Genomic DNA, 115343 nt, shown 5'->3' with positions numbered 1-115343 from the left:
TGCGTCCTCACTCAGTCGGTTGGCCATAACACACCCCGCAGAGCCGCCACCGATGATTACATAGTCAAAACCCGCAGCACTCATGTCACTTGATCCAGTGGTCGCGCTTGCCGATCTCGATGAAAACCGATTTGACCTGCATGTATTCCTCGACCCCGTACATCCCGGCCTCGCGTCCCCAACCCGATAGCTTGAAGCCGCCAATGGGCATTTCGGGACCGCCCGCGAGGGTCGTGTTCACCCAAAAGCGCCCGGCACTAACCTGGCGCGAGACCGTAAGGGCCTTGTCGATGTTCTTGGACCAAACGCTCGCCGCGAGGCCGTATTCCGTGTCGTTGGCCATGGCGATCGCTTCGTCCAGCGTGTCAAACGGCAGGATGGTCAGCACAGGCCCAAAGATTTCTTCGCGCGCGATGGCCATGTCGGGCGTCACGTCGGTGAACACGGTGGGTTCGATGTATTGCCCCTGCCCCAGATCCGGCGCGGTGCCACCCGACAGCAGCGTCGCCCCCTCTTCGGTGCCCTTGGCGATATAGCCCATAATGGTATCGTTTTGCGCGTCGGTGGTGATGGCCCCGATCTGTGTGGCCTCGTCCAGCGGATCACCGATCCGGGCCTTGGCCAGTTTGCCCGCGACCATACGCCCGAATTTATCCGCCACAGACCGTTCCACAATGAGGCGCGAGCCCGACACACAGCACTGTCCGGTGTTGAACGCAATGCCAAAGGCGACACCGTCAGCGGCATCCTCAAGGTCTGCGTCGGCGAAGACGATCTGTGGGTTCTTGCCACCCAGTTCGAGGCCCAGTTTCTTGAAATTGGTCCGCCCCGAGGCCTCGACCACCGCACGTCCCACGGCGGTCGATCCGGTAAAGGACAACATGTCCACATCCATATGTTCAAGCAGTCGTTGGCCAACCGAACGTCCGGAACCCGTGACCACGTTGAACACACCCGCAGGCAGGCCCGCTTCGGTCAGGATTTCGGCCAACATCAGCGTGGTGGCAGATGTCATTTCCGAGGGTTTGGCGACAATCGTGTTACCACCCGCAAGGATGTATGGGACGCGTTCGCACAGGATCAGGAACGGAAAATTCCACGGCGTGATCAGCCCCACAACGCCCACAGGTTCACGTGTCACAAGCCCCAGTGCGCCGTCGCCGGTGTTGTTAAAGCTGTCGCCATGCACTGTGCGTGCAAGCCCTGCGGCCAGTTCAAACATCCCAACACACCCGCCAACCTCGGCGCGAGCCTGGGCGATGGGTTTGCCGTTCTCAAGCGTTTCCCAATAGGCAATCTCCTCCGCGCGCGCCCGCAGGATGTCAGCCGTCCGCAACAGGATCGCGGCGCGGTCCGTGGCGGCGGCGGCAGACCAGCGGCGATCATCGAACGCACGGCGCGCGCAGGCAACCGCCGCATCCAGATCCGCATCCGTACACTTGGGTAGACGTGTCACCGGCACACCATGTCCGGGTGACGCGCGCTCAAACACATCGCGTGTCCCCGCGGGGACAAATGCGCCATCCACAAAGAACCCAAACTCACGCGGTTCCGAAGGCGGGGTCAAAATCGTGCTCGATTGATCCATAGGTGATTCCTTTGTCCGCTTGCCTCAAATGCCATTAAGTAACCATATAGTTACTATTGGCGCAAGCGAATCCGTGGCCGGAATCGCGCCTCAAAAGCGTCAGGCCATCACGATCTGGGTCTTGAGGTCATCAGAACGATCCGCATAGCTCTCAAAGGCCATCTGGATGTCCTCGAGATCGAAATCTGCGGTGGTGAACGGGTCCGTCTTGATCCGTCCGTGCGTCAACAGCGTAAGCGCGTCGTGCATGTCTTCGCCCACACCGGCCACCGACCCTTTGACGCTGGTTTCCTGCAGGATCGTCGTCAGAATATCGAGCGGCAGCGCCGTGTCCGGCCCCGTCAGGCCAAAGGCCGCAAGATGCCCGCCCTTGCGCATCAGGCCAAGCGCCTGCTGGTACAGCGCCGCGTTGCCGACGCTTTCAATCACGATGTCCGTGCCGCGCCCATCCGTGGAGTCGCGGACGGCCTGTTCCAGTTGCAAGGGATCACTGACACCAATATCTGCGCCGCAGTCCACCGCCATCTGCACCCGGTCGGCGCTCAGGTCCGTTACGATAATCGGGGCCGCGCCAATGGTGCGCAACAATTGCACATGCAGGTTGCCGATGGGCCCTGCACCAATCACCAGCGCCGACTGGCCAAAGCTGACCTGCGACTTGCGCGCGGCGCGCACAACGCAGGACAACGGCTCGGTCAAGGCCAGCACATTCGCGGGCACATGCTCCGGCGCCGGGATCACAAGGCGGGCCGGAACAGAGATGTAATCGGCAAAGGCCCCGTCCATCGTGATGCCCATCTGGCGCATCTCAGGACAGTTCAACACTTCGTTCCGGCGGCAATAGTAACAGCGGGTGCAGCCGATGTTCATATCGACCACCACGGACTGACCTTCTTTCAACCCCTGCACCTCGGACCCGAGGGCCGCAATGTGACCGGTGAATTCGTGACCCGGGATCATGGGCAAGGCATCGGCGGCATAGTTGCCGTGGAAAATGTGCAGATCGGTGCCGCAAATACCCGTGCGCGTGATGCGCACCAGCGCCTCTGTCGGGCCGGGTTCGGGGCGTGGCACATCGCGCAGCTCGAAGGTTCCGGGTTTCACCAAAACGGCGGCGCGCATCTGTGTCACTTTACAATCCCTCGCAATTTTGACCGATCAATCGTCAGCGCAATGGCAGCGATCAGAACGATGCCAAACACCATCTGCTGCTGTGTCGCGTCCACCTCAAGGTAGACCATGGCCGCGCGGATCACCATCACGATGAGCGTGCCGATGGCCGTGTTGACCACGCCACCGACCCCACCGGTGAGCGGTGTCCCCCCCACCAGCACAGCGACAATCGCCAGCAACAGGAAGCCGTTGGCAAGGTTGGCGTCCCCCCCCGACAGTTTGACCGAGAACATCAGCCCCGCAATGGCGGCAAACGCACCCGAGATGGCGAAGGCGATGATCTTGACCTTGTCGACATTCAGCCCCGAGGCCACGGCGGCCAGCTCTCCTGCCCCGACGGCCTTGAGCGACCGGCCAAAGGTGGTGCGCGTTTGCAGGAACCACGCCAGCGCCAGCAGGATCAGCGCAATGATCAATTCGTTGGGAAACCCGGCGGTGGTGTCGAACATCCATCCAAAGCTGTCGTTGCGCAGGGTCGCGTCCATGGACAGCGCACGTTGATCCGACAGCCATTTCGCCATGGACAGCGCCACAAACCCCATCGCCAGTGTCGACACAAATGACGGCACAAAAAGCCGCGTGGTGACGTAGCCAGAAATGGCCCCAAAGAGGAAACCGATCAGGATGGCAATCACCGCAACCCCGATCCCGAAGTTGGCCAGATAGACGGTCGCAACCACAGTGACCACATTGGCCAGTTGCTGGACCGACAGGTCGATACCGCCAATGTAAATCGCAAAGGTCATCCCCATCGCCATGATGAACAGCGGCACGATGTCAGCCATCAGCAGCATCAGCGCCCCCGGATCAAAGAACGACGGGTTTAGAGCGCCAACCAGCACCACCAGCACAAGCAGGGTGATCCAGGGAAAATGCGGTTTGAGTGTTTCGAGGGTCATTGTCCCGCCTCAGATCATGTGATGCACAAGGTCAAAGAGCGTGGGCTTGTCGCCCGGCATCCCTTCGAACCGTTGCTGGAATTGACCGTCCTTGAGGACGATGATGGAGTGCGAGAGACCAATCGCCTCTTCGAGTGTGTCGGCCACGAGGATGATGCCCACACCGTCAGCACACATGCCGCGCACCATTTCATAGACGTCTTCCTTGGCCCCGATATCGAGGCCCCGCGTGGGGTGGTCCAGCAGGATGATGTCTGACCCGCCAGAGCGCCATTTGGCCAGCACCACCTTTTGCTGATTGCCGCCCGACAGGCCTGCGCAGTCCTTGTGTTCGTTGGGTGTCTTGATCCCCAACTTTTCGATCCAAGCGCGGGCGAGCGCCCGTTCTTCTCCGATCTTGAGGATGCCGCCCGTGGCATAGTTGCCCATCTGGCTGATGGTCATGTTCTCATAGACGCTCATCCCGCTGACAATCCCCTCGACCTTGCGTTCGCGGGGGACATAGCCAATGCCGCGCGCCACGCCGGACTGGGCGTTGAAATGCGTGATGGTCTCACCCTTGATCTGGACAGTGCCAGAGGTGGGCGTATCGAGGCCAAAGACCGTGCGCAAGATCGCCTCGCGCCCTGACCCTTCGGTGCCGACGAGGCACAGCACCTCGCCCGCGTGCAGGTCAAACGAGATGTCCTGAAAGCTGCCCGCGTGGCTGACATTGCGGAACGACACCAGCGGGTTTGTGCGCTCGTAGTCCTGTTGCTTTTGTTCGCGGTAGTATTCCTTGTCGATGTCGCGGCCCACCATCTTGTGCTGGATCGTTTCGACCTGCGCGTCGGCCTGGGCAACCACGTCGACCACCTCACCGTCCTTCATCACATAGATGCGGTCGCTCAGTTCCAGCACTTCGTCCATGCGGTGACTGACAAAGATAAAGGACGCGCGCGACGTGAGATCCCGGACCAGCTGGAACAGCAGTTCCACCTCTTCGCGCGCCAGCACCGAGGTCGGTTCATCCAGCAGGATCACGAGATCCCCGTCCACGCGCTCTTCGAGCGTCAGCACCTTGGCCAGCTCAACCAACTGACGCTGGGCAAAGGAAAGCTGCGCAGTGACGATGCTTGGATCAATGTCCAGCTTGACCTTGGCCAGTTGCGCACGCGCGGCTGCGGTCAGCGCCTTCCAGTCGATGACGCCCCACCGGACAAATTGCTGTTCAAAGCCCAGGAAAATGTTCTCGGCCACCGTCAGGTTGGTGATCAGCGATTGTTCCTGAAACACCATACCGATGCCGTGATCCATGGCCTGACGCGGGTTCTGGAACCGCACGGTTGTGCCGTCGATGGACACGGTGCCGCCATCCGGCTGGTAAGCGCCGTAAATCACCTTCATCAGCGTGGATTTACCCGCACCGTTTTCACCGACAAGGCCCACAATTTCGCCGCGTCCGATCTTGAAATCGATGGACTTAAGCGCGTGCACGCCGGGAAAATGTTTGTCGATCTGTTGCAGTTCATACATGGCCCCGCCCCCTATTTCACAAAGCTGACAGAGCGGCGGTCGGTCGATAGCACCACCGCGGCAATGACCAACAGGCCCAGCGTGCCGTCCTGCACCCAATTGGGCAGGCCGATCACCACCATGCCGTTGTTGATCACGTTCACGATCAGCACACCGATCAGCGTGTTCCAGACCCCGCCAATGCCGCCCCACAGGGCTGTGCCACCCACCACAACAGCGGTGATCGAAACGAACATGAACCCGTTGCCCGTGGCCGTTTCGGCAATGCCGATGCGCCCAACCGCCAGCAGCGCCCCCATGGCAAAGAACACACCCGCGAGCGTGAACCCCATGATCCGCACCCGATTGACGTTGAGACCACTGGCCTTGGCCAGCTCCTCGCCCCCGCCCACGGCGTAAAAGTTGCGGCCCAGCGTGGTGCGCGACTGGATGAACCATGCAACCAGCAGACCCAGCAACGCGACGTAGCACATGACGGGAAAGTTGAACCACCGCACCGTCAGCAGCGACCGAAACGCCTCGTCCTCGACCCGGATGCGGTCACCGCCCGTCAGCAGCAAGGCAAAACCGGTGCCCACGAACCCCATGGCCAGTGACGCCATGAACGACGGGATCTTGAGCTTTACGTGCACCAGCCCGTTGATGAACCCCATCACCGCGCCGACAACCAGTGCGCCGGGAATGGCAAGGAACGCCCAACTGGCAAGCGTGCCGCCCATGCCGATGAACATGAGGGCAAACATGACCGCACAGACCGACACCGTGCCTTCCATCGACAGATCAATGGACCCCATAAGAATGATAAAGGTGACCCCGATGGCGACCATCAAGGCCGGAGAGGCCGAGATCGCAATGCGGGCGAAATTGCGGATCGACAGGAAACGGCTGTCGAGCAGATAAATGTGGTCTTTGCCGTCACGAAAGTCTTCGAGCCATTCAAACAGCGGAAAGAGCAACACAAGAACCACCAGAACAAGAAGAGGCGCCCATTTGACCAGCGTCTCGCGGCTGATGCGGCGCGGTCCGTCTGGCAGTGCGGCGGTAGAAGATGACATGGGGCCAATGCTCCGATGGTGTTCTCCAAACATGGCGCCCCTGATGTCCGCAGAATTTGCACGGACCAGAGACACCACGCCTGGGAGAAATCGGTAAATCCTGAGCGGGGCGATCTCAGGAACGCCCCGCCACGATTGGGTTACTTGTAGACGATGGGTCCGTTTGATGGGCCCCAGAAGTCCTTCCAGTCATAGGTCGGCACATTGTCGAGGTAGTTCGCCTTGAACTCTGCCGCATCTGCTGGCGTGACAAAGATCGATGGGCCATTGAACTCGCGGTGCTCGTTTGGCTCTTCGGACGGTTTGAAGTGACCGGTGGCCGCGTAATAGGCCAGCGCCGCGGTGATGCCGCCACCCCAATGCGGGTTGGTGAACACAGTGGCCAGGATTTTGCCCTCCGCAACAAGGCCCACGGCCTGCGGGTTGCCGTCATAGGACACGATCGGGATATCCATGCCTTCGGCGCGCAAAGCCTCAAGAACCCCATAGGCGATTGTGTCATTGGCGCAGTGCACGCCCGAGATTTCGTCGCCATAGCGGGTGATGAAACCGGACATGACCTGGTTGGCCTTTTGCGTGTCCCAATCGGCGGGCTGCGCGTCCAGCAATTCGACGTCCGGGTAATCCTTGAGCGCGTTCTTCAGACCGTTCAGACGCTCAATGGCGGGGTTATTCGACGCGATGCCACCAAGGTGCACAACACCGCCCTTGCCGCCAATGGCGTCCAGCAGGATGCGGGCGGTCTGCTCTGCGGGGCCTTCATCGGACCAGCTCATGTGGCTGACATAGTTGTCGCCAAAATCCCACGGGTGCAGGTCATCCGTCTTGTTCCAAAGCGTCGAGACATAGGCCCCCGCTTCGACACAGCTTTCGACAACCGGACGTGCGTTGGGCGCGTCGTTGGTGTCGATGGCCAAAGCCAGTTCGCCATTGGTCTTGGCCAGCAGCGCCTTGACGTCGGCCAGCGACTTTTCAGACGATCCCTCATTGATCAGGTGGGTCAGGAACGACTTGTCCTTGCCCAGGCTTTCGACAAAGGCCTCGCCGCCCGACACGATCTCGTTCCAATACGGGTTCGTGCGGTTGCGATAGGACCACGCAACAGTTGGATCGCTGTAGGATGCGGCCATGGCAGGCGACGGACCGAACATGCGCATCGCGGCGGCACCGGACACGCCATAGGCGGATGCGAGCAAGAAGTTTCGACGCGAAATCGTCTCTTGTTCGATGAATTTCTTGATGAATGACATATGGGGCTCCTCCCTATTTTGCCCTGTGTTCAAGCCGGTCCTCCCCGGCTCTTTTTCACTTTGCCAACCGACGTTTTGCGGCTGGCACCCGGATCAAATTACGATTCGGTTAAGTAACGCACCAGTTAGTTACTTAAGATTTCCCTTTTCTGTCAAGTACGGTATAAGAGCGCAATGGCGACGCGGGATTGCCATGCTGGTTGTTGAGGAATGCATGACGGCACAGAGCACGACGCCCGAGCGCAAGGTGCGCAAACGGGACGCGGATGCGACGCGCGGGCGCATCTTGGCCGCTGCCAAGACCGAGTTTGCAAAACTGGGATTGGCGGGCGCGCGGGTGGACGAAATCGCCGAGCGCGCGGGCTCCAACAAGCGCATGATTTACCACTATTTCGGGGGGAAAGAGGCGCTGTTTTGTGCCGTCCTCGAAGAGGTGTATCTGGACATTCGGAACGCCGAACGGGCGCTCGAACTGGACGCATTGCCGCCCCGCGACGCGATGGAACGGCTGGTGCGGTTCACGTGGGATTACTACCTCGCGAACCCCGAATTCATCACGCTGGTCAACAGCGCCAACCTGCACAAAGGCAAACACCTTGAGGGTGCGGATCGCCTGAAACTGCGCCAACGCGAATTTGTGGATATGGTTCAGCGCATCCTGGATCGCGGCGTGGAAAGCGGTGTGTTTCGCGCAGGGATCGACCCCATTCAGCTCAACATCACCATCGCGGCCATCGGGTATTATTATCTGACGAACCGGCATACGGGCGGCATCCTGTTTCAACGCGATTACATGGGTGACGCAGCACTTGAGGCCCGGCTGGCCTTCAACATCGACACCATTCTGCGGCTCATCTCGTCAGAGGATTGACTCTGCTCCAACCGGGTCGTCGGGCGGTTTTTCCCGGATATTGGCATAGTCCAATATATGGGAACGTCGGGTGATACGCCTCCTGTCCCAAAGCCATGGCCGGGCGCATGTTGTGTCCAACGCTGGCCATTTCTGGGAGGAGACGATGACCACATTTACAATCACGGGCGCACAGATCTGGGACGGCACGGCTGACGCGGCCTTTGCCGGAACGGTGGTCGTGAAAGGCAACACAATTGCCTCTGTTACCGAGGGTGATACCGCCGTGCAGGGTCAGGAGATTGACGGCACCGGCATGACGCTGATGCCCGGCATGGTCGAGGGGCACTGCCACCCCAGCTTTACCGGTATCCATGAACCCGCCGAACTGGGCGTTGTCAGCCCCGAACGCCACATGCTTGAAACCGCGCAAAACCTGCGTCTGCTGCTCAGCCACGGGTTCACCTCGATCTTCGAAGCGGCGTCCGCCAAACCGATGCTAGGTGTCACCGCCCGCGACGCCATCAACGAGGGCATGCTGGACGGCCCGCGCATGCTGGCCGGCAGCCCCGAGGTGACCACAACCGCCGGGTTGGGGGATGAGCGCATGCGGCACATCCATCAGGAAAGCTTTGGCCTCATCGCCGACGGCCCGGACGAGATGCGCCGCGTGGCTCGCGAATGCGTGCGCGACGGCGTAGACATCCTGAAGATTAACATTTCCGGCGACGAGTTCGTCAGCCACGCCCGCGCCGAAATCACCCCCACCGAACCCGAAGAACTGGCCGCCTTTGTCAAAGTCGCCCACACCTTTGGCAAGAAAGTGGCCGCCCACGCCCGGTCCAGCACATCCGTCAAAATGGCGGTGCGCGGCGGTGTCGACTGCATCTACCACTGCGACTTTGCCGACGAAGAGGCACTGGACATGCTCGAAGAAGCCAAGGACCGCATCTGGGTCGGCCCCGCCTTTGGCCTCGTGCACAACTCCACCCGCGAAGGCGACGTGGCGGGCATCACCCAAGAGGTGGCGCAGGAACTGAACCTGTTCCGCAAATTCGAGGCCACCTGCGCCACCTACCACGAGATCCGCAAACGCGGCATCCGCGTCGTTGTGGGGGGCGACTACGGGTTTGCCGTAACGCCCATGGGCCAGAATGCCCGCGACATCGAACATTTTGTCCGCTTCTTTGGCTATGCCCCGACCGAGGCCCTGCGCTGTGCCACAATGGTTGGCCAGTCCCTGATGGGCCGATCCGATGATTTGGGTCAGGTCAAAGAAGGGTTTTTGGCCGATCTTCTGCTGGTGCGCGGGGATGTGACCCAGGATGTCAGCCTGCTGCAACATCAGGACAATCTCGCCATGATCATGAAGGACGGTCAGATGTTCAAAGACCCCCGCAGCGGTGTGCAGGCCCCCGGCCTCATCCGCGCCGCCGAATAAGCGACACGCGATGGCCCCGCCTGCCCCCTCCAACATTGAACGCATCGCGGCCATTCTGGCCGGGTTCGATCACCAGAACCGTCCGCGCCCCACGCAGGTGGTTCTGGCCGAGGCGGGCCTGTCGCGTTCAACCGGCTTTGGCCTGATCCGCGCCCTGACGCAGACAGGCTGGTTGGAACGAGCCGATCACGGCTTGCTCCGGTTGGGGCCACGGGCGGCAGAGTTGAGCTTTGCGCCGATGGAAGCCCCAACAACCCGCGCGCCCGTCGCTGTTTCGGCCCGCGCGAGCCGGACGCCAGAGACAACCATACCCATGGACGACCCCATCTTTGACGCGGCCCTGGTGCGCAGCGTGGACACCACGGCCTTTCGTGCGCCGCCGCCCTATGTGTTCGGGTTCTCCAACGCCTCCACCAGCAACCCATGGCGGCGGGCTCTGGTGCAAAGCCTCACCTACGGGCAAGGCGTCGCACGCGGTCAAATCAGCCGGATCGAAGTGCGCGACGCAGGCGACGACCCCGCGCAGCAACTGGCCGACATCGACGCGCTGATCGAGATGGGCATTGATCTGCTCCTGATCTCCATCGCCTCTGTCACCGACCGTGCTGTCAGCAACCGGCTGGCGGAACTGGCCGACAGCGGCCTGCCCATTGTCGCTGTGGATCGCCGCCCACAAGACCGCGCATCACTGGTCAGCTTTGTCACCGCCTCGGACCAGCGGATCGGGCGGATGAGTGCGCTGTGGCTGGCCGAACATCTCAAGGGTCAGGGCCGCGTCTGGATGCTCTCCGGTCTTGAAGGGGCCAGCCCCACCATTCGCCGCCAACAGGCGGCCCTGGCCGTCTTTGATGCGTTCCCCGGCATCCACGTCGAAAACGTCAGCTACACCGACTGGACCGCAGAAGGTGGCACCAAAGCGGTCAGGCAACTGCTCGAGGCCGAGGCCCCTGCCCCCGATGGCGTCTGGTGCGACAGCGGCTTGCAGGGCGTCGGATCACTGCGACATTTTGCGGGCCGCAACATGCCCATACCCGCCCACACCGGTGGCGACGTCAACGAGATGTACAAGCTCTGCCTGACCCACAAGGTCCCGATGGCAGGCCTCGATTACCCCGCCGCCATGGGTGCGCGCGCAATCACCGTGGCGCTCGACATCCTGAAAGGCACATTGGTGCCGCAACGTGTCGAGGTTCCGGTTCAGGTTGTCCTGCCGCGTGGCTGCGAAACCGCATCCGTCCGTGCCGACATCTGGGCCGAACTGCACGTCGCGTGGGATTTGACCGGCGACACCATCCTGTCCCAAGGCCCGACTGCAGGCACAGGCCGCACCAAGCGGGAGCGCACGGGATGAGCCGCGGCCCATACACACGCGCCATCGCAGCCTTTGAGGGGTTGCTAACGCCGCCGCAAGACACCCACATAGACACTCCCGCCGCGCTAATCCGTGCGGCTGGCCTGCCCAGCAGCACGGGATACCGGCATCTGACAACCCTTGAGGGCGCGTGCCTCCTGAGCCGCGACAAGGCCGGGGCCTACGTGATCGGCCCTGCCGCCTTGCGCATCGGGCTATCGGCGCAGGGTGTTGGGCATCTCGCCGTTCTGGCCCCACCGATCTTGCTGCGCTTGCGCGAGGCGACGGGGCGCACTGCCTTTCTGGCCCTAGCCGGTGCCGACCATCTGAACATCTGCACGTTTTCCACGGGCCGCGAGGCACGCCATGCCGCCCCCGCCCGCACGTACCGCATGTCACTGGATCACCACTCGATGGCTGAGGATGTGACGACCGCATATCTGACCGACACGGCAAACGTACCCGAACGTCTGATCTATGCGCTCCTCTGCCCGGTGCCGGGCACCGATGCCGCACGTATCGGTGTGTTTTCCAGCGCCCAGACCGAGGACGCGGATCAAATCCGACATCACCTGCGGCGCTGCGCCGACCTCTTCCGGGTCGCGCCATGACGCAGAGCTATTGGGACAGTCAGTTCAGGTTTTCCACCATACTGCCCGACTTCGCGCACTGTCTTGATGCGATGCAGCAGCAGTCGGATGCCTTTGCACGAGGTCGGCATTTTGAGCGCATCCCCTACGGTGACTACCCCCGCCAATGGGTTGAAATCACGCCCGGCACCGGGTCGGAGCCCGTGATCCCGGTGGTGATCCATGGCGGGTACTGGCGCGCGCTCGACGCGGAACGCCACCGGGTGATGATGGCGGGCCTGTTGGCGCAGGGGCCGCATGTTGCAAACATCGAATACCGACTCATGCCCGAACTGCGGCTCGCCGACCTGGTGGCAGACGTCGCTGGGGCTCTTGCCGCACTGGCCCAACATCTGCCAGGGCACCGTTTTGTGCTGGTCGGTCACTCGGCTGGGGCGCATCTGGCGCTGGCCGCGGCATCCGACCCAATCACCGCACCGCATATCCGCGGCACCATCGCCATCAGTGGACTTTACGAGCTGTGGCCCGTTGCCCAATCGTTCCTACAGGCGGAGCTGCATCTGACGCAGGCCGAAATCGCCGCACACACACTCGACCCAGACGGCGTCCAATCGCCCGTGCTGTTCCTGACGGGCGCGGATAAAACACATGAATTCCACCGTCAATCCGCGCGCATGGCGCAAGGCGCGCGCACCGCGTGGCAATGCCTGCCGGACACCCACCACATGACGGCCCCCCTTGCGGCCACGGCACCCGAAACAGCGCACGCCGCCTTCCTCAATCTCGCAGACCTGGAGCTTCGGACATGACCCTTGCCCTTCCCGACACCGGCACCTTTGTGGGCCGCATCTGGCGTCCCGACCGCGCAGGTCCCGCTGTAGTGCTGCGCGTGGCCGATAGGCTGGTCGACATCACGTCGGCGGCCATCCCAACCATGCAGGCGCTACTGGAAACGGACGACCCCGTGGCAACGGCCCTGGGTGCGCAGGGCGAAGACGTCGGCAGCCTGGCCCGCATTACGTCGAACTCCACCGAACAGCCCGATATGGCACGGCCCTTCCTGCTGGCCCCAGCGGATGTGCAACCCATCAAGGCGTCGGGCGTCACCTTCGTGTCGTCGATGCTGGAACGGGTGATCGAAGAGAAAGCCAAAGGCGACCCCGCCAAAGCCGATGCCATCCGCGACCGCTGCACCGAGATCTTTGGCCCCTCCCTGCGCGGCATCGAACCCGGATCGGACAAGGCCGCCGCCCTCAAGGACGCGCTCATCGCCGAAGACGCATGGTCGCAATACCTCGAAGTGGGCATTGGCCCCGATGCCGAAGTGTTTTCCAAGGCCCAGCCGATGTCCGCGATGGGTTGGGGCGCCAGCGTCGGCCTACACCCCATGTCCACATGGAACAATGCCGAGCCAGAGGTGACGCTGGCCGTCGACAGCCGGGGCCGCGTCAAGGGCGCCTGCCTCGGCAATGACGTCAACCTGCGCGACGTCGAAGGCCGCTCTGCCCTGCTCCTGAGCAAGGCAAAGGACAACAACGCCTCCTGCGCGCTGGGGCCGATGCTGCGGCTCTTTGATGACGGGTTTGGCATGGACGACGTGCGACGCGCGGACCTGACCCTGACTGTGACAGGCACGGACGGTTTTGTGATGACCGGACATTCCTCTATGGCCGAGATCAGCCGCGATCCCGAGGCACTGGTCAGACAAACCTACGGCGCGCATCACCAATATCCCGACGGCTTCTTTCTGATGTTGGGCACGCTCTTTGCCCCCACACAGGACCGCGATGCGCCGGGTGCCGGTTTTACTCACAAACTGGGCGACGTGGTTGAGATATCCAACCCCGATCTGGGCGTGCTGCGCAACACGGTCCGCTTGTCGACGGAATGCCCACCCTGGACCTTTGGCACCATGGCCCTGATGCGCAATCTCGCGCAGCGCCAGTTGATTTGAGGAACTCCCAAATGCACTACAAGAACCTGATTGCCGGCCAATGGGTCGGCAGCGATGACACCTTCTTGTCCTCTCCGACCCAAGGTGAGGGCACGGCCTTTGCCTGCGGCACCCCGGCCCTTGTGGCCGATGCCTGTGCCGCCGCCGAAGACGCATTCTGGAGCTATGGCTACGCCCCCCGCGCGACCCGCGCCGCCTTTCTGGACGCCATCGCGGACGAAATTGAGGCCCGCGCGGATGACCTGACCCGCATGGGCACCTACGAGACCGGCCTGCCCGCCGCGCGGCTGGACGGCGAGCGGGGCCGCACCACGGGCCAATTGCGCCTCTTTGCCAGCCATATCCGCGACGGCGCGCATCTGGATCTGCGCCATGATCCGGCTCTGCCGGATCGCGCGCCCCTGCCGCGCCCGGACCTGAAACTGGTGCAACGGCCTATCGGTCCTGTGGCCGTGTTTGGCGCATCGAATTTCCCACTGGCCTTTTCCACGGGTGGCGGTGACACCGCCGCCGCACTGGCCGCCGGATGCCCGGTCGTGGTCAAGGGCCATCCCGCCCATCCCGGCACCGGCGAAATTGTCGCCGCCGCCATAGACGCCGCACGCGTCAAACAGGCCCTGCACCCCGGCGTTTTCAGCTTTGTCCACGATGGTGACATCGCGGTGGGCGGCGCGCTGGCGCAAGACCCGCACATCAAAGCAGTGGGCTTTACCGGCTCCCTGCGTGGCGGGCGCGCCCTCTTTGACCTCTGCGCGGCCCGCCCCGAACCCATCCCGTTCTTTGGAGAGTTGGGATCGGTCAACCCGATGTTCCTGCTGCCCCACGCCCTCGCAGATCGCGCATCCGACATTGCAACCGGCTGGGCCGCGTCCCTGACTATGGGGGCGGGCCAGTTCTGTACAAATCCAGGGATCGCAGTGGTTCCCTCCGCCCATGTGGATGCCTTTTGCGCCGCCGCTGCACAGGCCCTGGCAACAGTTGCACCGCAAACCATGCTCACAGATGGGATATGCGCTGCCTTTCACTCGGGCCGCGATGCCATCGCCGCAACACCCGGCGTGACTGCGGTGCTTGCAGCGGACGCACAGGGGCGCGCCGTGTCACCGCACCTCTACCGCGTGTCCGCCGCATCCTTCGCCGCCGATCCCACTTTGGCGCACGAAGTGTTCGGCCCCCTTGGGCTGGTGATCTCCGTAGACGATGCGGCGGACATGGCCGATCTGGCCCGCGCATTGGACGGACAGTTGACCGCAACGCTGCACATGGACGCGGGCGACCGCGACATGGCGGACAGCCTGATGCGCATCCTCGAACGCAAGGCGGGGCGCGTGCTGATCAATGGCTTTCCCACCGGTGTCGAAGTGGCCGATGCCATGGTGCATGGCGGCCCCTATCCCGCCTCCACCAATTTCGGCGCAACCAGCGTTGGCACCCTGTCGATCCGGCGGTTCCTGCGTCCTGTGTGCTACCAGAACCTGCCCGACGGGCTCAGCGACTGGGCCACGGCGTGACCCGTCACCGATAGACCAGCAGGCGATTGCTGCCCCGCTGCACCTGCTGCGCGCGCTGGTTGGTAACGTTGAAATCGAGGGTCAGGATCGCCTGATCCTCCGACTTGGCCGGGGCGATGTCGGTGATGTCATAGGCCACCGTGATGGCGTCCCCCAGCAAGACGGGCGCACGAAAGCCCCAATCCCACCCCATCGAGGCGCGTGCCTTCATCTGGGCGGGGGCCTGGTTTTTCAGCCCGTCGATGAGCGACAGCACCAGCAGCCCATGCGCCACACGTGCATCAAACCCGTGCGCCTTGGCGGCTGCCTCCGACATGTGAATTTCAAATCGATCACCGGTCAGCGCGGCAAAACTGTCGATCATGCCGGATGTGACCGTGACCGTGCCACATTGGACACGGTCACCGGGGCGCAGGGCATCCGCCCCGAACAGGCCGGGCGGCAGAACACGGCTCACTCCGGTGTCGGCGCATCGTCGCGCAACAGACCCTTGGCCTTGAGATCGGCCCAGAACTCTGCCGGGATCGGATGGCTGAACCAATCGAGGTTCTTGGTCAATTGCTCCACCGTGCGGGTGCCCGCGAGGAACGAGGGCACAGCCGGATGCGCCACCACAAATTGCAGGGCGGCGGCGGGCAGCGGGACGTTGTATTCCGCACAAACGGCCTCGATCTTGCGCACCTTGGCCATGATGTCGTCGGGCGCCGGCGCATAGTTGTACTTGGCCCCCTCAACCGCACCCGTGGCCAGAATGCCCGAGTTGAACCCGCCGCCCACAACTACCGCCGCACCGCGTTCCTCGCACAGCGGCAGGAATGCGTTGAGCGAATCCTGTTCCAGCAACGTGTAGCGCCCTGCCAGCAAAAAGCAGTCCACGTCGCGCTGTTTGAGCGCCTCGTGGCAGACTTCCCATTCGTTCACGCCCACGCCGATGGCTTTGACAACACCCTGATCCCGCAGCGATTCAAGCGCTTTCCAGCACCCGTCCATCGCCTGTTTGAACACTTCAGGCTGCGCATCACCACGCGTGAACACGTCGATGTCGTGGATGAAACAGATGTCCATCCGTTCCAGCGCCATCCGCTGCAGACTGTCCTCGAACGCGCGCATCGTCCCGTCATAGGTATAGTCAAACTCCAGGTTGAACGGCGCCGCATTGGTCCATGGCGCAAAGTCGATGCTGGACCGCTTGGCTGGCACCAATCGCCGCCCCACCTTGGACGACAGCACAAAATCATCCCGGTCTTTCCAGCGCAGCGACTGGCCTGTGCGCAACTCGGCCAACCCGTGACCATACATCGGCGCGGTATCGAAATAGCGCAAACCACGGTCCCACGCCGTCTGGATCATGGCATCCGATGTGGCCTCGTCGATCTCGCGAAAGATGTTGCCAATCGGCGCAGTGCCAAACCCAAAGGCCGTGACCTCCAGGTCAACACGGCCAAATTTGTTCTTTGTATCCGGGTTCATAGCAGTCCTCCGCACGTAACTATTTGGTTACTTATTTCGTAATCCCGCCCCTCTGGCAAGCATTTTCCACCGCACTGGGTGGTTGACGATCCGCGCGCGCCCCGCCTAAAGTAACTAAACAGTTACAACGGAATCACAGATGCACCTGTCAGATATTCAAATCCAGGTCCGCGACATGGCGCGCGATTTTGCGACACAAACCATCCGGCCCATGGCCGAGGCGCTGGACCACGAAGAACGCTTTCCACGCGATCTCTATACCGAGATGGGCGCGCTTGGCCTGTTCGGCATTGGCGTGCCAGAGGACATGGGCGGACCGGGCTTTGACACCGTGACATATGCGCTGGTGATGGAAGAACTCAGCCGTGGCTACGCCTCGGTTGCCGACCAATGCGGATTGATCGAACTGATTTCGACCCTGCTCGTGCGCCACGGCACCGAGGCCCAACGCGCCGCATACCTGTCCGACATCATGCAGGCCAAAACCCTCGTCGCCTACTGCATCACCGAACCAGAGGCGGGCACGGACGTGTCGGGCATCCGCACCGAGGCGGTGCGTGACGGCGATGGCTGGGTGCTCAACGGTGGCAAGATCTGGATCCACAACGCACCCGTGGCCGACATCGCCTTTGTCCTGGCCCGCACCGACCGGGATGCGGGCAACCGGGGCATGTCGATCTTTATCGTCGACCTCCATGCGGACGGGATCGAACGCGGCCCCAAGGAACACAAGATGGGCCAACGCGCGAGCCAGGTGGGCGCGCTGAACTTCAACGACGTGCGCCTGCCCGCCGACGCGCTTCTGGGCACCGAGGGGCGCGGGTTTCACATGATGATGTCCGTCCTCGACAAGGGCCGCGTGGGCATCGCCGCACTGGCCGTGGGCATCGGTCAGGCCGGGCTCGAGGCGGCACTGGACTACGCCCAGCAACGCAAACAGTTCAAACAACAGATCGCCGAATTCCAGGGCGTGCAATGGCTGCTCGCCGACATGGCCAAGGACATCGAGGCCGCGCGCCTGCTCGTGCATTCCGCAGCCTCCAAAATCGACCGGGGCGAGAACGCGACCAAGGCCTGCTCGATCGCCAAATGCTTTTCCGGGGACATGGCCGTGGCCAGGTCTGCCGACGCCGTTCAGGTCTTTGGCGGCTCGGGATACATTCGCGGCTTCGAGGTTGAGCGCCTCTACCGTGACGCCAAGATCACCCAGATCTACGAAGGCACCAACCAGATCCAGCGCATGATCATCGCGCGCGAACTGATCAAACACGGCGCCGCTGCATGACCCGCCCGGTCGCACTGGTCACCGGATCAAGCCGGGGCATCGGTCTGGCCACCGCCGAGGCATTGGCCCGCGCGGGTTTTGCCGTGGCGGTGAACGGCCCCGATGACGACGCCGACCTCGCCGCCGCCGTCCAAACGGTGCAAGCGGCCGGGGGCGATGCTGTTGCGGCCCCCTTTGATGTGACCGACCTCGCAGCCCACGACACACACCTCGCCGCCATAGAGGACGTGCTTGGCCCGCTCACAACGCTGGTCAACAATGCGGGCGTGGGCGTCATGCGCCGCGGCGATCCGCTCGACGTGCAAACCGACAGTTGGGATCGCTGCCTCGAGGTCAACAGCAAGGCCATGTTCTTTTTGACACAGGCCTTTGCCAAACGTCTGCTGGCACGCGACCGGGACGCCGCACTGTTCCATGCTATCGTCAACATCACCTCATCCAACGCGGCGGCCGTGGCGGTGCCACGGGCCGAATATTGCGCATCCAAGGCCGCCGCCGCGATGGTCAGCCAGACATGGGCCGTGCGCCTGGGGCCAGAGAACATCGCCGTCTACGACGTGCGCCCCGGCCTGATCGCCACGGACATGACCGCCCCCGTGATTGCCCAATACGCCGAACGTGCCAAGGACGGGCTGACCCTGATCCCGCGCGTGGGCCAACCCCAAGAGATCGGCACAATCGTCGCGTCACTGGCCGCAGGCCACCTGCCCTACACAACAGGCCAGGTGATCGCGGCAGATGCCGGCATGCTTGTGCCCCGGTTTTAAAAGGACCGAAGAATGAAGATTGCGCTCCCCGACCCCACGGGCCACCTGTCCGACTATAGGCTGACAGGCACACCGATTCCCGCGACCCCAATGGGGGCTGACCCCGCGCGCGTGGTGTTTTCTGCCGCACACGTCGTGGCCGACCCGTTCACCCCGTCCGACCCGTCGGGCAAAGCGGCGGTCGACTGGGACAGCACCATGGCGTTCCGGCGGCACCTGACCGATCTGGGTTTGGGCATCGCCGAGGCGATGGACACCGCGCAACGCGGCATGGGGCTCGACTGGCCCGGCGCGCTGGACCTGATCACCCGCACGAGGGCCGAAGTGCCGGACGCGCTGGTGTTCAACGGCTGCGGCACCGATCACCTTGACCCCGCAGAGGCGCGCACCCTCGACGACGTGCGCCGGGCCTATGTCGAACAGGTCGAGGCCATTCAAAAGGTCGGTGGCCGCCTGATCCTGATGGCTTCCCGCGCGCTGGTGCGCGTGGCGACCTCACCAGATGACTACATTTCCGTCTATCGCGACGTGCTGGCGGCCTGCGACCAACCGGTGATCCTGCACTGGCTGGGCCAGATGTTTGACCCCGCCCTCGCCGGGTACTGGGGCGCCAACAGCTTTGAACAGGGGCTGGAAACCGCGCTCGACGTTATCGCCGAAAACGAGGCCAAGGTGGACGGGATCAAGATATCGCTTCTGGACAAGGACAAGGAAATCCAGATGCGCCGCCGCCTGCCTGCATCGGTCAAGATGTATACCGGCGACGACTTCAACTATCCCGAACTGATCGCCGGTGATGACCAGGTCTATTCCCACGCGCTTCTGGGCATCTTCGATCCGCTGGCTGTGGCAGTTGGCAAGGCGATGGGACAGTTGGGTCAGGGCGACGTCGCGGGTTTCCACGCGACGCTGGACCCGACGGTGCCACTGGCGCGCCTGATCTTTGGCGCGCCCACGCAATACTACAAGACCGGCGTGGTGTTTCTGGCGTGGCTGAACGGGCATCAGGACCATTTCGTGATGCTGAACGGCGCGCAGGCCATGCGGCCCCTGCCCTATTTCACGCAAGTGTTCCAGCACGCGGATCAATGCGGTCTGCTGAGCGACCCGGACATGGCTGTGCAACGCATGCGGCGGCTCTTGGCGGTGTACGGCGTTGCGTGACTTCTCAAACGACCACACGACCTGCGCGCTGAACACGGCGACGCTGGGCCACAACCTGCCCGGTCACGGCGCGGGCTGGTCCACCGAACAGGTCATAGACGCCTGCGCCGCGCGCGGCATGGCGGGGATCGTGTTCTGGCGCCGCGAAATCGGCGACCGTGCGGTTCAGATCGGCGAACGCGTGCGCGCGTCGGGGATGGAGGTCGTCGGGCTGTGCCGCACCCCGTTCCTCGTCGGCTCCGACATGCCCAAACCGCTCAGCGATGACGCCCGCGCCTCGGTCGACATGGCCGCCGCCTTGGGCACCAAGGTGCTGACCATCGTCACCGGCGGCACGGAACCCGGCACCAAAGGCGTTCTGGACAGCCAAAAGATACTGGCCGAGCGCACCGCCCAACTGGCGGACTATGCGGCACAATACGGCGTGTCGCTGGCGCTCGAACCGCTCAACCCGATGTTTGGCGGCAATCGCACCGTGCTGATGACCGCATCAGACGCCCTGCGCGTGGCCGACATGACGGGGCAAGCCAATGTGGGCGTGGCCATCGATGTCTATCACGTATGGTGGGACACAACCCTCGCCGAAACGCTTGCAACCCACGGAACCGGGCGCGTTCTGGGCTATCACCTGTGTGACTGGCTGGAAGAAACGCGCGACATGCTGCTCGACCGGGGTATGATGGGCGACGGCGTCGCAGACCTGCGCGCCATCCGCGCCGCTGTCGAGGCCACGGGCTATGCCGGTCCCTGCGAGGTCGAGGTGTTCTCGGCCAACAACTGGTGGAAGCGCGACCCAAACGAAGTGCTGGATCACATGCTGGCGGCATACAAAAGCGTTTGCTGACCAACCGCGCGGCCACTGGCCGGGCAACACCAACCGTCAAACGTCAATCGACTAACCAAAAACCGCCCGCGCCTCACGCACCGTCACAACGGGCCGCGCGGTGTCCGCTCCGCCTCCCGGCTGCGCCAGCTCTGGAAACAACGCCAGCAACTCGGCCCGCGCCGCCGGATCCATGGCCCGCAAGGCGTCCGGCCCGGTGTGCAGGCTCTCTGACGCGATCCCTTCGGCAAACACGATCTCATGGGCGTCAAAGGCGATATGGATGTACGTCACCACACCGCCCGGCATCACGCGAATGTTGCCGTCGTTCACCAACCCCTTGGCCGGGGCCAGCACCGCATCCGCCGCGCAATAGACCTGCGCACGCCAATCGGCGAGCAACATCCGGTGCTGCGGCGACACCCACAGATCACGCCCATTGCCCAGCGTGTCCCGCGCAATGCGCACCGGCGCCAACGCACCCTGCGCCGGAACCGTGGTGCGCCCGATCCAGCGCACCGGCTGCAACCCCCGATCCAGGGTCCAGACCAGATCACCGACGCGCACCGTTGCAATATCCACCTTGCCCCGCTGCGCAATGATCCGCGTGCCGGGGGTGAAACAGGTCACCGCTTCGATGTTGCGGAATGGCACAACTTCGCCCGTCTCGCTGCCATCGGCATTGAGGTACACAATCCGGCCCGCGCCCGTGGCGGGATCACCGTCGTCCCATTCAATGCGGTGCGCGCCTGTTACGGTCAGGCTGTCATCACCCGCACCACCGTCGAGCGTGGCCATCTGCGCGCCCGCATCCAGACGCAGCACGTCATCACCCGCCCCCGCATGCACCACACCTTGCACAACTGTGCGCGCACCCAACTCAATCGTGTCGTCCCCAAGGCTCGTGCGCAGCGCACCGCCCACCTCGGCCCGGTCGCGCAACTGCACCAGATCGTCGCCCGCATCGCCCTTCAGATCGCCGCGCACCCGCGCCATATCACTCAGGGACAGCGTGTCGTCCCCCTGCCCGCCGCTGACCTGGCCCTGCACCTCACCGGTACCGCTCAGATCAAAACGGTCTGCACCGTCGCCCAGACGCACATCGCCTGCCACGTCACCGCTGGACTGCGCCACTTGGTCATTGCCGCGCCCCATATACACATCGCCGCCCACCTGCGTGCCACCGGTCAACGCGAGCGTGTCTGCCCCGTCCCCCGTTCGCACTGATCCCGCAATGTCCTGCGCGGCCAACTCAAGGGCATCATCGCCCGCCGTGCCTTCGGGCGCATCCGCCACCTCCAGATCGCGCGCCGCGGCGACAAACACGTCCCCCTGCACCATATCCACATCGGTCGTGCGGGTGATGATGTCGGCAAACCGGCTCGCCTGCACCTCGGCAATGATATCCGCACCCAGGGCCGGGTCCAATTGCCCAAACCCCTCGTCCGCCGCACGTGTGCGCGCAAACTGATCCGCCACGATATGCGTGAACAACGGGCCCAACTGCGTCCCCGCCACCTGATCCTCGGCCAGACCGCCGGTCCACAAATCCACCTGAAACACATCGTCAAAGGCCGCAGCCAAGCGCGCCGCCGTGTCAGGGTCGGACGTAATCACGCTGAAATCCGCCGGATCAAGCGTTGCAGGATCAATATCCCCCAACAGCGCCGCGCGCGTCTCGATATAGCTTTGCAACCCGTGATCCAGCCCCCGGCCCATGTTCAACGCCGCAAGCGAGAACCCCGACACACCCGCAGGCGTTTCAAGGAAGAAGTTCAGATCATCCACAATCTGCGCGTCCAGTTCCTGCGCGCGCGCGGTCAACTGCCCCCGCAGGATTGCGTCGATCCCACCCTCTTCGACCGGGCTGTGGTTAAAGAAGCTTTCCATCAACCCCATCGACCCGGCATCCTCGCCCTGATCGTCGACGCGGTCGATATTGGACGACACCAACGTGTGTCCAAACCGGAACGCGGCGGTGGAAAACTCCACCGACATCTGACCACTCACATCCGGGTCATGGCCCGTGTCGGGGCCTACCGCGTCTCCGACCAGATGCGGCAACCACTCGTCATAAGTGATCGACTGGATTTCATATTCAACAATCTGCCGTGCGCCATCAAACAACTGCTGGTCATCCCAGCCAGGATGGGTTTCGGCCAACCGGTCGGCCCAATGGTTGTGTTCGCGCACAAACAACGTGTGCAGCGACAACAGGTTGGGGTTTTCATTGGCCCGCACATCCCCGGCCAGAAACACGGGGTCACTGGAAAAAATGTCGCCCGCCATCTCGGTGAACGGCGTTGCGTCAGGCAACAGGTCGCGGGCCGAACTGGCATCTTCGGTGACCCGCATCCGGCCCCCGTCAAAGGCCCGCAGGTCGGCCTCGCGCGCCTCGGTCGACCCATAGACATTGCTGGCATCCACCTGCCACGTGACTGCGTTGGTGGGCATCCGGGGGCCATCCACCCCAGTGCCATCGGCAAACTCGGACCTGTGGATGTCATGCGGCAGGCCGTTGACCGGCAAAGTGCCCGCGTCCTCGCCCTCCAGCGTCAGGACCAGATCGTGATCCAGAAACTGCCCCCAGGTGGTGAACAGCGTGGACAGGCCCGCGCTGTTGGGCGTGTCGCCGTCTTGATCGAACACGGTCTGCGAGACCGTCAATGGATCGGCCGCACCGCTGAACACCTCACTGACGCCATCGTCGTAACGGGCGTCGGTCAGACGGATTTGCGGATCAGGGTCTTGGGGAAAGGGTGAGGTCATCGGAAAACACGCAACATGAGGCAAACTGGGAAACAGACGGCCCAGCGTGTCCGAAAAATTTGTGGCGATTTTAGGGCTTTGCTCACTTTTTCGTGACCGCGCCCCGTTGGCGACCAGCATAGGACGCGTGCGGTTAACAAGTGGCTTCACCGGCGTGCGCCGGTCAAGCCCCTGTTTTCAGGCGTGTTTCACAGATCGATTGAGATCGCGTGACCGTCCCGCGCACCCTGTCCCCGCGGGGACAGATCAGGCAAACAGATCGTGCGCCAGCTCCAGCGCATCGACCAAAGCGTCGACCTCGGCAGTGGTGTTGTACATCGCAAACGACGCGCGACACGTGGCGTTCAGCCCCATGTGTTCCATCAGCGGCCCGGTACAGTGTTGCCCCGCCCGCACCGCCACGCCCTTCTTGTCGAGGATGGTCGAGATGTCATGCGCATGTCCCGCACCGTCCAGCGTAAAGGAAAAGATCGCGCCTTTGTCCGCCGTCGTACCCTGCACCTGCAACCAGTTCAGCCCGCCCAGACGATCCACGGTGTAGTCGCGCAGCGCGTCTTCATGCGCGGCAATCGCCTCCATCCCGTGACCCATCATGTAGTCCAGCGCGACACCCAGCCCGATCATCTGCACGATGCCCGGCGTGCCCGCCTCGAACTTCATCGGGCCGTCGTTGTAGATGATCCCGTCCTTGGCGACTTCCTTGATCATGTCGCCGCCACCGATGAACGGACGCATCTCTGCCATCCGCTCGGCCTTGACGTAGATCGCGCCGGAACTCGACGGACCGTAGAGCTTGTGCCCCGTGATCGCATAGAAATCCGCGCCGATGTCCTGCACGTCGACGGGCATGTGCACCGCCGCCTGACTGCCATCGACCAGCACGGCGGCACCCTTGGCATGCGCGCCTTCACAGATCGCCTTGACGTCGACCTTGGTGCCCAGGACGTTGGACATATGGGTGACGGCCACCAGTTTGGTCCGTGGCCCAATAGCGTCGATGACCCGCTGCGGGTCCAGCGCGCCCGTGGCATCGACATCGACCCACTTGATCACCACGCCCTGCCGCTCGCGCAGGAAATGCCAGGGCACGATGTTGGCGTGGTGCTCCATCACCGACAGCACGATCTCGTCGCCCGCTTCAAGACGCGGCATCGCCCAGCCATAGGCCACCATGTTGATGCCCTCGGTGGTGCCAGAGTTAAAGATGATCTCATCCTCGGACCCGGCGTTCAGAAAACGCGCGATTTTGGCCCGGACACTCTCGTAATTCTCGGTCGCGAGGTTCGACAGAAAATGCAGGCCCCGGTGGACGTTGGCATATTCCTCCGCATAGGCGCGGGTGATCGCGTCGATCACCACCTGCGGCTTTTGCGCCGAGGCGCCGTTGTCCAGATAGACCAGCGGCTTGCCGTTCACCTCACGGCTCAGGATCGGGAAATCCGCGCGGATCGCGTCAACGTCATACATCTTAAAGTCCTCCGGCTGACACGCCCATCAGGGTCAGGATCAGCATCATTCCCAAAAACAGCCCGGCCACAACGGCCACCAGCAGACCAAAGGCCTGAAACAGTGACCCAAACCGCAACGCCGCGCTGATAAAGTGCAGCAGCAACCAGAACGTCACCACCACCACACACAGCGCAAAAAGCCCCGCCAATGTCGGCACGGCAAGGTTCAACACAATCACGGCAATCTGCGCCGTGGCCCGCAAGGCCTGAAGCCACACCAGCAGCACCAGCATGTCCGCCATCTCGCCGTGCCCGCCCATGGCACGCCCGGCCCAGAACAGCGCCTGCACCATCACCACCAGACCGCCGGCGATGAAAAAGAACAGGATCAGGGGCCGTTCCAGCAGCGACAGGATCGGCAGCGCCTGACGGGTCGCATCGTCCAGCGCACCCGGAAACAGGATCAGCGGCGTCGCGGCAAAAATCGCATTGATTGCCGCCACCGCAAACAGCGCCGTGTAGAGCGTCGCGCGGTCCAATTGCCAACCGATGATCCGCTGCGCGGTCCCTTGCGGGTCCCGCAACGTGTCGACGGCCAGATCAATCACCGGCTTCATGCCGCGCGCTCCTGCGCGAGGGTGCCGGACACCCAGAACCACACAAAGCAGCCGCACCAGAGCAGCCCCACAAGCTGAAGCTGAATGCCCGGCCCGATAAAGCCCGCGACCAGCCCGTGCAGCAGCAACAGTGGCGTCGACGCCAGCAGCGCCCAGAACAGCGCCAGACGCGCGCCATAGCCCGTGCCCTTGCCACCAAACAGCCGCGCCACCACCCGCGCCAAGAGCGCGATGCAGTAGAACATCAGCGGCGCGATAAAGATCCACGCCATGAGCGTCGCGCCCATCAGCATGTTCAGATCCTCACCGGACAGATGCGCCTCGCGTGCCAGACGCGGCAGTTGCGCCACAAATATCAGCGCACAGGCCCCCATCAGGTAGGCCAGCGCGCGATCCTCGCGCGGTCCCATGGTCAAGAGCCGGGACACAACGCGCCCCGGTCCGCGATAGGTGGCGGCAATGTTGCGTGAAATGGCCATCTTAACCGCGATGCCGCTCCAGCCAGCCTTCGAGACGTGCAACCAGCACATCGCGCAGGCCTTCATCCTCGATCTCTTCGACCGCCTCGGCCAGAAACGCCAGCGTCAGCAGGTCCGTGGCGATGGGTGCAGGCACACCGCGCGAGCGCAGGTAAAACAGCGCGTCCTCATCAATCGCACCAGAGGTTGAGCCGTGTGAACATGCCACGTCATCGGCGTAGATTTCCAGCTCGGGCTTGGCGAGGAACTGGCTGTCCTCATCCAGCAACAGCGACTGGCTGATCTGGTAACCGTCTGTTTTCTGCGCACCTTCCTTGACCAGGATCTTGCCCTGGAACACGCCAACCGCGCCATTGCGCAACACCTTTTTGAACACCTGACGGCTTTCGCAGCGTTCGGCGTCATGGGTCACGAACACGGTGTCGTCGTGGTGAAAATCACCGTCACCCACACAGGCCCCGGCCACGTGGGCGATGGCATCATCGCCGGTCAGCTCGATCACACAGTCGTTGCGGGTCAAGCGCCCGTTCACCGTCAGCGTAAAGGATTTGAAGGTCGATTCTGTGCCCAGACGGGCAAAGATATGCGTCGCCGCGAGCCGTTCGTGGTCACGCCCCTGCGCACGGATGTGGTGGAACGCGGCCCCGTCGGCGACGTCAACTTCCATCACCTTGTTGAAGCGCGCCGCTGCCGGGCCGTTCTCGAGGATCGTCAGTTCGGCGCCTGCGTCCAGCTTGACCACGTGGTGCAGGATCGCGTCGGACCCTTCGTCGCCGTGATTGTATTCAAGCGTGATCGGACGCGGTGCCTTGCCCGTGACGTGGATCAGCACGCCGTCGGTGGCAAAGGCGGTGTTGAGTGCCGCAAGCGGCCGTTCAACCGGTGTTTGACCCGCAGTTTCCAGCACGCCGTAAACGCCCTTGGCCCAGTGGATGTCCGCCTGCGCCTCGGCCAGCCGCTCGATCTTGACGTGATCCAGCGCAAGCGCGTCAGATGCGTCGGCGTTGAACACGCCGTCGTCGAACACGATGCGCAGGGCGTCAGTGTCGGCAAAAATCGGCGTCTCGTCGGCATGGAACACAGCCGCCGCAGGCGTGTCGGCCTGGGTCAGCAGATCGGGACGGGTGAATTTCCAATATTCGTCACGCCGTCCGGGCAGGCCCATGGCGCGCAGCCGCGCCAGTGCTTCGGCGCGTGCCGCATCCGCCCAACCACCCGCAGGCGCGGTCAGCGTGGCAATCCGCGCCTCGGTTGCGTCCAGTTTTTCCGCTGTGGCTGTCATTACGCCACCTCGGCCAGGATGTCGGCGTAGCCGTTGTTTTCAACTTCGAGCGCCAGTTCGGGGCCACCGGTTTTCACGATGCGCCCGTCCGCCATGATGTGCACGACGTCGGGTTTGATATGGTCGAGCAGGCGCTGGTAGTGCGTGATCACGAGGAACCCACGGCCTTCGGAGCGCAGCGCGTTCACACCATCAGCCACCAGTTTCATCGCGTCGACATCGAGACCGGAGTCGGTCTCATCAAGGATGCACATCTTGGGCTCGAGCATGGCCATCTGCAGGATTTCGTTACGCTTTTTCTCACCACCGGAGAAACCCACATTCACGGGACGCTTGAGCATGTCGGCGTCGATCTTGAGTTCCTTGGCGCGGGCGCGCACGACCTTGAGGAAGTCGGCGGCGCTCATCTCGTCCTCGCCGCGCGCCTTGCGCTGGGCGTTCACGGCGGTGCGCAGGAAGGTCATGTTGCCCACACCGGGGATTTCCACGGGGTATTGGAAGGCGAGGAAAAGGCCCGCTGCGGCGCGCTCTTCGGGTTCGAGGTCGAGCAGGTCAATATCGCCCAACATGGCCGAACCGCCCGTGACCTCATAACCGTCCTTGCCGGACATGACATAGGACAGGGTGGATTTGCCGGACCCGTTGGGACCCATGATGGCGTGCACCTTGCCCGCCTCAACGGTCAGGTTGACGCCTTTGAGGATTTGCTTGTCCTCTTCTTCGAGTTGCACGTGCAGGTCTTTGATCGTCAGCATCAGTTTTCTTCCTTTGTCATAGCGTCATGCCGCCCCCGCCCGACGCAGGTCGGACGGCAGGTCAGCGATATAGGTCTGGGCGGCCTGTGCCGGAACACGGCCGCGGTCTTCGAGAATTTCAAGGCAGCGCAAGGTCAGGTCGTGGCTGGTCCATGCGCCCGCACTGAGCAGCGCGAGAGTGATCAGCGCATCGGTTTCGGCGTCGTCGATCCCGTCGAGGTTGCGGACATACACGGCATCCCCGTCGATCAGTTGCGACCGCACGCGGCGGCGGTTCAGGGCGTCGATGTGGCGCGAGCCCACGGCAAAGCGGTTGTGATCCAGCATCTTGTGCATCGAGAAGCCCTGGTCGGTCAGTTCGCTGTGCACGTCTGCAAAGGTCGGTTCGTTTTCATAGAGCGGGAAGTAACGCAGTTCGACAATCACCGCTGTGGCCTGTGCGAGTTTGGCGCGGGCGCCGCGGATCACGTCCAGTTCGGCCCCCTGCACGTCCAGCTTCAGCAGGTCGATGGCCGACACGCCATTCAGCGCGTCGAGGCTGTCCAGTGTCACGGGATGGTGCGTGGCCTGATCGGGCAGCGCCTGAAACCGGCGCAGGTATTGCAGCGTGCGTTGGCGCAGTTGGAACAGGGACGCGAGGCCCGATTGGCGCGGATAGACGTGCAGCGTGCCTGTCCCCGCAGGGCCGACAGCGGCGTTGATAAACTGGGCGTGCTCTGGCGCGTTCTCAGTCAGGGCGGCATAGGCCTCGGCCTGCGGCTCAAACCCAACCAGATGGGCCAGACCCGCCTCCGCCAGCGGCGCATAAGGCGGATCGTGCAGCGGATTGGCCCCCACATCCACAATCGACAGAGGCCGCGCAGGCGCAAGCGCCGCCGCCAGATCCGTCAACCGTTTGGAGAGAAGCCCGTCGCGCATCGCCTCAGCCCAGCACCACAGCAGTGCCAGAAACGCTGACCATCAACATGCTGTCGCCGACCACTTCGTAGTCGATGTCCACACCAATCACGGCATTGGCCCCGATATCAGCGGCGCGTTGTTCCAACTCGGCCATCGCGGTGTCGCGGGCATCTTGCAGTTTGGATTCGTAGGCACCCGACCGACCGCCAATGATGTCGGTGATACCGGCAAAGAAATCGCGCACCACATTGGCACCCATGATCGCCTCGCCCACGACAATGCCGCGATAGTCGGTGATGGTGTACCCTTCGAGGGTTGAGGTGGTGGTCAGGATCATGTGTCGTCCTCTGGCATGTCACGCGCAAACACCTGTTGGATGCCCCGCGCAATCGCCGCCGCAGCCAGCAAAAGCGCGCACCAGACCCAAAACGACGTGAGCGCGCCGGGTGCCAGCATCGCCGCGACAATCATCCCCCCGAGCATGGCAATAACAAAGGCCAGCCCACCCTGTTGGGTGCCGTCGAGATCAGAGACCGTGTGACGCTTGATCGGTTTGCGGGTCTCGGGGTCGCTGTGCAACGCGTGTTTCATTTCTCGCGCCCCTTGATCTCGGCAAGGGCTTTGCGGACCTTTTCTTCGGTGCGGGCGTTGCCATGGGCGTATTCATCCTGCGCATCAGACGTCCGCCGGGACAGCCAAATGCCGCGCAATACAATGGCCCCCACAAACCCGAACAAACCACCGGCTGCAACAGCGGGCGGCCACACAAAGCTGGCGATCGCGCCCACAAGCACAGCCCCCACAACGCCGACTGCGATCACCGCAACCATGGGGTTGTGCGACTGTTGGGCCCAGGCGTCACGCGATCCAAGCTTGGCGTGCCAGCGGATGTTCGAAGAGCCCTCGTCCATCAGTCCTGTCCCTTGATCTCTGCCAAGGCCTGTCGGACCTCTTCTTCGGTGCGGGCATTGCCTTGAGGGACCGGGTCGTCCGACATCATCAGGAACAACGCCACCGCGCCAGCGCCAAAGGTCATTGCACCACATAATACAAAGGCCACCAAAAGGCCGGGTGCCACAATTACACTGAGCACGCCGCCAAAGAACGCACCACAGATCACGGCGAGAAACATGCGGCCCGCCACGCTGGGCCGGGCGCTGCGCGCAGGCGTTGCCACAGCATCAGCCTTGCGATGCTCAAAGGTGCGGCCAACCATGCTGTTGTCCTCAAGACCCGCCATCGATCAGCCTACCGACCCTTCGAGCGAGATGGCCACAAGCTGTTGTGCTTCCATGGCAAATTCCATCGGCAGCGCCTGGAGCACGTCCTTGCAGAACCCGTTGACGACCAATGCCACGGCCTCTTCCTCGTCCATGCCACGGGAGCGGCAGTAGAACAGTTGATCGTCGTCGACCTTGGAAGTCGTGGCCTCGTGTTCGACGCGGGATGAGTTGTTCTTGACCTCGATATACGGCACCGTGTGCGCCCCGCATTTGTCGCCAATGAGCAGACTGTCGCACTGCGTATAGTTGCGCGATTCCTTGGCCTTGGGATGCATGGACACGAGGCCGCGATAGGTGTTTTGCGCCTTGCCCGCGCTGATGCCTTTGGACACGATCCGGCTCTTGGTGTTCTTGCCCAGATGGATCATCTTGGTGCCGGTGTCGGCCTGCTGCATGTTGTTGGCGATGGCGATGGAATAGAACTCGCCCTGGCTGTCATTGCCGCGCAGGATGCAGGACGGGTATTTCCACGTCACCGCAGAGCCGGTCTCCACTTGCGTCCACATCACCTTGGCCCGGTCACCCCGGCAATCCGCACGCTTGGTCACGAAGTTATAAATGCCGCCCTTGCCGTTCTCGTCGCCCGGATACCAGTTCTGGACTGTGGAGTATTTCACTTCGGCGTCTTCTTCGATGATGATCTCAACCACGGCGGCGTGCAGCTGCGCCACGTCGCGCTGGGGTGCTGTGCACCCTTCGAGATAAGAGACGTAGGAGCCTTTGTCGGCGATGATCAGCGTCCGCTCGAACTGGCCGGTGTTTTCCGCGTTTATGCGGAAATAGGTGGACAGTTCCATCGGGCAGCGCACGCCCGGCGGCACGTAGACAAAGGAACCGTCTGAAAACACAGCGGAATTCAGCGTCGCGTAGTAGTTGTCGGACACCGGCACAACGGAGCCCAGGTATTTCTTGACCAGCTCGGGGTGTTCCTTGATCGCCTCGGAGATCGAGCAGAATATGACACCCGCCTTGGCAAGCTCCGCCTGGAAGGTGGTGCCGACGCTGACACTGTCGAACACGGCATCCACGGCGACCTTGCGCGGCGCGTCGGTCAGATCCTCGGCCCCTTCGACACCTGCAAGGATCATTTGTTCCTTGAGGGGAATGCCCAGTTTTTCATAGGTGGCGAGCAGCTTGGGGTCGACCTCGTCCAGCGACTTGGGCTTGACCTCCATGCTTTTGGGGCGGGCATAATAGTATTGATCCTGAAAATCGATCTCGGGATAGTCGACCATGGCCCAGGTCGGCTCTTCTTTCTGCAGCCAACGCTCATAGGCGGCCAAACGCCACTCGAGCATCCATTCAGGTTCTTCATTCTTTTCCGAGATCAGCTTGACGATGTCAGGAGACAGGCCCTTGGGCGCGTATTCCATCTCGATGTCGGTTTCCCAGCCGTATTTATAGGCGCCACCAACCTCGCGAACCGCATCAACGGTGTCTTGATCGACGCCGTCCTTGACCTGAACTTCTTGCACAACATTGTCCATTTCAGACATTCCTCTCGCTGCATCACGGCTCAGGCCGCGCGCGCCTCGTGTTTTTTCAACTTTTGCGCCCAAGCCGCGGCAAAGCGCAAAACATCGTCTTCCGTTGTCTCGAGGCCCAGGGACACCCGGACCGCATGGGCCGCCACATCGCCCAATCCCATAGCCGTCAGCACCTTGCTGGCCTTGACCTTGCCGCTGGAACAGGCCGAACCCGCCGAGATGGCAAAGCCGGACAGGTCCATCTGCATCACCTGTGTTTCGCCTTTCCAGCCGGGCGTAGCGAAGCACGTGGTGTTGGGAAGACGTGACGCGCCTTTCCCGACAAAAATAGTTGTATTTGACGCAGCAGCAAGAGCACTTTCTAGAATATTTCTAAGTTTCTCGATGCGGTCCCATTTTCCAGCCTCCACATCGCGCTGTGCGGCCTCGGCAGCGGCACCAAATCCGGCGATGCCGATGACGTTCTCGGTGCCAGAGCGGCGGCCCATCTCTTGCCCCCCGCCCCGCAGGATCGCTTGCGGGTCATCAGCGGTGAAATTGATCAACGCGCCCACACCCTTGGGACCGCCCAGCTTGTGCGCCGACAGGATCATGTAAGCGGGCTTTCCATCACCGTATTGTACGGGCACCTTGCCCGCCATTTGCGTGATATCGCAGACCACCGAAGGGCCAGAGACCACCAAACCGTCCGCCTGCATGACCCCGGTTTCACTGTTTGCACCAGACAAGGCCACCAGCGCAGGGCCGGTGACGGCATCCTGTGTGCCCTCGCTCCAGTCGCCAAAGCAGTCATGCTCAGTGGGCGACGCAACAAAAACACCCCCATGCCGATCTTTCTGCGCCACCGCCAAGGCCGCCGCCTCAGTCGCCGACCCGGTGAACACCACCTGCGTTGGCAAACACCCAACCAGCGACGCCACCTGTGTCCGCGCGCGCTCTACCAGCATCTTGGATGCACGACCCTCTGCATGCACAGAGGACGGATTGCCCACCACATCCATCGCGGCCAGCATCGCGTCCCGTGCCTCAGCACGCAGAGGCGTGGTCGCATTGTGATCCAGATACACGCGGCTCACTGAACTGGCCCTTCATTGTTCACAAAATATGTCGGGGGTTTGGGGGCTGGCCCCCATCCCGCACTATGCCTCATCGACCACCGCCATCAGATTGGGCACCGCGGGGCATGGCACCAACCCGTTTCCAATCACGTCCGACAGGCGCGTCTGGTGCAAAAACACGTAGACATGCGCGCTTAGCCCTTCCCAAAGGCGGTTGGTCAGCGACTGTGCCTTGGACCCGGAGGCTGCACCCGACGCGCCGGCGCCCTTGTGCATCGCGTCCACTTTCTCGTCCACGGCCTCGAGAATGTCAGCGACCCGAATGTCCGAGGCAGAGCGCGCCAGGCGATACCCGCCACCCGGCCCGCGCACCGATACCACCAGATCGGCGCGGCGCAGTTTCACGAACAGCTGCTCGAGATAGGGCAGCGAAATGTCCTGGCGGGTGGAAATGTCGCCCAGGCTGACCAAATCGTCGCCCGGCTGTAACGCGATGTCCGCCAGCGCAACCATCGCGTAGCGCCCCTTTGTCGATAGCTTCATGACCCACACCCCCAATTGACGTCTTTGACCAGACGCCATACATGCTTTGCCACCGCAGGATGCACATCCTGCCAACAAGTTTAGAACGGTTCTAAGGTATCCGATCAATTTCGTCAAGAAATCGGATCCTCAAAAAAGACGCGCGAGGACAGACACGCATATGCCCGAGGTCATTTTTCCCGGACCCGAAGGCCGCCTCGAAGGCCGCTATCACCCCCAAAAAGAGCGGGACGCACCGATTGCCATCGTGTTGCATCCGCACCCGCAATTTGGCGGCACCATGAACCACAAGGTTGTGCACGCGCTGCACTACGCCTTTTACAACATGGGGTTCACCGTGCTGCGGTTCAATTTCCGTGGTGTGGGGCGCAGCCAGGGCGAATACGATCAGGGCATTGGCGAGTTGTCGGATGCCGCCTCGGCGCTCGATTACCTGCAGTCGATGAACAACAACTCGAAACACTGCTGGGTCGCGGGTTTCAGCTTTGGCGCGTGGATCGGGATGCAGTTGCTGATGCGCCGCCCCGAGATCACCGGTTTCATCAGCGTGTCGCCCCCGGCGAACATGTATGACTTTTCGTTCCTCGCCCCCTGCCCGTCCAGCGGCCTGATCATCAACGGCACCGCCGACCGTGTGGCACCGCCTGCGGATACCGAAGGGTTGGTGTCCAAGCTGCACGAGCAAAAGGGCATCACGATCACGCATACGCAGATCGAGGGTGCGGGCCACTTCTTTGAAGAGCCGCATATGGACACGTTGATCGGGCACACCACCGATTACGTCAAACGCCGCCTGACCGAGACGACGCGCTGATGGCGGACCCCGTCGTCATTGAGATGGCCAACAAACTGGCCGAGGAATGTCTCGCCGTGCAAGGCGAGTTGGGCAATGACCGGTTGTTCATGGAAGTGGGCGATGTGCTAGGTGCATCGTCCCAAACCCTCGAAGAGGCGTTTTTGACCGCGATCCGCACGCGGATGGCCAATGACGCGGGCCGCCGGTTTCTGGCGCAACGTCTCAAGGCGCACCGCGCCGCCGCTGCCCAAGAGTGACGCGTCTGGACCAGCAGATCGCCTTTCTGAACGAGGCGGACAAGCTGAAGTCGATCACCCGCGCCACCACCCTCGCTGATGGCAGCCGTGCGGAAAACAGCGCGGAACATTCGTGGCATTTGACTCTTTATGCGCTGGTGCTGGCCGATCAGGCCGGGCCGGACGTGGACATCAACCGCGTGATCAAGATGCTGATCCTGCACGATCTGGTCGAGATCGACGCGGGCGACAATCCGATCTTTGACGATGTGGATGCGGCCGCTGTTGCCGCGCAAGAGGCGGCCGCCGCCGACCGGATCTTTGGCCTGTTGCCGGATGACATTGCCACGTCGCTGCGCCCCATCTGGGAAGAGTTCGAGGCCGCCGAAACCCCCACAGCGCAGTTTGCCAAGGCATTGGACCGGTTCCAGCCGCCGATGTTGAACCTTGCCTCTGGTGGCGGCAGCTGGACCGACTACAACGTCACCGAAGAGATGATCGCCGCCCGCGTTGGCACCAAGATCGCGCGCGGTGCGCCCGGTTTGTGGGACTATGCCCGCAAACGCATCGCCGGGTTCTTTGCGTCTGCTGGTTGATCCGTAAAATATAGTATACCGTTGTATACAGACTTCCCAAACGGGGCGTAACGCGCTAAGCGCGAAGGCAAACCAGTGCTGCAAAGGACAAGGTCCATGACCAAGATCAAGGTAGAAAACCCCATCGTCGAAATGGACGGGGACGAAATGACCCGCATCATGTGGGATTTCATCAAGAAAAAGCTGATCGAGCCCTATCTGGATATCGACCTGCTCTATTACGATCTGGGCATCGAGGCACGTGACGAAACCAACGACCAGATCACCATTGATGCCGCCGAAAAGACGAAAGAGGTGGGTGTGGCCGTCAAATGTGCCACCATCACGCCGGACGAGGCGCGGGTCGAGGAATTTGGCCTCAAGAAGATGTGGCGCAGCCCCAACGGCACCATCCGCAACATCCTGGGCGGTGTGATTTTCCGCCAGCCGATCATCTGCAAGAACGTGCCACGGCTTGTGCCCGGTTGGACCAAGCCCATTGTGGTCGGGCGTCATGCCTTTGGCGACCAGTACAAGGCGACGGACATGAAGTTCCCCGGTGCAGGCACCTTGACGATGAAATTCGTGGGCGAGGACGGCACCGAGATCGAGCACGAGGTTTATCAGGCCAAGGATGCGGGCGTGTTCATGTCGATGTATAACATCGATCCGTCGATCTATGACTTTGCCCGTGCGTCGTTCAACTATGGTCTGAGCCTCGGCTGGCCGGTCTATCTGTCGACCAAGAACACCATCCTCAAGCAATACGACGGGCGGTTCCTCGAGGTTTTCCAGGAGGTCTATGACGCTGAATTCAAAGAGCAATTCGAGGCGGCGGGCATCTGGTACGAGCACCGTTTGATCGACGATATGGTCGCCTGTGCGATCAAGTGGAACGGTGGATTTGTCTGGGCCTGCAAGAACTATGACGGCGACGTGCAGTCGGATGTTGTGGCGCAGGGGTTCGGGTCACTGGGCATGATGACCAGCCAGTTGATGACGCCCGATGGCAAGATAGTGGAGGCCGAAGCGGCCCACGGCACCGTTACGCGCCACTACCGCCAGCATCAGGCGGGCGAGCAGACCTCGACCAACTCGATCGCGTCGATCTATGCCTGGACCGGGGGCCTGAAGCACCGCGCCAAGCTGGACGGCAATGACGCGCTGACCACCTTTGCCGAGACGCTGGAGCGGGTGATCGTGGAGACCGTCGAAAGTGGTCACATGACCAAAGATTTGGCCTTGCTGGTTGGGCCCGATCAGGGGTGGCTGACCACCATGGGGTTCCTGGAAAAGATTGACGAGAACCTGAACAAAGCCCTCGCCGGTTAAGCGGCGAGCGCCGCCGTCTGCGGTGCAAATGGCAGAATGGTGCGGGTGCGCCCTTCGAAGGTGACAAAGCTGCCTTGGGGGACCTCATGCCATTCGGCATCCTGATCGTAGGGTTCGCTGACCACCGACCAGCCGTTTGTGCGGTCGTCCCAGCGGTAGTAGAGCGACGGCGCCTGATTGTCGGACGCGTAGCGCACCGCAAAGAGCCGTTTGCCATCGGTCATGGCGACGGTCATGCGCACAAGCGGGTCAAAGCCATGCGCCTGCCCCGCCTCGGTCAGCGCGGCGGTGGCGCGTTCCAGCCCGCGCAGCGGATCGTCGGCCAGCCCCATGCTGAGGCCTACGAGAAACAGCGCCTCGCTGTCGGTGGCGCCTTTGCGGTCGGGATAAAGCGCGTCGGAGATGCACATATCAGCGGATTTGCGGAACTGGCCAAAGTCGCTGATCTGGCCGTTGTGCATAAAGCTCCAGTTGCCACTGGCGAAGGGGTGGCAGTTGTTGCGGCTGGTTGCCGTCTCGGTCGAGGCGCGCACATGCGCCATGAAAAGCGGCGCGCGCACCTGATCGGTGAGAGACGCAAGATTGGCATCCGACCACGCCGGGAACACATCGCGAAACAGCCCCGGCTCGGGCCGTTGGTCGTACCAGGCCACGCCAAAGCCGTCAGCGTTGATCGAGGTCTTGCTTTGTGACGCGGCACTCGCCTGTTCAATCAGCGAGTGGCACGGGCTGGTGATGACGTCCGACATAAAGATCGGGTCCCCCAGATAAGCGCTCCAACGGCACATCGGTCAGCGCCCCCGCGATTTGATGTCGTCGTACATCGCCGCGATCATGTTCCCGGCGGTCTTTTCAAACAGGGCGGGGATCACGGCGTGGACCGTCGCGGCACCGGCGGCACCAAACAGGCGCAGGGCGAAACGACCGGCAAACAGGGCGTGTTCGACATAGCTTTCGTCGACACTGCGGGGGTGGGTCAGGAATACGCGGCTCAGCATTGTGTTTCTCCTCTTGGTCTGCGGTCAATGTAGGGGTGCGGGCGTGGGAAGATATCTTTGTTTCAGTGACCCAACCGGCTTGTGAGAAGATGAAATCCCACGTATCCCACCAACATGGAGACGTTTGACACGATAGACGCCAAGATACTGCGCGAATTGCAACAAGATGCGTCCATGTCCCTCGACCGGTTGGGAGAGCGTGTGGCCCTGTCGCGCAATGCCTGCTGGCGCCGGGTCAAGGCGCTGGAAGACGCCGGTGTGATCAAGGGCCGTGTCGCTCTGATTGATCCGGCAGCGGTGGGTCTGGGCCTGATGGTGTTCATGCAGATCCGCGCGCACAGCCATGATCCCGACTGGCAGGTCCGCTTTAACCGTGCGACGCGCACATTGCCCGGCATCCTGAGTGTCTACCGCATGACTGGTGATCTGGATTACCTGATCCGGGCGCGGGTCGCGGACATGGCCGGATACGACACGCTTTATCAACAACTGATCGCCCAGGTGCCGATTGCCGATGTCTCTGCCAGTTTCGTGATGGAAGAGATCAAGGACAGCACCGCCCTGCCCCTGTAACAAAGGACGCGCCATGCCTCTGCACTATGTTTACCTTGTCATCGCGGTGGCCGCCGAAACGATTGGCACCACAGCATTGCAGGCCAGCAACCAGTTCACCCGTCTGGGCCCGACAGTTTTGGTGGTGATTGCCTATGCCGTGGCGTTCTATTTTCTGGGTGTCGCGCTGAAATACATCCCCGTGGGCATCGCCTATGCGCTGTGGTCGGGATTGGGGATCGTGTTGATTGCGGTGATCGGCTTTGCCGTGTTTGGCCAGACGCTGGACCTTGCCGCGCTGCTTGGGCTGGGAATGATCATCGGCGGGATTGTCGTGATCCAACTCTTCTCGAACTCTGCGACACACTAGACCTTCCATTCTGCATTGCGGCGCTATATGGGCCGGGCAACAACTCATGAGGCCCGTCAATGGATCTGCGCAACATCGCCATCATCGCCCACGTCGACCACGGCAAAACCACGCTGGTGGACGAGCTGCTGAAGCAGTCGGGCACCTACCGTGAAAACCAGGCGACCACCGAGCGCGCCATGGACAGCAACGACCTGGAACGCGAGCGGGGCATCACGATCCTGGCCAAGGCCACGTCGGTGGAGTGGAAAGACACGCGCATCAACATTGTGGACACGCCCGGTCACGCCGATTTCGGCGGTGAGGTCGAGCGCATCCTGTCGATGGTGGATGGTGTTGTGTTGCTGGTGGATGCCGCCGAAGGGCCGATGCCGCAGACCAAATTCGTGACCTCGAAGGCGCTGGCGCTGGGCCTGCGCCCGATTGTGGTGCTGAACAAGGTGGACAAGCCCGACGCGGAACCTGACCGGGCGCTGGACGAGTGTTTTGACCTCTTTGCCAACCTTGGCGCAGACGACAATCAGCTGGATTTCCCGGCCATGTATGCCTCTGGCCGCTCAGGCTGGGCCGATATGGAGCTGGACGGGCCGCGCAAGGACCTGACCGCACTGTTCGACCTGATCGTGGATCACGTGCCTGCGCCTGCACAGGTGGCTGCACGCGACGAGCCGTTCCGCATGCTGGCGACCACATTGGGCTCTGACCCGTTCATCGGTCGTATTCTGACGGGCCGCGTTGAAAGCGGTACGTTGAAAGCAGGCGAAACCGTCAAGGCCCTGAGCCGTGACGGCAGCCTGATCGAAAACTTCCGCTGCACCAAGATCCTCGCGTTCCGCGGTCTGGGTCAGCAGCCCATTGATCTGGCCGAGGCGGGCGACATCGTCACGCTTGCGGGCATGTCCAAAGCGACCGTGGCCGATTCCATCGTCGCCCCATCGGTGTCCGAGGCTCTGCCCGCACAGCCCATCGATCCGCCAACCATCACCGTTACATTTGGCATCAACGACTCGCCTCTGGCGGGCCGTGACGGCAAAAAGGTGCAGTCCCGCGTCATCCGTGACCGGTTGATGAAAGAGGCGGAATCAAACGTCGCGATCAAGATCACCGACACCCCCGGCGGCGACGCCTTTGAAGTGGCGGGCCGCGGCGAATTGCAGATGGGTGTTTTGATCGAAAACATGCGCCGCGAAGGGTTCGAATTGTCGATCTCGCGTCCGCAAGTGCTGTTCCAAGAGATCGACGGCGTGCGTCACGAGCCCATCGAAGAGGCGACGATTGACGTGGACGACGAATACTCGGGCGCTGTGATCGAAAAGATCACCGGCGCACGCAAGGGCAACCTGGTCGAGATGAAACCGGCGGGTGCGGGCAAGACGCGCATCGTGGCACATGTGCCGTCGCGCGGGCTGATCGGCTATCACGGTGAGTTCCTGACCGACACGCGCGGCACTGGCGTGCTGAACCGGGTGTTTCACGAGTGGGCGCCGCACAAAGGGGCCATTCCGGGCCGTCGTGCAGGTGTTCTCATCTCGATGGAGAACGGACAGTCGGTGGCCTTTGCGCTGTGGAACCTCGAGGAGCGTGGGCGCATGTTCATTGGTGCGCAGGCGGATGTCTATACGGGCATGGTGATCGGCGAGCACAGCCGTGAGAATGACCTGGAAGTGAACCCGCTGAAGGGCAAAAAGCTGACCAACGTGCGCGCAAGCGGCACCGACGAAGCGGTCCGCCTGACCACGCCCATCACGCTGTCGCTGGAAGAGGCGATTGCCTATATCGATGACGACGAGCTGGTGGAAGTCACACCCAATGCGATCCGGTTGCGCAAGCGCTATCTGGACCCGCACGAGCGCAAGCGGATGGCCCGCGCGTCCTGAGGGCAGACCGGGGCGCTGCCCCGGACCCCGGCATATTTCGAGAACAATGAAGCAGTCGCCGGTTTCGGGCGGTTACTTTTTTTTTGCTATTCTGAGGTTTCGACGATGAGCAGTTCGCGTTCGGAGGCGCCGCGCGCGTGCTCCAAAGCGGCCTGATAGGCGGCTGAGTGGTAGCATTTTTCCGCTGTTTCCACGTCAGGAAACCGCGCCACGACGTTACGCGGGCGGTCCTTGCCTTCAAGCTGCACGTAGCGTCCACCACGGGCGATAAACGTCCCGCCATGTTCTGCGATGGCGACTGTCGCGCCGGCGGCGTATTTCTTGTACGCCTCTTCGTCGGTGACAGTGACGTGTGCGATCCAGAGTGCTGGCATCTTATCCTCCCATAACGGATTTTGCGGCTGCGATGGCGGCATCCGCGTTGCTTGCGTCCTTGGCGCCACCCTGCGCCATGTCCGGACGGCCACCGCCGCCCTTGCCGCCCAATTCGACCACGGCCGCCTTGACCAGATCGACCGCGCTTACCGTGTCCACCTTGTCTGCGGTGACCCCTGCGGCCACGGCCACTTTGCCGTCCGCTTCGGCAATCAACAGGATTGCGCCTGTGCCGAGGCTTTGCTTCTGCGCGTCGATGAGTGCTGGCAAATCCTTGCCCGTGACACCCTGCAGGACCTGCGCCAGAAACGGCGTTCCTGCGACATCTTCGGCCTCTGGTGCCGCTTGGCTGCCGCCTGACATTGCCAGCTCACGGCGCAGCTGCGCCACCTCGGCGGTCAGGGCCTTGCGTTCGTCCAGCAGCGTCTTGATCCGCGCCGGGACGTCCTGCGTTTGCGCCTTGAGCGCCCCCGCAACCTCGGACAGCACTTGATCCTGAGCGCGCAGGTGGTCCATCGCCGCCTGCCCGGTCAACGCCTCGATCCGGCGCACGCCTGCACTGGAGGCACTGTCGCCAAGGGTGACAAAGGCGCCGATGTCGCCGGTCTGCCGCACATGCGTGCCGCCGCAGAGCTCGAGCGAATAGGTATCGCCGCCCGTGCCCTTGCCCGAACCCGCTTGCGTGCCCATCGACACCACGCGCACCTCGTCGCCGTATTTCTCGCCAAAGAGCGCCTGCGCCCCCAAGGCACGCGCATCGTCCGGCGTCATGATCCGGGTTTCGACTGCGCCGTTCTGGCGGATATAGGCGTTCACCTCTGCCTCGACCTGCGCCAGTTCATCCGCGCTCAGCGCCTTTCCATGGCTAAAGTCAAAGCGCAGACGGTCGGGCGCATTGAGCGACCCGCGTTGGGCCACATGATCGCCCAGAGCGCCGCGCAGGGCCTCGTGCAACAGGTGCGTCGCAGAGTGGTTGGCGCGGATGGCGGAGCGGCGCGTCGGGTCAACTTCAAGAACCGCTGCTTGTCCTTTGGTAAGATTACCTTTTGTCACCTTCGCCAGATGCACAACGACGTCTGCAGTCTTGACCGTGCCTGTCACTTCAGCCGTGCCGGTGTCGGTGCGGATCTGACCGGTATCGCCAACCTGACCACCGCTTTCGGCGTAAAACGGGGTCTGGTTCAGAGCGATCTGAACGGTTGTTCCGGCCTCGGCCACGTCGCCTTGCACCCCGTCGATAACCAACGCGGTGATTTGGCCCTCAGCGGTTTCGGTGTCATAGCCCAGAAAATCCGTGGTGCCGCCGGTTTCGGCCACGTCGAACCAAACGGTCGCATCCGCTGCCTCGCCAGAGCCCGACCACGCCGCGCGTGCCTTGGCTTTTTGTTCGGCCATGGCCGCGTCAAAGCCGTCCGTGTCCACACCAAGACCACGCTCACGCAGCGCGTCCTGCGTCAGATCGAGCGGGAACCCGTAGGTGTCATAGAGCTTGAATGCCGCCGCACCGGGCAGCTCTCCGCCCTCGGGCAAGCCGCTGACCTCGTCGTCCAGCAGTTTGAGCCCACGGTCGAGCGTCTGCTTGAACCGCGTTTCTTCGGCTTGCAGCGTCTCTGTGATCAGCCCCTGCGCCTGCCCCAGTTCGGGATAGGCCGCCCCCATCTGGCGCACCAGCGCGGGCACCAGTTGGTACATCACCGGGTCCTTGGCCCCCAACAGGTGGGCGTGGCGCATGGCGCGGCGCATGATCCGGCGCAGGACATAGCCCCGCCCGTCATTGGACGGCATCACGCCATCCGCAATCAGAAACGAGGTCGAGCGCAAGTGGTCCGCAATCACCCGGTGATGCACGTTGTGATCGCCGTACGGGTCCATACCCGTGACATCCGCCGACGCCTCGATCAGCGATTTGAACAGGTCCGTGTCGTAGTTGTCGTGGCTGCCCTGCAAGAGCGCGCCAATCCGTTCCAGCCCCATGCCGGTGTCGATCGACTGCATGGCGAGGTCGACCATCGAGCCATCTTCGAACTGTTCGTTTTGCATGAAAACGATGTTCCAGATTTCGATGAACCGGTCGCCGTCCTCTTCGGGGCTGCCGGGAGGGCCACCCCAGATGTGGTCGCCATGATCATAGAAAATCTCGGTGCAAGGCCCGCACGGACCGGTTGGCCCCATTTGCCAAAAGTTGTCGGAAGTGGCGATGCGGATGATCCGGTCTTCGGGCACGCCGACCTTTTTCCAGATCTCAAAGGCTTCGTCATCGGTATGATAGACTGTGACGTATAGCCGTTCCTTGGGGATGCCGAACTCACCTGTAATCAGGTTCCACGCAAACGGGATCGCCTCGTGTTTGAAGTAGTCGCCGAAGCTGAAGTTGCCCAGCATCTCGAAAAACGTGTGGTGGCGGGCGGTATACCCCACGTTGTCGAGGTCGTTGTGCTTGCCGCCAGCGCGCACGCATTTCTGCGCAGAGGTCGCACGGGCATAGTCGCGCCGCTCGATCCCGGTGAACAGGTTCTTGAATTGCACCATGCCCGAGTTGACGAACATCAAGGTGGGGTCGTTGCGCGGCACCAGCGGGCTGGAAGGCACCACCGCATGCCCTTGTTTTTCAAAGTAATTCAAGAAGGTCGAGCGGATGTCGTTGAGCGATGGCATGGGCGTGATCCGAGGCGGCTGAAAGGTCGTCCTGACATAGCCCTGTGACGCGGTGGTGTCCACAAACGAAACAGGGCGCCGATGCTGCGGCGCCCTGTTCCAATGGATATGCGGATGGACCTCAGGCGTTATGCCTCGAGGATATCGTCGTCATCCGCCTTTTTCTCGCCCTCGGGCATGTCAAAATCGAGACCGTGTGCAGCGCGAATCTTGTCCTCGATGTCCAGCGCAATGCGGCTGTTTTCCTTGAGGAACGTCTTGGCATTTTCGCGCCCCTGCCCGATCCGTTCGTCGCCGTAGCTGAACCAAGAGCCTGATTTCTCGACCACGCCCGCCTTGACGCCGAGGTCCAGCAGTTCGCCCATTTTCGAGATGCCTTCGCCATACATGATGTCGAATTCAACCTGCTTGAACGGCGGTGCGACCTTGTTTTTCACAACCTTGACGCGGGTGGCGTTGCCGACAACCTCGTCGCGGTCCTTGAGAGCGCCAATGCGGCGGATGTCGAGGCGGACCGAGGAATAGAATTTCAGCGCGTTGCCGCCGGTTGTCGTTTCGGGCGAGCCGAACATGACGCCGATTTTCATCCGGATCTGGTTGATGAAGATGACCATACAGTTCGAACGGCTGATCGAACCGGTGAGTTTGCGCATGGCCTGGCTCATCAGGCGGGCCTGGACGCCAACGCTGCTGTCGCCCATGTCACCCTCGAGTTCGGATTTGGGTGTCAGCGCTGCAACCGAATCGACGATGACCATGTTCACCGCACCGGAACGGACCAGCGTGTCCGTGATTTCCAACGCCTGTTCGCCGGTGTCGGGCTGCGAAATCAGCAACTCATCCAGGTTCACACCCAGCTTTTTGGCATATTGCGGGTCCAGCGCGTGTTCGGCATCCACAAAGGCGCACACGCCGCCCGACTTCTGCTGTTCTGCGACGCAGTGCAGGGTCAGCGTCGTCTTGCCCGAGGATTCGGGGCCATAAATCTCGACAATCCGCCCCATGGGCAGGCCGCCAATGCCAAGCGCGATGTCCAGACCCAGGCTACCGGTCGAGCTGGCCTTGATGTCCTGAATGGCGCCCTCGTCGCCCAGCTTCATGATCGACCCCTTGCCGAACTGGCGTTCGATCTGGGCCAGGGCACTGTCCAGCGCCTTTTGTTTGTCTGCCGATTTTTTGTCTGTCATGGTCAAAAGGTCTGCCGTTGCCATTGATTTGGTCCCTTGTGTCATACCCGCAGAGGCGCAGCAATCGTTGCTGTATCCACGCGGATGTTCCTGTTGCGTTCCTTATGAGATCAAAACCGGAACATTTCAATAAAATTCTCTGCATCCACCTTTTGCGGTGAGGTGTTAAGGAGTAGTTTACAGCAAGGCCCACCGCGGCAAATAAATGACGAGGCGCAGCAGATGTTGGTGTTCTACAAAGCGAATTTGGCGTTTCTGTCGGTGCCGAAAACCGGGACAACCGCCTATGAGAATGCATTGCGCGACCATGCGGACATGGTGATTTCGGAACCGCCGACGCTGAAACACGCGCCGGTGTACCGGTACAATCGCTTTGTGCGGCCGATGTTTGTGAATGTGTGCAAGGTGGAGTTGGAGTTGATGGCCGTGATGCGCGAGCCGATCAGTTGGCTGGGCAGTTGGTGGCGTTACCGGCAGCGTCCGTTTATGGCGGGTCGGCCAAACGCGACGCATGATGTGAGTTTTGATGACTTTGTGCAAGCGTATATGAAGGGTAAAAAACCCTCTTTTGCGGATGTTGGCAGCCAGTTGAAGTTTCTGGAGACGCAACCCAACGGTGTCGGGGTCACGCACCTGTTCCGTTACGAGGACCAGGCGCGCCTGCAGGGCTTTCTGACCGACAGGTTGGGCGTGTCGTTCGATCTGGGCCGGGCCAATGTGTCACCGTCAGTTCCGATGTCTTTGTCGCCTGACGTTGAGGAAAAACTGCGCCGCAAATGCGCGGATGAGTTTGCGCTCTACGAGAGTATTCCAAGCTAGGCTCAGTGCAGCTGCTTGTGCACGGTTTCGGCGAGATCATTCAGTGAGAACGGCTTGGGCAGGAAAACCGAATTTGGGATGTTGTCCTGTTGGTTGTTCAGCCTGTCCTCGGCATAGCCTGACACAAAGACCACGCGAACCTCGGGCCGTTCCTTGAGTGCTTCGCGTACCCAGCTTGGCCCGTCCTTGCCCGGCATCACCACGTCGGTGACAAACAGATCGACGTTCAGGTTTTCGTCTTCCAGCGTTTTGAGCGCGGCTTCGGCGGAATCAGCCTCGAGTACCGTATAGCCTCGCAACCGTAGGGCGCGGCTGGCAAAGGCACGCACGGGCGCCTCGTCTTCGACCAGCAGGATGACACCATCGCCGTGCTTGGGTTCGGTCACCTGTTGTGTCGGTGCTGCCGCAGCTTTTTTCGGCGTTGGGTTTTCGAGGACAGGGAACATGATCGAGAACGTCGTCCCCTCCCCCAAGGTGCTGTCCACAAAGATAAAACCACCCGTTTGCTTTACGATCCCGTAGGCCGTCGACAGGCCCAGACCCGTCCCCTCGCCAGTCTTCTTGGTGGTAAAGAATGGCTCGAACACTTTTTGCAGTTTGTCCGCAGCGATGCCGACACCCGCGTCCTTGACCCGCAAACAGACATATTCGCCGGCTGGAACCGTGACGCGGTCGCGTTCGAGAGGGTCGTTGAGGGTCACGCATTCCGTCTCGATCTCGATCTCACCACCTTCGGGCATGGCGTCACGGGCGTTGACGACGAGGTTCATCAGCACCTGTTCCAACTGGCGTTTGTCGGCGCGGATGGGTTTGAGCACAGGATCGTGGGTCAGTGACAGCCGCACCTTTTCGCCCACAAGCCGGTTCAGCAAGTGCGTGAGGTCGGCCATGGTGTCGCGCAAATCCAACTCTTCGGGGCGCAGATTTTGCTTGCGCGAAAAGGCGAGCAATTGCCCAACGAGCGCCGCTGCGCGGTTGGCGTTTTGATTGATCTGCACCAAGTCGCTGTAGTCGGAATCACCCTGATCATGGCGCAGAAGCAAGAGGTCGCAGTGGCCCGAAATCGCGGTCAGCAGATTGTTGAAATCATGGGCAACACCCCCGGCCAACTGGCCAATGGCCTGCATCTTTTGGCTTTGGACAAATTGCGCCTCAAGCGTTTTGAGTTCGGTGGCATCCGCAAGGACAGCAACAATGGAAACCTCGCCCTGGTCCGACATCCGGTTGAGCGCGACCTGCACAAACATCTCCTTGTCCGCGCGTTTCAGACGCAAAAACTCGGATTGTTGGACCGCACGCCCGGACACCGTCTCGTCCAGCCAGTCAGCAATGGGTCGCCCAAGCCCGGCCATCAGATCGCCGATATGAGTGCCTTCGACCAAACCGGGACCAACAAGGTCCGCACCCTTGCGGTTAAAGCTGCGGACGCGACCGTCGGGCGCGAATCGGACCAGCGGCACCGGCAAGTCCTGAAAGGTGGACCAGGGGGCTGTGGCGTCGCCCTCTTCGGAGGGAGGCAGCAAGTAGATGGCGGTGCGGCCAGCGCCCGCATCCACGCGCGCAGCCAGCACGTCTATGGCCCCTTCGGAGGTGGTGATCTTGTTCGACTGACCATAACGCACCGGCAAGGCGTCAAAAATGGCGTCCAGCGCCTTGACCCGCCCACCGATCAATGTGCGCGCCCCCTCGTTCATATAGAGCACCGCGCCATTGCGCCCGGTCATCACCATCGGCAGTCCCGGACCGTCGGTTCCGCGGCCCTGCCCGGTGTCAGGCACAGCCTCAAGCCGCCAGAGAAAGCGCGCATCCTCCATTTCGTGCACGGCTAGGCGCATGTGGCCACGGCGGGTCACCAGATCCTCGCGGGCCGCGCCCTCAATCTCTGCGGCGGCCTTGAGGCGAAAGAGGATGCCGCCCGGATTGGCAAAGGTATTGCGCAGCGTTCCGGCCAGCGTTTCACCGGAACGGGTGGCATAGGTCTGGCGCGCGGCGGCATTGGCGCGGATCACCTCGCCATCGGCGGTACAGACGAAACTGGGCGAGGCATCTTTTTCGATAAAGGTGCTGATGGCGGACATCGTCACCGCGTCCTTGCTGCGCACCTTGCGTCCGTTCAACGTCACCGCGAGGCCCAACCCCATCAAGACAGTTGCGGACACCGCAAGACCTAGCTGGATCAACGGTTCTGGCGCCAAAGCGGCCATAACACCGAGCAGTACAGACGCGCCCAACAGGCTGGTTGCCCGATGCGCGCCGCCGCCGGTGATCCGGGACGTGGTGGAGTTGGAATGCGCCGTGTCTGACACCTGTCCCTCGCCTTTGTCGATTCGTTGCCTCGTTTGTGCAATTGAATCGGTTAACTGGCCCTTAATCCAAGCGCGCGCGCACACGCCTCACTCATCCTTAGCACAACCAAGGCGAAAGCTGTTAAACTTTAAGTTGAGTTAAATCAGCGTTCAGGCGCGGGTCAGGCAAGCGAGGAAAAACCCGTCGCCCTCCGCGTCCACCGTCCACGATTGCGCGCGCGTCGTCACCCAGTCGGGGTGGCGGGCGAGGAATGCTTCGATCTGGCTGGCGTTTTCGGAAGACAGCACCGAACACGTCGCATAGGCCAAGGTGCCACTGGGCGCCACAAGGCTGTGCGCGGTTTCCAGAACGTCGGCTTGCATCTTGTGTAGTTCATCCAGCCGTTCGGGTGTCAGTGCCCATTTGGCATCAGGCGTGCGCCGCCACGTGCCAGAGCCTGAGCATGGCGCATCACATAGCACCAGATCGAACGGGCCTGCATCAGCCACCGCGTCGGGCGCGCATGTCTCGATTGTGTGACCGCCACGCTCTGCCCGCAGTGGCAAATCCTGCATGCGGCGCGGGTCAATATCATGCGCGGTGACGGACCATCCTTGGGCGGCCAGGGCCAGCGATTTACCACCGCCACCGGCGCAAAAGTCGAGCGCACGTCCCTGACCGGGCAAGGCGCGCACAGCCGCCTGGCTCGAGGCATCCTGAATTTCGACCAACCCGTCGAGATAGGGCGCGGACAACCGCACCTGCCGGGCACCGGACGTCACGGTCAGCGCGCTGTCAGCGCGGGCGTTCGGTATGGTTTCAATGCCGAGGCCCCGCAGTGCGGCCTGCGCGGTTTCGCGATCCGTCTTGGTGGTGTTCACGCGCAGTGTCACGGGTGCGCGTTCGGTCAGCGCCAAGGCGGTCCGCGCGGCATCACCGCTGAGGCTGTCGCGCCAGCGGTCGATTAACCATGCGGGCAAATCCCAGAGGTCTGGCGTGTCTTCGGGCTCCGTACCGCTTGCGCGTTCTTCGGCGGTCAAAGGGGCCGGTGCATGGCCCTGGCCGTGAAAAAGCGTATCGGCATCCTGTTCGGCGGCCCGCAAACGGCCGATCATGCGCGCGCGGCCCGTTGTGCCGCCGCCGCGTACCACGTCGCTGTTCCAATGGCGCAGAGCGTCAAAAACGTGATCGCGCACGGCCGCGCGATCCTTGGATCCGGCAAAGCGACTGGAGCGCGCCCAGCGGGTCAGTGCCTGTTCAGCGGGGCGCCCATCAGCAATGTCGTCAAGGATTTCGATGGCGGCAGCCACCCGTGCACCGGGTGTCACCCTACAGCCTCGACATCAATATGTGCGCGCAAATCATTGATCCATCACATGATTCTGTAATTCGGCGACTCGCGCGTGATCTGAACGTCGTGGACATGGCTTTCCTTGAGGCCTGCCCCGGTGATTTTGACGAATTGGCAGTTCTTGCGCATCTCATCGACCGTGCCACAGCCGGTATACCCCATCGCAGCGCGGAGACCGCCGACCAGTTGGTGAATGACCGCACCTGCCGAACCTTTGTAAGGCACCTGGCCCTCGATCCCTTCGGGCACCAGTTTGTCGCTGGCCGCGTCCTTTTGGAAATAGCGGTCTGCGGACCCGCGCGCCATGGCACCAAGCGAACCCATTCCGCGATAGGATTTGAAGCTGCGGCCTTGGTACAGGATCACTTCGCCGGGGCTTTCGTCGGTGCCCGCGATCATACTGCCGACCATGGCGCAGGATGCACCGGCGGCGATGGCCTTGGCGAAGTCACCGGAGAACTTGATGCCACCATCCGCGATGACAGGTACGTCCCCCGCTGCAGCGGCGCAATCCATGATGGCCGTCAACTGCGGCACACCCACGCCCGCCACCATGCGGGTGGTGCAGATGGAGCCGGGGCCAATCCCGACTTTGATCGCGTCGGCACCGGCGTCAATCAGCGCACGGGTTGCAGCCCCCGTGGCCACGTTGCCCGCGACGATCTGCACTTCGTTCGAGAGGTTCTTGGCCCGGCGCACGGCCTCGGCCACCCCTTCGGAGTGTCCATGGGCGGTGTCGATCACGATCATGTCCACACCTGCGTCCACCAGCGCCTCGGCGCGTTCAAACCCGGCGTCACCCACGGTCGAAGCTGCGGCGACCCGCAGGCGGCCCAGCTCGTCCTTGCATGCGGTGGGGTTCAGGACGGCCTGTTCGGTGTCCTTGAGTGTCAGGAGGCCGGTCAACTTGCCTGCCTGATCCGTCACCAGCAACTTTTCAATACGGCGCGCCTTCATCAGACTGATGGCTTCTTCGCGGTCGGCGGGTTCGGTCAGGATGGCCAGATTGTCCGACGACATCATCACCGACACCGGCGTGGCATCATCGCTGGCAAAGCGCATGTCGCGGTTGGTCACAATGCCCATGACACGGCCCGTTTCATCCACCACTGGAAAACCTGTCACGCGGTAGCGTTCCTGAAGGGCCTTGGCGTCGGCCAGGGTCTGATCGGGGCGCAGGGTGATCGGATTGTAGACGATCCCGGATTCAAAGCGTTTGACCCGGCGGATTTCGCGGGCCTGCGCCTCGATGTCGAGATTGCGGTGCACTACGCCCATGCCGCCAGCCTGCGCCATGGCAATGGCCATCCGGCCCTCGGTCACGGTGTCCATGGCGGAACTGAGCAGTGGGATATTCAGGTCGATCCGACCGGTGACCCGTGTGCGTGTATCCGCCGTCGTGGGCAACACGTTGGAAGCCGCCGGGACCAGTAGAACATCATCGAAGGTGAGCGCCTCGCGAATCTCCATGGGTGTCTCCTTGGAAGGGTTCGTTTGACGCTTCCCTATTTCACGGGTTCGGGAAAATGGAAAGGGGCAAAAGGGCGGCTTGCGCGTGCGCGTCGCGCTGCGCAGAGTGCACCCATGACACATGGATATGACAGTGGCCGCCTGAACCTGCCTTTTGTGGGCATTTCGACCTTCGGCAAACGCCCCTACGTGGCGGAGTGGGACAAGATCGACGCCGATGTTGCGATCCTGGGTGCCCCGTTTGATGCAGGCACCCAGTGGCGGTCGGGCGCGCGGTTTGGCCCGCGAGCGGTGCGCGAGGCCTCGACGCTTTTCAGTTTTGGGCATGCAGGTGCCTATGACCACGAGGACGACGCCACCTATTTGCCGGAGGCCGTGCGGATTGTGGACATGGGGGATGCAGACATCATCCATACCGACACCACCGGGTCACATGCCAACATCGAAACCGGCGTGCTGTCTGCGCTGGCGGCCAAGGCCCTGCCCGTCATCATCGGGGGCGATCATTCAATCAACATCCCCTGCATCCGCGCCTTTGAAGGTCAGGGCGACATCCACATTCTACAGATCGATGCGCATCTCGATTTTGTCGATGAGCGTCACGGGGTGCGCCACGGCCATGGCAATCCGATGCGCCGTGCTGCCGAGTGCGCCCATGTCGCCGGGTTGACGCAAGTGGGCATCCGCAATGTCAGCTCGACCGCCAAGGAAGGCTATGCCGATGCGCGCGCCATGGGGTCCGACATCCTGTCGGTGCGGCAGGCCCGTGCGCTGGGACCGAAGGCCGTGATCGACCGCATCCCGGCGGGCGCGCGACTGTATATCACCATCGACATCGATGCGTTTTGCCCGTCGATTGCGCCCGGCACCGGCACGCCCAGCCACGGTGGGTTTCTGTATTACGATGTGCTGGAGATGTTGCAGGTCGCCGCGCAGCGCCACGAGGTTGTGGGCATTGATCTGGTCGAGGTGGCGCCCGACTATGACCCCACCGGATCAACCGCCATTCTGGCCGCACAAGTGTTGATGAACCTGTTGGGTTTTGTCTTTCACGCGCGCGCCGGTGGCACGGAGTGAGGGGGCCAGCCCCCGCCCTTCGGGCCCCCCGGAGTTTATCTGGCAAGATGACGATGAGCCCGGATTTGACGCCAGCGCGTCGGGCGATGTCGTTTGACACCTTTCCCCTGCCCGCACGCAGGCTATGGTAGCGCTCAGGCAAGGTCACCGAGGCGTCCATGAGCACCGATCCACTCGTCGTATTCACCCCGTCCGGCAAGCGCGGGCATTTCCCGGTTGGCACACCGATCCTGACGGCGGCGCGGCAACTTGGCGTTGACCTTGATTCCGTTTGTGGTGGGCGCGGCATTTGTTCCAAGTGCCAGATCACACCGGGTGTGGGTGCGTTTCCCAAGCATGGCGTAACCGTGGCCGACGATGCCCTGTCGCCGTGGAATGCGGTCGAGGAACGTTACAAATCCAAGCGGGGGTTGACCGAAGGGCGTCGCCTGGGTTGTCAGGCCACGGTTCAGGGCGACGTGGTGATCGACGTCCCCCCCGAGAGCCAAGTCCACAGGCAGGTTGTGCGCAAGCGGGCCGAGGCGCGCGAGATCACCATGAACCCGTCGACCAAGCTCTATTATGTCGAGGTTCAGGAACCCGACATGCACGAGCCCTCAGGCGATCTGGAGCGGTTGGTGCGGGCCATCGAGGCCGATTGGGGCATCACCAACATTCATGCGGACCTGCACATCCTGCAGGCCCTGCAACCGGTGCTGCGCAAGGGCGCGTGGAAGGTCACGGTCGCCATCCATCTGGGCGACAATGAGAACGCGCCGCGCATCATGCACATCTGGCCGGGCTATTACGATGGTGCGGTCTATGGATTGGCTGTGGATTTGGGGTCTACGACCATTGCGGCGCACCTGTGCGATTTGACCACAGGAGAGGTTGTCGCCTCGTCCGGCATCATGAACCCGCAGATCCGCTTTGGCGAGGACCTGATGAGCCGCGTGAGCTATGGCATGATGAACGCGGGCGGCGCGGGCGAGATGACGTTGGCGGTGCGTGAGGGCATGAATGCGCTGTTCACCCAGATCGCCACGGAGGCCGAGATCGACAAGGGCCTGATCGTGGATGCGGTGTTTGTGTGCAACCCGGTCATGCACCACCTGCTTTTGGGCATTGATCCGTTCGAGCTGGGCCAAGCGCCCTTTGCGCTGGCCACGTCGGATGCGCTTCGGATGCGGGCCGATGACCTTGATCTGAACATTCACCCGTCTGCGCGGATCTACATTCTGCCTTGTATCGCGGGGCATGTGGGTGCGGATGCGGCGGCTGTTGCGCTAAGCGAGGCGCCGGACAAGTCCGAGGATCTGGTTCTGGTTGTCGATGTCGGCACAAACGCGGAAATTCTGTTGGGCAATGCGAGCAAGGTGCTGGCGTGCTCGTCACCCACTGGCCCGGCCTTTGAGGGTGCACAGATCACTTCGGGGCAACGCGCCGCACCGGGTGCTATCGAACGGGTCGAGATCAACGCCGACACCAAAGAGCCGCGGTTCCGCATCATCGGTGTGGACCTGTGGTCGGACGAAGACGGGTTTCCCGAGGCCGCCGCTGCGAGCGGGATCACGGGCATCTGCGGCTCTGGCATCATCGAGGCGATTGCGGAAATGCGGTTGGCGGGACTGCTGGATGCGTCGGGCCTGATTGGAAGTGCTGCACAGACAGGATCGCCGCGCTGTATCGCGGACGGGCGGACACATTCCTATGTTCTGCATGACGGTACTACGAAAGGCGGGCCGCTGATCACGGTCACCAATCCAGACATCCGTGCCATTCAAATGGCCAAGGCCGCGCTCTATTCCGGGGCGCGTCTGTTGATGGACAAGTTTGGCGTGGACCGGGTGGACCGCGTGGTGCTGGCGGGCGCGTTTGGTGCGCATATCTCGCCCAAACACGCGATGGTGTTGGGCATGATCCCCGATGCCCCGCTGGACAAGGTGACGTCGGCGGGCAATGCCGCTGGCACCGGCGCGCGGATCGCCTTGCTGAACCGTGACGCGCGGGGCGAAATCGAAGAGACGGTGCGGCGCATCCACAAGATCGAAACCGCAATCGAGCCGCGCTTTCAAGAGCACTTTGTCAACGCCTCGGCCATCCCAAACTCTTCCGATCCATTCCCGACGCTCAACAGTGTCGTCACCCTGCCCCAGGTCAATTTCAACACCGGTGGCGACAGCGACGGCGGTGGACGCCGCAGACGGCGGCGCGCATGACCAACGACGATCAGGAAATCTTTTGGAGCCAATCGGCAGGTCCAGCCTGGGTGTTTTTACAGTCGCAGATGGATTGCCTGATGCAGCCGGTGCTGGACTTGGTGCTCGAGGCGGCAGTGCTCCGGCCGGGCGACCGGGTGCTGGATGTCGGGTGCGGCACTGGCGCAAGCGTGCTCGAAGCCTCGGTCCGGGTGGGCGATGGCGGGCATGTGACCGGATTGGACATCGCAGACACGATGCTGGACCTGGCGCGTGCGCGCCTCGCCGATCACCCCAATACGTCGCTGATCAAGGCCGATGCGCAAAACCATGCCTTTGAACCGGGCGCCTATGATGCGCTGATATCGCGGTTTGGGGTGATGTTCTTTGACGATACGGTGGCGGCCTTTGGCAATATGACGCGGGGCCTTGCGCCGGGTGCGGCGTTGACGCTGGCCACATGGGGACCAGCGCCTGACAACCCGTGGTTCATGGAACCGGCCAGTGCCGCGCGTGACGTGTTGGGGCCGATGCCCAAAGTGGACCGCACCCTGCCCGGCCCCTTCGCCTTTGAAGATCCCGCACGGATCATGCCGATGCTGGAACAGGCTGGACTGGTCGATTTGCAATGCGCAACACACGCGCTGGCGCTGACCCCGCGTGGCAGCGTCAAGGATGCCGCAGACCTGTGTTGCCGCATCGGTCCTGCGGACAGCGCGCTGCAGTACTACGAAGCCAGCGATGCCGAACGCGCCATGGTTTCAGACGCCATTGCCTTGCGTTTCGCGCAGTTTGATGGTGCAGACGGGCTGCGGATCCCTGCCAGCATCCACATCTACGAGGCACGCAATCCGCCTGACCGCCCTTGACGCGCCGCGCCAGCACGCCTATCCACCAAGCGCGCGCGGGTATGGTGAAAAGGTATCACGGCAGCTTCCCAAGCTTTAGTTACGAGTTCGATTCTCGTTACCCGCTCCATCGCATCTCACCGGTCATTTGACATAGATCACAGCCATGTGCGCAAAGCGCAATTTGCTTGCGTAAGCCGCGTTGGCCCGTCAAATGGATGTAATATGACATTGCGCTGCACCTCTGACACTGGGTTCTGGACCATTGCCACCGACCGCACGGTTGTGCGGCGTGCTGCCAAGATTGCGCTTATCGTCGGCACGGTCATCGCGCTGATCAACCACGGCGACAAGATGGTCACGGGCCAGATGTCGGGGATGGCGTGGATCAAGTGCGTGCTGACATTCCTTGTGCCATATTCGGTCTCGACCTATTCTTCGGTGATGGCAGTCCGCGACCGGCTGCAAAGCCTTGGGAACGACTGACGCGTGAATATCCTCTTTGTGATGTATGACCAGCTGCGGTTTGACTACCTCAGCTGCGCCGGACACCCGCATCTGCAAACCCCGCATTTTGACCGGGTGGCCGGCATGGGGGTGCGTTTTTCCAACGCCTATGTGCAGTCTCCGATATGTGGCGGGTCGCGCATGTGCTATTACACCGGGCGCTATGCAGCGTCTCATGGCGCGCATTGGAACGGCTACCCCTTGCGGGTGGGCGAGCTGACGCTGGGTGACCACCTGCGCAAGATCGGGATGTCCTGTCACCTGATCGGCAAGACCCACATGAAGGCGGATGCCGAGGGCATGGCGCGGCTGGGCCTTGATGCTGACAGCATTATCGGAGTGCGCACGGGCGAGTGTGGATTTGACCCGTGGGTGCGCGATGATGGTTTGTGGGCGCAAGGACCAGATGGGTTTTACGACGAAAAAAGAAGCCCTTACAACGAATACCTGAAGTCCAAGGGATATGATGGCGAGAACCCCTGGGCGGATTATGCCAATGCTGGCATCCGGGACGGTCAGATCGCCAGCGGGTGGATGTTTGACAACACCGACCTGCCTGCAAACATCCGCGAAGAAGACAGCGAGACGCCTTGGCTGACATCGCAGGCCATCGACTTCATCGATCAGGCCGAAGGGCCGTGGTGCGCGCATCTGAGCTATATCAAGCCACACTGGCCCTATATCGTGCCCGAACCCTATGCGTCGATGTTCGACCCAGAGCACGTGCCGCCCGCCAACCGCGCGGACGGGGAACGTGAGGACGCGCACCCCATTTTTGACGCCTTTATGAACGGCCCTGTGGGGCGCGCGTTTCAGGACGAGGATGTCCGCGCCAAGGTCATCCCCGCCTACATGGGTCTGATCAAACAATGCGACGACCAGTTGGGCCGCCTTTTGGATCATCTGGAGGCGACGGGGCAAATGGACAGCACGATGATCGTGCTGACGTCGGACCACGGTGATTATCTGGGTGATCATTGGCTGGGCGAGAAAAACCTGTTCCACGACCCGTCCGTCAAAGTTCCGATGATTGTCTATGATCCACGCAGTTCCGCAAATGTCACACGCGGCACAGTCTCTGACGCTTTGGTCGAGTCGCTGGATTTGGCGGCGACATTCATCGAAACCGCCGGTGGTGAAGTGCCAAGCCACATCGTTGAAGGGCGCAGCCTGTTGCCCTTGTTGCGCGGTGAAGCCCCGGATTGGCGCAGCTACGTGATCTCGGAATATGATTTCGGCGCGCAACCGCCCGCCGCCCGGTTGGGGTTGGAGCCGCGCGACTGCCGCCTGTTTATGGTGTTTGATGGCCGGTACAAGTTGATGCACTGCGCTGCGCAAACGCTGCGCCCTATGCTGTTTGACCTGGCCGAAGACCCGGACGAGGTGGTCGACCTCGCCAAGGCTGGGAAACATGACGCAGAAATCGCGCGGCTGACTGGCTATCTGCATGATTGGGGTTTGCGCATGTCGCAACGTACGACGAAATCCGAAGCAGATATTGTGGCTATGCGGGGTGCGTCATCTGGCAAGGGCGTGTTGCCATTTATGAAAGACGGCACCGAGGTTGAGGCACGGCTGACGGAGAAATACCGCGGCCCGGCCCGCCAAAACCACCTGCCGGAGTAGCCGCGTCCTTGGATGGACCACCATCGGCGGAGTCACGCCAAGTTTTCCCGTCAGAGGAGAATTTTGTCATCAAGCCCATACGAAACTGTCACAAATGTTTTGGGATGCCCGGCTAATGCGGGCCGAACGCAATATTCAGCGTGAAATTCCAAGCCTCAGGGAGCCAGGTATGAAAGATATCGATCAAGCCGAAATGTCACCGGATGAGTGGGACGAACTGCATTTTCCGCGCGCGGATCACAACGGGTTTGATGATGTCGTCGAAGCAGCGATTTCACGCCGTGGTTTCTTGAACGGCGTTGTGGCCTTTGGGTCGGGTGCTGCGGTCATGGGTACGTCGATGCTCAAGGGGACCACAGCCGTGGCCGGTCAGTCGGACCGCTTTGCCTTTGAACAACTGCCGATCCAGACCGATGGCACGGTGCATGTGCCGGACGGATACGAATGGGAGGTTCTGGTGCGTTGGGGCGATCCGCTGTTTTCCGACGCACCCGCCTTTGACGCTGCAACCGGCGTCCCCACCGAAGGGTCCGACCGTGTGTTTGGCGAAAACACGGATGGCATGGAGCTGTTCAAAGTGGGCAATCACGAACTGCTGGTCGTGAACAGTGAATATGTGAACACCAAGACGAACCTGCCCGAAAACGAAGGTGGCAAGCCCGCATCTGCTGGCGATGTGCTGCGTCTGCAGAACTTCCAGGGCGTGTCCGTCATGGAAGTGACCGAAGGTGAGAACGGCTGGGAAGTGGTTGTCGACAGCCCCTATAACCGTCGCATCCACCACAACACACCCATGGTCATCGACGGCCCCGCTGCCGGTCACGACCTGCTGAAAACCGACGCCGACCCCACCGGCACCGCGTCGCTGGGCACGTTCAACAACTGTGGCTCTGGCCGCACGCCCTGGGGTACGTATCTGACCTGCGAAGAGAACTTTAACGGCTATTTCGGTGCGACCGAAGAAGCGTCGCTGGACGACGTGACGGCTGCCGGGTTCAAACGCTACGGCGTCAAAACAGACGTTGATCCGGGCCGCTACAACTATCACGGTTTCGACGCGCGCTTTGACATCTCGAAGAATCCGAACGAGCCGCACCGCGCAGGCTATATCGTCGAAATCGACCCGGCTAATCCTGACAGCACACCAGTCAAGCACACCGCACTGGGCCGGTTCAAGCATGAGAACGCCGCCTATGCGCTGGCCCCCGATGGCCGCGTTGCCGTCTACATGGGCGACGATGAACGGGGCGAGTTCATGTACAAGTGGCTCAGCCGGGACAAGTACGTGCCGGGCGGCGACACCTCGACCCTGTTGAGCGAAGGGCAACTGTTCGTAGCCCGTTTCGACGACGACATGTCTGGCGAATGGGTGGCGCTGACACCCGCAGCCACCGGCATGTCCGAGGCGGAAATTGCGCTCTTCAGCCGCATCGCCGCATCAGCGGTGGGTGCCACTACAATGGACCGTCCGGAATGGATCGCCGTCAATCCCACCGCGGTGGAGGCCTATTGCTGCCTCACCAACAACAAGAACCGCGGGATCAAGCCCAATGCGGGCGGCGACGACACGGCGGCCAACGGCCCCAACCCACGTGAGGCCAACAACTATGGCCAAATCGTGCGCTGGCGTCCTCATGGCGACAATCATGCGTCAAACACCTTTGACTGGGACCTTTACGTGATGGCGGGCAATCCCACCAATCAGCAAGGCGCCTACAAAGGGTCGTCGAACATCAACGAAGGCAACATGTTCAACGCCCCCGACGGGATGCAGTTCGACACGACCGGCATCATGTGGATCCAGACGGATGGCAATGATGACAATGAGGGTGAGTTCGAGGGCATGGGCAACAACCAGATGCTGGCAGGTGACCCCGTGACCGGTGAAATCCGCCGCTTCCTGACCGGCCCGAACGGGTCCGAAGTGACCGGCCTGACCTGGTCATCGGACAAGCGGACCATGTTTGTGGGCATCCAGCACCCCGGCAAGCCGTTCCCCGACGGTGAAGGGTCCCTGCCCCGGTCGTCCATCGTTGCGGTGAAACGCACAGACGGCGCAATGGTGGGCTGACCCTGCGTTGGAAAGATTGGGGGCACGCTGGTTCGACCGGCGCGCCCCTTTTTCTGTCTCGCCGTGGGGCGACACTAGCCAAGCAGAACCTGCCCGAAATCGTCCCGCAAGTTGCGTTTGAGCACCTTGCCCGTAGCATTGCGCGGCAGGGCATCGGTAAACACCACCATATCCGGCACCTGCCATTTCGCGATTTTGCCATCAAAGATGCTCAGCACCTCTTCTTGTGTCGGGCTTTGCCCTTCGGCGGCGACGGCGATCAGAACCGGGCGTTCATCCCACGTTTCATGCTGCGCGCCAATCACTGCGGCATCGGCCAGCGCCGGGTGCGCAATCGCGATGTTCTCGAGGTCGACCGACGAAATCCACTCGCCCCCGGACTTGATGATGTCCTTGGAACGGTCCTTGATCGACAGATACCCATCCGCGTCGATGGTCGCCACGTCACCCGTATCAAACCAGCCATTCGTGAGCGTTTCGTCCGTGGTCTTTTGGAAATAGCTGTCCAGAATCCAGTGCCCCCGGACCATCAACGCGCCCTGCGCCTCCCCGTCATGGGGCAGCGCTTGACCTGCGTCGTCCATGATCTCCAACTCGACGCCCCACGGCGCGCGGCCCTGGTTTTCGCGCAAAGCATGTTGGTCCGCGATGGGCAGGTCCGCGTGTTTGGCCAGCGGCTGATTGGATGTTCCCAGCGGCGACATCTCGGTCATGCCCCAGGCGTGGATCAACTCGACCCCGTATTGCTCGCGGAACGCTGTGATCATTGACGGCGGACAGGCCGACCCGCCCACAACTGTGCGTTCCAGACTGGCGAGGTCTGAGCCAGACGCCTTGGCCTCGCCCAGAAGACCCAGCCAGATCGTCGGCACGCCAAGCGCAATGTTCACCCGGTATGTGTCGATCAGCCGGACCAGCGATGGGCCATCCAGCCCGGGCCCCGGCAGCACCATTCGCGCACCCACCTGCGCGCAGGCATAGGGCGTACCCCACGCATTCACATGGAACATTGGTACCACTGGCAAAACCACGTCACGGGCGGAATAGCCGATGCAGTCGCGCGTGTTCGAGGCAAAGGCATGCAGCACGGTCGAACGGTGGGAATAAAGAACGCCCTTGGGATTGCCGGTCGTCCCAGAGGTGTAACAGAGCGACGAGGCAGTATTTTCGTCAAAGTCAGGCCAGTCGAACGTGGGCGCGCCCGTGGCAATCAGCTCATCATAGAATTGAAGCCCATCAATCTCCGCTGCGAGCGTATCGTCACGCCCCTCCATCAACACGATATGCGCCACGCCGGGGATCTTGTCGCGGATCGCCTTGACCAGCGGCACAAAGGTGCGGTCGATGAACAGCACGCGGTCTTCGGCGTGGTTAATGATATAGACCAGCTGTTCGGGAAACAGGCGCGGGTTGATGGTGTGACAGACAAACCCTGCCCCTGAGACACCGAAATAGATCTCAAGGTGGCGGCGGTTGTTCCAGGCGATTGTGGCGCACCGGGCCTGGGGGGCTAGCCCCAGCTTGGTCAAGGCGTCACCCAATTGGTGGCTGTTTGCCCCGACACGGCCCCAATCAGTCATCTCGACATCACCGGATGTGTTAACCGACACAATCTCGGTCCCTGCGTGGTAGCGCGCTGCATGGTCCACCAGTGATCCGATGGTCAGGGGGTAGTTCATCATTTGGCCAAGCATCGGCGCCTCCCGCAAAATACTGTCAACGAAACGCCCAACTGCGCGCCCAACCGGCCGCGCGCGTTCCTCCCATTTGGCAACCCTGCCAAGGGGGTGGCGCGCATGCAAGCACGGCGTGCGTGGCCTGCGCAAAGACAGGGGCCGCGCGTGATGCGCGACCCCTGCCCCGGCAGCGTGCGGGTGTGACTAGCCGCAGCGCAGATCGTCGGCGTGATGGATGTGATCGCGGTTGGCTTCGACATAGGCGATCATGCCCGCAAGGATGCTCGGCTGGCCATCGAAACCGTGCCAGGGTTTGAAATGCGGGATGTGCAGGAACGTCGTCGGATCGCGCCGCAACAAGTTGGCAAAGACGGATGCCACCAGCCGCCCGCCTGCGCCCGTCAGTTTGCCGCCGCCATGGGCCTCGGCCTCTTGCAGGCAGTAGAACCAAAGGGGCGTTTTGGTGATGCCCTTGGCCTTGAGGATGTCCGGCACGGCGACCGGCTTGGTGCCAAGGCGCGCCGCCATCTGCTGACCACTGGCCAACTCATAGGTATAGCGGTCGCGCACCATGTTGCGCAGCGCCAGATTGCGCGACTGCGCGAGGGTCAGCGTCTCTTCGATATCGGCCAGTGCGATTTCGGCATGCACAAACGGCAGGTTCAACAACGGCATGCCAAGCGCAGGTCCCACGGGCCGCGCCTTTTGCGACGCCACCGCACCGTTCATGCCAAAGAACATCGCATAGTCGATGTTGCCATCCACCGGACGCGGACCAAATCCGGGCAAGGCAAAGAAACCGCGAGGGGCAACACCATCCGTCAGCGCATATTCGAACTGCGTCGTCGCATGTCCAAACCGGTAGCCCGCCCCGGTGAACTCAACCGGCATCACAGGGGCGTCCCATCCAAAGGCGCTCTGTTCCAGCGCCCAGTCCAAACAATCCTGCGTGACAAAGGCAGGCAGCAATTCACACCACACCAACCACTGATAATGCAGTCGGATAAACCGCCGAACCTCTTCGAAATTGCTGAGCCGTGGGCTGACATGGTCGTGCCAGATGTGTTTCGGGATACCGTCATGGGCGCAGGCCTTGATGTCGTCGGCTTCGGCACCTGCGTCCACACGTTTGCTCATCAACAGGTTGTGCAACTCGATGAACACCGATTGCACCTGCGCGACCAAAATGTTCTCGTCATTGCGCGGGTCACCGATCAGCGCCTTGCCGGCGCACGTCCGCGCCAGATCACGCGGGTTGTCCTTGCGACCATGCACAAGAAACTGCTCGGCCTCGCCCGCGCCATACAGATGCGGCGACGCCTCAGGCCCGGCCCCATACACACAGTCCAGATCAAGGCTGGGCGTGCGCACGTTGGGAATGGTGGCGGGATCAATGCGCGTACCAAGAGCTGAAGTCGCATCGAGCGTGATGTCATGGTCGACGAATTGACCAAAGAACGTCATGCCCGCATCCGCAGGACCGTCGGTGTTTTCCGTGACACCCATGGATTGCGACAGGTCATCAAGCGCCTGAATGACATCCGCATGCGTGATGTTCTTGATCCGCACTGGATTGGCCGGCATGACCCGACCCAATGTTTGCGCAAAGGGTCGCGCGGGCCCCTCACCGTGAATGCATGTTTTCATAAGTTGGTCGAGCCGCGTGAGCCCGTGATGCGTTCCAGCCATAATAGGCCTCCTATGTTTAAAAAAATTTAGGCAAAAATAATTTGCGCCCAACGCAACAATATTGCGTCAAGCCGTCACTACGCAACCACAGGTTAGGTCAGGAATACCTCCAGTCGCATGCGTATTGAGGCGGATTATCGCCGGCCACCGCGCGGATTTGCACCCTGTTCATTATAAAGCGCCGTCAGCACCACAGGCCAAAAACCCGCTGCCGGAGGCAGCGGAAAGCATCGTGTGCGCCGTCAGGCGCGCCTTTCGGTCACAGCCCGCTTGCCGTTCGATCCGTCAAGCGCGGTGTGCGTGCAGATATGCCACCAGGGCCTGCGTGGACCCGTCCTTGCCATCCGCTGTCGCAGTGCCTTCAATCACCGGCTGCAAGGCCGTGGCCAATTCTTTGCCCAACTCCACGCCCCACTGATCATAGGAATTGATGCCCAGAATGATCCCCTCAACAAACACACGGTGTTCATAGAGCGCAATGATCTGACCCAGAGTAAACGGATCAAGCTTGGGATAGATCAACGTGGTGGACGGGCGGTTGCCCTCAAACACCCGGTGGGCCGCTTGGCGTTCCAGCTCCGCACCTTCGAATGAACCCGCAACCTTGGCCCGCGCCTCATCCAGACTGCGCCCGCGCAACAGCGCCTCGGATTGGGCAAAGCAGTTTGCCACAAGCAAATCATGGTGATGCTTCAGCTCTGGCTCGTGTCCCTCACATGCCACCAGAAATTCGCAAGGGATCACAGATGTGCCTTGATGGATCAGCTGGTAAAACGCGTGCTGTCCGTTTGTGCCCGGCGCACCCCACACAACAGGCCCGCTTTGCACCGGCAATGCCGTGCCATCCATGGCCACCGACTTGCCGTTCGATTCCATTTCAAGCTGTTGCAGATAATTGGGCAATTGCCCCAAACGCTGGTCATAGGGCAGCACAGCGCGGGTTGCATGACCCTGAACCTGCCGGTGCCAGATGCCCACCAAAGCGAGCATCAGGGGCATGTTCTCAACGCCTTCGGCCACCTGAAAGTGCCGGTCCATGTCCTGTCCACCGCGCAGGTAAGCACGGAACCCGTCAGGCCCAATGGCCATCATCAAGCTCAAACCAATCGGCCCCCACATCGAATAGCGGCCACCGACCCAATCCTCGAACCCGAACACGCGGGCCTCGGGAATGCCAAAATCTGAGGTCTTTTCCAGATTTGTCGAAAGTGCCGCGAACTGTGCCGAAGGGTCACCGCCGTGATCCAGCATCCAGGCGCGCGCCGTGCGGGCGTTTGTCATCGTCTCGATTGTCGTGAACGTCTTGGACGCCACCACGACCAGCGTGGTCTTGGCATCCAGCCCCTCAAGGACATCCGCGATATGCGCGCCGTCCACATTGGACACAAAATGGCAGCGGGGTCCGTCGTGATAGGGCGACAGCGCCTGCACCGCCATGGCCGGACCAAGATCCGATCCGCCGATACCGATATTGATCACATCCGTGATGGTGCCACTGCGCACCTCGTCCGCATAGGCGGCCATACGGTCAAGCGTTGCCAGCACGTCCGGCATCACATCGACACCGTCCACAACAACGGGACCACCATCAAGATTGCGCAGAGCAGTGTGCAAAACTGCGCGCCCTTCGGTTTCGTTGATCTTGGCACCGCTGAACATCGCATCACGCCGCGCGGCAACGCCCGACGCGTCAGCAAGCGCAAGCATCGCCGCGCGCGTGTCCGCGTCTATGTTGGTCTTGGCATAGTCAAAGCGCATGTGCTGCGTCTGGACGGAAAATGCCTCTGCGCGCGCCTCGTCAAAAAGGCCAAGGATCGACCGGTCGGCCACTGCGGCCGCCCGCTGTTTCAGATCATTCCACATTGTCTCTTACTCCGCCCAGTGGACTGTCAGCCCATCCATAACCGCCCGGATCGGCGCATCCGTGACGCTCGACCCTTGTGCCCGCTCCAGCGCGGCACGCTTGTCTGATCCAAAAATCACGAGGTGTTTGGCCATTGCACCCGCAAGGGCCGGCCCCGAAAATGAGATCCTCGGTTCCTGCCCTGCCACGGTCACAGGAACGACCAGAGGAGCATCCGCCGCAAGCATCGCCTCAAGCCCCTCGGCACCGGGAAACAACGAGGCGGTATGCATGTCCGCCCCCATGCCCAACAACAACACAGAGATCGGCATATGTTCGGCAAGGCGCTCCGACAAGCCCGGCGCCGCCGACGCCGGTGTTTCGCCCACCTGATGGAATGGCACAAACTGGGCCTGTTCCGCGCGGCTTTGAAACAGGCGTTCGCGCAAAAGCTTGGCGTTGGACCGGTCGTGGTCTTCTGGCACCCAGCGTTCGTCGCTGAGCAGAACATGGACCCGCGCCCAATCAACATCCGCAGCACAGAGGCTATCAAAAATCGGGCCAGGTGTCGTACCGCCCGGCACCACAAAGGACGCAGACGCATGCACCAGCAGACAATTCTTCAACTCGCTGGCCAGCACATCTGCCAGCCCCATGGCCAGCAATTCGCGGTCAGGATATTCGATCAGTTTCATGGGGCCACCTTGCGCCAGACACGTGTGTCGCGGGCGAGCATCTGCACGGCATCCACCGGGCCCTCGCTGCCGCTGTCATAGGTTTTTGGCACATCACCGCGCGCATCCCAACCGTCAATGATCGGATCAGTCCAGGCCCAGGCCGCCTCGACCTCGTCCCCGCGCATGAACAAGGTCTGGTTGCCCCGGATCACGTCCATAATCAAACGCTCATAGGCGTCGGTCTGATCCGCGCCGTCCTCGCCCAACGCATCGGCAAAGGTCATGTCCAAAGGCACATCCACCAACCGCATACCACCCGGTCCCGGTTCCTTGATCGTCACACCCAGCGTAATGCCCTCGTTCGGTTGCAGACGGATCGACAGCACGTTGCGGTGGTCCTGCTGTTCGCCAAAGATCGAGTGGTTCAACTCCTTGAACACCACGGTGATCTCACTCGACCGCGCCTTGAGACGCTTGCCGGTACGCAAGTAAAACGGAGTGCCCGCCCACCGCCAGTTCGAAATCCCGACTTTCATCGCAATGTAGCTTTCGGTGCGCGACCGGGGATCGCCTGCCTCTTCACGGTATCCCGGCCCCTCATCACCCGCCTCATATTGTCCGCGCACGATGTGATGCGGCTCCACCGCGTCCAGCGCGCGGATCACCTTGAGCTTTTCATCGCGCACCGCATCAGGGTCGAACTTGGACGGCGGCTCCATCGCGATCAGGCACAGCAACTGCATCAGGTGGTTCTGCACCATGTCGCGCATCGCACCTGATTTGTCATAATACTCGCCGCGTCCACCGACACCCACCGTTTCAGCCACAGTGATCTGTATGTGATCGACATATTGGCTGTTCCACAAAGGCTCAAACAGCATGTTGCCGAACCGGACAGCCATCAAATTCTGCACCGTCTCTTTGCCCAGATAGTGATCAATGCGGTAGATCTGGCTTTCGTCAAAGTATGTCGCCAAATCCTTGTTTAGCGCCTTGGCCGAAGCAAGATCACGCCCAAACGGTTTTTCGACCACGATCCGGCTCGCCTCATCGGTCATGCCGTGCGCATTCAACCGCTGCGCCAAATCGCCAAAGAGGCTGGGACCAACCGAGAAATAATAAGCGCGCACAACGTCATCGCGCATCAACCCGGCCAGATCGGCCCACCCCTTTTCCCCACGGGCATCGATTGGAACATAGTGCAACCGCTCGAGGAAACCGTCGAGCGTGCCGTCTTCGCAAGCGCGGCCGCCGCCAAATTCGGCAATCGCTTCGGCGATAAGCGCGCGATAACCCGCCGCATCCATATCCGCACGTGCCGCGCCAATGATACGTGCCTCCTTGGGCATCTGTCCGGCACAGAACCGCCGGAAAAGGCCCGGCAAAATCTTGCGACGGGCCAGATCGCCCGTCCCCCCGAAAATGACAAGGTCAAAGGGATCAACGGGAATGACGCGCGACACCATGGCGTAGGCTCCTCAGAAATGTTTGCGCAAACATAAGCAAGATCAAAAGCATACTCAACGCAGGAAACGCATGCATCGACGCTTGCGACCATATGACTATCACAAAGCTGTCACCGCGTTACAGACACGGTTTCCACTTGCCTGCCCGCGCCTTACCTCTACTGTCCGATGCACCGATAGAACGACTGGACGTACCGATGAAAGACCTCGCCAATCTGGGCAAGTTTGAAGACCCCGAATTGACCGCCAAAGGCGAAGCGCGGGCCAAGGTATCCCTGTCCAAGCCCGAGACGCTGTGGTTCAACACCGGCACCTTGTGCAACATCTCATGCACCAATTGCTATATCGAAAGCTCGCCGACCAACGACGCACTGGTCTATATGACCGCCAACGAAGTGTCGGATTATCTGGACCAGCTCGAAGATCGCCAGTGGAATGTCCGCGAGATTGCTTTCACGGGCGGTGAACCGTTTATGAACCCCGCGTTTCTGGACATGCTTGGCCGCAGTCTGGTGCGTGGTTATGACGTGCTGGTGTTGACCAACGCCATGGCCCCGATGATGCGTCCCAAAATCAAGGACGGTCTGGTGGAGTTGGTCGAAACCTATGGCGACAAACTGACCTTCAGGATCAGCCTCGACCACCATGCGCCGCATGTGCATGATACCGAACGCGGCGTTGGCACCTTCGACAAGACAGTGGCCGGGATCAATTGGCTGGCCTCCATCGGCGCACGGCTCGCGGTGGCCGGACGGATCGAAATGGCGGAAAGCGAAACCGAGGCGCGCGATGGCTATGCGGCGCTCTATGCCAAATACGGCTGGAACATCGATTCACGTGACCCCGGCATGACCGTTTTGTTCCCTGAGATGGACGCGCGCGTCGAAGTACCGGAGATCACAACTGACTGCTGGCGCATCCTGAACAAGCACCCAGAAGCGGTGATGTGTTCATCTTCGCGGATGGTGGTCAAACGCAAAGGCGCGTCGGCGCCGGCGGTGCTGGCGTGCACCCTGCTGCCCTACGACCCGCAATTCGAACTGGGCGAAACGCTCGCCGATGCGGAACGGGATGTGTCGCTCAATCACCCGCATTGCTCGAAATTTTGTGTGCTAGGTGGCGCGTCCTGTTCGGCCTGATGCGCACGGCCACCGGGTGTGGTGGGTGGGCGAATTTGCAAAGCAAAGAGTGCACCAACCACACCAAATCAATGTAGCGTAAATTCACCCGAGACATGCCGCCACTCGCCTGGCCGGATCATTTTGCGATGAGTGAAACGCACGGAATGCAGCAGTCCTTCAATCTCCGTTGCCCAGAATTCAATGAACTGAAACAGCCGTGGATGATCCGGCGCCAGATCATAGTCCTGCCAGACAAAGGTGTTCAGCACGTGGGAATAGTCGGGCATGTGATAGAACATCTCTGCCGTCGTCAGCCCATACCCCTTTAGCATCAGTTCGGTTTCACTTTCGGCCATGTTTTGGCTCCTTTTTTGACCACTCCCATCCATCTCAACCCGGAAAAGATTAATTTTCAACAAAAACAACATCCTAGCACCGCTTGTCCACGACTGCTAACAGCCGCATCGCCGCGCCCATTGCACCTTATCTGTGGTTTCTGATAGACTGCACCGCAAGATATAGAGCCACGCAAAGAACGGGCAGGCCCACGTGAACGACACGCCACAACCCCCTGAAAACAATGACGAAATGACGCCTCCTGAGCGGCCTGCATATGACGGTCCAACGGTGTCCATCGAACAAGAAATGCGCACGTCCTACCTGGACTATGCCATGTCAGTCATCGTCAGCCGCGCTATTCCGGACCTTCGGGACGGCTTAAAACCTGTGCACCGGCGCATCCTCTACGCCATGCACGAGACCGGCAACAGCCACGACAAGTCCTATCGCAAGTCCGCACGCCCCGTAGGTGACGTTATGGGGAAATACCACCCTCACGGCGACTCTGCGATCTATGACGCGCTGGTACGCATGGCGCAGGACTTTTCGATGTCGCTGCCGCTGCTGGACGGCCAGGGCAACTTTGGCTCCATGGATGGCGATAACCCCGCCGCCATGCGTTACACCGAAGTGCGCATGGACAAGCCCGCCGCCTACATCCTTGCCGATATCGACAAAGACACTGTCGATTTTCAGGACAACTATGATGGCAAGGACCGCGAACCCACCGTTCTACCCGCCCGTTTCCCCAACATGCTGGTCAACGGTGCGGGCGGCATTGCCGTTGGTATGGCCACCAACATCCCGCCACACAACCTTGGCGAAGTGGTCGACGCCTGCCTGGCCCTGATCGAGGATCCAGACCTGAGCAGCGAACAGCTGATCGACTATGTGCCCGGCCCCGACTTCCCTACGGGTGGCATCATGTTGGGCCGCTCCGGCGCGCGCAAAGCGTACCTCGAAGGGCGCGGCAGTGTCATCGTCCGCTCTAAGACCCGCGTCGAGGAGATCAGGAAAGACCGCTATGCCATTGTAATCGATGAGATTCCCTATCAGGTGAACAAGGCCACGATGATCGAACGCATCGCCGAGGCCGCGCGTGATAAGCGCATCGAAGGCATCAGCCACGTGCAGGACGAATCCGACCGCAACGGTGTCCGCGTCGTGGTCGAACTCAAGCGCGACGCCACCGCCGAGGTGGTGCTGAACCAACTGTTCCGATTTACACCGATGCAGACGTCCTTTGGTTGCAACATGCTTGCCCTGAATGGTGGCCGACCTGAACAGCTCACGTTGCGCCGTTTTCTCACCAGTTTCATAGACTTCCGCGAGGAAGTTGTCGCGCGCCGTACCGCCTACGAGTTGCGCAAGGCGCGCGAACGCAGCCACATCCTCTGTGGTCTGGCCGTTGCCGTCACCAATATCGATGAGGTCGTGGCGACCATCCGGCAATCCGCCGACGCCGCCGCCGCGCGCGCTAAACTGATGGAACGCCGCTGGCCCGCGCAGGACATCCTGCCGTACATTGCGCTGATCGACGATCCGACCCACACGGCGAACGAGGACGGCACCTATAACCTCAGCGAAACGCAAGCCCGCGCGATCCTCGATCTGCGTCTGCAACGTCTGACCCAGATCGGCGTCAAAGAAGTCACGGACGAACTTGAAGAACTGGCAGGTAAGATCAAGGAATACCTCGAAATTCTGGGGTCCCGCGAACGGATCATGGGCATCATCGCCCATGAGCTGAAAGAAACTCGCGACCTGTTCGCAGTCCCGCGTCGCACCGAGATTGTCGACTGGTCCGGCGACATGGAAGACGAAGATCTGATCGAGCGCGAGGACATGGTCGTCACCGTGACCTCCGGCGGATATATCAAACGCACGCCGCTCGCCGATTTCCGCAGTCAGAAACGCGGCGGCAAAGGTGTGTCGGGCATGCAGACCAAGGAAGAGGACGTGATCACCACCCTATTCGTTGCCAACACCCATACGCAGCTGTTGTTCTTCACCACAGACGGCATGGTCTACAAGCTCAAGACCTGGCGCTTGCCGCAAGGTGGACGTACGTCCAAGGGCAAGGCGATCATCAACATCCTGCCGATCCCCCAAGGGGTCAGCATCGCCGCCATCATGCCGGTCGACCGGGATGAAAAGGAATGGGATGATTTGCAGGTCGTGTTTGCCACAGACCACGGCACCGTGCGCCGCAACAAGCTGTCGGATTTCACTAATGTGAAGGCCAACGGCAAGATCGCGATGAAGTTTGAGGGCGACAGCGAGGGCTGGAAACTGATCAACGCGCGCATCGCCTCGAACGATGACGATGTGATGCTGGTCACAAACGCCGGGCGCGCCATCCGCTTCCGCGCCGATGACGTGCGGGTGTTCAACAGCCGTGCCTCGACCGGGGTCCGGGGCATCAAGCTGTCCGGCGACAACCGCGTGGTGTCAATGTCCGTGATCCGCCATTTCGAGGCAACGTCGGACGAACGCGCCGCCTATCTCAAGATGCGCCGCGCCATGGCGGGCATCGCTGACGACCCGGACATGACCGACGACGAAGGCGGCAATGCCGACATGCCCCTGCCACAGGACCGCTATGCCGAGATGTCGGCGGCCGAAAACCTGATCCTCACCATCACTGCAGGGGGTGCGGGCAAACTGTCATCCTCACATGACTACCCGCTGCGCGGACGCGGCGGCATGGGCGTGACGGCATGGGACAAGCGGATGCAGACCGGCGATATCATCGCCTCGTTCCCGGTGGATATGGATGATCAAATCATGCTCGCCACGTCCAAGGGTCAGTCGATCCGCGTGCCCGTGGACGGCATCAGCTTCCGCTCGCGCAGCGCGGGCGGGGTCAAGGTGTTCAACACCGGCAAGAACGAAGAAGTGGTAAGCGTCGCCTGGATCGCAGATCAGACCGAAGACGACGACGCAGAGGAATGATCCGCTGCGCCTGAACGGAATGAGGAAGGCCAATGGCCTTCCTCTTGTCGTTTGATCAGTTGGTTGTGGTCGTGGACGATCCGCCATCCGACGCCAGAGCAACCAGTACGATGGCGGCAGCCGCAATCGCGCCCGTTGTTGCCAACGAACCACCCAGCAACTGACCATTCACCACATTCAACCGCTGGCAGCGGCGCACCAGTTGGCCGTTCACGGTCTGAATGTCGGGCCGGCAGTTGTAGGTCTCACCGTTCGCGCCGGTCACCTGGACGCTGTACACGGGATCGCCAGATGCACCCACCACGGTCTGTTGTGTGGTTTCCTGCGCGGCCAGCGGCGCACCGATCACGGACATGACGGCAACGGCCTGTAGCATGCGTTTCATTCTGTTCACTCCACTCTTTAAGTTTACGTGAACAGAACAAACCCAAAGCAGGATGCGGCGTAATGGGGAATTCCGCCGCGCGCGCGTCACAAATCGTAAAGCGCGGTGAATTTGGTCTTTAGATAGGCGATAATGGGCTCTGGACCCGGCGACATTCCGCTTGCGCGCGTGATCACATCCCTGGGCTCAAACAAACCACCATGGGTTTGCAGGTTGTCTCGCAACCACCCGGTTGCCGCCGACGTATCGCCACGGGCCAACTGATCGTCCAGTGTGGGCACCGCCGCGCGCAACGCTTCATAGAGGCATCCGGCATAGACATTGCCCAGGCTGTACGTCGGGAAATACCCGAACAGGCCTACGGACCAGTGCACATCCTGCAACACGCCATTCGACGCCTTGTCGACGGCATAGCCGAAATCGGCGGCAAATCGGTCGTTCCACGCGGCCTCCAAGTCCGCCACTTGCAAGTCACCCGCCATCAGTGCGCGTTCCAGATCGAACCGCATCAGGACATGCAGGTTGTATTGCACCTCATCCGCCTCGGTACGGATATAGCCGTCGGACACTTTGTTGACGGCGGCATAGAACGCATCCTCGTCCGGAATTCCGAAATCGCCAAACGCGTCCCGCATCTGACCAAAAAGCCAACCGGTGAACGCGCGGCTGCGGCCCAATTGGTTCTCATAGATGCGGCTCTGGCTTTCGTGCACCCCCATCGACACGCCACGCCCCAGCGGGGTCAGCAGGTGTTGCGCATCAATGTTCTGCTCATAGCAGGCGTGCCCAACCTCGTGGATGGTCGAATAGAAACAGTTGAACGGATCGGCCGGATTGGTGCGCGTGGTGATCCGCACATCCAGGCCCGACCCGGACGAGAACGGATGCACGGCCTTGTCGATGCGACCGTGCCCGAGATCATAGCCAAAAGCCTGCGCCAGCTTACTGCTCAGCGCCAGTTGCTTGGCTTCGTCAAATGTGCCGCTGACGCCCCTGGGCGCGGGTTTGTCGAGGATTGCGGCCCGCAACTCGGTCAGTGCGGGGCGCAATGCGCCAAACATCGCCTCAAGATCGGCAGCTGTCGTACCCGGCTCGTAATCGGCCAACATCGCATCATAGACATCACCGCCTGCGGCCAGTGCCGCCCCTTCCTCGCGCTTGAGGGCCACTACTTCTTCGAGCACCGGGGCGAAGGCTGCAAAATCATCTGCCGCTCGTGCCTCTGCCCAAGCACCTTGCGCGGCGGATGTCACCCGCGCGATGGTCGCCGCCAGATCCCCCGGCACCTTGGACGCACGATCAAAGCTGCGACGGATTTCGCGCACACGCGCCGCGCCTACGTCGTCCAGTGTCGCAGGATCAATCGCCGCCAGCCAGTCGCCTACGCGTGGATCGGTCCGGCGGGAATGCAAGACGCCCTCCATCGCGGCCATCTCCTCGGCGCGCTGCGGTGCGGCCCCGCGCGGCATGATCGTCTCCTGGTCCCAGCCCAGCCGCCCGGCCACCTGCGACAGCGCCTGCGTGTCGTGATCAAAGGCCATCAGGTCATCATATGCAGTCATCGGTCAGGTTCCTCGAATGGATGTGGCAACAGGATAGGCAGACAGGAACCGCGCGCGCAGGATCAACACCCACAGGATCACGGCCAGCAGCTGGTGCAGGATCGCCACCTGCCACGGCGCGGCATAAAGAACGGTGACGATACCCAGCACGATCTGCAACGCCATCGCGGCCATGACCGCGTTGAACGCAAAACGCGTGCGCGGATGGGCCGACCGCCGCCCGCGCAGCCACACCACCACCGCAAAGGCAAACAGCAGGTATCCCGTCACCCGGTGCACGAACTGCACCAGACCGGGACTTTCAAACAGGTTGCGCCACCAGGGCTCGAGGATCAGCGCCGTCGCCGGAAACACCTGCCCGCCCATCAGCGGCCAATCAGTATAGCTACGCCCGGCGTCGATCCCCGCCACCAGCGCCCCGATCAGGATCTGCAAAAACGCAAAATGCATCAGCCCGGTGGCGATCGAGAACAGCCGCGCTTCCTTGCCGCGCCTGGCCTGCATCAGGTCGCGCTCCGTCCGGCCCATGTGGAACACATACCACGCGATAAAGCCCAGAATGACAAAGGCCAGCCCAAGATGCGTGGCCAACCGGTAGCTTGCCACATCCACCATGCCCTCGCCCGTGGTCACACCACTGGCCACCATCCACCAGCCGATGGCCCCTTGCAGACCACCCAGCACGCCCAGGCCCAGCAGGGGCAGCGTCCAGCCCGTCGGGATCTTGCGCCGCAACAGGAACCACAGGAACCCGATGACCCAGACCACGCCGATCACGCGGCCCAGCTGGCGATGGCCCCATTCCCACCAATAGATTACCTTGAAATCCGACAGCTCCATCCACTGGTTCTGGATGCGGAATTCATCGATGGCCTGATATTTCTCGAACTCCGATTGCCAGTCGGCGGCATTCATCGGCGGTATCGCCCCGGTCAGGGGCCGCCACTCGGTGATCGACAACCCGCTGTCCGTGAGGCGGGTCAAACCGCCCACCGCGATCATCAGCACCACCAGCCCGAAAAGGATCATCAGCCACACCCGGATCGCACCCCGTGCGCCGCCACGGCCTGCGTCAATCACACCTGCCTGCGCCACCTGTTTCTCGGTGGTGCCCACCTCTTCGAAAATGCTGCGGTTCTTTGCCATGCCAGCCTCATCTGTCGTGTCAGCGGGCAACCTATGTCCGCAGGGCGGGCGCGTCCAGCGTCAGTCGCGCGTGGCCCACCGGACCATCTGACGCAGCATCCCGTGCAGCGTCTGCACATCCGCCCGCGTCAAGGGCATCCGGCTCCACATGTTGCGCAGGTTGACTCGCATGCTGGCGGCCTTGTGGTCCGGGAAAAAGAAACCCGCCGTGTCCAGCCGGTCCTCGAAATGGCGCGCCAAATGCTCCACCTCGTCCGCCGTCGCCCACTGCGTGCCGGCCATCTCTGTGCTGTGCGCAGTCACGTCACCCGCCGCCCGCATCCACTCATAGCCCACCAACAACACACATTGCGCCAGGTTCAATGACGGAAATTCCGGGTTCACCGGGACCGAGATCAACGCGTTCGCCTGCGCGATGTCCTCATTCTCCAACCCCGCGCGTTCCGGCCCGAACAACACCGCCACATGCGCGCCCTCGCCCATGCGCCGCGCCGCATCCGCCATCGCCGCCTCTGGGCTCAGAACCTCCTTGGTCAGATCCCGCTGCCGCGCGGTCGTGGCATAGACATACGTGCAATCCGCAACCGCCCCCGCCAGATCATCATGCACTGTCGCCGCATCCAGCACCCGGCCCGCACCGCTGGCCATCGCCACAGCAGCAGGGTTGGGCCAGCCATCGCGCGGATCCACGATCCGCATCCGGTCCACGCCAAAATTCAGCATCGCCCGGGCCGCCGCCCCGATGTTTTCGCCCATCTGGGGCCGTGTCAGCACAAATGTCGGTGTCATGGCCGCCGTCTACCCCATCGCTGCGGCGCACCACAATCCCTTCATTGTTCCCAAAATATGCGCGCCGCAGGCATAAAAGTTTTCTTTCCCCGCCACATCCGCTAGAGCAGGCCAAAAGGAACAGGACACCCAACGATGGACGCACCCGAGCAGCCGCAACTCTACCTTCTGACGCCGCCGGTGTTCGAGCTGTCGCATTTCCCGGATCAGCTGGCCGCCGTCCTCGACGCCCACGACATCGCCTGCATCCGTCTGGCCCTCGCCACGCAGGACGAAGACCGGATTTCCCGCGCCGCCGACGTGTGCCGCGAAGTGGCCCACGCGCGTGATGTGGCGATCGTGGTCAACGACCACACCGCACTGGCCGAACGGCTGGGCCTCGACGGCGTGCACCTGATGGACGCGGCCAAATCCGTGCGCGATGCACGCAAGGCGCTTGGCCCCGACGCCATCGTCGGCAGCAATTGCGGCACGTCGCGCCATGCCGGGATGAGCGCGGGCGAAGCCGGGGCGGACTACATTTCTTTCGGTCCGCTGACCGCCGTGGCCGACGGCACCGTGGCAGATGACGATCTGTTCCAATGGTGGTCCGAGATGATCGAGGTGCCTGTCGTCGCCGAAGGCGGCTTGACGCCCGAGATCATCGCGCGCCTCGCTCCCATCACCGACTTTTTCGGCATAGGCGAAGAAATCTGGAACGCGGACGCACCAGCGCAGGCGTTGGCTGATCTGACGACCGCGCTGCGCCGCTAGCGGGTTACAGGAACACCCGTTCCACCACCCAATAGGCCCCAATCGCGGCAATCACGACCGATGCGGGCACCGCAATCGCTGTGCGGTACCACGCCTTGGACGCAAACCAGCCCACGGCCAGGAACGCCAGCGCGATCACCGTCAACTGCCCCAACTCGACCCCAATGTTGAACCCGATCAGCGCCGGGATAAACTGCCCCTGCGGCAGGCCGAACTCGCCCAGCACCGACGCAAACCCCAACCCGTGCAACAGACCAAAGCCAAAGATCACCAGAGGTCGCCACTTGCTCAAGCCACCTTTGGCAAAGATGTTTTCCACCGCGACATAGACAATCGACGCCGCAATCAACGGCTCCACGATGCTGCCGGGCACATTGACCAGCCCCAGCGCCCCCAGCGCCAGCGTCACCGTATGCGCCAGCGTGAACGCGCTGATCTGCCACAAGAGCGGACCCAGCCGCGTGGAAAGGAAAAACAGGCCCAACACAAACAGGATGTGATCCAGCCCCTTGGGCAGGATGTGGTCAAAGCCGACGGGAATGTAGTCCACAAAGGTCTGCCAACCGGTTGCCGCATCGCCACCGGCCAGCGCGATCGCGCCGCTGGTCTCTCCGCCCCCGATCAACCCGGTGTAGGGCGCCTCGACACCTTGCTGACGCAGGACCAGATCACCCGCACCCGCAGGCCAGGCCACCGTAACGGTCGCCGCATCCGCAGGCACCGCCCCGGTCAGAACAAGGTCTGAAATCCGCGGCAGCTCGATGTCCGTCACGTCCGGTACCGTCACCGCCTCAACCGACAGCGCAACAGGCGTGCCGCTCACGGACAAGAGCGGCTCGGTGTTCCAACTTGCGATCAGCGCATCCACCCGCGCGGCCACATCCGCCGCGGTCAGCGCACGCAAGGCATCATAGTCGGCGGCGTTCTCGGCCGCATCAGTGTCTTCCACTGCATCCAGATCGATGCCAGACAGCTGCGCCTCAAGGTTCACCCGCATCTCGATCCGCGCGGCACCATCCGCCACGGTCAGATCGGCGATGGTGGGCACAACCTCGTGAGCCGTGGCCATTCCAGCCCAGAAACCCAGCCAAAGGGTTGACATCACGGCCCAAAACCGCAGCTTTCCATTCGTTCCCAGAAAGGTTTCAACCATGGCTCTGTCCCGCCCCATCTTGATCCGATTTGTCCTGTCGCTTTGGTGCGCCATTTGCGCCGGGGTTGCAACCGCACATGAGTTCTGGATCGAGGCGGACAGCTATCAAGTCGCGCCGTCCGGCAATTTGGCCGCACGCTTGAAAAACGGGCAGGAATTCAAAGGCACAACACTCTCCTATTTCGAGGGGCGCTTCACGCGCTTTGACGTGGTGGTCGGTGACACTGTTCGGCCCGTCGAAGGACGCATGGGCGACAACCCAGCGCTGGACGTGCCCGCACCCGTGGGTGGGTTGGTCCGGGTCGTGCACGAAACCACGCCCTCCTTTGTCACGTATTCCGAATGGCCCAAGTTCCAGAAATTTGCCGACCACAAGGATTTCCCCGATATCGCCGCGCGCCATGCGGCCAACGGCTTTCCCGAAGTGCCGTTCAAGGAACGCTACACCCGCCACGCCAAGGCGCTGATCGGTGTGGGCGACGCCGCGGGCAATGACAAGGCGCTGGGTCTGAAGACCGAATTTGTTGCCCTGACCAATCCCTATACGCCGGATTTCGATGGCATGATGGCGGTACAGGTCCTGCTGGACGGCGCCCCGCGCAGCGATGCCCAAGTCGAAGTGTTTGACCGCGACCCGAGTGACGCGGTGACGATCACGCTCCACCGCACGGATGCGGATGGTATCGCACAGGTCCCTGTCACGCCGGGCCACACCTACCTGTTTGACGCTGTGACCCTGGCACCCATCACAGGCGAAACATCAGAAGCCGTGTGGGACACGTTCTGGGCCGCGCTGACTTTTGCGGTGCCTGCACGCTGACTGCCTCTTGCCTTGCCGTGCGCCGGGCGGCACAAGACGGGCATGACCCAACAGCCTGACATTTTGTGCATCGGTTCCGTCCTGTGGGACGTGATTGGGCGCGCCGCATTGGCGATGCGCCAGGGATCGGATGTGCCGGGGCGCATCACCCGCCTGCCCGGCGGCGTTGCCATGAACATTGCAATGACGCTGGCGCGTTTTGGCCTCACACCCGCGCTGCTCACCGCCATTGGCCGCGATGCCGAAGGGGACGAGTTGATCGCCGCCTGCACAGCGCGCGGAATGATCACGAACACCGTCTACAGGTCCGAGGACCTGCCCACCGATCAATACATGGCCGTCGAAGGCGCAAACGGCCTGATCGCGGCGATTGCCGACGCCCATTCGCTGGAAAAAGCGGGTGCCAAGATCCTGCGCCCCTTGACCGACGGCACCATCGCATCCGATGCCGCCCCCTACTCCGGCCTCGCGGCCCTCGACGGAAATTTGACGCTGGACCTGTTGAACGAGATTGCCACCAGCCCGGTGCTGGCGCAGGCCGACCTGCGCGTGGCCCCTGCGTCTCCGGGCAAGGCCGAACGCCTATCACCCTTTCTGACCCGAACGCGCGGCACGCTTTATGTAAACCTCGAAGAGGCGGGCCTTTTGTGCCAGCGCGGCTTTGATAACTCGCAAGATGCGGCCAAGGGGCTGCTGGACCGTGGCGCGGCGCGGGTGCTGGTCACAGATGGTGGCGATGTGGCGACCGAAGGCTCGGCAGACGGGCTGATCAGCCAGACACCGCCACAAGTCCTTGTCACCCGCATCACTGGCGCAGGCGATACGTTCATGGCCGCCCATATTGCCGCCGAATTGCGCGGCGCGGACCGCGAGCAGGCGCTTGACCGCGCGCTCGATGCGGCCGCGATCTATGTTTCAGGAAAGACGCCCACATGACCCTTCACACCCCCTCGCCCGCTGTCGCGGCTGCACTGAACAACGGCACGCCTGTCGTCGCGCTGGAAAGCACGATTATCACCCATGGCATGCCCTATCCGCAAAACCTCGAGGTCGCTCGACAGGTCGAGGCGGACGTGCGAGCAGGCGGGGCCGAACCCGCCACCATGGCGGTGATCGACGGCACGCTGCATTGCGGCCTGACTGACACACAGCTCGAGGCGCTGGCGCAGGCCAAAGGCGTGGCAAAACTGAGCCGCGCGGACATGGCGGCCTGCATGGCGACGGGCGGCACCGGAGCCACAACCGTGGCCGCCACCATGATCGCCGCGCGCATCGCAGGCATCGGCGTTTTTGCCACCGGCGGCATCGGCGGCGTGCACAAAGGCGCCGAAGGCACGTTCGACATCTCTGCTGACCTGATGGAACTGGCCCAGACCCCGGTGACAGTTGTGGCCGCTGGCGCCAAGGCCATCCTCGATATCCCCAAAACGCTCGAAGTGCTGGAAACCCAAGGCGTCCCCGTCATCGCCTACGGTCAGGACGACATGCCCGCCTTCTGGTCGCGCAGCGCGGGCCTGCCCGCGCCTCTGCGCATGGACCGCGCCGCTGACATCGCCGCCGCGCAGGAGATGCGCACGGCAATGGGCCTGCCCGGTGGGCAACTGGTGGTAAACCCGATCCCGACAGAGGCAGAGATTGACCGCGCCACCCTCGCCCCCATCATCGCTCAGGCCACCGCAGACGCCGACACCTACGGCATCACCGGCAAGGGTGTGACGCCATATCTGCTACAGCGGATTTTCGAACTGACAGACGGACGGTCGCTGACGGCAAATATCGCGCTGGTGCGCAACAATGCCCGACTGGCCGCAGAAATAGCCACCGAAATGGGCAAACTTGTCCCCCACGCCTAACAACCGGGTGTAAACCATTGTAACGCCATATGGTCTCGCCTAACTAGGCGTTAGAGAAGGCGCCCGACGATTTATGAACACCCCATTTGATCCGCAAGAGCCCCGCAGGCCCGGTCTGTTTTCGCGCCTGCGCGCGTCCTTTCTGACCGGGATCGTGGTGATTGCGCCGGTTGGTCTGACCATCTGGCTCATTTGGACGGTGATTGGCTGGGTTGACGGGTTTGTCTGGCCACTGGTGCCAACCGTCTGGCAGCCCGATTCCATCGTCAACTACTGGCTGGGCAACCCGCGCAGCGTCCTCAATGATGCAGGGCTGCGCGTCGAAAACCCCGACTGGGTCAATGTGAACGTCCGCGGCGTTGGCGTTATCGTCTTTTTGCTGTTCACGATCTTTATCGGCTGGGTCGCCAAAGGGTTCATTGGCCGCTCGCTCATCCGCTATGCAGAAAGCCTGGTGGAACGGACGCCGGTTGTGCGCTCGATCTATTCCGGGATCAAACAGATCTCCGAAACCGTCTTTGCCCAGTCCGAGCGGTCCTTTGAAAAGGCCTGCCTGATCGAATACCCACGCAAAGGCATCTGGGCCATCGGGTTCATCTCGACCATCGCAAAGGGCGAAGTGTCCAAGCGCGCGGGCAATACCGGCACCCTACTCAGCATCTTTGTGCCCACAACACCCAACCCGACGTCCGGTTTTCTGCTGTTCTTCCCTGCCGAAGACGTGATCGAACTCGACATGAGTGTCGAGGACGCGGCCAAACTGGTGATCTCGGCGGGCCTCGTCTATCCCAACGGCAAGGACCCAACGACGCCGCCCGAGTAGGCGCGTTAGGCGAACATCCCGCGCAGGTCCAGCGTGCTGCGCGCACCGATGTCGTCGAAATGCGCGTCCAGAAACGCGCGCGCGGCCTGCATCCCGGCGTCCTTCAACTTGGCGATGACATAGCCGTTTGGCACCGTTTTGGTCGCGACACTCAGGTCGTTCATCAAGTCATCATCGGCGATCATATGGATCAACACACGCGCCATCCGCCCCTCGGGCAAGGTCCCGTCATCCAACAGCCGCTGGACAAAGTCGATGGCCCGCATTTCGCGCAGCAGTGACGAGTTGAAACTGATCTCGTTGATACGATTCTGGATCTGCTGCGGCGTGCGCGGCAGTGTTTCACGCTCAAGCGGGTTGATGTTGATCACCACAATGTCGTCCGGCAGCGACCGATCAAACATCGGAAACAGGGCCGGGTTGCCTGTGTATCCACCATCCCAAAACTCTTCGTCCTGTCCGGTCTCGCGGTCATGGACCGTGACCGCCTGAAACAGAGTTGGCAAACAGGCCGACGCCATGATGACATCCGGCGTCACTTCGTCCTGACGGAACACGCGCAGCTTACCGTTGCGCACCCGTGTGGCGTTGATAAAGAGCTGTGGCCCAGTATCGCAGCACACCTTGTCCATATCGAACCGCGCCACAATGTCCGTCAACGGATTGCGGTAAAACGGCCCGTAGGCATAGGGCGACACCATCCGTGTGAACGCATCCCCCAGCGCATAGGGCAGCGAATATTCCAGCGCCTGCGACACCTGTGCGGGTCCGAACTGGGCCATCCACTGATGAAACCGCGGATCCTGTACCCCGGCCACTTGCTCCCACAACCAATCAAGGTTCTCGCGCGCGGCGTCCCTGCCGGATGTGGCCAACCCCGCCTTGACCGCCGCCCCGTTCAGCGCACCCGCAGACGTGCCCGAAATGCCCGCGATTTCGATGCGCGTGTCCTGCAACAGAACATCCAGCACACCCCATGTGAACGCGCCATGCGCACCGCCACCCTGAAGGGCCAGGTTGATCTTTTTGACCGTCATCGCAGGAACATCCTTGTCGCGGGCAAAATCACGAACCGCATCAAAGTGCGGTCCAGCCGCCATCCACGCTGATTGTCGTGCCGGTGATCTGATCCGCTGCCGGGGAACACAGGAACGCGGCCGTGCCGCCCATCTGCTCGGTTGTGGCAAATTCCTTGGACGGTTGCCGCTTGAGCATGACGTTCTTGATCACCTCTTCGCGGCCCATGTCGTATTCCTTCATGGTGTCGGGGATCTGGCTTTCGACCAGCGGGGTCAACACGTAGCCGGGGCAGATTGCATTGGCGGTGATCGGCTCTTCGGCGGTTTCCAGCGCGGTGGTCTTGGTCAGACCGACAACCCCATGCTTGGCCGCGATATAGGCCGATTTATAGGGCGAGGCCGTCAAGCCATGCGCCGATGACACGTTGATTACACGGCCCCAGCCTGCGGCCCGCATCATCGGCAATGCCGCCGCCGTGGTGTGAAAGGCGGAACTCAGGTTGATCGCGATGATCGCATCCCATTTTTCGACCGGAAATTCTGGGATGCCCGCCACGTGCTGAATGCCGGCATTGTTGATCAGGATATCACATTTCCCCGCCGTCTCGATCAGCGCGCGGCACTGATCACCTTTGGACATGTCTGCCTGAATGTACCGTGTGGCCGTGCCCGTTGCGTCGGCGATCTCTTTGGCCAGCGCGTGATCTTCGTCCCGGTCGGAAAAGGAGTTCAGGACGATGTCCGCCCCGGCCCGCGCCAGTTCCCACGCCATGCCCAACCCAATGCCAGAGTTGGAACCGGTGATGATGGCAGTCTTGCCAGAAAGGTCGATTGTCAGGGCCATGATGCGTCTCCTCTTGCGTTGGTCGCAATCTACGCAAAATGCTGCACCTGCGAAAGGGCCATCACGCCAGCGTATCAGCCCATGCAAAAATGCTGACACCCGCCGTGCCATCCACAAAATCAGTCACGTCAAAGGCGTCCAGATCGGCGTTGGCGATCACAAGGCGCAAGCCCTCGGCATCTACAACAACATGCGCGCCCCGCTGCGTCGCATGTTCCGAAAACAGATCAAACGCCTCTTGGGCCGTGTAGGTGGCATTGTCGGTTGGACCAAACCAAAGCATGTCGGTGTCCTGTTCGAAGTCGAGGATGACCGCGCGCGTCGCTGTGTCAGGCGTGGCCATGGCCTCGTTCAGCACAAACACAAACGCATCCTGACCGGCCCCGCCTGTCAGCCGTGCAAGGCCCGCATCCCCGCGCAACACGTCGTCCCCGTCGCCACCATCCAGACGGTCATGGCTCGCACCGCCCAGCAGCACATCGTCGCCTGCGCCGCCTAGCAGAATGTCTGCCCCCGCGCCGCCAAAGACATGGTCGTCACCACCACCGCCATTCAGCCGGTCGTTGCCACCAAAACCAGACAGGGTATCATTGCCCGTACCCCCCGCGATGCCGTCACGTGCTGCACTGCCTTCGGCCCGGTCATCACCGGCACCCATGACAAAGGTCACGCTGCCTGCACCCTCCGCGGCGAGTGCTACATCATTGCCGTTGCCGGTGCGGACCACCGCGCCATCGCCCAGAACCTGCACGATGTCATTCAGCCCTGATCCGACGATATCCGCCTTGTCCGCGCCGTCGATCACCAGACCGCCAAAACTGTCGTAGGGGCCGGCGACTTCGCCCAGAGCAAAGACGTAAACGAGGGTCATCGACGTGAACAGCGTGTCTAAGTCTTCGGCAGTTGCGGCAAACCCCTCGGCCGGGCTGGATATGGACGTCGCAGTGATAAGGGTCTCGTCCTCAAGACCCAGCGCCTCCGCCTCGGGGGACCAGTCGATGGAAAACGTGTAACCGGTAACAAGCCCACCGCCGAAACCACCTGCCGGGGACAGGGTTAACCCAACACCTGTCACGGCAAGGCTGAACGTGTTGTAGCCTTCGGTCAATGAGTCCTGCACAAGCAGAAACCCGTCTTCGATTGGTGTGATTGACGTCATACTGGCACCCGTTCCTAACCGTTCAACGAACACTATTCAGCGCCGTTCGGGACTGCACCTTCAAGGGGAAAGACCAAAAAAAAACGCCAGCACGAAGCTGGCGTTAAGTTATTGAGGCAGGTTTCATACAGGCAAGAAACCTATCGAGCAGTACGGACGTTATACGCAAAGCCGCGCGCAGAGTCCAAGCTAAAAGTTTGATAATGCGTAAAGGTCTGCGTCCCGCTATTGTTAACAAAACAAGGGCAAACAGGGATTGTTTACGAAATGGCGCAGGATTATTTCCGTACTCGATGGGCAAAATTTGCCGCCGCGAGCGTGATTCTTGGTACGGTTTTTGCAGCACCCGTACAACCACAAGCAGAGCCAATGCATGGCATAGCTATGTACGGCGCGCCTCAACTGCCACCGGATTTTGTGTCTCTTCCACACGCGAATCCCGACGCACCCAAGGGCGGCGCCATCACTTTGGCCAATACCGGCAGCTTTGATTCGCTCAATCCCTACATCCAGAAAGGGAACGTGCCCTGGCAGCTCAGATTTCTGACCCATGAAAGTCTGATGGGCCGCAATCGCAGCGAGCCTTTCGCGCTATATGGGCTGCTGGCCGAATCGATTGATGTCCCCGAGGACCGATCCTGGGTCGAATTCACCCTCCGCCCCGAGGCCCGATTCTCTGACGGCAGCCCCGTCACGGTCGAAGACGTCATTTGGTCCTATGAGACGCTGGGCACCCAGGGTCACGGGCGCTACCGCAGCCTGTGGTCGCAGATCGAGACGTTGGAACAGACCGGCCCGCGCAGCATCAAGTTCACCTTCAACACTGAAAATCGCGAACTGGCCCTGTTGGCCGGCATGCGCCCCATCCTGCAAAAAGCCCAATGGGAAGGTCAGGATTTCGCCGCCGCCACCATCAACGATGTGCCTATCGGTTCGGGTGCCTACGTGGTTTCCGACTTTGAGGCCTCACGCAGTGTCGTTCTGACCCGCAACCCCGACTATTGGGGTGCGGACCTGAATTTCATGCGTGGCACGTTCAACTTTGACCAGATCACCATCGATTTTTACGGCGATCAGGATGTGGTGTTCGAGGCGTTCAAGGCGGGCGAGGTTTCAGCCATCCGCGAGTTCAATGCCGACATATGGGCCAACCAGTACAGCTTTCCACGTGTGCAATCCGGCGCGATCGTCAAAACCGAGATCGCCCACCAGAAACCATCGGGCATCACCGGCTTTGTGATGAACACCCGGCGCGCGCCCTTTGACGACTGGCGCGTGCGCGAGGCGCTGATCACGGCCTTCAACTTTGAATATATCAACGACACACTGACCGGAGGTGCGCAGCCGCGGATCACATCCTATTTCTCCAACTCGCCGCTTGCGATGCAGCCCGGCCCAGCCACGGGTGCAGTTGCCGACCTGCTGGCACCGTTTGCTGACACCCTCCTGCCCGGCGTGATCGACGGCTACGCCCTGCCGCAAAGCGACGGCACCCTGCGCAACCGTTCGGGCCTGCGACGGGCGATTGGCCTTTTGGAAGAGGCAGGCTGGACCACTCAGGACGGCAAGATGCGTGACGCAGATGGCAAGGCGCTCACCTTTACCATCCTGCTCGAACAACAACGGACCGAAGACCGCGCGATTGCCAACCTGTATATGCAGGCGCTGGAACAGCTTGGCATTGACGTCACTATTGATCTGGTGGATGGCGCCCAGTTCACCGCGCGCGAAAACACCTATGATTTCGACATGACCTATCACCGTCGCGCCCTGTCCCTCAGCCCCGGAAATGAACAATGGTTCTACTGGGGCTCCAACGCCGCCACGCAAGACGGCACCGCCAACCTCATGGGCGTTCAGGAACCAGCGATTGATGCGATGATCACCGCGATGCTCACGGCAACCACGCGCGAGGGCAGCATCGCCGCCACGCGCGCGCTGGACCGTCTGTTGACCGCGGGTCGCTATGTCGTTCCGTTCTGGCAATTCACCACGGGCCGCGTGGCGCACATCTCGGAAATGAAGCACCCGGAGGTGATTCCGATCTACGGTGATGGGCCGGACTGGATGCCGCAATTCTGGTGGTACCAGCAGTAACCTCAACGGAACGCACGTATCATGTTGCAGAAACTGGCAGCCGAAGGGCTGGGAACCGCGCTGTTGCTAATTGGCGTGATCGGCTCTGGCATCATGGGCGAGACCCTCGCAGATGGAAATGTGGCCATAGCGCTGTTGGCCAACGCCATTGCGACGGGCTGTATGCTCTACGTCATCATCACCGTGCTGGGGCCGATCTCGGGCGCGCATTTTAACCCGGCGGTGACACTGGCGTTCTGGCTGCGGGGGGACATAGCTCCTCGCATGGCGCTGGCCTATGTCTGCGTGCAGATTGCAGGGGGTATCTTGGGGGTCTGGGCCACCCATGCCATGTTTGATCAACCGATCCTGCAAACCTCTGCCACCCTACACCGCACCGGCCTTGCCCAGTGGTGGTCCGAGGTCGTGGCGACCTTTGGACTGCTCTTTGTGATCTTTGGCGGCCTCAAATCTCGACCAGAGGTTGTGCCGACACTCGTGGCCCTCTACATCACCGGTGCCTATTGGTTCACATCCTCCACCAGTTTCGCCAACCCCGCCGTTACCATCGCACGGGGATTTTCTGACACGTTTGCAGGCATTTACCCCGGTCACATCGCGGCGTTTATCCTGTGCCAACTCGGCGCAACAGTTATCGCTCACGCCGCATTGCAGAAACTTTTCAGATAAACTGTTGATCTGTCACCGGTTTGTAATATTGTCTGCCGCGTGGTGGATGTCCGACGTGCGCAGTGGAATGGCGACGTCCAGATTGCCCTGACCGGGGCGTATAAACCTGATGGGGGACGACATGACCTGGAACGACCTGACCCAGAACTGGGCAGCGAGCTATCGCGCCTTGTGCCAAGAATTTCCGCGCCTCGAACCCAGCGCCATGCCGTTTCTCAAAGCGGATCAAGACCGCTTTGAAAGCTATCTGGCTGCAACCCACGAAATGACGTTGAAAGAAGCGCAAGAGGCGTTCGACGCCTACCTCAGTTCGATGTCAAAGGTGCTGAACCCCGCCTGAGAGATCAGGCCAGCGACGTCACCCACAGGATCAGCGCGTCTTCGTCACTGACCGACACGACGTTGTGGCCCATGGTCGCGTCGTAATAGGCGCTGTCGCCGCGCCGCATCTCAATGGGTTCGTAAAACTCGGTGAACAGCCGAACAACACCCGTCAGCACGTACAGAAACTCTTCGCCGTCATGGCGGACCCAGCCGTCGAATTCGTCCATGGACCGCGCCCGCACGCGCGCACGGTAGGGCAACATCGTCTTTTTGGTCAGCGCCTCGGCCAGCAACTCGTGCTCATAGGTCACGGTGGCCTGCGCGTTGCCCTCACCCGACTTCGTCACCACCATACGGCCGTTGATCTGGCCCTTTTCCGGTGGCGTGAACAACTGCGGCACCGAGATTTCGAGACCCACCGCCAGCTTCTTGAGCGCTTCATAGGTCGGCGACATCTGCCCGTTCTCGATCTTGGACAGGGTCGACCGGGCCAGCCCTGCCTGTCCCGCCGCTTGCTCTAGTGTCCAGTCGCGCGCCTTGCGCAGCTCGCGCACCCGCGCGCCCAGATCCAGCGGCTCTGCGGTATCCGCATTGCCAGTGGCACGGGCGATCTCGATGAGGGATTTGGGGTCTTTGCCTTGCATGACGACCTGTATAATTCCGCGCCGTCCCGCTTGCAACGCCGCGACATGCGGCATAGCCACCCTATATGTTCAGCATTCACGACACAGGACCTGCCGCCCCCTGCCCTGATCCGTTCAACATGGCCGCACATGTGCTGGCCGCCGGACAGGCCAATCCGTCCAAGGTGGCCGTGTCGATCATTGGGCCGGGCAGCGCATCCGAAGACTGGACCTATGACGCGCTGATCCGCGCCGTACGTGGCACCGGCGCCGCCCTGTTGCAGGCCGGGTGCGTGCCCGGCGACATCATCCTCATGCGGCTGGGCAATACCATCGACTTTCCCATCGCTTATCTGGCGGCCATTGGTGTGGGTCTGGTGCCTGTGCCGACCTCCGCCGCCCTGACCACACCCGAAGTGCAGCGGATCGTGACCGAACTGTCGCCCCGTTTGATCCTGCGCGATGCAGATGTCCCCTCTGCCCCCGGCGCGCCGGAGATTGGGCTGGCCACCTTGCGCGCCATGCGTGCGACACCCCCCGCAGACTGGCACATGGGGGACGCCGACCAGTTGGGATACATCATCTACACATCCGGCACCTCCGGCACGCCGCGCGCTGTGGCGCATGGGCATCGTGCGATCTGGGCGCGCCAGATGATGCATGATGGTTGGTACGGGCTGACGTCACAGGACCGGCTTTTGCACGCCGGTGCGTTCAATTGGACCTACACGATGGGCACCGGGTTGATGGATCCGTGGACGCTTGGGGCCACCGCATTGATCCCCACACCCGGCACAGACCCAAGCCAGTTGGGCGCGCTGCTACAGACACATCGCGCCACGATCTTTGCCGCGGCCCCCGGTGTGTACCGCCAGATGCTGGCCCGCAGCACACTGCCGCCCCTGCCCCATCTGCGCCATGGGCTGAGTGCGGGCGAAAAGCTGTCGCGCGACACCCAAACCGATTGGATGGCGGCCACCGATACGCCAGTGTTCGAGGCCTACGGGATGTCGGAATGTTCGACCTTCATTTCGGCCAGCCCCTCCGCGCCTTGTGACCCGAACACGCTGGGCCGCCCCCAACCGGGGCGCAAGGTGGCCATCATCGGCGATGATGGTCCGGTGCCGCACGACACCCCCGGCGTGATCGCCATCGACCGCGCCGATCCCGGCCTCATGCGCGGTTATCTGCACCAGCCTGACGCCACAGCCGAACGGTTCCGGGGCGACTGGTTCATGACCGGCGACATCGGCGCCATGGACGCCACGGGCCAGATCACATACCTGGGCCGCAACGACGACATGATGAACGCGGGCGGCTACCGCGTCTCCCCCCTCGAGGTCGAAGCGGCACTGGCCGGCGCGCCGGGCATACACCAGGCCGGCGTCACCCAGATCGAGGTCAAACCCGGCACCCGCATCATCGCCGCCTTTTATACCGGACCCGCCCCACTGGACGATGCAACTCTGCAGGCTTATGTCGAACCACAACTGGCACGCTACAAACAGCCCCGCGCCTACGTCCACATTCCGCAGATGCCGCTGGGCGCAAACGGAAAATTGCTGCGTCGGCGCTTGCCGCAATTCTGGCCCGCGACGCGGCCACACTGAAAAAGAAAGCACAGGCAAATGACCGACCCCATCAAACTCGACATCATGTCCGATCCGATCTGCCCTTGGTGCTATATTGGCAAGGCGCACCTTGACCGCGCGCTGGCCGCCCACCCCGACCACCCCTTCGTGATCGAATGGCACCCGTTCCAGCTGAACCCCGACATGCCCGCAGGCGGCATGGACCGCCGCGCCTATCTCGAAGGTAAGTTCGGCGGCAAGGAAGGTGCCGTGCGCGCCTATGCGCCCGCGGTCGAACACGCGGAACAGGCCGGGCTCAAGATCGACTTCGAAGGGATGAAACGCACCCCCAACACGCTCGACGCCCACCGTCTGATCCACTGGGCCGGTATCGAAGGCAAGCAGACCGCCGCCGTGTCCTCGCTGTTCAAAGCCTATTTTGTCGAAACCCGCGACATTGGCGATCACGATGTTCTGGCGGATATCGCAGACGGTATCGAAATGGACGCCGCCGTGGTGCGCAAGTTGCTGTCCAGCGATGCCGACCGCGATGACATCGCCGCACGGGATGCCCACAGCCGCCAGATGGGTGTCAATTCGGTTCCAACGTTCATCGTCGCGGGCAAACATGCCGTCCCCGGCGCACAGCCGCCCGAGCTTTGGGCGCGTGTCATCGATGAGCTGGGCCAAGGCGCTGCCTGATACCGCGCCCGCGCGATCACATTTTTAAGCAGGTGGTCACTTTTTCAACCGAGGGTCGTTGTCATTCGCGGAAAGCACCGCCAATGTGACGTTGAAAAGCGTCAGATCGATCCAAGGACCCACCCGTGACCCAAGCCAAGGGGCAACACGTCAGCAAGCCGGAATTTATCGCCCTGATGGCGATGATGTTCGCGACAATCGCGTTTTCCATCGACGCGATGCTGGCTGCCCTGCCCGCGATTGCGGCGGACATTGCGCCGGGCGGTGTGGATCAAGCCGCGTGGATCATGACGGCGTTTCTGATTGGCATGGGGGTGGGCACGTTCTTTACCGGGCCGATCTCGGACGCCTATGGGCGCAAGCCCGTGGTCTATGTCGGCCTGGCCGTCTATGCTGTTGGCGCAGTCCTCGCATGGGTGGCACCCAGCCTCGAGTTGGTGCTGGCCGCGCGCGTTCTTCAAGGGCTTGGCGCTGCGGGTCCGCGTGTGGTGTCTGCGGCGATCATCCGCGATCTCTATGTCGGCCGGGCCATGGCAAGCATTCTGTCGCTCACGATGATGGTCTTTTTGCTTGTGCCCGCGATTGCCCCGCTCATCGGGGCGCTAATCACGGATGCCTTTGGGTGGCGGGCGATCTTTCCGGCCTTTTTGATCTTTGGCGCGATGATCTTTGTCTGGTTCGGCACCCGCATGTCCGAAACCCTTGCCCTCGCCGACCGTCGACCGCTGCGGGTTGGCTTGATGGCCGACGCGGTGCGCCAGATGTTTGCGCATCCAACGGTCCGCCTGTCGATCATGGTGCAGACGCTGATGCTGATGATCCTCTTTTCGATCCTCACCATGGTGCAACCGATTTTCGAGGTATCCTTTGATCGCGCAGAGAGCTTTCCACTTTGGTTCGGGGCCATCGCGCTGGCTTCGGGCGTGTCTAGCCTGCTCAATGCCGCCATTGTGGGCCGGTTCGGGATGCGGCGGCTGGTGACGTGGGCGCTGCTGGCGCAGTTGGTCGTCTCAACGACCTTTGTGCTGTGGATGATGGCAGACCTGCCGGGGCTCTTTGCTTTTTACATCTTCTGGCAGTGGGGCGTGATGTTTCAGGGTGGGCTGACTGTCGCCAACCTCAACGCCATCGCGATGGAGCCGATGGGACACATCGCGGGCATGGCCGCGTCGGTGATCGGGGCAGTTTCAACCGTGTTGGGCGCAGCCCTCGCATCGCCCATCGCCACGCTCTTTGACGGCACACCCATGCCACTGGTCGCAACCGTGCTTATCGCCTGCTTGCTCGCGTCGGTGATGATGCAGATGATGCGCCGGGCCGAGGTCGCTGCGGCCTAGCCCGCCTTGGCTTTCTTCTTCTGGGCAATCACCTTTTCAGCCAGATCGCGTGCGATAGCAAAGGCACCCTTGATCTTGTCCGCGTCTTTGACCCAATCGCGCCGCACCACGATCTTGTTGTCCTTGACCTTGGCCAGCCCGCGCTGATCCTGAATGAACTCGACCAGACCTTGAGGCGAGGCGAATTTGTCGTTGTGGAACTGGATCACCGCGCCTTTTGGCCCGCCGTCCAGCTTGGCAATCCCGGCCCGCTTGCACATGGCCTTGATCCGCACCACCAGCATCAGCGTGTTCACCTCGCGCGGCAACTTGCCAAACCGGTCGATCAATTCGGCCGCGAACCCTTCCAACTCGACCTTCGTCGACAGGCCCGACAGGCGGCGATAGAGGCCCAGCCGCACATCCAGATCGGGCACGTAGTCTTCGGGGATCAGCACCGGCACGCCCAGATTGATCTGCGGCGCCCACTGTCCGTCATCCTCCATCAACCCTTCCATCTGGCCGGATTTGATCTTGGCAATCGCCTCTTCGAGCATTGATTGGTATAACTCAAAGCCCACATCGCGCATCTGGCCCGACTGTTCCTCGCCCAAGAGGTTGCCCGCCCCGCGAATATCCAGGTCTTGCGACGCCAGCGTGAACCCCGCCCCCAAGGTGTCGAGGCTGCCTAGCACGCGCAGCCGTTTCTCCGCGGTGGCGGTCAGCTTAGCGCGCGGCTTGGTGGTCAGATAGGCATAGGCCCGCGTCTTGGACCGGCCTACACGCCCCCGGATCTGGTAAAGCTGCGCCAGACCGAACATATCCGCCCGGTGCACCACCATCGTGTTCGCGGTGGGGATATCGAGGCCCGATTCCACAATCGTCGTCGCCAGCAGCACATCGTACTTGCCGTCGTAAAACGCGTTCATCCGGTCATCGAGCTCTCCGGCGGCCATCTGCCCATGCGCCACCACATAGGTCAGCTCGGGCAACTGCTCTTTCAGGAACTCCTCGATCTCGCGCAGATCCGAGATGCGCGGCACAACATAGAACGACTGCCCGCCGCGATAGTGTTCACGCAAAAGCGCCTCGCGGATCGTGACTGCATCGAACTCGGAAACATAGGTCCGGATCGCCAGCCGGTCGACCGGCGGCGTGCCAATGATCGACAGATCGCGCACGCCCGTCAGGCTCAGTTGCAGCGTTCGCGGAATGGGCGTCGCCGTCAGGGTCAGCACATGCACGTCACTGCGCAACTGTTTCAGCCGCTCCTTGTGGGTCACGCCGAACTTCTGTTCCTCATCAATGACCAACAGGCCCAGGTTCTGGAACCGCACGCCCTTGGCCAGCAGCGCATGCGTGCCCACCACAATATCCGCCGTACCCTTGGACATGCCCGCGCGGGTGTCGTTGGCGTCCTTCGCACTGACAAAGCGGCTGAGCTGCCGCACTTCGATGGGAAAGCCCCTGAACCGCTCGGCAAAAGACTTGTAGTGTTGCCGCGCCAGCAGCGTCGTGGGTGCAATCACCGCCACCTGCACGCCCGTCATGGCCGCGACAAAGGCCGCGCGCATCGCCACCTCGGTCTTGCCAAAACCGACATCCCCACAGATCAACCGATCCATCGGCGAGCCGCTGGTCAGATCGTCAATCACAGCGGCAATCGCCGTCAACTGATCGTCCGTCTCCTGATAAGGGAAGCGCGCCGAAAACGCGTCCCACATGCCGGGGGGTGGCTCAAGGATCGGGGCCTTACGCAAAGCCCGTTCGGCAGCAATGCGGATCAAACGATCCGCCATTTCGCGGATGCGCTCTTTCAGCTTGGCCTTCTTGGCCTGCCACGCGCCGCCGCCAAGCTTGTCCAGCAGCCCCTCTTCGTGGCCGTATTTCGACAGTAGTTCGATGTTCTCAACGGGCAGATACAGCTTGGACCGCTCTGCATATTCCAGCAGCAGACATTCATGCGCAGCCCCGGCAGCCGTCACCACCTCCATGCCTGTATAGCGGCCAATCCCGTGATCCACATGCACCACCAGATCGCCGGGCGACAGCGACTGCGTCTCGGTCAGGAAATTCTCCGCCCGCCGCTTGCGCTTGGGCGCACGGATCAGCCGATCGCCCAGCACATCCTGCTCGGAAATCACCGTGAGGCCCGGCGCCTCGAACCCGTGTTCCAGCGCCCAGACGGTCAGGTGCAGCCCCCGTTTGCCGATCCGCGTGGCGTCGGTGATGGGGATGACCTCCGCCAGCCCCTCGTCCTCGATCAGCCCGGTCAACCGCTCGCGCGCACCCTCAGAATAGCTGGCGACAACCACCGGCCCCACATCAAGCTTTGCCTTAATATGCGCCGCCAAAGACCCGAAAAGGCTGATGGATTCCTGTTGACGCTCCGGCGCGAAATTGCGCCCGATCCGCCCGCCCGCATCTGTGACACCAGGTCCCGTCGCCTGCGCCAGTGCCGCAAACTGCAGGACCCGGAACCCGGCCACCGCCGTCTCCCACGCCGCATCATCCAGATAAAGCCCACCCGGTGGCGCAGGCTTGTAGACACTGTCCATCTTGGACCGGTTCGCCATCGCCAACCGCCGCGTCTCGTACTGGTCCTCGATGCTCTCCCAGCGCGCCAACCGGCTGGGCGTCACCTGATCGTCCAGTGTGATCACCGCCCCCGGCACATAGTCAAAAAGCGTGTCCATCTCGTCGTGGAAAAAGGCCAGCCAATGCTCCGCCCCCTGATGCTTGCGCCCCGCGCTGATCGCCTCGTACAGGGGATCATCCGTGCCAGCCGCACCAAATTCCAGCCGGTAGGACTGGCGAAACCGCGTCACTGCCGCCTCGTCCAGAATGACCTCGGACACCGGGGCCAGCTCGATCACATCCAGCTTTTCCGTGGTGCGCTGCGTCACTGGATCAAACCGGCGCGCCCCGTCCAGAACATCGCCAAACAGATCCAGCCGCACAGGCCCCAGATCGCCGGGCGGATAGATATCGATGATACCGCCGCGAATGGCATAATCCCCGGGTTCCATCACCGTGGGGCTTTGCACGAACCCCATGCGCACAAGGAACTGCCGCAGGCCGGCCTCGTCCACGCGGCTGCCCACGCGCGCAGTGAATGCCGCCTCTTTCAACAGCCCGCGCGCAGGCACCCGCTGGGTCGCGGCATTCAACGTGGTCAGCAGGATAAACCGCTCTGGCATCCCATGCGCCAGCGCCGCCAGCGTCGCCATCCGCTGGGCCGAGATATCGGCATTGGGCGACACCCGGTCATAAGGCAGGCAATCCCAGCCCGGAAACACCAGAACCGGCATGTCGGGGGCAAAGAACCGCAACGCGGCCTGCATCGCCGCCAGCCGCTTGTCATCGCGCGCCACATGTACAACCGGGCCGCGGGCCGCGACCTCGCCCAAGATCAGCTTGGCGTCAAACCCCTCGGGCGCGCCTGAGACTGTGATGTGATCGGACGGATTCATGCGCAACGGGCCTTCGTGAAACAGGCGCCTTCAATTGGGGCAATCCCGCGCCCTGTCAACCGCCGAAGGGGCCAACGGACATGTTTTGGTACATCCCCCACAGGGCCGTGGCGAAAATCGCAACCATCCCGATGGCCTGCACATAGGTGCGGTGCCGCGTTAGCCGCCGCCACAGCTGCTCGCCCGTGGCCTCCTCCGACTGGATCAGCCGCGCGGTGGACAGGTTCAGCGCCCCCACCAGCGACATAGGCGCACCAAGCAGGAACACCGCCTGCGCAAATTCCACCCCGTAGACAAAACCCAAAAGCGCAAGCCCGGTTAGGATGAAACAGGTGAACCCCAGCACCCACAGGCCAGACACGTTGCCGATGAACAGCAGCCGGTTCGTGTTGATCCGCACCAGATCTTCGAGATCTTCGGCCGTCTGACCACCATTGCGCCGCGCACGCGCCACCATGTCATAGGGCACGCCCAGCACCCAGTGGCTGGCCGTTGACCATACGACCGCCAGCGCAATCCAGAACCACAGGTTCGAGAACGAGCGCATGTCGATCAGTTCAAAGATGGTTTCGTGCCAGTCCAATGGGTGCCCTGCTGTCCGCGCTTGGCGCGGTTCCCGTCGTGATTGATGCCCCTCTTAGCGCGCGCAAAGGGCGGTGCCTAGACTTGGCAAGCGCAAAAATACGTGGCACGGATAAACTGTCACTCAAACTGGACACCTGCATGCGCCCAACCCAAAGCCCCTATCCCGCCACCCGTCTCCGCCGCACCCGCCAAAGCGCCGCCATTCGCGGGCTTGTGCGGCAAAACACGTTGACGGTCGACGACTTCATCTGGCCCGTCTTTGTCCGCTCCGGCGAGGGCATCGAAGAACCGATCCCCTCCATGCCCGGTGTCATGCGCCGGTCAGTGGACAAAGTGGTGGACGCCGCGCGCGAGGCCGCCGATCTGGGCATCCCGGCGATCTGCATCTTTCCCTATACCGGGATCGAGGAACGGACCGAGGATTGCGCCGGTGCGTGGGACCCCGACAACCACGCCAACCGCGCCATCCGCGCGATCAAGGACGCGGTGCCCGAGATTGCGGTCATGACCGATGTGGCGCTCGACACCTACAACATCAACGGCCATGACGGCTTTGTCGAGGATGGCGAGATCGTGAACGACCGCACGGTCGAAGCGCTGGTCAAGATGGCGCTGTCGCAGGCCGAGGCGGGTGCAGACATCATCGGCCCCTCCGACATGATGGATGGCCGCATCGGCGCAATCCGTTCTGCCCTTGAAGGCGCGGGACATCAAAACGTGATGATCCTCAGTTACGCTGCCAAATACGCCTCTGCCTTCTATGGCCCGTTCCGCGACGCGGTGGGCGCGTCCGGCGCGCTGACCGGCGACAAAAAGACCTACCAGATGGACCCCGGCAACTCGGACGAGGCCATGCGCCTGATCGAACGCGACCTGGCCGAGGGTGCCGACATGGTCATGGTCAAACCCGGCCTGCCCTATCTCGACATCTGCCGCCGCGTGAAAACCGAATTCGGCGCGCCGACCTTCGCCTATCAGGTGTCGGGCGAATACGCGATGATCAAGGCCGCAGGCGCAAATGGCTGGGTCGACGAGAACCGCGTGATGATGGAAAGCCTGATGGCCTTCAAACGCGCGGGCTGTGACGGCATCCTCACCTATTTCGCCCCCGCCGCCGCGCGCATCCTCAACGCGGGCTGATCCGGCAGAAACCTGCCAAAGCGCTGCAAAGTGGTGACAGGTGCGCGCAATCGGCGTATACCTGCCCACAAGCGCGGGCAAACCGCGCACCACATTGAGCAGTACAGGCGGTTCAACATGAAAACGAATGGTATCTCGCGGCGCGCGTTCGCCGCAGGGGCGCTGGCCAGCACGGGCGTGCTTGCCGCATGCGGAAACGGTGTCGGCAGCCGGGGGTCCACCCTGATCGACGCGCGGGTCAACGCAACGCTGGAAGAGATGTATCGCAGCTATCCCAACACGGTGTCGCTGGCGCAAAAGGCCAACGGCATGCTTGTCATGCCACTAGTGACCGAGGCCGGTCTGGGCCTGGGCGGCGCATATGGCCGTGGCGCACTTCTCGTCAATGACGTGACCGTGGACTATTATTCGGTGTTCAAAGGGTCAGGTGGCCTGCAAATCGGCGCACAGCAATTTGCCCACGTGTTGTTCTTTATGACCCAGGACGCGCTCACCGATTTCCGCCGTTCCCCTGGCTGGGCGGCTGGTGCGGACCTCGAATATGTGGTGTCCGATCAGGGCGACAGCGTGGCGGCTGACACCACCACGGCCCTGTCCCCGGTGCTGGCGGCGGTCTTTGCCCGCGCGGGCCTGCGGATCGGTGCCACGCTCGAAGGCACCAAATACACCCGCATCATTCCCTGATGCTCGGGATCAGGCGGCGGTTTCCGTCGCCTGCCCTGATACGACACACAGAGGCGCGGACCGGCTCAGCCGCTCTGCGCCATCCATCATGTCTGACACCGCGTGACTGATCCGTGTCATGATGGCGCTTAACTGCATTTCCGCCTGCTTTAGCTTGTCGACAATCTCGTCCAGACCGGACGTGTCCCCGGTCGCGCGTGACTGTTCGATGGAACACATGGTGCGGGTCAGCTCGAGGCCGAACACCATCCGCTGCATATCCTGCAACGCCCGCTCAAAGAAATCCGTCTGCCTGCGCACATCCGACACCGCACGCGTGGCCCGGTCGACATATTGCGCGGCCAGCGACACAAGATGGCTCCGGTCCTCTGTCTGACGCGCATGCGATTGCGGCCCCGGCGGGTCCAGCGTTTCGACCACTTCGGTCATCAGCTTTGCCGTGGCCATCAGGAACGACGCCTCGCGAAGCGGGGCCGCGCCCAGCGTCGAGGCTTCGAGAAAGGCGCCAAGCGATGCCTCGAACGCGTCTGACGTGCGCTGGTGGTTGCTGGAAATGACGCTGATCGGCCCCTCGCGCCCTTCCAATCGCGCCGCCTGAAGCCTCAGGTTGTGCGGAATTTGCGAGGATGCGGCAAACAGCGCGCGTACGCTTTGCGCCTCGACCTGCAAACAGGCCAGACCCTGTTCCACACGTGACAGGGACTGCAGCCGCACCAGCTTGTGACGCGACAGATGGGTGTTGCGGGCTGTCATTTCGTCCACCAACACACCCGACATGAACGCGTCATAGTCGGGAAACCCCATGTCGCGGATACCCTCCATCAAACGCGCGGCACTCTCTTCGGCGGATATGGAACCGTCCTTCTCGCAGGCCGTCACCGCATCATAGAGCGCCTTGACCCGGACCGCGTGATCGGTGCTTGGCTTGAACCGGACCGACAGATACCCGTCCTCGACCGGCATGATCACTGCGAACACTGTGTACGCCTGCCCATCCTGCGTCTGGTTTACCACATAGGCCCCAATGGGGCGTTCCTGTTTCAGAGCGGCCCACAGCATAAAGAACACGCCCTTGGGCATGCCCGGATGGCGCACCACGCGGTGCGGCGCGCCCAGCAGGTCCTGCCACTCAAAGCCGGAAATCCGCTGAAACGTGTCATTGCCAGACTGGATGACACCCCGCCGATCCGTGCGCGAAAAGAACAGGTCCGCCATCGCGAACTCCGCGGTTTCACGAGCAGTCGACAGGGCGTGAAGCATGGCAAGAGGCACCCGGCGCGACATGCGCCACGGCCTCACTATGCACCGATTGTGTTGCCAACAGCTAAACGCGCAGCCTCATCCCATGGCGCGCAACCGCTTGAACAGGCTCGACGTATCCCAACGCCCGCCGCCCATCTTTTGCACGTCCTTATAGAATTGATCGACCAGCGCCGTGACCGGCAGGCTCGCGCCGTTCTCATCTGCCGTATCCAGGCAAATGCCCAGATCCTTGCGCATCCAGTCCACCGCAAACCCGTGCTCAAACGCGTCGTCCAGCATGGTCTCGTACCGGTTGGCCATCTGCCATGATCCAGCGGCCCCCTGGCTGATCACTTCAACCACTGCACGCCCGTCCAAACCTGCCTTTTCCGCGAAATGCAGCGCCTCGCTCAGCCCCTGCACCAGGCCCGCGATGGCGATCTGGTTGCACATCTTGGTCATCTGACCGGCCCCGCTCTCGCCGATGCGGCGGCACAGCTTGGCATAGGCCGCAAGGATCGGCTCGGCCCGCGCATAGGCGCCCTCGTCACCGCCGCACATGATCGACAGCGCCGCATTCTCGGCCCCCGCTTGCCCACCGGAAATCGGCGCATCCACGAAACTGATATGCGCCGTATCCGCCTGCGCATACAGCTCGGCCGTGACCTTGGCAGAAACCGTCGTGTGATCGACAAACACCGTGCCACTCGCCATCCCGGCAAAGGCCCCGTCATCCCCCACACAGACCGACCGCAAATCATCGTCATTGCCGACACAGGCCAGAACAAACTCCGCCCCCTCAGCCGCTGCACGTGGCGTGGTCGCCATGGCACCACCGTAGGTGTCGACCCAATCCTGCGCGCGCGACGCGGTACGGTTGTACACCGTGACGTCATGGCCCGCCTTCTGCAAATGCCCCGCCATGGGCGCACCCATCACACCCAGTCCCAGAAACGCCAGTTTCGCCATGTCTTTCCCTCACGTGGTCATCGCAATTTGCACAAGCTGACGGCTTGCGCTTCCCTGCCTGCCTACCTAACAGTCATGAGCCAAGGGTCAACGCCACCGGGCAACAAGCAAGAGGCACATATGGCAGTCGTCTTTCAATGGTTGGTCCGGATCACAGCGGCGCTGATCGTGCTGGCCGTGCTGGGCGTTGCGATGGTCTATTACCTCGCCTCCCGGTCCCTGCCCAACTACGACGCCGTTGTCCGTGTGCCCAACATCACCGCCCCGGTCGAGATCGTGCGCGACAATGCCAACGTGCCGCATATCTTCGGGGACACCGACACGGATGTGTTCCACGGCCTGGGCTTTGCCCACGCACAGGATCGCCTGTGGCAAATGATGATGCTGCGCCGCACCGCGCAGGGCCGCCTGAGCGAGGTGTTCGGCACCGCCACACTGGATGTCGACAGCTTTGTGCGCAGGCTCGACATCTACCGCCTCTCCGTCCAGTCGGTTGAGGCCCAGGATGCCCGCACCCGCGCTGCACTGGATGCCTATGCCGCGGGGGTCAATGCCCGCCTCGATCAGATCAACGCCGAGGCGCTGGGACGCGGCGCACCGGAAATGTTCCTCTTCAACGCGCCGCTGGCCCCATGGCGCCCCGCCGACAGCATCGCGATTGCCAAACTCATGGCCCTGCAACTGTCCGGCCACATGACCGAAGAGGTGCTGCGCGCCCGCATGTCGCTTGTGCTCGACGATCCGGATCGGCTGGCCGACATCCTGCCCGACGTGCCGGGCGACGGGATCGCCAGCCTGCCGGAATACGCCGCACTTGTGCCCAACACCGAACCACGGTTTGCACAGGCGGCAACCACCGCGCACCCTTTGTCCCCCTTCCAGCCACGTGGCTTGGCCGGGGCATCCAACGCATGGGCCGCCGCGGCCTCGCGCTCGGCATCCGGTGGGACGTTGCTTGCCAATGACCCACACTTGGGCTTTTCTGCCCCCGCCATATGGTATCTGGCCCGCCTCGAATTGCGCACTGGCGGCGTGATCGGCGGCTCCATCCCCGGCGTGCCACTGGTGCTGACAGGCCGGTCACAGCGTCTGGGCTGGGGCCTGACCAGCGCCTATGTCGACGACCAGGACGTACTGATCGAAGAGCTGAACCCCGAAAACCCAAGCCAATACCGCACGCCCGACGGCTGGAAAGAGTTTGAAACACGCGCCTCCATCGTCGAAATCGACGGTCAGGATCCCGTCACCCTCACCCTGCGCTGGACCGACAATGGCCCCGTCATGCCCGGCAGCTTCCGCAACCTCGAAACCATCACGCCCCCCGGCCACGTGGCCGCCCTCAGCTGGACCGTGCTCAGCCCGAATGACACCTCGTTGACGGCCGGTATGGGGGTCATGCACGCGCAAACAGTGGCCGAGGCGATCACTGCATCTAAGGGATACATCGCCCCCGCCCAGAACCTCACACTGGTCGACCGTGGCAGCATCGCCATGAAGACCATCGGCGCGATCCCACGCCGCGACGCCGCACACCAAAGCCAGGGGCGCATGCCCGCGCTCGGATGGCGCCCCGAAAACCGTTGGCAGGGCCGTTTGCCCTATGCCTCCAACCCCGGCTTTGTCTCGCCCGTGGGCGGCATCCTCGGCAACACCAACAACAAGACGGTCGACCGCCCCTTTCCCAACCATGTCAGTTTTCACTGGGGCGACACGCAAAGGGTCCAACGCTGGCGTCGCCTGATGCAAACCCGCGAGGTCCACACCCGCGACAGCTTCATCGAGGCGCAGCTCGACACCGTCTCCTTCACCGCCCGCTCGCTCCTGCCCCTGATCGGGTCCGAGCTGTGGTTCACCGGCGAGGCCGCCCCCGCAGGCACCGCCGAACGCCAACGCCAGCGCGCGCTGGCGCTGCTGGCCGAGTGGAACGGCGAAATGAACGAACACTGGCCCGAACCACTGATCTACGCCGCGTGGCTGCGCAGCCTGCAGGACCGCATGGCGCGCGACGAACTGGGTCCAATGACCGACGCACTCACCCACGTGGAGCCGCTCTTTATCGAACGCGCCTTCCGCAACGTGGACGGGGCGGCGATCTGGTGCGACGTGCGCCAGTCCGCCCCGGTCGAAACCTGCGCCGACATGGCCCGGCTGGCGTTGGACGACGCGCTGATCTGGATCGGTGAAACCTGGGGCACCCAACTGGAATCGCTGCGCTGGGGCGACGCGCATCAGGCGACCCACGATCACCCCGTGCTGGGCCAGGTCCCCGTCCTGCGCTTCTTCGTCAACATCCGGCAATCCACATCCGGCGGCGACAACACCCTGCAACGCGGCCTCACACGCGGCACCGGTGACGCACCTTTCGAAAACGTGCACGGCGCGGGTTACCGGGGCGTCTACGACTTTGCCGACCCCAACAGCTCGGTCTTTGTGATCTCCACCGGACAATCCGGCCACTTCCTGTCGCGCCACTACGACGACCTCGCACAGCTTTGGCGCCGCGGCGAATACATCCCCATGTCGCTCGACGAAGGGCTCGCCCGCGCCGCCGCCGTGGGCGTCACCCGGCTCGAACCCCTGCAATGACCCCACCCTTCATTGTTCCACAAATATGCAAACCCGGTCTGAAACCTTGACCACGATCCTGTTCAACAAACCCTTCGGCGTGCTGTCGCAGTTCACCGACAAAGGCACCCAAGGGTCCACCCGTCCGACGCTGTCGGCCTATATCGATCTGCCCGGCGTCTACCCCGCAGGCCGGCTCGACCGCGACAGCGAAGGGCTGATGATCCTGACCAGCGACGGCAAACTTCAGGCCCGCATCGCCGACCCGAAATACAAAGCCCCCAAAACCTACCTCGCCCAGGTCGAAGGTACAGTGACCCAAGACGCGCTCGACCGCCTGCGCGCTGGCGTCATCCTGCGCGACGGCCCCACCCGCCCGGCCAAGGCCCGCGCCGTAAACCCGCCAACGCTCTGGGACCGCGACCCGCCAATCCGCGTGCGCAAATCCGTCCCCGACAGTTGGCTCGAACTGACCATAGCCGAAGGCCGCAACCGTCAGGTCCGCCGCATGACAGCACATGTCGGCTTTCCCACGTTACGGCTGATCCGCATGTCCATCGGCGACTGGTCCCTCGGCGATCTGGCACCCGGCCAATGGCGCACGGTTTAGGATCACCCTCTCATCGCCTCAGACGGAATTGGCGGTGCGCAGGGCGCAAACCTTCGACGCCACGCACGCCCCAACAACGCGGAATGTCTCAAGAATTCTGAGCCTTGCCTGCAAGAAACCGCACAAAGAGTGTGGTGAGGTTTTCCCGGCGCGACTGGTTTGGCCAAATCGCGTGCAGCCCCAACGGGCTCATCGTCCATTCCGGCAAAACGTGGATCAGTTCGCCCCGATCAAACCCACGGCAAGCCAGATGTTCCGGAATGGCCGTCAGTCCAAGCCCACGGACAGAAAACTCGTACAGCGCACTGGCTGAGTTGACGGAAACGCTCGATTTCCCAAGCACTTTGACCACTTGTCCATCCTTCGACGTCATCTCGGTTTGATCCGTACGCATGACAAATCTGATCCATTGCCAGTCCTCAAGGTCGCTCGGATCCGTTGGCGTAGGCATGGCGTCGTAATACTGTGGACTGGCCACCAGAAACCTGTCTACGTGGCCAATCGTGCGCACCATCAGATCGCTGTCATCCAGCCACCCCGCCCTGATCGCGACGTCAAACCCATCCCGTATCACATCCGACGGTCGATCAGAAAAATGGAAATCCAGCTCAACCTTCGGATAGGTGCTGGCGAAGCGCGCAAAATCGTCCATCAATTCCGTTTGCGTCACAAAGGCAGGCACAGTGACTTTCAAGGCACCGGACGGCTCGCCCGACAACGGGCTGATGGCATCCAGCCCCGTTTCAACAGCGCCCAGCATATCATCAGCGGCAACCTTCAAACGGCGCCCTTCATTCGTCAGCGATAGCTGACGGGTTGAGCGATAGAGCAACGTCACCCCAAGGTCCTTTTCCAACTGCGAAACGACTTCGCTGACGCGCGAGGGCGCAAGCCCAAGGGTCAACGCCGCGGCCCGAAAAGACCCTTGATCAACGACAGCCGCAAAGACCGCAATGCTGCGAAGCTTATCAATCATTATTCACCTCAGCCGAACAGTCCCATCCGGAAACAACCCATTTTTCGGATCATAGAACGGCTATACCTCGTTCCCCACAAGCGAAATCTGACGACGCAACGGAACATTCAGAGGTCTTTTCTCATGCACATCAAACACCTTCTTGGCGCGGCAACGGTCGCTTTTGCAGCCTGCGCCACAAGCGTTTTTGCAGACAACAAAGCAACCGTGACGGTTTTCTATGATCTGCTCAGCGATCCCGGCAACGCCGAACACGTCGAAGCGTTTCAGGGTGCCACATCAGAAGGCTGGGAAAGCATCGGCGACTACTCGGGCAAAGCCAAAAGCCGTGCGGCCTTTCTGGGTCAAATGGGCGGCTTTGCGCAACTCATGCCCGACATCGAATGGGCCATTCAGGACATGCACCAGGATGGCGACACAGTCATCGTACGCAGCCGTGCGACCGGCACACCCGTTGGCCCCTTCTTTGGCGTCGACGGCCAAGGGCGCAGCTTTGACATCCTGACCATCGATATCCACGAGCTGGAAGCCGGCAAAATCATCCGCACCTATCACGTCGAAGACTGGGCCACCGCGCTTCAGCAACTTTCCGGCAAATAGCCCTCTCACGCAAACAGGGGGGCCGAACAACGGTCCGCCACATCCCAAAGGACCACGAAATGCAGCGAAGAACAGTTCTCAAAACATCCATCGGCGCAGCACTCGCGCTTGCAATCGCAAGCAAGGCAGGTGCGCAAGGCGTGGACGAAACCAGTCAGGCAACCCTCGACGTCGTCATGGCACTGATGGCAGCCATGGGCGCGGGCGACACTGATGCAATGTCCAACCTGATGGCGGACGACATGGTGTGGCACAACGAAGGCGACGCGACACTGCCCTGGATCGGACCGTGGAACGGCAAGGACGAGATCTTTGCCTTCCTCCCCATCTTTGGCGAAAACTTCCAAACGACCAAATGGGAGAACACGGATGTTCTTGCCTCCGGTGACACGGTTGCCGTGTTCGGTAACATGAACGGGATCACCACGAAATCCGGCAAGGAGATTGGCGAATTCACCTTCGCCCTGCGCGCCAAAGTACGCGACGGCGAGGTGGTTCTTTGGAACTGGTTCGAAGACAGCTATGCCGTCAGCAAAGCCTATCACGGTTGAATTGATATCGGCGGGCGGCACCAGCGGTGCCAGCCTGCCGACCGTAAAAGGTGAGGACGTCATGGGAAAAGGTTTGGACAACGTGCGCGGTATCTACTTGGACGGTATCGCTGGCGGAAACATTCGTGAGGCCGTCACGAAAAACACCGGCCACCGCTACACGCAGCATTCGACAGGTGTCGCCGACGGTGTCGAAGGGTTCCTCGCGTTCTTTGAACCGTTCGTTCAGCGCAATCCAAAACGAGAGATAGAGATTGTCCGCATTTTCGAAGACGGGCCTTGGGTGTTTTGCAGCGCCTACCAATCCCTGAACGATGGCGCCGCAAAATGGGTCACGATGGACATGTTCTATACGGACCCGGACGGTCTGATCCTGGAACACTGGGACACGATTGCGCCTTTTGTCGAGGAAACAGTCTCGGGCGCTGGCATGGTGTCAGGAAGCCGCATGGTTGACACGAGCGCCAACACAGCCGCCAGCAAATCGCTGGTTCTCGAATTTACCAAACAAGTGTTGCAGGAGCAGGGCACCGACAAGATCGCGAACTTTATAGCCGACGATCTGGTTCAACACGCGGCCACGATCGGAGCCGGACAAGCCGGCATGGCAGAGTGGTTGAACTCGGACGCGGCAGGGTCATACGAAATGATGTTCCAACTCATCGGCCAGGGCGATTTCGTTACGACCTATGGCAAGCGACACGCAGGCGGCAAGGACATCGCTGTGTTCGACCTCTACCGCATTGCCGATGGCAAGATTGTTGAGCACTGGATGAACGAAGAGGAAATCAGCCCCCGCGAGGCCTGGGGAAACTCCGGCAAGTTCTGACAAGGGCATACCCGTATGGCGTTGATAAAAAGGATAAAACAAGCAATGCGCAAGACCACAGGCCGCTCATCCGTTCGGCTGCTGACAGTCACGAAAGCATGGTATTTGACGCCCAACATGATCCGTGTCGTCTTTGCAGGACCAGAGCTGGACGCATTCCCTGAAGGCAGGAACGGCGGAAACTGCAAGCTTATGTTTCCCGAGATGGACGAGGCCAAAGACAGTTTCGCCGCCCGTCTGCTCAATGGACCAACCCCGGTTCGGCGCACGTTTACAGTCCGCAATTTTGACGCGGAAACGCGCGAACTCAGCATCGATTTCGTGGCACACGGCGATGAAGGGCAAGCGTCACGCTGGGCATCACATGCCAAAGCGGGCAGCTTTCTGGGGTTTGCGGGGCCAAGTGGTCCCAAGGTCACGCATTTTGATGCCGACTGGTATCTGATCGCCGCTGACCCGTCCGCCATTCCCGTCGCCGCCGCAACCCTCGAAGCCATGCCGCGCGACGCAAAAGGTGTTGCGATCTTTGAAATCACATCGGAGCAGGACCGCCAGACCATCGACATGCCCCAAGGCATTGACGTCCATTGGCTGATCCATCCTGATCCGCACACCGCCTCTACGGCGCAGGAAACTCTTATCCGGTCTCTTGAGTGGCCAACAGGTCGGGTACAAACCTGCATCGCCGGAGAATCCAGTGTTATCAGATCACTACGGGCCTTTCTGACACAAGAAAAACAGCTGGCACGCGAAGACATCTATATATCAGGCTATTGGAAAATCGGTCTGGTCGAGGACGAACACCAACAGATGAAACGCGCCGACACCTGACAACGGCCCGAACGATCATCAACTGCCGTTCAAACAGTCCGAACAACACAACCGCCTCGACGAGGCTACGCCGGATTTTCACTCACCGCAGCGGTCTGGTTACACAGTTTATTTCAACGAAGACGACCAAGTTGAACCACGGCTAAAGCCCCTCGAACCGCGCCTTCTGGATCGCGGTCCAGCGCACGTCGAACTCGAACCCGTCCTCGCCCTGCCGCTCGCCCTGCACCACGTCCTGCTCGAACAGCCACGCGCGTTTGCGCCCGTCGGCATAGGGCAACACCAGCATCTCCTGGGTCACCGCACCCTGCAAAGTCTCGGCCACCTGCCCCAAGAGCGCGGGTATCCCCTCGCCTGTGATGGCCGACATCGCAAACACACCGTCCTCGCGCGCTGCACGGGCGCGGACGGCCTCTGCCGCGTCGTCGTCCAGCAGGTCCACCTTGTTCCAGACCTCGAACATCGTGCGCCCCTCGCCCACGCCCAGATCGCCAAGGATGGTCATCACATCCTCGGCCTGCGCCTCGGTCTCGGGGTGCGAGATGTCGCGCACATGCAAGATCACATCCGCCGCCAGCACCTCTTCGAGCGTCGCGCGGAACGCCGCGACCAATTCGGTCGGCAAATCGGAAATGAACCCAACGGTGTCCGACAGGATCACCTCCGGCCCGTCCTCCAATTCGACCCGCCGCATCGTCGGGTCCAGCGTGGCAAAGAGCATGTCCTTGGCCATCACATCAGCGCCAGTGAGACGGTTGAACAGTGTCGACTTGCCCGCGTTGGTGTAGCCCACCAGCGCCACAATCGGATACGGCACCTTGGCTCGCGCCGCACGGTGCAACGTGCGCGTCTTGACCACCTTGTCTAACTGCCGCCGCAGGCGCACCAGTTGCGTGTCGATGGCACGCCGGTCCGCCTCGATCTGCGTCTCGCCGGGACCACCCACAAACCCCAGACCGCCGCGCTGGCGCTCAAGGTGGGTCCAGGCCCGCACCAGCCGCGTCCGCTGGTAGGACAGCGCGGCCATCTCGACCTGCAACACGCCTTCGCGCGTGGCGGCCCGGTCGCTGAAAATCTCGAGGATCAGGCCCGTCCGGTCCAGCAATTTGACCTTCCACGCCTTTTCAAGGTTGCGCTGCTGCACCGGGGTGACGGGGCCATCGATCAACACCAGCTCAACCTCGGCCTCTTTCAGCCGCTGCGCCAGTTCCTCGATCTTGCCCGACCCGAACAGCAATCCGGCCCGCACGCGCGGCAGCGGCACAATCTCGCTGCCCACGACCTCAAGTTCGGGCATCGCATGGGCCAAAGACACGGCTTCGGCCAGCGCGAATTTGGCTTCGCGCCGGTCAGGATCGGATTTTATATCAGGATGGAGCACCCAGGCGCGGGTTGTCTCCGGCAACTCACCCATCAGGACGCGTCTTCGCCCTCATAAAGGCTGATGGGCTGGCTAGGCATGATCGTCGAGATCGCGTGCTTGTACACCAGCTGGCTTTGGCCATCCCGGCGCAACAACACACAAAAGTTGTCGAACCACGTGATAACACCCTGCAATTTAACGCCATTAATCAAAAAAATGGTCACGGGCACTTTGGTTTTGCGCACGTGATTCAGGAATGCATCCTGCAAATTCTGTCGGTCCGAAGCCATGTCGGTTAACCCTTTTTTTCTTGCTTAGGCCTGCGGATCAGACCGTCCCTCCGGCGTGAGTATGTCGCGGGGACTGGGAAGATTCCAGCCCAAAAAACAGTCCGTTACGGACCTACCGCGACACCCCGCCTAAGCGCGCCACAAATCCGGTGTGAAAAGCGCGATGATCGCCAATGTCTCAAGCCGTCCAAGGATCATCGCGGCCACAAAAATCGCCTTGGCCGCCCCCCCCAGTTCGATCAGCGCAATGGGGTCGCTGCTGGCGTGATCCAACAGCGGTCCCGTTGTGGACAGGCCCGCAATGGCGATGACCAATGCGGTGTCAAAATCGGTGCCTGCCGCGGACAACAGGATGCTGATCAGTGCGAGGCTGAGGGCAAAGAGCATGAAAAAGATCCATGCAATAAACGCCCCGTCCTTTTGCAATCGGCGCCCCATAGGACCCGCGCCGCTGACAGATGAGGGATGCACCAGCCGCTCCATCTCGCGCAGGCCGTTCAGGTAGAGCGCAAAGACCCTCAGCAATTTGACGCCCCCCGCTGTGGTCGCCACACCGCCGCCCACCAGCGCCAACCCCATCAGCAGCAGGCCCGGTGTCTCAAGGCCCGACCACGCCTGCGCATCGCCCCAGAAAGCCGAGGCAAAGCCGGTTGTGGTCAGAAAGGACAGGACCGTAAACGCACTGCCCCAAAGCGCGCGGGCTGCGTCCTCCAGCTCGCTTTCGGCAGAGACATCAAAGGCGCCGAGGAAATGCCGGACAAACAACACCAGCGGCACGACAATCATCAGTGCCAGGCCGATGCGGAATTCCGGGTCACGCTTGAGCCCCCCGGCCTCCGCCGTAACCGTGTCGGTGGAAAAGGTCAGCCGCGACAGCGCAAAGAGCATAAAGAGCAACATGACCGCCTCTCCGGCCATGCCCGCGCCCGTCCCGGTCAAACCGCCCACAGGCGAGATGCCAGAGGTCGCCATGATCGACATCGCGTGACAGATCGCCACCAACGCACTGTCGCCCCCCACCGCCAGCAGGATCCACAACAACAGCGTCAGCGCCACGTAGATCGGGATCAAAACCGCGCTGACCTTGGCAATCCGCACCCGCACCTCGGGGGCTGTCATGCCCGTCTCGCGGCGGGCACTACGCCCCGGCTCGGCCCGCGCCGTCACTTCGAACCCGCCCAGGTTGAGCGGCGCGAGGATCGCAGAGGCGGCAATCCACATCATCAGCCCCCCCATCCACGCCACCTGCGCGCGCCACAGATGCAGCGGCCCGTTCAACCGGCCCGGATCGTCGAACATGGTGGCCCCTGTCGTGGTGATCGCACTCACCATCTCGACATAGGCATTCAGAAAGGTCGTCGTGCGCACCGCCTCGTAGAACGGGATCGCCAGCAACGCCGGCAGGATCACAAAGGCCGAAAAGAGCGAAACCAGCGGCCCAAGCGCCCCATGCCGCGGATCACGCCCTGCATGGGCCAGCCCAATCAGCGCAAAGATCACGACCCCCAGCACACCACTGTACAAAAACGCCCGCGCCGTCGCCAATTCGCGCACCACACCGCCATAGACCGCAGGCACCAGCATAGACACCGCAAACACACCAACCAAAAGCAGGAACAGCGGCAACGCCAACAGCGTCGCACCAAAGCCCGGCCGCACCGCCCCGCGCGCAGCCATCAGAAAAAGTCGATGGACACCTGCATCAGGCGCTCCACCTCCGGCACATCCTTGGTCAGCGCAAAGAGCGCAATGACATCACCCTCATCGATGCGCGTCTTGCCGACCGGGCGCATCACCGTGTCACCCTTGCGCACGGCACCGACCAAAACGCCTTCGGGAAAATCAATCTCGTTGATGCGACGCCCCGCCATGGGCGAGGTCGACAGCACTTCGGCCTCGATCACCTCGGCATCCGCATCGCCGATGGAATAGACCGACCGCACCCGCCCATGCCGGATATGGCGCAGGATCGAACTCACTGTCGTGGCACGCGGGTTGATATAGGCGTCAATGCCCAAGGGCCCCATCATCGGCACCAGCGTCGGATCATTGATCAACGCAATCGCATAGGGACAGCCCTCGGACTTGGCGCGCACCGCAGCCAGCATGTTGGTCTTGTCATCATCCGTAACCGCCAGCATCGCGTCCGCCCGCGCCACGCCCGCCTCGGCGAGCAGCGCCACATCCAAGCCATCACCGTTCAGCACAATGGTCCGCTCCAACGCCTCGGCGGCCAGCTCGGCGCACTTGCGGTTGCGCTCGATCACCTTGGCCCGCACCCGCGTCGTGCGCTTTTCCAGCGCGCGCGCCACAGCCAGGCCGACATTGCCGCCACCCACCAGCACAACACGCTCCTGCTTGGCCATCGTCTTGCCAAACACCTCCATCGCACGCGGCACATCATCCACATGCGCAAAGACATAGGCCTCGTCTCCGGCAAAAAGCTGATCCGACGCCTCGGGCGCAAACAGCGTCCCCTCCCGGCGCACGCCAACAACCACAACCCGCAGGGTGGAAAACAGGTCGGTCAACTGCCGCAACGGCGTGTTCAACACCGGACAATCCTCGTCCAGCGCAATGCCCAAGAGCTGCGCCTGCCCGTCAATGAACAACTCCGTGTCAAACGCCGCAGGCGCGCTCAGCCGCTGCAAAGCCGCCGCCGCCACCTCCCGCTCGGGCGAAATCACCACGTCGATGGGCATGTGATCGCGGCGATACAGGTCCGAATAGATTGCCGTCAGATAGGACTGACTGCGCAGCCGCGCGATCTTGCGATTGATGCCAAATACCGAATGCGCCACCTGACAGGTGACCATGTTCACCTCGTCCGAATGGGTCGCGGCAATGATCATGTCTGCGTCACGCGCACCCGCCCGGTCCAGAATGTCAGGATAGCTGGCAAAGCCCGCAACCCCCTGAACATCCAGCGTATCCGTGGCCCGGCGCACCAGATCGGGGTCATTGTCGACCACCGTCACGTCGTTGCGCTCGCCCGACAGATGGCGGGCAATCTGCCACCCCACCTGGCCTGCCCCGCAGATGATGACCTTCATCCCTGTCTCCGCGTTACGGCGCACCTGCGCGTCGCCCGTCTCAGCATCCAGCCATGACAGACACGGGCCAGACGGTCAACGCTTGCGCAAAGTCACTCTGAAACGTCGCAACCACGATTGCCAAATCACACGTCCTTCGCCACTCTGCACCTATGCGCGCGCTTGCCCTTCTTCCCCTTGTTCTCTGCGGATGCCTGCCGGTGTCGACCTACTATGCCGAGGGCGTCAGCTTTGCCGAACTTGACCGCGACAACACCCGTTGTGACGTGGCCGCCCTGCGCGACGCGCCAGTTGCACACCAGACCCGGCAACACGCCCCGCGCTATGTGCCGCACCGGGTGTGCAACGCCGCCGGTCACTGCCACACCAACGGCGGCGTCTGGGTGCCGGGCGACATCTATTCCGTCGACGTGAACGCCGACTTGCGCAAACGGGTCAAGGCGCAGTGCATGGGTGATCGCGGCTATTCCCCCGTCGAATTGCCCGCCTGCCCACCCGCCGTGGCCCAGGCCGCACCCCCCGGCCCATCCCCCGTCTTACCCCGCCTCAACGCCCAAAGCTGTGCCATCCGCACAGATGGCGGATTGCGGATCGTCACCCAAGGATAACCATGACCGATCTTTCCCGTGCCAAGGCCTGCGTGCAGGCCCACCACGCCGCCCTTGCGCGTGCCAACCCCGATACCGTTGCGAACGCGCTGGCCACGCACATGACACCTGACACGCTCTGGCGCGGGATGCACCCCTTCCACGTCCAGACCGGGCCGGACGCCATCGCCACGACGTTCTGGGCGCCCTTCCTGACAGCCATGTCGCGGGTGCAGCGGCGGCAGGACATCTTCTTTGCCGGGCACAACCACCTCGATGAGGGTGGTGGCATATGGGTGGCCTCCATGGGGCATCTGATGGCGCTCTTTGATGCGCCGTTTCTGGGCATTCAGCCGACGCGCAAGATCGTCATGGTCCGCTATGCCGAATTTTCGCGCGTCGAGGGCGACCGCATTGTCGAACAGGCGCTCTTTGTCGATCTGCTGCACTTGATGGCGCAGGCGGGTCAATACCCCCTGCCCGGCATGACCGGTGCGCAACTGGTCCAGCCGGGGCCAATGACCCATGACGGCCTCCTCTTTGACGATCAGGATCCGGCGGTGGGGACCAAAACGCTGGATCGTATCCACGCGATGATGGACGCCATCACGGCGGCCAACGCCCTGCCCACGCCCCCCGCACCCGAGGACGAGCTGGCGCGCGACTGGCACGACGACATGATCTGGTGGGGGCCCACAGGCATCGGCGCGACCTACACAATTGACCGCTACATCGAACAGCACCAGCGCCCGTTCCGCACCCAACTGGGCGCGCGCACCTTCAACGGTCACATCTGCCGCATGGCCGAGGGGAACTATGGCGGTTTCTTTGGCTGGCCGAACCTGACCATGGAATGCACCGGCCCCTACATGGGCCTGCCGCCTTCGGGGGCCAAGGCCGACATGCGGGTGGTCGATTTCTACCGGCGCGACGGCGACAAGCTGGCCGAGAACTGGGTGTTCATCGACATCCTGCATTTCCTGAACATGCAGGGTCTCGATGTGCTGGCACAGCTGGATGTGCGGGCGCGTTAACCCAAAATTAAGGGTTAGGTGACTGTTTTTGAACACTTAAATTCTGTCCCCGCGGGGACAGATCAAGACGCCTGCGCTTCCTCATCATCCAGATGCGCCACCCGCGTACCGGCCTTGGACGACGTGACGACGCCCAGTGACTTCAGCTTGCGGTGCAGCGCCGACCGCTCCATCCCGACAAAGTTGGCGGTGCGACTGATGTTGCCACCAAAGCGGTTGATCTGGGTCAGCAGGTACTCGCGTTCAAACGCCTCTCGCGCCTCGCGCAGCGGCAAGGTCGCCAGCGCCCCAGAGAGAACCACACGCCCCTCCTCGCCCGCCGGTTCGTCCGACCCCGGCAACTCGCGCGCGTCGATCGGGCCTGTGCCGTCGCCCAGGATCAGGATGCGCTCCACCATGTTCTTGAGCTGCCGCACGTTGCCTGGCCACACCATCGTCTGCAACAACGCCGACGCGTCCTCGCTCAACTCGCGTTTGGGCAGACCCTGAGCGGCGTTGAACTCTTCGATGAAATGCCCAGCCAGAACCGGAATGTCCTCGCGCCGCTCTTCGAGACTCGGCACCGGGATCGGCACGACGTTCAGGCGGTGGTACAACTCTTGACGGAAGGTTTCGGCCGCGATGGCCTCTTGCAAATCACGGTTCGTAGACGAGATTACCCGCAGGTCGACACGCACATTGTCGGTCCCGCCAACCCGCTGAAACTGTTGATCAACCAGCACGCGGAGGATCTTGGATTGCGTGCCGATGGGCATATCGGCAACCTCGTCAAAATAGATGACGCCCCCATGCGCCTGCTCCAGCAGACCCGGCTCGATCCCGCGCTCGGGCGTTTCGCGGCCAAACAGAACTTCTTCCATGTTTTCAGGGGCGACGCCGGCGCAGTTCACCGTCACAAATGGCCCATCGGCCCGGTTCGACTTGGCGTGGATGTAGCGCGCCGCCACCTCTTTGCCGCAGCCCGCAGGACCCGTCAGCATCACGCGACCATTGGACTTGGTCACCTTGTCGAGCTGCGAAATCAGACCGCGGAAGCTGGCAGAGGAGCCGATCATTTTGGACTGTGCAGCCTCTGGACGACGCAGGCTCTGGTTTTCGCGGCGCAGGCGCGACGTCTCCATCGCGCGGCGGATCACCACCAGCAACTGGTCGATATTAAAGGGCTTTTCGATAAAGTCATACGCCCCCTGCTTGATCGCGGCGACGGCAATCTCGATGTTGCCGTGCCCCGAGATGATCACCACCGGCACGCCCGGATTGTCCCGCTTGACCGCCTTGAGGATGTCGATGCCGTCCATGCGGCTGTCCTTGAGCCAGATGTCGAGGATGATCAGCGCCGGTTCCGCCGTGTTGATCGCCCCCATCGCATCGTCCGAGTTCCCGGCAAGGCGGGTGGCGTATCCCTCGTCTTCGAGGATGTCCGAGATCAGCTCCCGGATGTCCCGTTCGTCGTCTACGATCAAGATATCGCTCATACCGTTTGCTCCTGCTCAACATGTGCGGCGCCCGCGGGCAGTGTGATCACTGCCATGGCGCCGAAATGGGTTTGACCCGCAAAGGGGGCCGCGTTGTCGAGGGTCAAGGTGCCCCCGTGCTCTTCAATGATCTTTTTGACGATAGGCAGGCCAAGGCCGGTGCCCTCGTCGCGGGTGGTCACGTAAGGCTCAAAAAGACGCGCGCGATCTTCGGGCAAGCCCACGCCGTTGTCCGAAATCGTGATCCGCGCACCCATGGCGGTGGTCTTCATCCGAACTTCGATACGGGGCGTATGACCCTCGGGCACATCCCCTTTTTTACGCAATGTTTCAATCGCTTCGCCCGCGTTCTTGATCAAGTTTGTCAGGGCCTGTGAAATCATTGTCGCGTCCACTTCGGCGGCAACAGAGCCGTCTGGCAATTCATCCACCAAGTCGACCTCGGGCTGGCCCGCGCGTTGCAGCACAACGGCGTCGCGCACGATGGACACAAGGTCGTGGGTCTTGCGGTCCGGTTCGGGCATCCGGGCAAATTTCGAGAACTCATCGACGATCCGGCGCAGGTCGCCCGTCTGGCGCACGATCACATCAGTCATCTGCTCAAGGCTGTCGCTGTCATCGCCCAGCTTGGGCGCGAACTTGCGCTTGATCCGTTCAGCGCTGAGCTGGATCGGCGTGAGCGGGTTCTTGATCTCGTGGGCGATGCGCCGGGCCACGTCGCCCCAAGCGGCCATCCGTTGGGCGCTGACCAGATCGGTCACGTCCTCAAAGGCCAACACGTAGCCTTCGAGGTCGCCCTCGACGTTGCGGCGGGTGGCGATGCGCACCAGCAGGTTTTCCAAACGCCCTGCCCGCGTAACCTTGACCTCGTCCTGGGCAATCTCCTGCGGACCGGCGCGCAACAGGGCAAAGAGAGCGGCAAATTCTGGCACTGCCACCGCGAGCGGCACGGATTCGCGGTCTTCTTGCCAGTCCAGAAGACGCGCGGCAGAGCGGTTCACAAAGGTGACCTTGCCATTGGGGTCCACGCCCACAACGCCCGAGGTTACCGAACTGAGCACGGAATCGAACAGGCGGCGGCGGCGCTCGATCTGTTCGGTGTTGGCGAGCAAGGTCTGGCGCTGGCCCTTGAGCTGTTTGGTCATCTGGTTGAAGTAGCGGCTGAGCATGGCGATTTCGTCGTCGCCCTCTTCTTCGCGGACCTGCACGTCTAGGTCACCCGCGCCGACGCGTTGTGCCGCCCCGGTGAGCCGCCCAACCGGACCAGACAGGCGTTCGGCAAACCACAGGCCCAGCCAGATCGCAGCAAGGATCAGGATGACGGCAAAGCCCAAGTAAAGCAGCCCGAACTGATAGAGCAGCCGTCCCCGTTCGCTTTCGAGCTGTTGGTAGAGCCGCACGGTTTCCTGCGTCTCATCAAGCAGGGACAGGATTTCACCGTCCACATCGCGGCTGACATAGAGGAACCGGTCGACGTAGGACGCAAGCGGGACCAGCGCACGAAATTCGTTGTTCGCCCAGTCCTGGATCACCAGCCCGCCGGTTTCCAGTGCCTGGTCCAGTTGGTCGAGGTTGGGGCGTTCAAAATCAAAGAGATAGGACCGGTCGCCGCGCGCGCGCAGATCGCCGGTGCCGTCGATCAGGTAGGCTTCTCGCAGGCCGCGCTGGACCTGCAGTTGGCCGTCGGACAGGACCTCGCGGTCGGCGATGGTTTGCGCGCCACGCACCGTGTCGATGTAGCGGGCAAGCGCGCGGGCGTCGGTGATCAGGTCGGTGCGCTGTTCGGTCTCGTAGGCCTCGGCGGCGGCGAGCGACGCGCCCACCACGCGGCTGACCCGGTCGGAAAACCAGCCCTCAAGGCCGATGTTCACGGTGAGGCCGGCAAAGACAGCCACGGTCACAGTCGGGATCAGGGCCAAGAGGGCAAAGACGCCGGTGAGCCTGAGGTGGAGGCGTGAGCCTGCGGATTTGGCACGCCGTGCCGCCACAAGGCGGGCAATTTGCGACATGACGAGGGCCGCGACCACAAGCACATAGACAAGGTCCGCGAGCAGGACGAGGCGCAAGGCGGGCGCGCTTGCACCCTGGTCAAGCGGGCCGAGGACAAGGAACGTCGTCAGCGCCAGAACAGGCCCCAGCACCACAAGGCCCAGCGTTGCGGCGTTGCGCACGCGCCTGCGGCGCCGCAAGCGCCCAAGCGTCAACCACCAGCTGGTGTGTGTTCCGGATGCCACCAGGCTTGTCCTCGATGATGTGGCGCATGTGCGCCATTACCGCCATATCCAGTGGTCTACCGCGCGCTGCGGCGCGGATGCCACGGGTTGTGTGGCAGTATTACATCAATTTGCGGCGGCGTGTCACCTCTATATCCAGATCGGTGATTTTCTTGCGCAGGGTATTGCGGTTGATGCCGAGCAGGTCGGCGCATTTGGCCTGGTTGCCGCCGGTGGCGTCGAGGGCAATCTCGATCAGGGGGGCTTCGACTTCGCGCAGGATGCGTTGGTAGAGACCGGGGGGCGGAAGCATGTTGCCGTGCAGGTCGAAGTAGCGTTTGAGGTGGCGCGCGACGGAGGCACCCAGTTTCTCGGTGTCGCCTGCGCTGCGGATGGGTTCAAGTTCG

Annotated in this window: 106 protein-coding genes and 1 tRNA gene (2 of these 107 only partly in view); 49 read left to right on the top strand and 58 right to left on the bottom strand. The window is 62.0% G+C overall.

From position 1 onward, the window contains the following. From Q0936_RS06790 to Q0936_RS06760, 7 genes are all read right to left on the bottom strand, one after another. Positions 1-84 carry the 5' portion of a GMC family oxidoreductase N-terminal domain-containing protein gene (locus tag Q0936_RS06790; protein WP_299295813.1) on the bottom strand. The gene continues 1518 nt to the left of window position 1, outside the view, so 84 of the gene's 1602 nt are visible here — the first part of the coding sequence; its start codon is at positions 82-84; its stop codon lies beyond the left edge, outside the window. Between the two features lies 1 nt (position 85). Then, on the bottom strand, positions 86-1588 hold the full coding sequence (locus Q0936_RS06785) for an aldehyde dehydrogenase family protein (protein WP_299295811.1): 1503 nt from the start codon (positions 1586-1588) through the stop codon (positions 86-88). 99 nt (positions 1589-1687) lie between these two features. Continuing rightward, positions 1688-2710 (bottom strand): alcohol dehydrogenase catalytic domain-containing protein, encoded by a 1023-nt coding sequence (locus Q0936_RS06780; protein WP_299295835.1) that lies wholly within the window; start codon positions 2708-2710, stop codon positions 1688-1690. Positions 2711-2715: 5 nt separating this feature from the next. Beyond that, the gene (locus Q0936_RS06775) at positions 2716-3660 is read right to left on the bottom strand and encodes an ABC transporter permease (RefSeq protein WP_299141159.1); all 945 of its coding nucleotides are present in this window, start codon (positions 3658-3660) and stop codon (positions 2716-2718) included. 9 nt (positions 3661-3669) lie between these two features. Further along, positions 3670-5175: a sugar ABC transporter ATP-binding protein gene (locus Q0936_RS06770; protein ID WP_299295809.1), complete on the bottom strand. Its 1506-nt coding sequence runs from the start codon at positions 5173-5175 to the stop codon at positions 3670-3672. 11 nt (positions 5176-5186) lie between these two features. Then, positions 5187-6230, bottom strand: coding sequence for an ABC transporter permease (locus Q0936_RS06765; RefSeq protein ID WP_299295806.1), 1044 nt, complete (start codon positions 6228-6230; stop codon positions 5187-5189). Between the two features lie 140 nt (positions 6231-6370). Continuing rightward, entirely contained in the window at positions 6371-7480 is a 1110-nt protein-coding gene (locus Q0936_RS06760; protein ID WP_299141156.1) for a sugar ABC transporter substrate-binding protein, read from the bottom strand. A 214-nt stretch (positions 7481-7694) separates the two neighbouring features. Between Q0936_RS06760 and Q0936_RS06755 the strand changes: the two genes are divergently transcribed. The 7 genes from Q0936_RS06755 to Q0936_RS06725 all read left to right on the top strand — a co-directional run bounded on the left by Q0936_RS06755 (position 7695) and on the right by Q0936_RS06725 (position 15177). Beyond that, positions 7695-8351 (top strand): TetR/AcrR family transcriptional regulator, encoded by a 657-nt coding sequence (locus tag Q0936_RS06755; protein ID WP_299141155.1) that lies wholly within the window; start codon positions 7695-7697, stop codon positions 8349-8351. Between the two features lie 145 nt (positions 8352-8496). Further along, the gene (locus Q0936_RS06750) at positions 8497-9771 is read left to right on the top strand and encodes an amidohydrolase family protein (protein WP_299295803.1); all 1275 of its coding nucleotides are present in this window, start codon (positions 8497-8499) and stop codon (positions 9769-9771) included. A gap of 10 nt (positions 9772-9781) precedes the next feature. Further along, the gene (locus Q0936_RS06745; protein WP_299295801.1) at positions 9782-11122 is read left to right on the top strand and encodes a substrate-binding domain-containing protein; all 1341 of its coding nucleotides are present in this window, start codon (positions 9782-9784) and stop codon (positions 11120-11122) included. Further along, entirely contained in the window at positions 11119-11733 is a 615-nt protein-coding gene (locus tag Q0936_RS06740) for a hypothetical protein (RefSeq protein WP_299295799.1), read from the top strand. The genes Q0936_RS06745 and Q0936_RS06740 overlap by 4 nt, the downstream gene beginning before the upstream one ends. Next, positions 11730-12521, top strand: coding sequence for an alpha/beta fold hydrolase (locus tag Q0936_RS06735; protein WP_299295797.1), 792 nt, complete (start codon positions 11730-11732; stop codon positions 12519-12521). Before Q0936_RS06740 ends, Q0936_RS06735 begins: the two co-directional genes overlap by 4 nt. Beyond that, entirely contained in the window at positions 12518-13666 is a 1149-nt protein-coding gene (locus tag Q0936_RS06730) for a fumarylacetoacetate hydrolase family protein (protein ID WP_299295795.1), read from the top strand. Before Q0936_RS06735 ends, Q0936_RS06730 begins: the two co-directional genes overlap by 4 nt. Before the next feature lie 11 nt (positions 13667-13677). Beyond that, positions 13678-15177: an aldehyde dehydrogenase (NADP(+)) gene (locus Q0936_RS06725; RefSeq protein ID WP_299377965.1), complete on the top strand. Its 1500-nt coding sequence runs from the start codon at positions 13678-13680 to the stop codon at positions 15175-15177. Between the two features lie 4 nt (positions 15178-15181). Here the strand turns inward: Q0936_RS06725 and Q0936_RS06720 are convergent, their stop codons facing one another. Both Q0936_RS06720 and Q0936_RS06715 read right to left on the bottom strand, forming a co-directional pair. After that, positions 15182-15634 carry a MaoC/PaaZ C-terminal domain-containing protein gene (locus Q0936_RS06720; RefSeq protein WP_299294895.1) on the bottom strand — a complete coding sequence of 151 codons (453 nt, stop codon included), beginning with the start codon at positions 15632-15634 and terminating at the stop codon, positions 15182-15184. After that, on the bottom strand, positions 15631-16647 hold the full coding sequence (locus Q0936_RS06715; protein WP_299294893.1) for an aldo/keto reductase: 1017 nt from the start codon (positions 16645-16647) through the stop codon (positions 15631-15633). The genes Q0936_RS06720 and Q0936_RS06715 overlap by 4 nt, the downstream gene beginning before the upstream one ends. Before the next feature lie 139 nt (positions 16648-16786). Here Q0936_RS06715 and Q0936_RS06710 point away from each other — a divergent pair, with 139 nt between their 5' ends. Genes Q0936_RS06710 through Q0936_RS06695 form a run of 4 tightly spaced genes read left to right on the top strand, consistent with a single transcriptional unit; the run spans position 16787 to position 20707 of the window. After that, complete coding sequence (locus Q0936_RS06710; protein WP_299141139.1) at positions 16787-17932, top strand: acyl-CoA dehydrogenase family protein; 1146 nt, start codon at positions 16787-16789, stop codon at positions 17930-17932. Then, a complete protein-coding gene (locus Q0936_RS06705) occupies positions 17929-18699 on the top strand; it encodes a 3-ketoacyl-ACP reductase (protein ID WP_299294891.1) in 771 nt (256 codons plus the stop codon). The genes Q0936_RS06710 and Q0936_RS06705 overlap by 4 nt, the downstream gene beginning before the upstream one ends. A 12-nt stretch (positions 18700-18711) precedes the next feature. Beyond that, entirely contained in the window at positions 18712-19863 is a 1152-nt protein-coding gene (locus Q0936_RS06700; protein WP_299294889.1) for a dihydrodipicolinate synthase family protein, read from the top strand. Continuing rightward, positions 19856-20707 carry a sugar phosphate isomerase/epimerase family protein gene (locus Q0936_RS06695; protein WP_299294887.1) on the top strand — a complete coding sequence of 284 codons (852 nt, stop codon included), beginning with the start codon at positions 19856-19858 and terminating at the stop codon, positions 20705-20707. Before Q0936_RS06700 ends, Q0936_RS06695 begins: the two co-directional genes overlap by 8 nt. A 51-nt stretch (positions 20708-20758) precedes the next feature. Here the strand turns inward: Q0936_RS06695 and Q0936_RS06690 are convergent, their stop codons facing one another. From Q0936_RS06690 to Q0936_RS06625, 14 genes are all read right to left on the bottom strand, one after another. Continuing rightward, positions 20759-23455, bottom strand: coding sequence for a peroxidase family protein (locus Q0936_RS06690; RefSeq protein ID WP_299294885.1), 2697 nt, complete (start codon positions 23453-23455; stop codon positions 20759-20761). 246 nt (positions 23456-23701) lie between these two features. Further along, on the bottom strand, positions 23702-24922 hold the full coding sequence (locus Q0936_RS06685) for a cysteine desulfurase (protein WP_299294883.1): 1221 nt from the start codon (positions 24920-24922) through the stop codon (positions 23702-23704). A gap of 1 nt (position 24923) precedes the next feature. After that, positions 24924-25520: a Yip1 family protein gene (locus tag Q0936_RS06680; protein ID WP_299294881.1), complete on the bottom strand. Its 597-nt coding sequence runs from the start codon at positions 25518-25520 to the stop codon at positions 24924-24926. Further along, positions 25517-25999: a YIP1 family protein gene (locus Q0936_RS06675; RefSeq protein ID WP_299141124.1), complete on the bottom strand. Its 483-nt coding sequence runs from the start codon at positions 25997-25999 to the stop codon at positions 25517-25519. The genes Q0936_RS06680 and Q0936_RS06675 overlap by 4 nt, the downstream gene beginning before the upstream one ends. 1 nt (position 26000) lies before the next feature. Further along, on the bottom strand, positions 26001-27281 hold the full coding sequence (locus tag Q0936_RS06670; RefSeq protein ID WP_299294879.1) for a SufD family Fe-S cluster assembly protein: 1281 nt from the start codon (positions 27279-27281) through the stop codon (positions 26001-26003). Beyond that, the gene (gene sufC, locus Q0936_RS06665) at positions 27281-28036 is read right to left on the bottom strand and encodes a Fe-S cluster assembly ATPase SufC (protein WP_299164908.1); all 756 of its coding nucleotides are present in this window, start codon (positions 28034-28036) and stop codon (positions 27281-27283) included. Before sufC ends, Q0936_RS06670 begins: the two co-directional genes overlap by 1 nt. Positions 28037-28060: 24 nt before the next feature. Continuing rightward, positions 28061-28954: an FkbM family methyltransferase gene (locus tag Q0936_RS06660; RefSeq protein WP_299294877.1), complete on the bottom strand. Its 894-nt coding sequence runs from the start codon at positions 28952-28954 to the stop codon at positions 28061-28063. 4 nt (positions 28955-28958) lie between these two features. Next, on the bottom strand, positions 28959-29273 hold the full coding sequence (locus Q0936_RS06655) for a heavy metal-binding domain-containing protein (RefSeq protein WP_299141117.1): 315 nt from the start codon (positions 29271-29273) through the stop codon (positions 28959-28961). Then, positions 29270-29527 carry a hypothetical protein gene (locus Q0936_RS06650; RefSeq protein ID WP_299294875.1) on the bottom strand — a complete coding sequence of 86 codons (258 nt, stop codon included), beginning with the start codon at positions 29525-29527 and terminating at the stop codon, positions 29270-29272. The genes Q0936_RS06655 and Q0936_RS06650 overlap by 4 nt, the downstream gene beginning before the upstream one ends. Continuing rightward, positions 29524-29847, bottom strand: a complete 324-nt coding sequence (locus tag Q0936_RS06645) for a hypothetical protein (protein ID WP_299294874.1) — start codon at positions 29845-29847, stop codon at positions 29524-29526. The genes Q0936_RS06650 and Q0936_RS06645 overlap by 4 nt, the downstream gene beginning before the upstream one ends. Continuing rightward, the gene (locus tag Q0936_RS06640; protein ID WP_299377963.1) at positions 29847-30152 is read right to left on the bottom strand and encodes a hypothetical protein; all 306 of its coding nucleotides are present in this window, start codon (positions 30150-30152) and stop codon (positions 29847-29849) included. Before Q0936_RS06640 ends, Q0936_RS06645 begins: the two co-directional genes overlap by 1 nt. 27 nt (positions 30153-30179) lie before the next feature. Beyond that, on the bottom strand, positions 30180-31715 hold the full coding sequence (sufB, locus tag Q0936_RS06635; protein WP_299141113.1) for a Fe-S cluster assembly protein SufB: 1536 nt from the start codon (positions 31713-31715) through the stop codon (positions 30180-30182). Positions 31716-31735: 20 nt separating this feature from the next. Further along, the gene (locus Q0936_RS06630; RefSeq protein ID WP_299294870.1) at positions 31736-32782 is read right to left on the bottom strand and encodes an aminotransferase class V-fold PLP-dependent enzyme; all 1047 of its coding nucleotides are present in this window, start codon (positions 32780-32782) and stop codon (positions 31736-31738) included. Positions 32783-32845: 63 nt separating this feature from the next. Further along, positions 32846-33307, bottom strand: a complete 462-nt coding sequence (locus Q0936_RS06625) for an Rrf2 family transcriptional regulator (RefSeq protein ID WP_299294868.1) — start codon at positions 33305-33307, stop codon at positions 32846-32848. Between the two features lie 160 nt (positions 33308-33467). On the opposite strand from Q0936_RS06625, the gene Q0936_RS06620 reads away from it, so the two are divergent. The 4 genes from Q0936_RS06620 to Q0936_RS06605 all read left to right on the top strand — a co-directional run bounded on the left by Q0936_RS06620 (position 33468) and on the right by Q0936_RS06605 (position 36246). After that, on the top strand, positions 33468-34121 hold the full coding sequence (locus Q0936_RS06620) for an alpha/beta hydrolase (protein ID WP_299141094.1): 654 nt from the start codon (positions 33468-33470) through the stop codon (positions 34119-34121). Continuing rightward, positions 34121-34360 carry a hypothetical protein gene (locus Q0936_RS06615; RefSeq protein WP_299141093.1) on the top strand — a complete coding sequence of 80 codons (240 nt, stop codon included), beginning with the start codon at positions 34121-34123 and terminating at the stop codon, positions 34358-34360. The genes Q0936_RS06620 and Q0936_RS06615 overlap by 1 nt, the downstream gene beginning before the upstream one ends. Next, positions 34357-34935 (top strand): HD family hydrolase, encoded by a 579-nt coding sequence (locus Q0936_RS06610; protein WP_299141092.1) that lies wholly within the window; start codon positions 34357-34359, stop codon positions 34933-34935. Before Q0936_RS06615 ends, Q0936_RS06610 begins: the two co-directional genes overlap by 4 nt. Positions 34936-35031: 96 nt before the next feature. Further along, positions 35032-36246, top strand: a complete 1215-nt coding sequence (locus Q0936_RS06605) for an NADP-dependent isocitrate dehydrogenase (RefSeq protein WP_299141091.1) — start codon at positions 35032-35034, stop codon at positions 36244-36246. On the opposite strand, the gene Q0936_RS06600 is transcribed toward Q0936_RS06605, so the two are convergent. Together Q0936_RS06600 and Q0936_RS06595 are read right to left on the bottom strand one after the other, a co-directional pair. Beyond that, positions 36243-37034, bottom strand: coding sequence for a class II glutamine amidotransferase (locus Q0936_RS06600; RefSeq protein ID WP_299294866.1), 792 nt, complete (start codon positions 37032-37034; stop codon positions 36243-36245). The genes Q0936_RS06605 and Q0936_RS06600 overlap by 4 nt on opposite strands. 3 nt (positions 37035-37037) lie before the next feature. After that, positions 37038-37244 carry a DUF6356 family protein gene (locus Q0936_RS06595; RefSeq protein WP_299141089.1) on the bottom strand — a complete coding sequence of 69 codons (207 nt, stop codon included), beginning with the start codon at positions 37242-37244 and terminating at the stop codon, positions 37038-37040. 114 nt (positions 37245-37358) lie between these two features. On the opposite strand from Q0936_RS06595, the gene Q0936_RS06590 reads away from it, so the two are divergent. The 3 genes from Q0936_RS06590 to typA are packed head-to-tail and all read left to right on the top strand — an operon-like array spanning position 37359 to position 40043. Beyond that, positions 37359-37817, top strand: coding sequence for an Lrp/AsnC family transcriptional regulator (locus Q0936_RS06590; RefSeq protein ID WP_299141086.1), 459 nt, complete (start codon positions 37359-37361; stop codon positions 37815-37817). A 13-nt stretch (positions 37818-37830) separates the two neighbouring features. Then, on the top strand, positions 37831-38166 hold the full coding sequence (locus Q0936_RS06585) for a multidrug efflux SMR transporter (protein ID WP_299141083.1): 336 nt from the start codon (positions 37831-37833) through the stop codon (positions 38164-38166). Between the two features lie 59 nt (positions 38167-38225). Beyond that, positions 38226-40043, top strand: coding sequence for a translational GTPase TypA (gene typA, locus Q0936_RS06580; protein ID WP_299141081.1), 1818 nt, complete (start codon positions 38226-38228; stop codon positions 40041-40043). A gap of 86 nt (positions 40044-40129) precedes the next feature. On the opposite strand, the gene Q0936_RS06575 is transcribed toward typA, so the two are convergent. The 3 genes from Q0936_RS06575 to recA all read right to left on the bottom strand — a co-directional run bounded on the left by Q0936_RS06575 (position 40130) and on the right by recA (position 44284). Continuing rightward, positions 40130-40417, bottom strand: a complete 288-nt coding sequence (locus Q0936_RS06575) for a DUF1330 domain-containing protein (RefSeq protein ID WP_299294864.1) — start codon at positions 40415-40417, stop codon at positions 40130-40132. A 1-nt stretch (position 40418) separates the two neighbouring features. Then, the gene (alaS, locus tag Q0936_RS06570) at positions 40419-43073 is read right to left on the bottom strand and encodes an alanine--tRNA ligase (protein WP_299294862.1); all 2655 of its coding nucleotides are present in this window, start codon (positions 43071-43073) and stop codon (positions 40419-40421) included. Between the two features lie 128 nt (positions 43074-43201). Beyond that, a complete protein-coding gene (gene recA, locus Q0936_RS06565) occupies positions 43202-44284 on the bottom strand; it encodes a recombinase RecA (protein ID WP_299141075.1) in 1083 nt (360 codons plus the stop codon). A 198-nt stretch (positions 44285-44482) separates the two neighbouring features. On the opposite strand from recA, the gene Q0936_RS06560 reads away from it, so the two are divergent. Next, positions 44483-45079 (top strand): gamma-glutamyl kinase, encoded by a 597-nt coding sequence (locus Q0936_RS06560; protein ID WP_299294860.1) that lies wholly within the window; start codon positions 44483-44485, stop codon positions 45077-45079. Between the two features lie 2 nt (positions 45080-45081). On the opposite strand, the gene Q0936_RS06555 is transcribed toward Q0936_RS06560, so the two are convergent. The 3 genes from Q0936_RS06555 to guaB form a co-directional block, all read right to left on the bottom strand. Then, positions 45082-47283 carry an ATP-binding protein gene (locus Q0936_RS06555; RefSeq protein ID WP_299294900.1) on the bottom strand — a complete coding sequence of 734 codons (2202 nt, stop codon included), beginning with the start codon at positions 47281-47283 and terminating at the stop codon, positions 45082-45084. Between the two features lie 252 nt (positions 47284-47535). After that, positions 47536-48693 (bottom strand): RsmB/NOP family class I SAM-dependent RNA methyltransferase, encoded by a 1158-nt coding sequence (locus tag Q0936_RS06550; RefSeq protein WP_299294858.1) that lies wholly within the window; start codon positions 48691-48693, stop codon positions 47536-47538. Between the two features lie 44 nt (positions 48694-48737). Continuing rightward, positions 48738-50186 (bottom strand): IMP dehydrogenase, encoded by a 1449-nt coding sequence (guaB, locus tag Q0936_RS06545; protein ID WP_299141069.1) that lies wholly within the window; start codon positions 50184-50186, stop codon positions 48738-48740. 114 nt (positions 50187-50300) lie between these two features. On the opposite strand from guaB, the gene speB reads away from it, so the two are divergent. From speB to Q0936_RS06510, 7 genes are all read left to right on the top strand, one after another. Continuing rightward, on the top strand, positions 50301-51263 hold the full coding sequence (speB, locus tag Q0936_RS06540) for an agmatinase (protein ID WP_299294856.1): 963 nt from the start codon (positions 50301-50303) through the stop codon (positions 51261-51263). Positions 51264-51421: 158 nt separating this feature from the next. Further along, the gene (locus Q0936_RS06535) at positions 51422-53461 is read left to right on the top strand and encodes an ASKHA domain-containing protein (RefSeq protein WP_299294854.1); all 2040 of its coding nucleotides are present in this window, start codon (positions 51422-51424) and stop codon (positions 53459-53461) included. Beyond that, positions 53458-54309, top strand: coding sequence for a methyltransferase domain-containing protein (locus tag Q0936_RS06530; RefSeq protein WP_299294852.1), 852 nt, complete (start codon positions 53458-53460; stop codon positions 54307-54309). Before Q0936_RS06535 ends, Q0936_RS06530 begins: the two co-directional genes overlap by 4 nt. 35 nt (positions 54310-54344) lie before the next feature. After that, a tRNA-Gly gene (locus Q0936_RS06525) sits at positions 54345-54418 on the top strand. A 95-nt stretch (positions 54419-54513) separates the two neighbouring features. After that, a complete protein-coding gene (nrtS, locus tag Q0936_RS06520; RefSeq protein WP_299294851.1) occupies positions 54514-54774 on the top strand; it encodes a nitrate/nitrite transporter NrtS in 261 nt (86 codons plus the stop codon). 3 nt (positions 54775-54777) lie between these two features. Then, entirely contained in the window at positions 54778-56421 is a 1644-nt protein-coding gene (locus Q0936_RS06515; protein WP_299294849.1) for a sulfatase-like hydrolase/transferase, read from the top strand. A gap of 169 nt (positions 56422-56590) precedes the next feature. Further along, positions 56591-58492 carry a PhoX family phosphatase gene (locus Q0936_RS06510; RefSeq protein ID WP_299294847.1) on the top strand — a complete coding sequence of 634 codons (1902 nt, stop codon included), beginning with the start codon at positions 56591-56593 and terminating at the stop codon, positions 58490-58492. A 74-nt stretch (positions 58493-58566) separates the two neighbouring features. On the opposite strand, the gene Q0936_RS06505 is transcribed toward Q0936_RS06510, so the two are convergent. From Q0936_RS06505 to zwf, 5 genes are all read right to left on the bottom strand, one after another. Beyond that, entirely contained in the window at positions 58567-60186 is a 1620-nt protein-coding gene (locus Q0936_RS06505; protein WP_299294845.1) for a long-chain-fatty-acid--CoA ligase, read from the bottom strand. 186 nt (positions 60187-60372) lie between these two features. Next, entirely contained in the window at positions 60373-61752 is a 1380-nt protein-coding gene (locus Q0936_RS06500; protein WP_299294843.1) for a peroxidase family protein, read from the bottom strand. A gap of 390 nt (positions 61753-62142) precedes the next feature. Then, positions 62143-63720: a glucose-6-phosphate isomerase gene (pgi, locus tag Q0936_RS06495; RefSeq protein WP_299294841.1), complete on the bottom strand. Its 1578-nt coding sequence runs from the start codon at positions 63718-63720 to the stop codon at positions 62143-62145. 6 nt (positions 63721-63726) lie between these two features. Then, entirely contained in the window at positions 63727-64395 is a 669-nt protein-coding gene (gene pgl / locus Q0936_RS06490) for a 6-phosphogluconolactonase (protein ID WP_299141048.1), read from the bottom strand. Continuing rightward, a complete protein-coding gene (zwf, locus tag Q0936_RS06485) occupies positions 64392-65843 on the bottom strand; it encodes a glucose-6-phosphate dehydrogenase (protein ID WP_299141046.1) in 1452 nt (483 codons plus the stop codon). The genes pgl and zwf overlap by 4 nt, the downstream gene beginning before the upstream one ends. A 197-nt stretch (positions 65844-66040) precedes the next feature. On the opposite strand from zwf, the gene Q0936_RS06480 reads away from it, so the two are divergent. Then, on the top strand, positions 66041-66982 hold the full coding sequence (locus Q0936_RS06480) for a radical SAM protein (RefSeq protein ID WP_299294840.1): 942 nt from the start codon (positions 66041-66043) through the stop codon (positions 66980-66982). A gap of 68 nt (positions 66983-67050) precedes the next feature. Here Q0936_RS06480 and Q0936_RS06475 read toward each other — a convergent pair whose 3' ends face one another. Then, positions 67051-67320, bottom strand: a complete 270-nt coding sequence (locus tag Q0936_RS06475) for an usg protein (protein WP_299294838.1) — start codon at positions 67318-67320, stop codon at positions 67051-67053. Positions 67321-67513: 193 nt separating this feature from the next. Between Q0936_RS06475 and gyrA the strand changes: the two genes are divergently transcribed. Then, on the top strand, positions 67514-70258 hold the full coding sequence (gyrA, locus tag Q0936_RS06470) for a DNA gyrase subunit A (protein WP_299377961.1): 2745 nt from the start codon (positions 67514-67516) through the stop codon (positions 70256-70258). A 55-nt stretch (positions 70259-70313) separates the two neighbouring features. Here the strand turns inward: gyrA and Q0936_RS06465 are convergent, their stop codons facing one another. From Q0936_RS06465 to Q0936_RS06450, 4 genes are all read right to left on the bottom strand, one after another. Then, positions 70314-70643: a hypothetical protein gene (locus Q0936_RS06465; RefSeq protein ID WP_299294834.1), complete on the bottom strand. Its 330-nt coding sequence runs from the start codon at positions 70641-70643 to the stop codon at positions 70314-70316. Between the two features lie 86 nt (positions 70644-70729). Beyond that, the gene (locus Q0936_RS06460; protein ID WP_299294832.1) at positions 70730-72205 is read right to left on the bottom strand and encodes a carboxypeptidase M32; all 1476 of its coding nucleotides are present in this window, start codon (positions 72203-72205) and stop codon (positions 70730-70732) included. Between the two features lie 3 nt (positions 72206-72208). Beyond that, entirely contained in the window at positions 72209-73351 is a 1143-nt protein-coding gene (gene ctaA, locus Q0936_RS06455) for a heme A synthase (protein ID WP_299294830.1), read from the bottom strand. A 60-nt stretch (positions 73352-73411) separates the two neighbouring features. Further along, positions 73412-74140 (bottom strand): RNA methyltransferase, encoded by a 729-nt coding sequence (locus Q0936_RS06450; protein WP_299141032.1) that lies wholly within the window; start codon positions 74138-74140, stop codon positions 73412-73414. 135 nt (positions 74141-74275) lie between these two features. On the opposite strand from Q0936_RS06450, the gene Q0936_RS06445 reads away from it, so the two are divergent. Next, on the top strand, positions 74276-74893 hold the full coding sequence (locus tag Q0936_RS06445; RefSeq protein WP_299294828.1) for a thiamine phosphate synthase: 618 nt from the start codon (positions 74276-74278) through the stop codon (positions 74891-74893). 4 nt (positions 74894-74897) lie between these two features. Here Q0936_RS06445 and Q0936_RS06440 read toward each other — a convergent pair whose 3' ends face one another. Further along, positions 74898-75995: a HupE/UreJ family protein gene (locus Q0936_RS06440; RefSeq protein WP_299294826.1), complete on the bottom strand. Its 1098-nt coding sequence runs from the start codon at positions 75993-75995 to the stop codon at positions 74898-74900. A gap of 49 nt (positions 75996-76044) precedes the next feature. Here Q0936_RS06440 and Q0936_RS06435 point away from each other — a divergent pair, with 49 nt between their 5' ends. The 4 genes from Q0936_RS06435 to Q0936_RS06420 all read left to right on the top strand — a co-directional run bounded on the left by Q0936_RS06435 (position 76045) and on the right by Q0936_RS06420 (position 79542). After that, a complete protein-coding gene (locus Q0936_RS06435; RefSeq protein ID WP_299294824.1) occupies positions 76045-76866 on the top strand; it encodes a DUF4198 domain-containing protein in 822 nt (273 codons plus the stop codon). Between the two features lie 42 nt (positions 76867-76908). Next, positions 76909-77802, top strand: a complete 894-nt coding sequence (locus tag Q0936_RS06430; protein ID WP_299294822.1) for a PfkB family carbohydrate kinase — start codon at positions 76909-76911, stop codon at positions 77800-77802. Continuing rightward, positions 77799-78719: a pseudouridine-5'-phosphate glycosidase gene (locus Q0936_RS06425; protein ID WP_299294820.1), complete on the top strand. Its 921-nt coding sequence runs from the start codon at positions 77799-77801 to the stop codon at positions 78717-78719. The genes Q0936_RS06430 and Q0936_RS06425 overlap by 4 nt, the downstream gene beginning before the upstream one ends. Positions 78720-78792: 73 nt before the next feature. Further along, positions 78793-79542: a DUF502 domain-containing protein gene (locus Q0936_RS06420; RefSeq protein ID WP_299141020.1), complete on the top strand. Its 750-nt coding sequence runs from the start codon at positions 78793-78795 to the stop codon at positions 79540-79542. 5 nt (positions 79543-79547) lie between these two features. Here Q0936_RS06420 and Q0936_RS06415 read toward each other — a convergent pair whose 3' ends face one another. The 3 genes from Q0936_RS06415 to Q0936_RS06405 all read right to left on the bottom strand — a co-directional run bounded on the left by Q0936_RS06415 (position 79548) and on the right by Q0936_RS06405 (position 82564). Further along, positions 79548-80579 (bottom strand): patatin-like phospholipase family protein, encoded by a 1032-nt coding sequence (locus tag Q0936_RS06415; RefSeq protein ID WP_299294898.1) that lies wholly within the window; start codon positions 80577-80579, stop codon positions 79548-79550. Between the two features lie 40 nt (positions 80580-80619). Further along, the gene (locus Q0936_RS06410; RefSeq protein WP_299294818.1) at positions 80620-81405 is read right to left on the bottom strand and encodes a 3-hydroxybutyrate dehydrogenase; all 786 of its coding nucleotides are present in this window, start codon (positions 81403-81405) and stop codon (positions 80620-80622) included. Between the two features lie 61 nt (positions 81406-81466). Then, positions 81467-82564 carry a calcium-binding protein gene (locus Q0936_RS06405; protein WP_299294816.1) on the bottom strand — a complete coding sequence of 366 codons (1098 nt, stop codon included), beginning with the start codon at positions 82562-82564 and terminating at the stop codon, positions 81467-81469. A 384-nt stretch (positions 82565-82948) separates the two neighbouring features. On the opposite strand from Q0936_RS06405, the gene Q0936_RS06400 reads away from it, so the two are divergent. The 3 genes from Q0936_RS06400 to Q0936_RS06390 all read left to right on the top strand — a co-directional run bounded on the left by Q0936_RS06400 (position 82949) and on the right by Q0936_RS06390 (position 85670). Next, positions 82949-84661, top strand: coding sequence for an extracellular solute-binding protein (locus Q0936_RS06400; protein WP_299296077.1), 1713 nt, complete (start codon positions 82949-82951; stop codon positions 84659-84661). An 18-nt stretch (positions 84662-84679) separates the two neighbouring features. After that, positions 84680-85330, top strand: a complete 651-nt coding sequence (locus tag Q0936_RS06395) for an MIP/aquaporin family protein (protein WP_299141249.1) — start codon at positions 84680-84682, stop codon at positions 85328-85330. A 121-nt stretch (positions 85331-85451) separates the two neighbouring features. After that, complete coding sequence (locus Q0936_RS06390; RefSeq protein ID WP_299141015.1) at positions 85452-85670, top strand: hypothetical protein; 219 nt, start codon at positions 85452-85454, stop codon at positions 85668-85670. Between the two features lie 4 nt (positions 85671-85674). Here the strand turns inward: Q0936_RS06390 and Q0936_RS06385 are convergent, their stop codons facing one another. After that, the gene (locus tag Q0936_RS06385; protein ID WP_299141013.1) at positions 85675-86298 is read right to left on the bottom strand and encodes an XRE family transcriptional regulator; all 624 of its coding nucleotides are present in this window, start codon (positions 86296-86298) and stop codon (positions 85675-85677) included. A 65-nt stretch (positions 86299-86363) separates the two neighbouring features. Here Q0936_RS06385 and Q0936_RS06380 point away from each other — a divergent pair, with 65 nt between their 5' ends. From Q0936_RS06380 to Q0936_RS06370, 3 genes are all read left to right on the top strand, one after another. Next, complete coding sequence (locus Q0936_RS06380; RefSeq protein WP_299296073.1) at positions 86364-87887, top strand: class I adenylate-forming enzyme family protein; 1524 nt, start codon at positions 86364-86366, stop codon at positions 87885-87887. Positions 87888-87905: 18 nt separating this feature from the next. Beyond that, complete coding sequence (locus Q0936_RS06375; protein ID WP_299296070.1) at positions 87906-88550, top strand: DsbA family oxidoreductase; 645 nt, start codon at positions 87906-87908, stop codon at positions 88548-88550. A 125-nt stretch (positions 88551-88675) separates the two neighbouring features. Then, positions 88676-89887, top strand: coding sequence for an MFS transporter (locus tag Q0936_RS06370; RefSeq protein ID WP_299296067.1), 1212 nt, complete (start codon positions 88676-88678; stop codon positions 89885-89887). Here Q0936_RS06370 and mfd read toward each other — a convergent pair. Both mfd and Q0936_RS06360 read right to left on the bottom strand, forming a co-directional pair. Beyond that, the gene (gene mfd, locus Q0936_RS06365; protein WP_299296065.1) at positions 89884-93339 is read right to left on the bottom strand and encodes a transcription-repair coupling factor; all 3456 of its coding nucleotides are present in this window, start codon (positions 93337-93339) and stop codon (positions 89884-89886) included. The genes Q0936_RS06370 and mfd overlap by 4 nt on opposite strands. A gap of 55 nt (positions 93340-93394) precedes the next feature. Continuing rightward, complete coding sequence (locus Q0936_RS06360) at positions 93395-93922, bottom strand: component of SufBCD complex (protein ID WP_299296063.1); 528 nt, start codon at positions 93920-93922, stop codon at positions 93395-93397. 140 nt (positions 93923-94062) lie between these two features. Between Q0936_RS06360 and hemB the strand changes: the two genes are divergently transcribed. Both hemB and Q0936_RS06350 read left to right on the top strand, forming a co-directional pair. Continuing rightward, on the top strand, positions 94063-95064 hold the full coding sequence (gene hemB / locus Q0936_RS06355) for a porphobilinogen synthase (RefSeq protein WP_299296061.1): 1002 nt from the start codon (positions 94063-94065) through the stop codon (positions 95062-95064). A 117-nt stretch (positions 95065-95181) separates the two neighbouring features. Continuing rightward, positions 95182-95748 (top strand): YSC84-related protein, encoded by a 567-nt coding sequence (locus Q0936_RS06350; protein ID WP_299141002.1) that lies wholly within the window; start codon positions 95182-95184, stop codon positions 95746-95748. Positions 95749-95757: 9 nt separating this feature from the next. Here the strand turns inward: Q0936_RS06350 and Q0936_RS06345 are convergent, their stop codons facing one another. Both Q0936_RS06345 and Q0936_RS06340 read right to left on the bottom strand, forming a co-directional pair. Then, positions 95758-96963, bottom strand: a complete 1206-nt coding sequence (locus Q0936_RS06345) for a PAS domain-containing protein (RefSeq protein WP_299296059.1) — start codon at positions 96961-96963, stop codon at positions 95758-95760. A 123-nt stretch (positions 96964-97086) separates the two neighbouring features. Continuing rightward, complete coding sequence (locus Q0936_RS06340; protein WP_299296057.1) at positions 97087-97959, bottom strand: NAD(P)-dependent oxidoreductase; 873 nt, start codon at positions 97957-97959, stop codon at positions 97087-97089. A gap of 120 nt (positions 97960-98079) precedes the next feature. On the opposite strand from Q0936_RS06340, the gene Q0936_RS06335 reads away from it, so the two are divergent. Continuing rightward, positions 98080-100545 carry a penicillin acylase family protein gene (locus tag Q0936_RS06335; protein WP_299377956.1) on the top strand — a complete coding sequence of 822 codons (2466 nt, stop codon included), beginning with the start codon at positions 98080-98082 and terminating at the stop codon, positions 100543-100545. Between the two features lie 46 nt (positions 100546-100591). Further along, entirely contained in the window at positions 100592-101134 is a 543-nt protein-coding gene (locus Q0936_RS06330; protein ID WP_299140998.1) for a pseudouridine synthase, read from the top strand. 88 nt (positions 101135-101222) lie between these two features. On the opposite strand, the gene Q0936_RS06325 is transcribed toward Q0936_RS06330, so the two are convergent. Next, positions 101223-102110, bottom strand: coding sequence for a LysR family transcriptional regulator (locus Q0936_RS06325; RefSeq protein ID WP_299298774.1), 888 nt, complete (start codon positions 102108-102110; stop codon positions 101223-101225). 123 nt (positions 102111-102233) lie between these two features. On the opposite strand from Q0936_RS06325, the gene Q0936_RS06320 reads away from it, so the two are divergent. From Q0936_RS06320 to Q0936_RS06305, 4 genes are all read left to right on the top strand, one after another. Next, entirely contained in the window at positions 102234-102710 is a 477-nt protein-coding gene (locus tag Q0936_RS06320; protein ID WP_299298772.1) for an ester cyclase, read from the top strand. A 59-nt stretch (positions 102711-102769) separates the two neighbouring features. Then, a complete protein-coding gene (locus tag Q0936_RS06315) occupies positions 102770-103261 on the top strand; it encodes a nuclear transport factor 2 family protein (RefSeq protein ID WP_299298770.1) in 492 nt (163 codons plus the stop codon). Positions 103262-103322: 61 nt separating this feature from the next. After that, on the top strand, positions 103323-104090 hold the full coding sequence (locus tag Q0936_RS06310) for a nuclear transport factor 2 family protein (protein WP_299298768.1): 768 nt from the start codon (positions 103323-103325) through the stop codon (positions 104088-104090). 45 nt (positions 104091-104135) lie between these two features. Continuing rightward, a complete protein-coding gene (locus tag Q0936_RS06305) occupies positions 104136-104921 on the top strand; it encodes a siderophore-interacting protein (RefSeq protein ID WP_299298765.1) in 786 nt (261 codons plus the stop codon). 142 nt (positions 104922-105063) lie between these two features. Here Q0936_RS06305 and hflX read toward each other — a convergent pair whose 3' ends face one another. The 4 genes from hflX to trkA all read right to left on the bottom strand — a co-directional run bounded on the left by hflX (position 105064) and on the right by trkA (position 109627). Beyond that, positions 105064-106335, bottom strand: a complete 1272-nt coding sequence (gene hflX / locus Q0936_RS06300; protein ID WP_299140989.1) for a GTPase HflX — start codon at positions 106333-106335, stop codon at positions 105064-105066. Continuing rightward, complete coding sequence (gene hfq, locus Q0936_RS06295; RefSeq protein WP_007119530.1) at positions 106335-106574, bottom strand: RNA chaperone Hfq; 240 nt, start codon at positions 106572-106574, stop codon at positions 106335-106337. Before hfq ends, hflX begins: the two co-directional genes overlap by 1 nt. A gap of 129 nt (positions 106575-106703) precedes the next feature. After that, the gene (locus tag Q0936_RS06290; RefSeq protein ID WP_299298762.1) at positions 106704-108251 is read right to left on the bottom strand and encodes a potassium transporter TrkG; all 1548 of its coding nucleotides are present in this window, start codon (positions 108249-108251) and stop codon (positions 106704-106706) included. Then, a complete protein-coding gene (trkA, locus tag Q0936_RS06285; protein WP_299140985.1) occupies positions 108251-109627 on the bottom strand; it encodes a Trk system potassium transporter TrkA in 1377 nt (458 codons plus the stop codon). Before trkA ends, Q0936_RS06290 begins: the two co-directional genes overlap by 1 nt. Positions 109628-109827: 200 nt before the next feature. Here trkA and Q0936_RS06280 point away from each other — a divergent pair, with 200 nt between their 5' ends. Next, a complete protein-coding gene (locus tag Q0936_RS06280) occupies positions 109828-110235 on the top strand; it encodes a hypothetical protein (RefSeq protein WP_299377952.1) in 408 nt (135 codons plus the stop codon). Between the two features lie 2 nt (positions 110236-110237). Further along, entirely contained in the window at positions 110238-111248 is a 1011-nt protein-coding gene (locus Q0936_RS06275; RefSeq protein ID WP_299298756.1) for an ester cyclase, read from the top strand. Positions 111249-111310: 62 nt separating this feature from the next. Here Q0936_RS06275 and Q0936_RS06270 read toward each other — a convergent pair whose 3' ends face one another. The 3 genes from Q0936_RS06270 to Q0936_RS06260 all read right to left on the bottom strand — a co-directional run. Then, entirely contained in the window at positions 111311-112723 is a 1413-nt protein-coding gene (locus Q0936_RS06270; protein WP_299140979.1) for a sigma-54 dependent transcriptional regulator, read from the bottom strand. Beyond that, entirely contained in the window at positions 112720-114927 is a 2208-nt protein-coding gene (locus tag Q0936_RS06265; RefSeq protein ID WP_299298780.1) for a PAS domain-containing sensor histidine kinase, read from the bottom strand. Before Q0936_RS06265 ends, Q0936_RS06270 begins: the two co-directional genes overlap by 4 nt. Before the next feature lie 130 nt (positions 114928-115057). Further along, on the bottom strand, positions 115058-115343 hold the final stretch of the coding sequence (locus Q0936_RS06260) for a sigma-54 dependent transcriptional regulator (protein WP_299298753.1). Its footprint extends 1076 nt past the window's final position; the window shows 286 of its 1362 coding nt (coding positions 1077-1362); its start codon lies off the right edge, out of view; its stop codon occupies positions 115058-115060.

Source organism: uncultured Tateyamaria sp., assembly GCF_947488715.1.
GTDB lineage: Bacteria > Pseudomonadota > Alphaproteobacteria > Rhodobacterales > Rhodobacteraceae > Tateyamaria.
The sequence above is the reverse complement of the archived record's forward strand: the minus strand, read 5'-3'. Positions and strand labels throughout refer to the sequence as shown.

Excerpts from the sequence above, each read along its gene's own strand:
- Q0936_RS06315 (WP_299298770.1), top strand. The coding sequence starts at position 102,770 with ATGCAGCGAAGAACAGTTCTCAAAACATCCATCGGCGCAGCACTCGCG.
- Q0936_RS06390 (WP_299141015.1), top strand. The coding sequence starts at position 85,452 with ATGACCTGGAACGACCTGACCCAGAACTGGGCAGCGAGCTATCGCGCC.
- Q0936_RS06505 (WP_299294845.1), bottom strand. The coding sequence starts at position 60,186 with ATGCTTGGCCAAATGATGAACTACCCCCTGACCATCGGATCACTGGTG.
- ctaA (WP_299294830.1), bottom strand. The coding sequence starts at position 73,351 with ATGGCAAAGAACCGCAGCATTTTCGAAGAGGTGGGCACCACCGAGAAA.
- Q0936_RS06375 (WP_299296070.1), top strand. The coding sequence starts at position 87,906 with ATGACCGACCCCATCAAACTCGACATCATGTCCGATCCGATCTGCCCT.
- Q0936_RS06560 (WP_299294860.1), top strand. The coding sequence starts at position 44,483 with ATGTTGGTGTTCTACAAAGCGAATTTGGCGTTTCTGTCGGTGCCGAAA.
- sufB (WP_299141113.1), bottom strand. The coding sequence starts at position 31,715 with ATGTCTGAAATGGACAATGTTGTGCAAGAAGTTCAGGTCAAGGACGGC.
- Q0936_RS06625 (WP_299294868.1), bottom strand. The coding sequence starts at position 33,307 with ATGAAGCTATCGACAAAGGGGCGCTACGCGATGGTTGCGCTGGCGGAC.
- Q0936_RS06595 (WP_299141089.1), bottom strand. The coding sequence starts at position 37,244 with ATGCTGAGCCGCGTATTCCTGACCCACCCCCGCAGTGTCGACGAAAGC.
- alaS (WP_299294862.1), bottom strand. The coding sequence starts at position 43,073 with ATGCCATCGCTCAACGACATCCGCTCGACCTTCTTGAATTACTTTGAA.
- Q0936_RS06620 (WP_299141094.1), top strand. The coding sequence starts at position 33,468 with ATGCCCGAGGTCATTTTTCCCGGACCCGAAGGCCGCCTCGAAGGCCGC.
- Q0936_RS06735 (WP_299295797.1), top strand. The coding sequence starts at position 11,730 with ATGACGCAGAGCTATTGGGACAGTCAGTTCAGGTTTTCCACCATACTG.
- Q0936_RS06445 (WP_299294828.1), top strand. The coding sequence starts at position 74,276 with ATGGACGCACCCGAGCAGCCGCAACTCTACCTTCTGACGCCGCCGGTG.
- Q0936_RS06530 (WP_299294852.1), top strand. The coding sequence starts at position 53,458 with ATGACCAACGACGATCAGGAAATCTTTTGGAGCCAATCGGCAGGTCCA.
- Q0936_RS06705 (WP_299294891.1), top strand. The coding sequence starts at position 17,929 with ATGACCCGCCCGGTCGCACTGGTCACCGGATCAAGCCGGGGCATCGGT.
- Q0936_RS06770 (WP_299295809.1), bottom strand. The coding sequence starts at position 5,175 with ATGTATGAACTGCAACAGATCGACAAACATTTTCCCGGCGTGCACGCG.
- Q0936_RS06325 (WP_299298774.1), bottom strand. The coding sequence starts at position 102,110 with ATGATTGATAAGCTTCGCAGCATTGCGGTCTTTGCGGCTGTCGTTGAT.
- pgi (WP_299294841.1), bottom strand. The coding sequence starts at position 63,720 with ATGTGGAATGATCTGAAACAGCGGGCGGCCGCAGTGGCCGACCGGTCG.
- trkA (WP_299140985.1), bottom strand. The coding sequence starts at position 109,627 with ATGAAGGTCATCATCTGCGGGGCAGGCCAGGTGGGGTGGCAGATTGCC.
- nrtS (WP_299294851.1), top strand. The coding sequence starts at position 54,514 with ATGACATTGCGCTGCACCTCTGACACTGGGTTCTGGACCATTGCCACC.
- Q0936_RS06310 (WP_299298768.1), top strand. The coding sequence starts at position 103,323 with ATGGGAAAAGGTTTGGACAACGTGCGCGGTATCTACTTGGACGGTATC.
- Q0936_RS06675 (WP_299141124.1), bottom strand. The coding sequence starts at position 25,999 with ATGGCCATTTCACGCAACATTGCCGCCACCTATCGCGGACCGGGGCGC.
- Q0936_RS06650 (WP_299294875.1), bottom strand. The coding sequence starts at position 29,527 with ATGAAACACGCGTTGCACAGCGACCCCGAGACCCGCAAACCGATCAAG.
- Q0936_RS06290 (WP_299298762.1), bottom strand. The coding sequence starts at position 108,251 with ATGGCTGCGCGCGGGGCGGTGCGGCCGGGCTTTGGTGCGACGCTGTTG.
- Q0936_RS06500 (WP_299294843.1), bottom strand. The coding sequence starts at position 61,752 with ATGCCGGCCAATCCAGTGCGGATCAAGAACATCACGCATGCGGATGTC.
- zwf (WP_299141046.1), bottom strand. The coding sequence starts at position 65,843 with ATGGTGTCGCGCGTCATTCCCGTTGATCCCTTTGACCTTGTCATTTTC.
- hfq (WP_007119530.1), bottom strand. The coding sequence starts at position 106,574 with ATGGCTTCGGACCGACAGAATTTGCAGGATGCATTCCTGAATCACGTG.
- Q0936_RS06430 (WP_299294822.1), top strand. The coding sequence starts at position 76,909 with ATGACCCAACAGCCTGACATTTTGTGCATCGGTTCCGTCCTGTGGGAC.
- Q0936_RS06305 (WP_299298765.1), top strand. The coding sequence starts at position 104,136 with ATGCGCAAGACCACAGGCCGCTCATCCGTTCGGCTGCTGACAGTCACG.
- Q0936_RS06480 (WP_299294840.1), top strand. The coding sequence starts at position 66,041 with ATGAAAGACCTCGCCAATCTGGGCAAGTTTGAAGACCCCGAATTGACC.
- Q0936_RS06660 (WP_299294877.1), bottom strand. The coding sequence starts at position 28,954 with ATGCGCGACGGGCTTCTCTCCAAACGGTTGACGGATCTGGCGGCGGCG.
- Q0936_RS06600 (WP_299294866.1), bottom strand. The coding sequence starts at position 37,034 with ATGTGCCGTTGGAGCGCTTATCTGGGGGACCCGATCTTTATGTCGGAC.
- mfd (WP_299296065.1), bottom strand. The coding sequence starts at position 93,339 with ATGAATCCGTCCGATCACATCACAGTCTCAGGCGCGCCCGAGGGGTTT.
- typA (WP_299141081.1), top strand. The coding sequence starts at position 38,226 with ATGGATCTGCGCAACATCGCCATCATCGCCCACGTCGACCACGGCAAA.
- Q0936_RS06460 (WP_299294832.1), bottom strand. The coding sequence starts at position 72,205 with ATGACTGCATATGATGACCTGATGGCCTTTGATCACGACACGCAGGCG.
- speB (WP_299294856.1), top strand. The coding sequence starts at position 50,301 with ATGACACATGGATATGACAGTGGCCGCCTGAACCTGCCTTTTGTGGGC.
- Q0936_RS06345 (WP_299296059.1), bottom strand. The coding sequence starts at position 96,963 with ATGGCGGACCTGTTCTTTTCGCGCACGGATCGGCGGGGTGTCATCCAG.
- Q0936_RS06405 (WP_299294816.1), bottom strand. The coding sequence starts at position 82,564 with ATGACGTCAATCACACCAATCGAAGACGGGTTTCTGCTTGTGCAGGAC.
- Q0936_RS06350 (WP_299141002.1), top strand. The coding sequence starts at position 95,182 with ATGAAAACGAATGGTATCTCGCGGCGCGCGTTCGCCGCAGGGGCGCTG.
- Q0936_RS06765 (WP_299295806.1), bottom strand. The coding sequence starts at position 6,230 with ATGTCATCTTCTACCGCCGCACTGCCAGACGGACCGCGCCGCATCAGC.
- Q0936_RS06670 (WP_299294879.1), bottom strand. The coding sequence starts at position 27,281 with ATGACAGCCACAGCGGAAAAACTGGACGCAACCGAGGCGCGGATTGCC.
- Q0936_RS06715 (WP_299294893.1), bottom strand. The coding sequence starts at position 16,647 with ATGAACCCGGATACAAAGAACAAATTTGGCCGTGTTGACCTGGAGGTC.
- Q0936_RS06400 (WP_299296077.1), top strand. The coding sequence starts at position 82,949 with ATGTACGGCGCGCCTCAACTGCCACCGGATTTTGTGTCTCTTCCACAC.
- Q0936_RS06760 (WP_299141156.1), bottom strand. The coding sequence starts at position 7,480 with ATGTCATTCATCAAGAAATTCATCGAACAAGAGACGATTTCGCGTCGA.
- Q0936_RS06585 (WP_299141083.1), top strand. The coding sequence starts at position 37,831 with ATGCCTCTGCACTATGTTTACCTTGTCATCGCGGTGGCCGCCGAAACG.
- guaB (WP_299141069.1), bottom strand. The coding sequence starts at position 50,186 with ATGGAGATTCGCGAGGCGCTCACCTTCGATGATGTTCTACTGGTCCCG.
- Q0936_RS06385 (WP_299141013.1), bottom strand. The coding sequence starts at position 86,298 with ATGCAAGGCAAAGACCCCAAATCCCTCATCGAGATCGCCCGTGCCACT.
- Q0936_RS06740 (WP_299295799.1), top strand. The coding sequence starts at position 11,119 with ATGAGCCGCGGCCCATACACACGCGCCATCGCAGCCTTTGAGGGGTTG.
- Q0936_RS06685 (WP_299294883.1), bottom strand. The coding sequence starts at position 24,922 with ATGTATGACGTTGACGCGATCCGCGCGGATTTCCCGATCCTGAGCCGT.
- Q0936_RS06755 (WP_299141155.1), top strand. The coding sequence starts at position 7,695 with ATGACGGCACAGAGCACGACGCCCGAGCGCAAGGTGCGCAAACGGGAC.
- Q0936_RS06700 (WP_299294889.1), top strand. The coding sequence starts at position 18,712 with ATGAAGATTGCGCTCCCCGACCCCACGGGCCACCTGTCCGACTATAGG.
- Q0936_RS06690 (WP_299294885.1), bottom strand. The coding sequence starts at position 23,455 with ATGACCTCACCCTTTCCCCAAGACCCTGATCCGCAAATCCGTCTGACC.
- recA (WP_299141075.1), bottom strand. The coding sequence starts at position 44,284 with ATGGCAACGGCAGACCTTTTGACCATGACAGACAAAAAATCGGCAGAC.
- Q0936_RS06645 (WP_299294874.1), bottom strand. The coding sequence starts at position 29,847 with ATGGACGAGGGCTCTTCGAACATCCGCTGGCACGCCAAGCTTGGATCG.
- Q0936_RS06575 (WP_299294864.1), bottom strand. The coding sequence starts at position 40,417 with ATGCCAGCACTCTGGATCGCACACGTCACTGTCACCGACGAAGAGGCG.
- Q0936_RS06425 (WP_299294820.1), top strand. The coding sequence starts at position 77,799 with ATGACCCTTCACACCCCCTCGCCCGCTGTCGCGGCTGCACTGAACAAC.
- sufC (WP_299164908.1), bottom strand. The coding sequence starts at position 28,036 with ATGCTGACGATCAAAGACCTGCACGTGCAACTCGAAGAAGAGGACAAG.
- Q0936_RS06420 (WP_299141020.1), top strand. The coding sequence starts at position 78,793 with ATGAACACCCCATTTGATCCGCAAGAGCCCCGCAGGCCCGGTCTGTTT.
- Q0936_RS06730 (WP_299295795.1), top strand. The coding sequence starts at position 12,518 with ATGACCCTTGCCCTTCCCGACACCGGCACCTTTGTGGGCCGCATCTGG.
- Q0936_RS06335 (WP_299377956.1), top strand. The coding sequence starts at position 98,080 with ATGGCAGTCGTCTTTCAATGGTTGGTCCGGATCACAGCGGCGCTGATC.
- Q0936_RS06615 (WP_299141093.1), top strand. The coding sequence starts at position 34,121 with ATGGCGGACCCCGTCGTCATTGAGATGGCCAACAAACTGGCCGAGGAA.
- Q0936_RS06510 (WP_299294847.1), top strand. The coding sequence starts at position 56,591 with ATGAAAGATATCGATCAAGCCGAAATGTCACCGGATGAGTGGGACGAA.
- Q0936_RS06270 (WP_299140979.1), bottom strand. The coding sequence starts at position 112,723 with ATGAGCGATATCTTGATCGTAGACGACGAACGGGACATCCGGGAGCTG.
- Q0936_RS06640 (WP_299377963.1), bottom strand. The coding sequence starts at position 30,152 with ATGGTTGGCCGCACCTTTGAGCATCGCAAGGCTGATGCTGTGGCAACG.
- Q0936_RS06680 (WP_299294881.1), bottom strand. The coding sequence starts at position 25,520 with ATGAAGCCGGTGATTGATCTGGCCGTCGACACGTTGCGGGACCCGCAA.
- Q0936_RS06780 (WP_299295835.1), bottom strand. The coding sequence starts at position 2,710 with ATGCGCGCCGCCGTTTTGGTGAAACCCGGAACCTTCGAGCTGCGCGAT.
- Q0936_RS06340 (WP_299296057.1), bottom strand. The coding sequence starts at position 97,959 with ATGGCGAAACTGGCGTTTCTGGGACTGGGTGTGATGGGTGCGCCCATG.
- Q0936_RS06435 (WP_299294824.1), top strand. The coding sequence starts at position 76,045 with ATGGCTCTGTCCCGCCCCATCTTGATCCGATTTGTCCTGTCGCTTTGG.
- hflX (WP_299140989.1), bottom strand. The coding sequence starts at position 106,335 with ATGGGTGAGTTGCCGGAGACAACCCGCGCCTGGGTGCTCCATCCTGAT.
- Q0936_RS06475 (WP_299294838.1), bottom strand. The coding sequence starts at position 67,320 with ATGGCCGAAAGTGAAACCGAACTGATGCTAAAGGGGTATGGGCTGACG.
- Q0936_RS06775 (WP_299141159.1), bottom strand. The coding sequence starts at position 3,660 with ATGACCCTCGAAACACTCAAACCGCATTTTCCCTGGATCACCCTGCTT.
- pgl (WP_299141048.1), bottom strand. The coding sequence starts at position 64,395 with ATGAAACTGATCGAATATCCTGACCGCGAATTGCTGGCCATGGGGCTG.
- Q0936_RS06590 (WP_299141086.1), top strand. The coding sequence starts at position 37,359 with ATGGAGACGTTTGACACGATAGACGCCAAGATACTGCGCGAATTGCAA.
- Q0936_RS06555 (WP_299294900.1), bottom strand. The coding sequence starts at position 47,283 with ATGGCCGCTTTGGCGCCAGAACCGTTGATCCAGCTAGGTCTTGCGGTG.
- Q0936_RS06655 (WP_299141117.1), bottom strand. The coding sequence starts at position 29,273 with ATGATCCTGACCACCACCTCAACCCTCGAAGGGTACACCATCACCGAC.
- Q0936_RS06450 (WP_299141032.1), bottom strand. The coding sequence starts at position 74,140 with ATGACACCGACATTTGTGCTGACACGGCCCCAGATGGGCGAAAACATC.
- Q0936_RS06725 (WP_299377965.1), top strand. The coding sequence starts at position 13,678 with ATGCACTACAAGAACCTGATTGCCGGCCAATGGGTCGGCAGCGATGAC.
- Q0936_RS06535 (WP_299294854.1), top strand. The coding sequence starts at position 51,422 with ATGAGCACCGATCCACTCGTCGTATTCACCCCGTCCGGCAAGCGCGGG.
- Q0936_RS06785 (WP_299295811.1), bottom strand. The coding sequence starts at position 1,588 with ATGGATCAATCGAGCACGATTTTGACCCCGCCTTCGGAACCGCGTGAG.
- Q0936_RS06275 (WP_299298756.1), top strand. The coding sequence starts at position 110,238 with ATGACCGATCTTTCCCGTGCCAAGGCCTGCGTGCAGGCCCACCACGCC.
- Q0936_RS06750 (WP_299295803.1), top strand. The coding sequence starts at position 8,497 with ATGACCACATTTACAATCACGGGCGCACAGATCTGGGACGGCACGGCT.
- Q0936_RS06380 (WP_299296073.1), top strand. The coding sequence starts at position 86,364 with ATGTTCAGCATTCACGACACAGGACCTGCCGCCCCCTGCCCTGATCCG.
- Q0936_RS06605 (WP_299141091.1), top strand. The coding sequence starts at position 35,032 with ATGACCAAGATCAAGGTAGAAAACCCCATCGTCGAAATGGACGGGGAC.
- Q0936_RS06745 (WP_299295801.1), top strand. The coding sequence starts at position 9,782 with ATGGCCCCGCCTGCCCCCTCCAACATTGAACGCATCGCGGCCATTCTG.
- hemB (WP_299296061.1), top strand. The coding sequence starts at position 94,063 with ATGCGCCCAACCCAAAGCCCCTATCCCGCCACCCGTCTCCGCCGCACC.
- Q0936_RS06410 (WP_299294818.1), bottom strand. The coding sequence starts at position 81,405 with ATGGCCCTGACAATCGACCTTTCTGGCAAGACTGCCATCATCACCGGT.
- Q0936_RS06465 (WP_299294834.1), bottom strand. The coding sequence starts at position 70,643 with ATGAAACGCATGCTACAGGCCGTTGCCGTCATGTCCGTGATCGGTGCG.
- Q0936_RS06415 (WP_299294898.1), bottom strand. The coding sequence starts at position 80,579 with ATGACGGTCAAAAAGATCAACCTGGCCCTTCAGGGTGGCGGTGCGCAT.
- Q0936_RS06320 (WP_299298772.1), top strand. The coding sequence starts at position 102,234 with ATGCACATCAAACACCTTCTTGGCGCGGCAACGGTCGCTTTTGCAGCC.
- Q0936_RS06710 (WP_299141139.1), top strand. The coding sequence starts at position 16,787 with ATGCACCTGTCAGATATTCAAATCCAGGTCCGCGACATGGCGCGCGAT.
- Q0936_RS06440 (WP_299294826.1), bottom strand. The coding sequence starts at position 75,995 with ATGTCAACCCTTTGGCTGGGTTTCTGGGCTGGAATGGCCACGGCTCAC.